The organism is Oribacterium sinus, assembly GCF_014202695.1.
Classification (GTDB): domain Bacteria; phylum Bacillota; class Clostridia; order Lachnospirales; family Lachnospiraceae; genus Oribacterium; species Oribacterium sinus.
In genome coordinates, this window is record NZ_JACHHH010000012.1 from 1 (window position 1) to 107,349 (window position 107,349).

Sequence of the window (107,349 nt, forward strand, 5' to 3'; positions counted from 1 at the left end):
AGTGTTTCCCACCCGCATAGCGGGTGGTTTTTTGTATCAGAGCTAACATTTTTCAAATGTCAGCTCCGATACTGGCTAAAGTCCATTAATAAAAAACCGGCAAACTTCCTAAAGAAGTCGCCGGCTTTCATATTCATTACATGGGATTACAAAGCAGTAAGAAAAGTTAATCCTCCTAAAATCACTCCCGCTGAATTAGGAATAATAAGAATCCAGTCTTTTTTCGGTTCCTTAGTCCATCCGTAAATAACCCAAATCAGGCAAGAAACTGCTGCAAATAGCGGCTGAAAAGGTTGAGCTTTGTCTCCCTGCAAGTTTGCGAAAATCTGGGGAATGTAAGCAATAAAAACAAAAATACCGATAAACGCTCCAATAGAACCTACAAAAAGATTGATTTTTTGCTTAGACATCTGCTGACTCCTTTCAATTGATACTTGTCGTAAAGTTGCTAAAAAATGTCAATTAGTTCCTTTTGCAACTGACGCCTTGTCAATTATAAGGAATTTTTGCTTTTTGTCAAATATTTTTTTATAGATTCTCTGCATGCAATGCAAAAATCTCCTTTATTCAGGTAATTCCCAATTTACTCCATTTTCCCCTAATCCCTTGATATAACGTGCCTTTTTTCTTTACAAAGGGCTTGATTCCCAGATGGAAAATAAAAAAATGAATTATGCTCTGAATAGGATAGTATTGCCTACGTTTTATTGCCCTGATAAAGCTTTGCGATACATAATCAATCTCCCCTTTTCTCTTCCTTATCATTCCCTCAAGGTCGTTAAAACCGGCTTGAATCCGAAGCTTTCCGCTCAATCTTCCTCCGGAAAATAGCACAAGATTCTTCAGAATTTTCAAAGTATCTTGACTGCCGTAATTTTCCCCGCTTGCCACCGTGATACAATACTTTTTATGAAGCAGTTGTTCAATCACAAAATGGCCTCGATCGATAAAATCTTTCATTAATCCGGATACATTACTTGCATAAGTTGGAGAACCCAAAACGATTCCGTCCGCCTCTTCAATTCTTTTGGAGAGTAGCTCTGCATCATCCTCCATACAGCAATGCCCTGTTCTATAGCAATAGTTACAGCCGGTACAATGGGACATTTTCATTTCCCCCAGATTGTAAAATAGCACTTCTATACCTGCTCCCCGAAGATTTTCTTCAATCCTATGAAGCACTGCTGCCGTTACTCCATTTTTTCTCGGACTCCCATTGATGATTAAAACCTGCATTTTCTCCTCCAAAACTACTCACTTGTGTATCTTGCAAGGGCATGGTACTGTAGCATCAAAGGAAAGTAAATCATTTCAAAAAAGATACACAATCTTTGCTTTCTGTGTATTTTAGGAGAGTATGCTATGAAGAAAAGCCAAAATCCATCCGCTGTACGGTCAAGAAAGGAGATTTCCACTGCTTTACTCAAGCTAATGCAAGAGTATCCCTATGCAGAAATCTCCGTAAAGCAGATTATTATGGAAACAAGCCTTACAAGAAAAACCTTTTACCTGAATTTTCGCTCCAAGGACGATGTACTGGAGTCCATTCTGAACGAATTAATCGTGGAATATACCGAGGCACTTTCCAAGGAAAATGTTGATCCGCTCACTGTTATTTTCTCCTTCTGCGATAAAAATAAAGCCTTTCTTTCCTTACTGCACAAAAACAAAATGCTGTATTTCCTCCTGATTCGCCTAAATGAATTTCTTCCGGAGTACAGTAAAACTGAGGATATGAGTCGCAATCCCTTTGCAAAGCTTATGGGAGAACTAGAGCCGGACTACCTCATTGCCTTCAATGTAGGAGCTATCTGGAATGTGCTTTTCAAATGGATTGACCGGGGAATGGTAGATTCTTTGGACAGCATTCAAGAGACATTGAAAAAATATTTGAAGCGGATAAGCGTTTAGGGATTCTGCCTCCTTTCTTCTATTTTCCATCCGATCGTCCAGGCAAGAACCAGAAGATAATTTTCCAGAGCGCCAATCAAATTTACCATTTGATGCATCTTAAGATAATGGATAAAATGATTGCTTCCGATACCGATTCCGCCGAGAATGAGAGCCAGCAAAATGGATTTTAGATAGGTCCAATTGTAGTGCCTATACGCCGTAAACAATATGACCAAAACGGCAATATTCCAAAAGCCGATTTCTCTCTGCCATCCTGTAGAAATGCCATACGCAGAGTTTCTTCCTATATATTCCGGTGCGAAAATCTGTAGAATCGCCGCACCGGATATCGCTATGATAAGAATGATAAACAGCACGCGCAAGAAAAGATTCATTTTTTTCTGATGCATTGACTAAGCCTCCTTAAACTCACAGATTGCCTTAGACTTATGGAAATTACCTATTACAATTCCTCTACTCCGTTCTCTTTTCCAGTTCTCTGATATCCGGAAAACGAAGGAGTGTAACTGCCACAAGGGAAAGCAAGACGCCAGAAATACCAATCATCATTGCAGCTCCCCGTCCGACACCCATTCCGCTCAGATTACCTAGACCATCTGCGGCTAAGCCGGAAACAGCATAGGCAATAACATATCCTATCTGCGAGAGAAAGCCTATAAATCCCCAAGCTCTCCCCTGTAAAGCATCCGGTATATTTGTCCTGCAAAGATAATCCATGCAGTTGTTGCAAAAAGGCAAGGTGGCAAAGAAAAAGAAACCAAATATACTGATGCAGACCAGATTTTCAAATATTGACATACCGATCATAAAGATTCCCGCCATAAAAAAGGAGATTTGAAGAACCTTTCCATATTCTTTCTTAATGCCGAAACCTCCGAGAAGTATTCCCGATGCAAGCATTCCACTTGCACATAGAGTTTCTATAATGCCAAGCACTTTAGAATCCGCAAAAGAAAGAATCATCGGCTCAACAAGAATTTGCAAGGTCCCAAGAAACAGGGTAATCAGAGAAGAACACAGGACAAGCACAAAAACGCCTTTCTCTATGTGGATTGCTCTCCAGCCTTCTTTCATGCTTTCCAAAAATGACTGCTTCTCTGTAGGCTGTTTTGCTTTTATTCCTCGCCTTACAATAAAGGTCGTTGTAATCGTAACAAAGAAGGTGGATACATCAATGAGTAGCAATAGGGAAATGTCATGATATGCCAGCAATAGGCCTGCTATAACGGGCGAGAACAGATATCTGGCACTCCCTGCCAAAGACACTAATCCGGAGGCTTTGGAAAACTCCTCCTTGGATAATAGATCTGTGATTGTTGCTCTGTAAGAAGGATCTAAAAGAGAGGAAAATATGGCACTGATGAACACGCCTATACAAATCTGAACTAGATTTGCTCCCCCACGTATCATGCAGAGGAAAATGTAAAGGATGCCAAGTCCTGAAAAACCGTCTCCAATCATCATAAGAACTCTTCTATCGTAACGATCGGCCAACACTCCTGCCAGAACCGTGAAAAGAAGGGTAGGCAGAAATCCAAGTAAAGTCACCAAGGCCATTCCTGCCGCACTGCCCGTTTTTTGAAAGACATAAACTCCAAGTCCAAAAGAAGTGAGTCCGCCACCTATGGACGATATGAGCTCCCCCATCCAAAGAAGGAGGAACTTTTTCATTCCGGAACTCATCTTAATTCCCCTCCCCAAAACGTGTTTTCAAGAGCCTTCCAACGTGCTCCGTTCCAAAAAACATTTTCTTATTCAGCAGTACAATAATCGCCGTTACAATGAAAATCACAATGGTTTCCACACACTTTGTCTCCGCCGTCATCGCAATTTTTTCCTGCATGAAGTTTACAAACAGATGGAAAACCATGCAGGCCAGAATGGAGCGGTCGCTGACCAGATACACCCACGTGATGATATATCCCATGAGTATGGCACCCACGAAGAAATTAATGACAAACAAGGGATTAACCATAAGTCCTGCCTGATATGTCCCCTTGATAAAAAGCAGGGGAAAATGCCAGAATGACCACAAGATTCCGAAAATCAGAGATTCAATAAACCAATCCATATATTGCCCTATGGAGTCTTCGCAATATCCCTTCCAACCTACTTCTTCAATAATCGAAGCCAGTGTAATGGTCACAAAAGCAGATCCTATTCCCACTCCGGTAAAGGAAAAATCTTCCGTAAAGGAAAACTGCTTTAAGGATTGTCCAAATAAAAGGGATAAAAGTATAGAAAAAACAATAATCAGCGCATAAATAACCACTGCCCAAAATACATTCATCCACTTTACTTTATAAAAGCCTATAATCTTTTCTTTAAGATCTCTCTTCAAGTCCTCACATCCGGATACAAGCACAAATACAGTGGAGACCACAGCCGGTGCAAGGAGACCCAGCAGCATCAATAACGCTCCCTTATTTTCAGAAACAAAGATTGCCGGTATCCAGAAGATCCATGTGAAAAAATATGCACAGAGAAAGAATAACCACGGTCTATATCGATATTCATCTTTATCCAGCATGAACTGTTCTTTGTTCTGTGCTTTGTTCTGCGCTTTATTCTGCGCTTTGCTTATCCCCTTGCTCATTATCTCGCTCATTCCCTTGCTCATTCCTTTGCCCCCTCTACTAAGACCTGGCTGATAAATTGCATGGTTCCGGATTTTGCACCCAGAGACTTCTCCAGCATATCGATATACACCTCTACATCTTTTTCACCAAAATTTCCGTAATCGAACATATGCTGACTCGTAACAAGGAGCATCTTCACTCGCTCTTCAATATACGTACACGAAAAGATTCCCTGTGCTATTCCTTCTTGAACAATCTCTGCCAGAATCGGCACCGCTACTTCTACAATTTTCTTGCAGATTTTATCGTGCATGACGATATTTTCTTTTCTTTCCAGAACATCCGTAATCACTGCTTCCTCTTTATCCGGACGAAAGGCATTTACAACCGAAACCAATTTCTCCGGTATGGAAAGCGGTGCGTGAAGAAGCTCTTTGGCTACGGCGCTCTCCTTCTCTATCATCATTTCGATGACTGCTTCCAGCGTTGCTTCTTTGCTCGCAAAATAATAATAGTAAGTACCTTTTGCGATACCGGCCTTAGCCACAATCTCATCAATGCTGGTATTCTCATAGCCTTTTTCTATGAACATGCGATAGGCAGTCTTTAAAAGCTCCTGTTTTCTTTGTTCCCCTTTTTTCATATCCGCCTCCATTTTCTTATTTGCCTTCTTTTTTCATATTCGCCCTATTTTTCATATCTTCCCCGGGCTCCATATTTGATCTTTTGTTTCCATTTGACATTTTCGACCATTGGTCGGTTTTTATGATAAAGCGCCAAGGGGTGACTGTCAAGCTTTTTTCGACTATTGGTCGGTGATTTGTTCGAAACGCATTTTTTTAAAACTTAATTCTTTGGAAATTTGAAAATCAAAAAAAGCACCTGCAAAAATGCAAGTGCCTGCCTTGTCAAATACTCTTTTGCTTTATATTTCTTTAGAATCCTTTCTTTAGAAGCCTGCTTTACAAAACTTATGAAAGGCTGAGACTTCTTCACCGGACTGCGTTACCGCCACACAATACTTCGCTCCCCTATTAATGCCGGGCGAATAGGTAATCGGCTCAAGCTGATACATTTTTCCTTCCTTCGCCACCGAACAAAACCCTGTCCAGGAAGCGGCGACTTGTCCGCCATTTTCCCTGTTGAAGACCTCTGCTTCTCCGTACTCCGTCAAATCCGGACTGACCTGAATCACAACAACTTCTCCGGGTTTGTAGCCTACAATGAAATTGCTGTGGACAGTGATGCTAGCCACAACTACATCGTTGTAGTTCTCCAAGTGACAATAAATTAATTTGTAGTCGTCTCCGCCTTCTACCAGCGAATTAAAGATTTCCCGCATCCTTGCTTTGTTTTTCCGATTGTCCTCATCGGAAGCTCCTGTAGCTAATTTCTTCACAATGTCTAAGAGTCCCATTTTATTCCTCCTAAAATCCCCCCTCATTTTAACGGCAAGGCCGGAAGCTAAAAGAGGGAAGTTTTTCTTTAATAAACCTAAAATTCATTATAATTTCACTATGCCGAATGTCAATACGGCTATCAAGGATGCAATGCTACAGATTTCAAGATTGCAAAACAGCTACGTACGGATATTTATGTTCAAAATTCTCTAATGTCCTTGGCTAGGCTAAATGGAATCATTTCTCCCGCCTTCGTTTTCGTATATGCCGTTTCCCCATGCATATACTCTATAATATCCTTCGCCTTATAATCTTTGAACTTCTTTATCACATCGTCCAGGATGCTCCTATCCTCATCTGTAAGAACAGCATAATCCATTCCTTTACTCGGATAAATATGAAGCATCAAATCGTAATTATTACTTTCTTCCTCTCGAATGTTTAAATTCTCCAAATTCATCAGGCTATAATGGCCAACAGGCAATGCTCCCATTGGTTCATGACGGTATACCATACCCGTCATAGCAATACCGCGTCGTTTAAAGGACAGTGCATCCCCGTACCAAAGCATTTTCATTAGTTTAACTTTGAATAGATTGGATACGCTTTCAGCAATATACGAAATCATCGCCTCAATTTTATCAATATTCAGAAGTCAATAAGCCGTGTAAAACGCGATAAGCATTCCTTGCATTGAGCAGGTTCTCATTTGCCATCGCTCCGGTCTCAAATTCCCTCTCTTCTTCATCAGCGTTTATGCAGTAAAAAAAGTGCTCTTCATAATCTACCTTATCCCCTTTTATCGTAATACTTGCCAGGCGCTTTCTTTCCTCTACATCATGCTTCTTATCGCATAACGGACAATCCATATGCACTTTTCTAATAACTTTACTTGCTTCCATCGTTCACCTCCTTCAACAGTTTTACAATCAATTGATAGTGTGTATCTTATGGAGTTGCATGTCAAGAAAACTATTCCTAATTAAGTGTCCATCTTCTGTCCTAGTTTTTCTTATAGCTTCCGGAATAAATCATAATTTGCGCTACGATACAGAATAGTATTACTCCTAAGATATATTCCAGCATTTTATTCATATCCAAATACCCCTTAAACAGTTTGGCTTGAAAGGTAAAGTATTCTTTCAGACTAAGAACGAACATTCCCTGATCCACTCCTTGAAGGCTTGTATTGATATGATCCAAGAGTCCGTTAAGCAGTATATTTCTCAGCATAATCGTTATTTGACTCGCAGGAAATAGGTTGCACACGGTTTGTACTTCATTTGAAAATTGAGAAATAGGAATATACGCTCCAATCACAAATCCCGAAGCTGCTGATAGTATTCCAAAGAAAGCTTCGCAAGCACTGACGGTTTTGAAAAACAAAACGATAATCATAAATATTGCGCTTGCCGAGATAGAGCCAAGTGCAACAATAGAAAAGGCTTTTACAACTTGACTTATATTCAAATACATATTTCCTTGCATACGAATTCCAATAAGGCCGACAGCTAGGATTATATCGGTCAAAAGTGTTGAAGTAAGTACGGCCGATACAAAATAAGCGAAGATAATCTGTTCCCTTTTCATAGGTGTTGCCAGAATATCATAATCCACTTTATTCGCTCTATCTTTTACGAGTACAGTAATACAACTAAAAGGAACTGAAATCATTGCGGAGCCTAAAATGCCACTCAGTAAAAAAAGATTTGCAAACATAGCGATATCCTTTTGGGGAACCATAGAAGCTAGTCCCGGATACTGCTCCATCGCACTTTGTATCGCACTAACAAAGGTGCCTTTCAGGAATAATAAATACAGTATAAGCACAATAATGGATGTCAGTAGAGAGAATAGAATGCTCTGCCAATCTTTGAAAAACAACAATAAATTTCTCTTGATAAGTCCCGAAATCCCCCTCATCTTATACCTCCAGCTTTCTTCCTGTTAAATGTAGGAATACGTCATCCATACTGCCTTTTACAATTTCATAATCTCTGATTTTATTTCGATTTATATAGAGGAACTCACTGAGATGGAACCCCTCTTTTGATTCCAATGGCACAATGTAGTGATCCGCTTCATAAGAATGCTCTATGCCTTTCAGCACCGCTTCATTGTCACTACATTTCTCTACATACCAAATCAGTTTTGTATTCGTGTATTTCCTTTTTAAAGCCGCCGGTGTGTCCTCCGCTACAATTCTACCCTTATCCAAGATCACAACCCGATCTGCTTCTCTTACTTCTTCCATATAATGTGTTGTAAGAAATATTGTCATTTGTTTTTCTTTGCGAAGATAATTGATATACTCCCAGACCAGTTTTCTGGACATGGGGTCCAGCCCGGTTGTGGGCTCATCCAAAAAGAGAATCTTCGGATTATGTAAAAGCGCTCTGATAATATCCACTCTTCTACGTTGTCCTCCTGATAATTGCTCATATTTTCTATTCCAGATGCTTTCCAATTCGAAGGCCTGCATTAAAGGATGTAAGCGCTCCAAAATTTCTTCTTTGTGCATTCCGTAATAGGAAGCTCTCGTCAGCAGATTTTCTTTTACAGTCAATACGCCGTCCAGAACTGAGTTCTGAAAAACAATGCCTATTTTCTCTCGAATCTTGTCATCCTCTTCTCCAAGCTTGTGGGAAAAGACTTCTACCTCTCCCTCTGTCTTTTTAAAAATGGTACAGAGGATATTGATGGTCGTTGATTTCCCCGCACCATTCTCCCCGAGAAATGCAAAAAACTCCCCCTCTTTCACGGAAAAGGAAATATGATCCACCGCAGTCGTTTTACCATAGTTTTTACTTAAGTTCTTTACTGTGATTGCATTCATCCGATTCGCTCCTTCTTGGCGCCACTATAGTTCTTTCTGTAAGTCTATCCTATAGTTCGTCTTATCATTCAGTCCTATAGCCCCTCGCGGTTCCAATTTGTCCTATGGTTCCTGTGGTTCCATCTTGTGATTTTGCCCTGTAATTTTTCCCACAATTCTGCCCTGTTGTCTTAACTTGTTATTTTGCCTCACCGGTTTTGACATAAATCAGCTTATCAACTTGTAAGCATAAAAAAAGTGCCACCCTACCAAGCTGCATTTACAGCCTACTGAGTTGCACTTTTTCCATGAAAGGCTTTATTTTCATAAAACGCTTTATTTCTTATTCCGAATCTTGCATATCTTTAATAGCTCCATTGATTTTAATCTCATCCACCTTTGCCATCCATGCTGTTGCACACCAGACAAAGAGATAAATGAGGCTGTACATAAGACAAATGATGCGTAAGTTGATGATTTGTCCGAACCAATGAAAAAGGCTTGCACACAAAACCACGATTCCGAGAACCGAGACAAAGTGAATCCCCATTCTGATCCATACTTCGCTTTTCTTCAAACTATCCATATCCAAAAGAAAATATGTCGGTAAGGAGGATAAAAATCCTGTGAGGCAAATAGAAAGAGGGTCACTCCATTGCAAACTTAGGGTCTGTACTCCTGATGCAAAGTGCTGAATAAACATCAGAATTCCAATTCCAAAAAGAATGGCTGTTGAAATCATTAAAGTCTGACTAAAAATAGTTTTTACTTTTTGCATATCATAGTCCCAGCCTTTCTTTCAGTTCTTTCACATAGGATCTTGCAATAATCACACGCTCTCCATTCAAAAGTTCTGCCGTCATTCTTCCGTTAAGTTCTGCTCGCACTGACTTTATTTTCCTCATATTGATAATCATTGCCTTTGCCGCTCTGAAGAAATTCCGACTTAACATAGTTTCCAGTTCATATAATCTATATTGGACTTCCAAACAATTATCCTTTGTATAGACAAAGGTTCGTTTATCCACGGATTCTATATAATAGATTTTATCAATGGGACAGAGAAGCGTTTCCCCATTAGAGCGGGCAGTAATAACAGGGTCACTGTTTTCAAGAGCATTGATGGCTCTTTGAATACTCTCCGTCACTTTGACAACACGGAGCAGCGCTTGCTCTTCTTCATAGGAATTTACTTTTTGAATATCTACCTTCACTATGTCACCACCTAATGATTCTACTTTCTCCCATTTTAGATTTTAGGTACTTGTACCACTTTTCTAAAGAAAAAGCTATTTTTCCCTTTACGCTCAAATCATTTCCTTCCTGATTTCCTTCGGAAAACGTCGTATTACGAAGGATACAAAAAGTACCGTTTCCAAAACAATCGTCAGGGTACAAAGGACTGTAATCACCGGAACATCGGACTGGAAAATGAAGGAACTGCCAAGGCCTAATAGATAAACAAGCACAAAAGGAATCATCAGTTTTTTATCCAATTTGTGGCTCTTTTTATTTAAATGCGCATTGTTAAACACACCAAGATAAAAAAGGAATAAGCCCAGGAACATCATAATAATTCTGGAAGCGCCCATAGCTTCATTAGCATAGTCCAAGTCAATCGTACAAAGATTTAAACCAAACCACACAAAATAATGATTGTAAGTCAGTCCTGCCCCGCTTTGGCAGGGAAGCTCTTCATCAATAGCGTGGTCAAATTCCGTGATGTAGAACAAAAATAATGCCACCACCTGAAACAGAATGAAAACAGAGTAAACCGAGAATTTCTCTATTTCAAAGAAATCCGCTGCGGCTATCAGCATTTCCCCAAGGGTAATAATAGTAAGGAGTGTTAATCTTTCTATAAGGTGTGGCATATTAATGGGTACTCTAGCCATGTCTTTTCGGAAGAAGCTGGCACCCAAAATACTTAAAATAAAGCCAAAGCCGGTCAATAGGATTCGGCCGATACCGGATAAAAACAGACTGGAAATAATTCCGATCAATCGTATAAAAAGAAGCTTTAGGAAATCAAAAATCAGTTTTCGGTCCTTTTCACTATTCTTGTTTTGCGTATAAGCGTAGATATATTGCAGAAATTGTATGACAGCAATCCATAGAAGCGCCAGTGTAAAGGCTGTCCAGCTTTCCTCCATATCGGAACTGACATTTGCCGCCATAAAGACTAAAGCCGGCATTTGGAAAACCGTCATACTAATGATATGCAAAAGATTATGTTTTCCGTAGCGATTCATATACACGGTCTGCACATTCCATACGTTGATGAAACAGACAAAGACTACGATATAAATGATAATCTCTTTCCAGCTAAAGATTCCCTTATCCAGACTTTCTAAGACATGGGTAATCTTGGAAATTCCGAAGACAAAAACCAAATCATAAAACAGCTCGGTAAGATTAACTTTCTTCGCTTCTTCTATTATTTTCTCTCCCATACCACCCTCACGTTTCCTTACTTTTGCTTTCTTCTTTTATAAACAGCTTTTTTCTCGTAGAAACTTACATTTCGGAGAAAAGCAGACTGTATTATAGCATGCTTTATTTTCCTTTTTCATCCTTTTTATTCATCAGATGAGGCATCTATCAAGGTTCAAAAAATGCTATAATAAAAAGCAAAAGCGGGGGAGGTTTCTAAATATGCACGAATTAAGCACACTAATCAAAAAAGATATGGTTCCTGCACTGGGCGTAACAGAACCCGGAGCAATTTCCTTCTGTGTCGCAAAAGCAAAGTCCTACGCAAAGGGCGAGCTGCTTCACTTAAATGTCGCTATGAATAGCGGCATGTATAAAAATGCCTTCACCTGCGGTATTCCCAATTCCAAAGAAGTGGGAAATGTTTTTGCCGCTGCACTTGGATATGTTGCCGGGAATCCTGATAAGGGCCTGGAGTCTCTGGCAAATGTTACGCCTGCCGACAATGTCAGTGCGCAAAGGCTTATTGATGAGGGGAAAATCACCGTGGCACTTAGCGGAATTTCCAGCCGTATTTTTATGGAAGCAACTTTGGAAACAACAGAAAGCAAGGTTCTTCTTACGATTCGTGACACACATACCAATATCACGAAGATTGTAGTCAATGGGGAGACAGTGCTGGAGGCTGAAGAGAAAGATGAGGAAGATACATATGGTGCCTCGGGGGAAATTAATGCTACCACATCGAAAGCAAATGCGACAATTCATTCCATCCATAGATATACTTTGACAGAGCTCGTGGACTATGTGAATACGGTTCCCTTGGAAGAAATCGAATTTGTAAAGGAGGCGTATAAAGTAAATCTAGAGCTTTTCGAAGAGGCTCTCAAAAATCCCCGCACCACTTTTGCAAGACAGCTGCTGGTTATGAATGGAGGGGAAGTCATTTCCAAAGATGAGCAAATGACCGCATCCCTTCTTTGCAACGCCACAATCGAAGCCCGTGTCATCGGTTTAGACAAGCCCGCCATGAGTATCACCGGCTCCGGTGCCCACGGAATCATTGCCACCATGCCCCTATACGGCGTTTATAAGATTCATGGCTTAAGTGAGGAAATGCTCTACCGGGCAACCATGCTGAGCTATCTCATCTGCACCTATATCAAAGAATACTCCGGCCGGCTCTCCGCCTTCTGCGGATGTGCCATTGCCGCCGGTACCGGCATGGCCTGCGGTTTAGTGTACTTAAAGGGTGGTACTGTGGAGCAAATGGAATACACCCTCAACAACATGGCCTCCTCCATCACCGGAATGATCTGCGACGGGGGAAACCAGGGTTGTACCATGAAGGGTGTAGCTGCCTGTGATGCGGCATTCCGTTCCGTGGCATTTGCCATGAAGGGTGTCCATATTGACAAAGTACATGGTATCAATGGAAATACCCCGGAAGAAACCATGCGGAATATGGGCTTAATTGCATCCCCCGGTATGGTGGGAACGGAGAAAACAATTGTAGAAATCTTTGAAGAGAAGTTAAGATAATTTGTTCTTCTGAATCAAAGCTGTATTTCACATTCGGAAAACAGAGCAGCTTTTCCTTCAGGATGATTATGATGATGGTGAAAGTATGAGAGATGATGGTGAAAGCATGAGAAATAATGGTGAAAGTATGAGAGATGATGGTGAAAGCATGAGAAATAATGGTGAAAGTATGAGAATCGAAGTAAAACAATACGGCTCGGAGACCTGTGCGCCTTGCGTGGCAATCAGACGCAAGCTCGAGGAATGGCAGCGGGCGCATCCTACGGTGAATTATAGTTATCTCCCGATTGAAGTTCATCAGGAGGAGGTGGCTCAGAAAGGGATTTTATCGGTTCCGACAGTTATAGCCGAGATTGATGGTACGGAAGTCGCAAGAGAATCGGGCTACTTTAGCTTGGACAAAATGCTTGCTCGACTGGAGCGATACATGGAAATGGCGGGAGAGACAGAATTATGATCGGAGAGAACTTTGCGATGAGAAGGTTCAATGAAGAGGAGTGGGCGAATAAGCTCTATTGAACGCCCACTCGATTCCCTCCATCTCAAACTCACACTGCATAACAACGATTTCTATTTTAAAAATTCTTCGAATTATTATAATATATCAAATATATTTTATGTATAATCACATAGTGCTATATTGGCATATTCCACTTTAGAATCCTGAGCAATGATGCCAATCTCATACTCAGAGCTTCTATAAACCCTATAAGTGAAAGCAATTTCTTTTCCTATAAATACCTCAATCATATCATGATCCACAAAAATCTTTACATCAATGACCGCCCCTGTCTTGATAGAAAAAGTTTTTTCCGATACACGAAACCCATCCGGTCCGGGAGATGATGCCTCCGGAACAGCTTGGCATGACTGCTCCCAGAATGGATCAACGCCCATCGGTAAAGACAAAAGAGATACTCTTTGCATTGCTACATCAAACTCAAGAAAAAGACATTCACTGGCCTCTTTATCCGACTTTAAAAGAATTCCAAAACTATCATTTACTTCTTTAGGAATAATAGATGCATGGAAATAAAATCGTTTTTTGTCATGCATTAAAAAGCCATAACCGGTTGTTTCTAAGGCATCCAACACTATGCTTTCTGCCCCATATCTTTTATACTCTCCTAAGACAGGAAGATAATTCCAAGCAATATTTTTATGAATACCTTCTGTAAACTCCTGGGGAATATCAACAAGTAGATCTCCGGTCTCGGAGAGTTTCACTTCATGGGGTATGCAGAATCGACCACCCCAATACCATTCTCCTTTATCACTACACTGTCCCCGATCATGTGCCCATGCAAAATATATTCGTCTTCCGTTTTTATCCGTTAAAGATTTTGCTGCATAAAAACGTCTTCCTCCTATACCATCTTTTTTCATTTTTTTCCATGGACCATAAGGAGACTTAGCTGTACGATAAATGGTATTTCCAAATTCGGAAAAACGTGAATAAGATAAAATCCAAGTATCGTTCATTTTATAAATTTCACTACATTCAGGGCAATTGGTGTGACCGGGTGAATATAAATTTCCATAGTACTCCCAAGATTCCAAATCTGTAGAGCGATACAATACAATGCAACCTCGTCTGGTCACCGGCATATCCAGCCTTCTAGCAGAAACCAGCATCCAATATTTTTTTTCATCTTCATTGAAAAATACATATGGATCTCTAAAATCTTGTTGCTCATATAGGTCTATCAGTGGTTTAATAACCGGATTTCCTGTATCCTTTTTCCAGTTTATCCCATCCTCACTATATGCATGGCAAATGGTCTGCTGATATTCAGCCTGGATACTATAGCCTGTATAAAACGCATGGTATTTTCCTTCTCCATACAGAACCGAACCCGTCCAAACTCCTGAAGCGTCCGGTTCCTTCCCTTCTCCTGGATAGATAGCTGTAGGCAGCTCTTCCCAGTGAATTAAATCCTTTGAAACAGCGTGGCTCCAAGTAGTACGCAGTCTTTCCGGATATACGGTTGTCCCCACCGGAGGTGTTAAGGAAAAAATATGATATACCCCATCGTGGTAGAATGGAATAGCATCTCCTGTCGAATCTGCGAATGACATTTTTCTAAATATCTCCATTTTTACTCCTAGTATAAAATGATATTTGTATATTATTTTCTGATGATGGCGTTTCTCTTAAACTTCTCTTTCTGAGAATCCAAAATTACAGCAGTGGCAATGATTATTCCTTTTACTATCAATTGCCAATAGGAACTCACTCCAATTAAATTTAGTCCATTGGATATTATGCCAATGACCATTGCTCCAAGTACAGTTCCGCTAATGCTTCCTTTGCCTCCCGCCATGGACGTTCCTCCAAGTACACATGCAGCGATGGCATCCATTTCATACCCGCTTCCAACGGAAGGCTGTCCTGAGTACATTCTTGAAGCAAGTACCAGACCTGCAAATGCAGAAAGTAAACCGGATAATGTGAAAACAATAATTTCAATTTTTCTGATGGGAATACCGGATAATCTTGCCGCTTCTCTGTTTCCACCAATGGCATAGACATAAACTCCAAATCTGGTTTTTACCAGAAGAAAACTAATAACAATAATGAGCAAAATCATGTAAAGAACCGGTAGCGGAATCAAGGAAAATAGGTATCCTGTTCCAATGGATATAAAAAATCCATCTGTGATACGGGTGGACTGACCACCTGAATATACATAGGCAATTCCATTTGCAACATTCATCATTGCCATTGTGATAATGAATGACGGCACTTTAAATGTAGATACAATTACGCCGTTTATAAATCCAAATAAAACGCCTAGCAAAACGCCTCCTATAATAGCAAGCTCCACCGGCAGTCCCTGATTTACAATAAACCCTACTGTTAGAGTGCCACACATTGCTACTACGGCCCCTACTGTCAAATCAATATGCCCTAAAATAATTATCAAGGTCATTCCCAGTGCAATATAGGTATTAATTGAAATTTGTCTTAAAACAGAAATAATATTTCCGGAAGTCAAAAATTTGTCAGTAGCAAGCGAAACTATAATACATAAAATAAGAAGCACCACCATAATTCCGATATTATCAGAAATAATATGGGGAACTTTACTCTTTTCTATTCTATTTCTCATGCAGATTCCCCTCCCGCAGCAAAGCGCATAATATTCTCCTGTTCTAACTCATGACTTTCTAAAACTCCGGTCATAACTCCTTCTTTCAAAACACAAACCCTGTCACAAAGTTGTATGATTTCAGGTAAGTCACTAGATACTAGCAAAATTGACATACCGCCTTCTGCCAGCTCATTAATTAAGTTGTAAATCTCAAGCTTTGCATGAATATCAATGCCTCTCGTAGGTTCATCTAAAATTAGAATAGATGGCATTGTGGCGAGCCATTTTCCAATGACTATTTTTTGTTGATTTCCTCCCGAAAGATTGGATGCCTGAGTTGACTTTACATCTAATGCTGCAGACTTAATATTTAGTCTATCAGTGTAATATTGAACTGATTCTTCCATTCTTTCTTTTTCCAGAAGTATGCCCTTTTGATATTTATCTAGCGAAGCCAATGACAGGTTAAACGAAACAGTATTTCCCAAAACTAATCCGGTTTTTTTTCGGTCTTCTGTAACAAATCCAATCCCCGCCTTAATCGCTTGCATCGGATTGAAAAAATGCACCTGTTCTCCCCTAAGAAATACTTCTCCTTTAGTAAAATGACGTGCGCCAAAAATTGACTCCATTAACTCGCTTCTTCCGGCGCCTACCAGACCGGCAAATCCCAATATCTCCCCTTTATGAAGTTGAAAGCTAATATCCGAATAATACGGTCTACAGCTCAAGTTTTTGACTTCCAGGATTATTTCATCTGATTTGCTGATTTGTTTTTTAGGAACACTAAATTCTTTTAATTCTCTTCCAACCATCATAGATATAAGCTCATCTACATCGGTTTCACCATTTTTCTTCGTGCCAATATAACATCCGTCTCTGATAACTGTAATGCGATCTGCGATTTTAAAGATTTCTTCCATCCTATGGGATATGTAGATAATGCTAATTTTCTTTTCTTTCAGTCTTGCAATAATCTGAAATAACTGCTCAACTTCCTCAACAGATAAAGACGAACTTGGCTCATCCATTACAATGATTTTTGCCTGAAAAGAAACTGCTTTGACAATTTCAATCATTTGTTGTTGTGCAATGGTAAGTGAAGAAACCGAGGTAGTGGGAGAAATAGAAACTCCCAGGTTTTGAAGCATTTCTTCAGCTTGGATATTCATTTCTTTCCGCTTCACCCTTGAAAAGGATCCCATCAATTCTCTTCCCAGAAAAATGTTTTGTGCCACGGTTAATTGTGGCACTAAAACAATCTCCTGATGAACAATTCCGATTCCTTTCATCTCGGCATCTCTCACTCCGTGAATTTCTACCTCTTCACCTTTTATTTTAATTGTTCCCGAATCCGGTCTATATATTCCGCCAAGAATTTTTATCAATGTAGATTTACCCGCTCCATTTTCTCCTAATAGAGCATGAACCTCTCCCTCTTCCAAAGAAAGGTTAATTCCGGATAATGCATATATTCCGGAAAAACTTTTTTTAATATCTATCATTTCCAAAATGGGAGTATCCATCTTTTATAAACCTTTCAAAACGCAATCTTTAGGAACAAAGATTATTGCCAATCTTTTAATGTTTTTTCAGCTTCTTCTTTATCCACTAAATGAGAATCCAAATAAACTTTTTTCTCTGAACTCTTACCTTCTCCATTCATTGCCTCATTAAATGCATGCTCAGCAATTTGCAAAGGAACTTGTGCTGCTACAGCTGTAAAATCACCATCTAATAATGCCTGCTTTCCTTCAGGAGATGCATCAATGCTGTAAACCTCTACTTTGCCTTTTTTATTACTTGCTTTGATTGCCGCAGCAGCTCCTAATGCTGATGGATCATTGATACAGAAAAATGCATCCAAATCAGAATTAGCGGTCAAAATATCTTCAGCTAAACCTAAGGATTTATCCAATGCAGCTCCACCATCCTGTTGTGCCACAATGGTAAACTTATCCTTTTGTTCTCCCAAACCTTTCATAAATCCATTCACACGATCCACGCAACTCTCATTTGAAGGAAAATCCAAGATAGCAATTTTGGCTCCATCGGGATGTTTACTAACTAATTGCTTTCCAACCAACTCTCCGGCCATAAAAGCATTCGTTCCTACAAACTGAGTAACATATTTATTCATGTCTTCTTCTATTACAGCAGTATCCACATTATAAATTGGAATCTTAGCATCAGATATCTCTGCCAAGCCTGCTGTGATTCCGGAAGAGTCTACAGGAATCACAAATACGGCATCATATCCGCTATTGGCACAATCTGATAGCTGACTAAGCTGCTTATTTAAGTCATAATCAGGATCCAAACAAGTATAAGCGATACCATTTTTATCACATAATTCCTTGAATTTTGCATCCATTGAGCTTTGAAAGCTATTGTTTAATGTGTTAGTACAGAATACAAAAGATTTCTTAGCTGTATTTTTATCAGAATTTTCTTGCGCTTTTTCAGAAACTTTAGATGACGATTCATTATTTGAATCTTGTTTTGATGAACATCCCACCAATGCTCCTAATGCCATCCCGAATACGAGACTCATAACGTACATTCTTGTTCTTTTTTTCATTTGTCGTTCCTCCTTAGTACTTTAAATTTACGTAAATTTAATCTTGATTAAGTTTACGTCCTTGTGATATATGTAAATAGTACTAATCTATATAAGTCATTGCAATATAATCATTCCATATTGCATAATTTTCGTCACAATGCAACACTAATTATATGCATATCGCCTATGGATAGTTTTCGAAATTATTTTTTTACGTAAAACTTCAGTGATGAAGTCAGCAAAAAAAATATCATTACGACAGATAAGAAAAGAACAATATATACTATAACAGATTGGAGATTAGGAAAATGAATTTACAGGAAATTGCTAAGAAAGCAGGGGTCTCTATAGCCACCGTTTCTCATGTTCTTAACCATACTCGTTATGTTTCTCCAAGTTTACAGGAAAAAGTAGAAGCAATTATAAAGGAATGCGGCTACCAAAGAAAATCCAAAGATCATAACTTAATTCCCGGATCCAATTCCCAAATTTTGCTTCTTGTCCCTAATCTCAAGAATACATTTTATATCTTATTTTTTACTGAACTACATGCAATTCTTGTGAAAAGGGGATATCAGTTATTGCTTTCCATCTCTAATAATGATACTGAACTTGAAAAGCAAATGATATTGAACACCTTATCCAGTAAAAAAACATTAGGGCTCATCATTGCTCCCTGTTCCATGGATGATAAAAATTTTATTCCTTTGATAAAAAGCAATACTCCCTTTGTATTGATCGAAAACAATTGCAGCAGTAATTTTTGCTATAAAATTCTTTCCGATTATTCCAGCGCAATCCCTCAAGCCACTTCAGCACTATTGGAAAAAGGACATAGAAACATTTTATTACTTGTCAATCAAACACCTTCCAGTACCACTGAAAATGTAATGCATTATTATCAAAAAGAACTGAATGACTTTGATACATCTTTAGTACCCCATATTGTGAAGATTTCATTGATGGAATCTGAGGAGTCAATTTTTTCGCAAATACGGAAAGAATTATCTCCTTCTGTTACAGCCATTATAGCTTGTGACAATCCCATAACCTCATTGCTTATGAAGGCATTGCATTTTTTTGAGATAGACTGCCCAAAGGATATTTCCGTAATCGGTTGGGATGACCAGAATTCCTCCGATGCGTTTTCCTCAGATTTATCCCACATCAGACGGAATACTGCTCAGCTGGCAAAAACTTCTTTCGAAACGCTTCTCTGTCTCCATGAAGGAAAGAAAGTTGAAAATACCCAATATGTTAATGTCGATTTTCGTCCCAATAACTCCATACGTATTTTACATCAGGGTCCAAGAGGAGAAGATCCCACATCATTAGATCGAATTAGAATTTCTCAACGTGAAAAAGTACAATTAGTTACCGGAAAGTACAGAGTAGCAATTTCTTTCCACTACACCGGAACTGCATGGGCAAAATTACACCAGAAAGGAATACGAGACGAATTAGAAAAGTATGGCATCGAAATCATCTCCATTATGGACGCACATTTTGATCCCATGCTACAAAAGATTCAATTAGAGAGCATCCAACATCAAAATCCGGATGCGGTAATTGCAATACCTGTAGACGATATAGAAACCAGTTCGGCCTTTGAAGAATTATCCAAACACACAAGAGTAATTCTCTTAAGTAATATCCCTAAAGGATTTGATAAAAATAATTATGTTTCTTGTATTTCCGTGGATGAACATGAAAATGGTTATAATATTGGGAAAATGATAGGCGATTATCTGGAAAATAAGACCATTAAGAATACTGCCCTTATTACCCACGGCGCAAATTTTTATGGTACCTCTGAAAGAGATAGCATGGTTCTTAAAACACTTCTTACACACTATCCTTCTGTAAATGTAGTAGCACAAAAAAATTTTTACTCGATAGAAAACACTTATTCCATCTGTTCAGACTTAGTTCATGCGCATCCTGAAATTTCCAGCTTATACGTGAGCTGGGATCAGCCCGCCTTGTTAGCTATTAAAGCCTTAGACAAATTAAATCGAAAAGATATTGCTGTTTTCACAACGGACCTGGATTATGAAATTGCCGAAAAAATGAAAGAAGGAATTGTTAAAGGAATCAGTACACAGCGTCCCTATGAACAAGGCCAAGCAGCAGGAAGAGTTTTGGCTAAATCTTTAGTTAGTGAAGATATCCCGAAATACATTGCCGTTCAGCCTTACCTCATTCGGGAAAATCAATTAAAGCAAGCTTGGCAAAACATATTTTTTGAAAAGTTGCCAATGGAACTGGAATAGTGCCTGCTTGGATGCGGTATAGGTCAGAAAAGGGGGTAATCTGAGCCCGCGGGTACTTGCGAAAAACGAATGTCAATGAAGTTTTTCGCTTAGTACCCCTGCAGGGCGAAGTTAGCGAGAGCGTGCCACCTTTATGACCTGTACCGCATACAAGCTTTCTTAATTTCCTTCTTGCCTTATAGCCACTCCCCATATTTCTTAATATATAGCTTCTTCACTGTTTCGATGGTAAAGCTATAAAGTGCAAGAATAAGAAGCAAATACGCAAAATACGCCATGGGCATTTCCGTAAATACCGTATTGTCCAGATTATGAAAAAGATAGGGAATGGAAATGGCCGCAAAAATGCCCAGTGCCGAAGCCAGCGCCAGTCTGGAGTCGCACTTGGAATCCAGAATAGGTCGCTTCGAGGTACGAATGAACTGCACAATCAGGATTTGGGAAATCAAGCCTTCTACAAACCATCCTGTCTGGAAGTAGTTCTGCATGGAAAGGCTGTTATAGCCCAAGAGGAACCAAAGTACCAGGAAGGTCATCACATCGAATACGGAGGACACGCCACCCATCACATTCATAAAAGACACCAGAGAAGCACTGTTCCACTTATGGGGTTTTTGCAGGAATTCTTCGTCCACATTGTCCCAGGGAATCGCAATCTGCGTAAAGTCATAAATCAGATTTTGAATCAAAATCTGCAGGGGCAGGATGGGCAAAAATGGCAAGAATATCGAGGCAATCAATACAGAGAACACATTTCCGAAATTACCGGATAATGCCATTTTCATGTATTTCAGAATATTTCCGTAGATTCGTCTTCCTTCATAGATACCGTTCAAAATGACGGTTAAGCTCTTCTCCAAGAGGATAATGTCCGCGCTGGCCTTGGCAACGTCTGTGGCATTGTCCACGGAAATGCCTACATCCGCATCATGAAGACTGGGCGCATCATTTACACCGTCTCCCATATAGCCCACCACATGTCCGTTTTTCCGAAGGGCATCCACCACTCGTTGCTTCTGCATAGGAGAGAGACGGGCGAAAATGTCTTTTTTCTCTACAACGGCGGATAGCTCTTCCTCGCTCATCTTTTCCAAGTCGGAGCCGGTTACCGCATTTTGTTCTCCTACCTTCATGCCTACCAGCCTACATACGTGCTCCACCACAACGGGGGCATCGCCGGAAATGACCTTTACCTGTACGCCTGCATCATACAGTCCATGAATGGCTTCCTTGGCATCCGGCTTGGGCGGATCCAGGAAGGCGATAATGCCCAGGAAGGTCATATCCGTTTCGTCCTCCGCATGGAAAACAGCGGTGTCTCCTGCATTTTTCCTCTTTGCGGCAACTCCAATGACGTGCATTCCCTCATGATTTAACTTCTCGGAAAGGGCATTGATCTTCTGAAGGTCTTCTTCCTGAATGTCCATGTATTCCTTCTTCACCCGAATACGGCTGCAACAGGCCAATACAGATTCCAACGCTCCTTTGGTAATCAATACCTCATCCTGGGGCTTGGGAAGAATTTCTTCTGTCTCCTCTCCCAAATGTTCTCCCCCCGGATTGGAAATCACCACACTCATTCTACGACGTTCAAAATCGTAGGGAATCTCATCGGACTTCACATAGCCTCCGGCATATTTTTGCACATCGCTTTCCGCACCATAGGATAAGATGGCCCGGTCAATGAGGTTTTTTACCCCTGTAGAATAGTATGCATTCATCCATGCATAGTTCAAAACCACATAGGAATCCTCTCCATTGACATTGATATACTTCTGCAAAACAACATTGTCCATGGTAAGGGTTCCGGTCTTATCGGTACACAGCACATCGATGGCTCCTAAATTTTGAATGGCGGACATGTTCTTTACAATGGTCTTCTTCTTTGCCAGGAACTTCGCGCCTTTGGCAAGGGTTCCGTTCACAATCATCGGTAACATTCCCGGGGTAATGCCCACCGCAACGGAGATAGAAAATAAAAAGGCTTCCAACCAGTTTTTCTTCACAAGACCGTTAATAAGCAATACAAAAAGAACCACCACAATCATGTAGCTAATCAGGATTCTGGTTATCTTCGATAGGCTCTTATCAAAATCCGTTTCTTTCTTCTGTGTATGGATAGTGGAGGAAATTTTCCCCAGATAGGAATTCTTTCCGGTCCGCACTACGATGCCGACTCCGGTGCCGGAATTCACCGTGGAACCGCCTAAGCAGAGGTTGTTTAGTTCTGCAGCATTAACAATTCTCTGATCCACCCCGGTATATTTCTCCACCGGAATGGATTCTCCCGTAAAGGCGGAAACCGAAAGGAACAAGTCTCTACTTTCCAGAAGATAGAGGTCTCCGCACACGATATCTCCTGAGCCGATAAGCTGTATATCCCCGGGTACCACCTCTTCCACCGGCACTTCTCTTATTTCCGTGCCGTCCTTTCCCGGAATCCGGATTCTTACCGTATCGTGCTCCATATCCTTTAGCTTCTGCATATCCAGATAGGAACCGTAGTCCTGGGTAAATCGAATCACCGCACTCATACAGGCCAGTACCAGGATAATGACTCCGGACAGAATATCCCTTTCCACAACAAAGGTAACGATAGCCAAAACTAGCAGAACAATAATAAAAGCATCGGTAAAGCTGTGAAATAAAAAATAGAATACGCCATGCTTCTGCATGGCGGAAAGGTCGTTATAGCCGTACTTCTCCAGTCTTTCTTCCCGTTCCTCGTCGCTAATTCCATTTGTCGTGCAGCCTAATTCCTCTAAGACCAAAGAAGCATCTTCCCCGGCAATTTTCTGAAACTCTTGTTCCACACCGGCAGTCTTTGTCGTAGGTTTCAATCTCTTCTCATTATTTAAAATCATATCTTTCACCCTCCTCTACTATTTACAGGGATATCTTAGACCTTTGCACAATGCGAGTCAATTTAATATGATTTTTATTTCAGTCTGATATATTTTGTTGCTCTTCCTACGCCTTTATCCCTTAGCAATCATTTTATCTCATCTGTATGCGGCACAAAAATCCGCCCTGACTACCTTCTCTAAACTGCACTTTCCATCGGTGACGGCTAATCACCTGTTTTACAATTTTTAATCCCAAGCCGTGCTGTCCTGTGCTGGGCTCCCACTCATAGTTTTTTTTGTTCAGTCTTTTCAGAGCGGCTTTCTCTAAACCGCAGCCATTATCCTCCACCTGGAGAAACACGTGGGCTTTCTCATCCTGATATAACTTCACTGTTATCTCGCATCCCTCCGGATTATGCTGCACTGCGTTGTATAATAAGTTCATCAGTGCTCTTTCCATCAGATTTTCATTAAAGCCCAGTACCAAGCCCTGCAAATCTTCCTCGATATCCAAGGTAAACTGCACCCTTTCATCCTCTGTTTGATTCCGCATTTCCGTAATCGTCTTTCGAAGAAAACGGCTCACTTGGATTTTTTCTTTTTCCAAGTTCCCATAGCCAAAAGAAAGCTTACTGAAAAGATTCAGGTTCTCTACAAGGCGACGAAGACGAAGTCCCTGCTTCTCAATCCTTAGCGCACGATCTTTGATTTCTTCCGATTCCGTGGTAGCTGCAATCATTTCCGCATTTCCCAGAACAATGGCAAGGGGTGTCCGAATATCATGGGAAACCCCGGCAATCCATTCCGTACGCTCTTCCTCTTTTTGCTTTGCCCGTTTCTTCTGTATCCATATGGGAACGGAAACTAGAATCAGCGCATTGAAAAGCAAAAAAAGCGGCAGAAACTCAATGAGATTTCGGATAACTCCCTCTTTGTATTCCAGAGTATATTTCCAAATCTGCTCTTTCTTTTGTCCGATAATCAATAAGCCTTCCGGAACCACATAGGTACGCACCGGATAATCTTCCAGATAATAACGGGTAAACTTTGCCACATCCTGTAAGGTATAGCTTTTCCGAAGCTCTTTCGGCAAAAACTCGCTCCATAGGATATTGCCTCCATTGTCAAGGAGCATGGCAAATTGCTGTGCCCCGGACAGCTTTTCGGCTTCCTCTTCCTCTAAGCGGTACTCGTCATTTTCCTTATGTAAATGCTCCATAATCTCCTCACTGTCGGGATAATATGGCATACCGTTTCGGGACACAAAAATCCCAAAAATCAAAAGGTCTGCAAACAGTAAAAAAATTGTGAGCAGAAGCACCAGAGCAATCAGCTGAATTTTCCGTTCTCTATTCCCTCTCATCTTCCTATCTCCAATTTATAACCAAGGCCTCTTACGGTCAGTAAAAATACGGGTTTAGATGGCTCTTTTTCTATCTTTTCCCGTAAATGCCGCATATGCACAAGCAGTGAGCTTTCCAATCCGAAATTCCCATCCGGCCAAAGGGCATCGCAGAGGGTATCCGTAGTGACAATTTTCCCCTTATTACGGTATAGAATGGAAAAAAGCGCCAGTTCCTTAGCCGTTAGAGAAAGCTTTTCTCCTTGTCGTATCACTGTTCCTGCATCAATAGAAACCAGCGATTCCCCAAGCTGCACGCCCTGCTCCTTCTCCTCCAAATGACAGGTTCTTCTCAGCACGGCGGCAATTCTCAGGATGAGCTCTTCCGGAAGAAACGGCTTGGTAATGTAATCATCCGCGCCCAGTCCCAAGCCATGCAAACGAGCCCTATCCTCGTCCCTTGCAGAGAGAAAAATCACCGGAACTTCGGAAAGAAGACCTTCCCTTTTTTGCTGTTTATAAAAATCAAAGCCATTGCCATCGGTCAGCATGACATCCAAAAGAATCAGCTGATAGCAATTCTCGGAAAGCTTCGCTTCCGCTTCTTTACAAGAAGAAGCGGTGTCCACCGAAAAATAGCCTTCTTTTCTTAATAGTTCCTGCAATAATTCTCTAAGCTCTTTCTCATCGTCCACCACCAATATTTTACAATCTTCTTTTTCCATGATTCTGTCTCCTGCTACTGTCCGCCCTTAGCAATCTTACTATAGCCTTTCTTCTACTACTGCCCTCATCAATCCTACTATAGCTTATATCCTGCTGCTGTCTGCTCTTACCTTTTCTACTATAGCCTTTCTCCCCCTCTTTCCCCATAGTTTTTTTCATTTCTTAAGGTAAACATAAGGTACGCACAAGGTTCCCATAAGCTTCCTTCGCTATTCTCCTCTCGTAAACAAACACATGGAGGAAAAAATCATGAACTATATTCTGGAAACACAGCATCTTAGCAAAAAAAGCGGAAACAGCTACCGTGTAAAAGACCTTTCTTTATCTGTTCCGGAGAAATGCGTTTACGGCTTTTTAGGTCCCAATGGAGCCGGAAAAAGCACTACCCTCAAAATGATTCTGGGTTTGATTCACCAGAGCGAAGGAAAAATTCAATTTCTGGGAAAAACGATAAATTCCAAAAATCGCCTTTCTCTTCTCCAAAAGACCGGAAGTCTCATTGAAAATCCGGGCGGTTACGGGCATTTAAGCGGACTGGAAAATATGCAGATTGTGCAGAAATTAAAGGGTGTTAAGGAAGAAGAAATTGCCTCGGCACTGAAAACCGTCCGGCTCTATGAACAAAGGGATAAAAAGCTCAGCAGTTATTCTCTGGGTATGAAACAACGTCTCGGTATCGCCATGGCCATTTTGGGAAATCCGAAGCTTCTGATACTGGATGAGCCCACAAACGGCTTGGATCCTGCCGGCATACAAGAAATTAGGGAGTTGATTGTATCTCTTCCTAAAGAAAGAAATATGACGGTCATCATTTCCAGTCATCTCCTCAGTGAAATAGAGCAAATGGCAAGCCAAGTCGGTATCATTCACCATGGAAAACTGCTCTATGAAGGTCCTCTTAAGGACCTGGAATGTAACGGAAAAAGTCTGGAAGAGGCATTTCTGGAAATGACCGGCGGAAAGGAGTCTTTATGAATACCCTAAGCAATATCCCTAAAATCGTTTCTATAGAGTTTCAAAAAGCGCGCCATAAGCATTTTCCTTTGCTGTTCCTCGCAGCTCTGCTTTTGGATTGTGCCTATCTGTTTTATGGCACAAAAGCGCATTCCGAGACATGGTTAAATATCTTTTATGCTCTTCCCATAATTAACACCCTGGTTCTGTCCGTACTTATGGCTGTAATTGCTTCCCAGTCTGTGGACATGGAACACAAAGGCGCTATGTGGAACCTTCTTCCCACCTTGGAAAGCAGAGCTTCTATCTATCTGGGAAAGCTTTTCTTCGGTTTTATTGCCCTTGTCCTGTTTTGTACTTTCCAAATCGGTATGGTCCTTCTTGGGGGAAAGTTCTTAGGTTTTACCGGAGATATTCCGTCACATATTGTTCCGGTTCTGTTCTTCTCGGAACTTATCGGCGGAATGATTCTGTATCAGCTTCAATGCACGCTTTCCCTACTGTTTTCCAGCCAGTTTGCGGCTCTTTCCATTGCCTTCGGCGGTACCCTATCCGGCTTATTTCTGGCCTTTATCAGCACAGACATGTGGACTCCCTGGTCCGTTTTCTTCTCTCTTAGCCCTATCGGTATGGACTATGACAAAGCATCAAGACTCATGAGCCTAAGCCTAAGGTCTATCCCTATTTCCGATATTTTGCTAAGCCTGCTTTATCTCATCGGCACATTTTTGCTTGGTCTCCTTCTTTTCACTCGGGCAGAGCAGGGAGAGACTTTATTTTCTCTCCATAGACAAAAAGTAAGTCGCAGTATGCACAGCAGTTTGTTTCCGGAATTTATCAAGTTAAAAAGGAACCCTATCTGGATTCCTTTCCTTCTGATTCCTCTGATTTCGGCACTGATTGGAACGGTGAATTTTACGCAAAATCAGGGTGTCTTACAATATACTTGGGAAGATCTCTGGACCCAGCAATCTCTGTTTCTGGGGATGTTTTTCCTGGCTCCCCTCATCGGCATTCTCTGCAGTCTTCTGTGGCGAATGGAGCATCAAGGCAGTAACTGGAATCTGATTTTAACCATCACTTCCCCCGGAAAACTGCTTCGGGACAAATTGTTTACAGCAACCCTCCTCAGTACGCTCTGCATGGTCTGGATCAGTTTTATTTATCTTCTGAGCGGTAAAATCCTTGGCCTTCCGGGAACTGTTCCGGCAATCTTTTGGATGCGAATGCTTTCCGCTATCCTTTCCATTGCCGCAATTACTGCCCTGCAAAGTACCCTGTCCATGTTCTTCCACTCCTTTGCCCTTCCCATTGCGCTGGCATTTCTGGGTAGCTTGGTCGGCCTTACCCTAACCGTGAAAGGAGCCTACTATGCCCTGCCCTATTCCACCCTGATTTACGGCATGGGCAGTACTTCTATCACCGGAGAGCTGAATTTTCCGATTCTCCTCCTAAGCTGTTCCTTTTATATTTTCGCTGCACTGGGCATCGGTATTCTGTATCTAAAGAAGAGCGATGTGAGAACGCATGTCTAAAAGGTAAGGGCTTTTGGTTTTGACAAATATAATACTACTGGACAATTTTTCGATTAGAGCATTATTGTCCAGTAGTATTAGAATTTCATTAGAGGAATGAGTAATAGATAGGATATCAATCACAACTTCGAAAATACAGTTTACAACCAATTCCTCTACATGGGCTATATTCTCAAGATATATCACGATGGTGCTCTGAAAATACTCTCTTTGTCCCGCTTCGAATCGGTAAACTTATGGCAAAACCTCCAGCCAGTAGCCATCCGGGTCTTCAATGAAATAAATACCCATAGCTTCATTTTCAAAGCAAATGCAGCCCATCTCCTGATGCTTCTTGTGCGCTTCCTCAAAATTATCCGCCTGAAATGCCAGATGGAATTCACACTCTCCCAGGTCGTAAGCCTGGGGGTGGTCTTTCAGCCAAGTCAGTTCCAACTCAAAATCGCCCACATCGCTTCTTAAGTACACTATGATAAAGTCTTCGCTGGTCTTTCTTCTCACCTCATGTAAATCAAGGGCTTCCTCATAGAATCGAAGGGAACGATCCAAATCGGATACATTTAAATTCTCGTGAATCATCTTAAACTTCATAGCTTTTCTCCTTTCGCTGTTTCCGTGTTGTTGATCCGTGAACGATACTTTGGATATTCGGTAAGAAAGCGCTGGATCACAGCGGGCTCTCCCCAGTAATGCATCGGAAATATGGCATCGCAATCCACATTTTCAAGAAAATACAGAATCCCGTCGGCATAGTGCGCTTCCAGTCTCGGATCAAGGGGAACGAAGGCAAGGTCAAAATGTCTGCCCTTGATTCGCGAAATCTCCCTGTGATAAATCTCGCGGAGCCTCCGATTATCTTCTTCCGGTTCTCCCTCCCAATACCAGTCGTTTAAGTCCCCGGCATGATAGATAGAGCCTTCCTTTGTTTTTAGTATAAAGGCAACTCCGCTATCATTGGAAAGCAGCGTCTCAAGCTGAATTCCATGATCCAACGGATAGCTTTTGTCGGCTTCAACAAAGCAATGCTTGACCTTGGACAGACGCTTTTCATCCCGTATATCGTTTGCCAATACCGCCTGATAGCTCATCCCCTGCCCGTCGAGCAAGGAAAAAATCTTCGGATTATAATGATCCCCATGGACATGACTGCAAAAAACAAATACTTCTTTTTTCTTGTTCAGAGGCGGTAATTCTCCCCTGTAATAGTCAAAAATAATATAGCAGTCTTCTAATTCCAGTAAAAAACCGCTGTGGTTCAGATATGTTACTTTCATGATGTTACTCCGTAAAATATTTTATTTTCTCGGTATGGAGATTGTTGCTCTCCCTTCCTTACCTGCTTACTTCCATCCTTGCTTACTTGAATCCTTGCTCCCTTACTTCCTTACGTTTTCCCACTCTATATGCTCTTCAGTATAAGTTGCGCTACATTTACTGTCAACGAGGGACCGGAAATAGACAGTCGGCTTTGCTTCATAACGGTAGAGGTCCTGCATTGGCATAGCAATATTTACAAGGGAGGTGAGTTCAGATCTTTTCTTGGATGAGAGGGGGGTGGAAAAAAATGATAGTGGAAATTTTGGGAAAATAAATTGAAATAACATACTCTGTGAAGAGGGAAAGCATTTTCCCTCCGTTTAGGAAAGATCTATAACAACCAGCTCCGGCCGGTTAAAGATTCGCGGAATACGGGTACTTTCTCTTGCCAGCCCTCGACTGACAATCATATAAGAATCGTCAAAGCGATATTTTCCCCCGGCATATCGGGGAAAGAAGCCCTGATTCGGCGCGAAGAGTCCATTGATGATTCCGGGCAGGCGCCATTGTCCGCCATGAGCATGTCCCGCTAAGATTAGATCAAAATCATAGTTTAAGTAGGAGTCAATCAACTCCGGACGATGGGCAAGAAGGATACTGTAGTTCCCATTTTCCGATGCGACAGCTGCATCTTTCAATTGTTCGGTAATGCTGTAGTTCTTATCGGTGTACTTAAGAATATCCGGATCTGATATACCGCATATGTTTAATTTTTGCCCGCGCACATCAATCGTATCAAAACTGCCCTCCAAGACAGGAACATTGTAGGATTCGAAGATTTTCAGTATCTTTTCTATCTCACGGCTCCAATACTCATGGTTTCCGGTAACGTAGTAGCAAGGGTATTTATCCGCTATAGCACGAAGTACCAGCTCGGTATTCCGATGGGGAAGCTTATCATCACAAATATCTCCTCCCAGTAAAATAATATCCGGCTTCTGTGCATGAATCGCGTCTATAAGCTCGCGTTGCCCTTCCCCATAGGAGCAGGAATGTAAATCCGTGATGAGGACAATTCGAACAGGTGCTGTCAGTTTCTCACTTTCCAGCGAATAGTGTTGTATTTTCAATTTGGTATTAAAGGCAAAGGGCGCTGTGATGCCTAAAATGCAGGCAAGGAGTAAGGCAAGTATCTTGCGTTGTTTCTTGCCTGACTTATTATGATTCGGCTTGTCTTGCTTCTCGACTTTCACTTTCTCTTGCATCTGCTCTGTCTGTTCTATATGTTCTGTTTTCCCTATATTTTCTGTTTGTTTTCCCTGTACTTTGTTTTCTTGAACTTCTTTCAACTGTTTTCTCCTTTATTGGGTAAATTTTCCGACTTAAATTTTCAGTCCATAGCTTCTCCAATAGCAAAATGGGGATATTCCTGATTCTCGCTATAATTACTTAAGTATATTTCCTTAGCTATAATTCCAAGCTCATTTGTCCGTCCGCCCAAGACTGCTGGGGTACATCATGAATACTGTCACTTTTCTCGTAATTTCCGATTAAGAATGGAGATTTCGGATCATGCAGTCGGCTTTGCTTCATAACGATAGAGGGTTCTGCATTAGCATAGCAATATTTACAAAAGTGTTTACAGCTGTTATAGGCGCCGATATCGCAGGAAAGATAGCAAGCGCATGCTGCTCTTGCCCCCTTCTTTTTCGGTACATGCAAGCGTTTTCCAATGGCTTTCTCATAATCGCTGATAAGCATACATCCACCACAATCTGCCCCATACTCAGCCAATTCCTTCCCCTCCGCACAGGGCTTCAATGTCATGCCATGGGAACGAGCAATCTCAATCATAGCCTTTCCCAGTAGAAGTCTATCTTCCTTCACAAGAACCTTAAGCTCCGGAAAGTTCCGCTTCACCTTTGGGTAAAGGTCTACAAAACTGATGACGGCTGTTTTCGTATATCCCTCCAATGCCGTAGCAATCTGCTCGAAAGCTTTCAAATGATAGTCTTTGCTATATCTTTCAGACAGAAAAATCGGGTCGTAACGCCAGCCGATAGAATTCACTCCCAGCTGCATGGAAAGATGTTTGAAATGCTCTATAAGTAAATGTTTATCCGGCACATTCGGCTCTATATCTTTTCCATAAGGGGTAATGCTAAGAAACCAGTATTGTCTATAAGCCCTTAAAAGCTCCATGTACGGGAACATGGGAGCCGGATTTTTCGTGCAAAAACCAATGACATCCACCACGGAAGGATCAAGGCGATAGCGACTGACTTGACTTGGATTGTAGGGATTTCGCACGCAAACAAAGCCCTCTTTCAACCTGTTTGCAAACCATTCCGCATAGAAGGCAGGAATGTCCGTCCTCTGTCCCGTGTTAATAATCAAGTTAAATGCCTCCTTTGGATGCTTCCATTTTACGCGCAATGTTTTCCCTTAACTTATGTGCTATCAAGAATTATAAAGGCCTACCATAAGCATTCCAATATCAGCTCTTTATTTCTCAATCTTTCAAGCCATTGTTCTCCTTTATACCCCAATCCATGAATAATTGCGGCTAGGCCTCCTGCTACAGCTCCCACGGTGTCCGTATCTTCCCCAAGATTCACAGCCGCTAAAACATCATTGTCATAGTACTTGATTACAGCCCTCGTGCTTTCCTCATTTTCCTCAATGTGACTGATTGCCCACAAAGCTGCTTCCAAGGTGTCCACCACATATCCTGAGGATCTGATTTCCGTACTATCCAACTGATGAATTCGATGGAGCCTATCGAAGGGCTTATCATACTGCAAGGTGGGAAGGATATCCAAAATATTCTCTCCGGCAAGCAGTCTTTTTGCCACATGCACGTAGATTACACAGGCCTCCTCCGAAATCCAATGCCCGTGGGTAATGGCGGAAACGGCTCTTATTTCTTCATCCGTACATTCCACAAATGCCAAGGGCAGGATACGCATAAGGGAACCATTGCCATTGGAGCGCTCCCCTACGCAGGGTTTACCACTGGTCAGCGCCTCATAGGTGGCATGACCGATATCAAAAACTTCTCCATTGGCGGTAAAGGCATTTTCCCGGAGCCAGGAAAGAAAACGCTTTCTGATGTCCTCGATATGGATTTTCCCGTTATTTTCCTTGAGGCTTTTCAGGGTCGCCAAGGTCATGGACGTATCATCCGACCAGGTTCCTGCCGGCTGATGATGACAGCCATAGCCTGTGAGGTCCGTGCAAAGGAAGCTTCCCCGTTCCTGAAATTCATAAGGAACGCCAAGGGCATCGCCGATGGCAAAGCCAAAAATGGCGTTATAGAGTTGTTTGTTATTAGGGAGAATATTCTGCATATATTAGTCCTTTATTTTCTGATAATCTACTATTCTGTACTTAATGGTTCGCACGCTTACGCCTATTTCCTTACAAAGAGATCTTTTCCCTTTCCTTTCATGGGAGATAACATGCCCAGATTCAGCATTTTATTAATTAATTAGGAATTTCTTTTGTTACATCGCTGATTAGTCTTCCGAAGTCAATCGCATTCTTTGTAGTAATGACAGGTTTTCCGGTTTCTTGTTCAAGTGTTTCCTTAGCTACCTTTGCAACATTACCGCCTCGTTTGGCAACCTTCTTATTTTCTTCTAAGCCTTGCGGATTAGATGCATTGGCAATATCTTTTGTTGCTGTCTCAGCAAGCATATTGAGAAAAGTGTTCTTTTCCGACTTCAGCCAGCCACATCTTAAACGGTTCGGCTTTCGGAGATGGCACAGATTGAATGATACGGAATATTCCTTGCATGTCCGCAACATCGCTTTCTCTCATTTTCCCGTCAGCAGCCTTTAATTTCAACCCGTGACAAAATGTCACGACTTCACTTCCTTCTTCCTTTAATCTTTGTTTTAACTTTCTCCAATATGCTCCCGGGTCTTTGCTGTCAGTTAGTGTTCCTACAACATCGACAACACTGAAATACCATTCTTCCTTATCGTTGTCCCAAACAGAGCGTATCTGATTGCCTTCAAATATTTTGATTTCGTTATTCATCTTATCCACTTCCTTTATGACGGGTTTTTCATTCCTTGATAAATTCCAAAATATCATCAACCTTGCAACCAAGGGCTGGCAGATTTTTATTGAACAGACGGGTTATTTACCATTTACGATTAAATTTATTTTCCATAGAATTGGCAAACTTTACCAAGGCTAACATAACAGGAACCTCAACCAGAACACCTACTACGGTTGTTAGCGTTGCTCCTGATAATAACCCAAATAAAGATATAGAAACTGCAACGGAAAGCTCAAAAAAGTTTGATGCACCAATCATGCTACAGGGAGCTGCAATTGAAAATGGCAGCTTTGCTAAATATGCCATGAAAAATGTTATTGCAAATATAAACAAAGTTTGAATGATCAAAGGAATTGCAATAAGGATAATATTTACTGGCTGATCCAATATCTTCTGTCCTTGAAACGAAAATATTATAATCAACGTCAACAATAATCCCATCATAGTGTATTTATCAAATGCAGGGATAAAGGTTTTATTTAGGTAGTCCTCCCCTTTATTTTTAATGATTATACTTCTAGTTACCATGCTTAAAACAAGAGGAACAACAATAAATAATACAATGGACAATAAAAGTGTTCCCCATGGAATATTTATATTTCCAACCTTTAATAAGAAGCTCACAATCGGTATATATGCAATCAAAATAATTAAGTCGTTACTAGCTACCTGTACTAAGGTATAAGCACTATCACCTCTTGTTAACTTGCTCCATACAAATACCATTGCGGTACATGGTGCAGCTCCGAGTAAAACCGCCCCGGCTAAATATTCTGATGCCAATTCCTTATTTATAAATCCCTTATAAATAATAAAGAAAAATAAGGAAGAAATTAAATACATGCTGAGTGGCTTAATGATCCAATTCACAAACCATGTAATAAATAGACCTTTAGGATTTTTTCCTATATCTTTGATACTCTTAAAATCAATTTTCAACATCATTGGATAAATCATTATCCAAAGTAAAATTGTTGTTGGTATAGACACGTTATAGAACTCGAATTTTCCTAACCATTCCGGAATAGAAGGATAATATTTCCCAATAAATATGCCTATTACCATACAAATCAACACCCAAAAAGTCAGGTTTTTTTCAAAAAAACCAATTCCATTTGTTTTCTTCATTTCTAAATCGCCTCAACTTTCTCAATTATTTTATGAACCTTACTTTCCATCTCCTTAATGCTTTGTATAAACTCTTCATCATTTTTTCTTCTTATATCTGATAAAGTTTATCACCACAAAGGTCTTCTTTTGTCCATTCAATGACGGCTAGTTTTCCTGAGGTATGATCTAAGATTTTGTTAATCCACTTCACTTCTTCATTTGCTTTAGCAGATAACATCTTGTTACCGGGATTTACTTTATACAAGGAAGAATTAACAATCCACCAATTGGTATGAATGGATGCCCTTGTTAGATCTTCTTCTAATCGAGATGCCTCATAAAACGGGGTAGCCTCCGCCAAACTAACGATTAATACTTCTGTTTCCTCTCCCCTTAATCTGGGTAACAAGTTTTTTACAGATTCAGGTATCTGTCCTTGTGTTCTTTGAACTTCTTGGTGATAACTTAAAGTTGAGTCTAACAACAACAAGGTATGACCCGTAGGAGCAGTATCAATCACCACTATCTCATCGTCTGCTTTTTCCACGAGCTCTGCAAAAGCTCTAAATACAGCTATTTCCTGTGTACATGGTGATCTTAAATCTTCCTCAATGTAAGCTACATCATCCTCACTCATTGTTTTTCTTGCATTTCCAAGTACTTCATCTTGATATTTTTTTAATTCTTCTTTTTCATCAATATGACTCATAGATATTCCACTTGAACTATCTATCATAAATTTGATATGGTCAGCGGGATCTGTTGTAGCCAAGTGTACCTTTTTACCAAGTTTGCTTAGCTTGAGGGCAACAGAAGATGCAATAGTAGTCTTTCCTACACCGCCCTTGCCCATAGTAAAGATTACTTTTCTATTATTTTTTACAAGATCACTAACAACATCATCTAAATTAAAGAGTTTGCCTTCTACTTCCACTTTTTGTTCATTTATTTGATCTTTCTTAAGGAGATTTCTTATAGAGTCGATTCCGGTAATGTTGTATGATCTCAAAGCAATTGTATAGGTATCAAACTCCGTTAAGATATCCGGCATATTTTCAAGGGCTAACTTTTGTTTGTTAAATATACTTTCAGATAAGTCATCATCATACTTTTCTAAGATACCATTAATCACTAATATTTGATTTTTTATTCCAATCTCAGATAGCTCCTTTGATGCTCTAGCCACCTCATTAAGTGGTGTTTTATCCGGCCTTGTAACTAAGACCAGGGTTGTTAAACTCTTATCTGATAAATTTTCAACCGCCTTTTTATAGATTTCTTTTTTAGCCTCTAATCCTGATAACTGTCCTAAACAGGATGCTCCATGGGTGCTTTTACTGATAAAATCAGTCCAAGCAGAAGGAAGCTGTAGCATTCTAAGGGTATGACCTGTAGGTGCTGTATCAAATATAATATGGCTATAGTCTGTATTGAGCTTAGAATTTGTAATGAAATTAGAAAACTCATTAAAGGCAGCAATCTCCACTGTACAAGATCCTGATAGCTGTTCTTCCATACTCTCAATAACAGAATCAGGCAATTTACCCCGAAAAGGTGCTACAACACTTTCTTTATAATTATGTGCCGCTTCTAAAGGATCCAGATTGATTACTTCTAAATTATCTACTCCTTTAATCGGCTTTGCTTTACCGTCTAATTCTGTTTCAAAAACATCTTGAAGATTTGAAGCAGGGTCTGTACTAATCAGTAGTACTTTCTTTCCTTCATCTGCTAAAGCCACTGCTGTTGCACAAGCTGTAGATGTTTTACCTACGCCTCCCTTGCCTGTGAAAAATAGATATTTGCTTAATTTAATATCCGCAAGATTAAATTCCTTCATAATACCCCCTTAGCAACAAGAGCTATTATTTCCACAGCACCCTTGATTTGGTTCTTCATCTTCACTACAGCAAGAATCATTACCTGAAGAACAACAGCCATTTTGCTTACTACTTTCAAGATAATCTTTTGAGATTTGTAAAAGTTCCATTATTTCTTCATTCTTTGGATATCTGCCTTCTATGACTATATCCTCGTCCACAAGGATTAATGGCAGCCTATCGGTTCCATTTTTATCCAAAGCATCTTTTACCTTGTTATTATTGACAAATGCCATTGGCTTACTTGATAAATTGTATCTTTCAATAGTGATACCATTTTTCTTCAAGTTGTTAATCACTGTTGAAATACGTACAAGTTCAGGATCTACATTAACTCCGCAAACACCTGTATCACAACACATAGCCGGTTCATAAATTGACATTCTTTTCATTTTTTTACACCCTTTCTTTAATTGTTTGAATTAGATTTCATTAATACATCAAGTTTTTTTGATATAAAGAGTATTTTTTTAGTTACCCTTAAGGGTAACTAATTTCTTGCAGTAGATTCTAAAAACATCTGTATTATTTTTTGTCTTCCTTGTTCAGATATGGTGTAGTGAACCCACTTGCCTTCTTCTCTTGCTGTAACAATTCCTGACTCTATCAATATTTTCATATGGTATGACAAGCCCGATTGCGTTAAATCCAGTTTTTCCAGTAAAACACAGGCACACAGTTCCCCATTTTTTAATAAATCCAATATCTCTAGGCGAACCGCTACTGAAAAGGCTTTAAATATCTGTGCAGTTTTTACTAAATCTCTCTTCATAAAAGTTCCTCACATCAATTTATTTTGATGTGTTAATCTTATCACTACTTGTTCTGCTTGACAAGTCTTATTTCCTTAAATACTACTTTAATCGTCGTGGGGATAATAGCGTTTTATCATCCCACAAGCATTCCAGAATCAGCTCTTTATTTCTCAACTTTTCCAACCATTGCTCACCTTGGTAGCCCAGACCATGAATCATTGCAGATAAGCCCCCTGTTACTGCCGCCACGGTGTCCACCACATATTCGGAGGATCTGATTTCTTCATTTATCCAAGAGAAAATGTTCCTGAGGAAGAATTGGAAAAACTGATGCTCTGGTCGGAGGTATTACCGGATAGCTGTAGGACGGATAAAAGCAGATAAGAAAAACCTGCCGGTCTGAGAGCCGGCAGATTTTGTTGGACAGACAGCTTATTTGCCATTTTCAAAATGATCTCTTAATACCATTAATCTAAATATTAGAACAGCATTCAGAATAGCCGCTGCTATAAGACCGGCTCCAGCCCAAAGCAGATCTATCGCAAACCCTATAATAAAACATAGGCTCCATTTCATAATTTGCTTACCACAAATGATGCATAATTCTTTGCTTTTATTTGATATATTTTCGTCAAGATCATGTCCGGTTAAATATCGAATTGCTCTGCCGTTCGATCTAATAAATAGAATACCTATAATCAAATAGAGCAAAACCATCATAAAATCGATACATAAAAATACAAACATATTTATTACCTAAATACTTTCTACGCCACTGATATACTGCTTTTTAGTCATCCTTAGCCTCGACTAGGCGTTCATAAATTTCTCCTTTATACTTTCCTTAAGTATAATCCTATTTTTATCTTGCTTCCTCTCAAAATCCAAAATATCTGTAAATCTTTTTTCAAAGAATTTAGTGAGGAATATGAAAGTTCTAATAAATAAGTTTTCACCGGATTTAGACTTGTAATCAATGTTCATCATTTTTGAAATTGGTATTACTTAGACAGAATATAGCGAATAAATAGGCCACAACTGTGAAAACTAAAACGATGCAAATCGTAGTGAAATCCGGAATGCCGAATGCGATTGTACGCATGGCATCAACTTGATATGTTAGGGGATTAATCCGTGAAATACATTTTAGAAGGAATGGCGCATTGTCAAAGGAATAAAATAATGGTGCAGCAAAAAGAATTGGCACTAAGAGAGTGTCCATCACAAAGTCTCGTTGCTTATAATTTTTTATCAGTAGCGCAACGCAAATCAGGATAGACGCCCAAAACAGCACGCTAATCATTAAAAAAACGATAATCATGCAAAATCTATAAAGTGAAAAAGATCCACCAACAAAAAAGGAAAGAATATATAGAATGCTGGCTTGAATGACAACTCCTACGATTGGAAAGGTTGCAATTCCGAGTATATAAATTGCCGGATGAATGCCGTTAAGAATCTTTAAGCTTAAAAGTCCCCAACGCTTGTCCGTTATCATGCGATAAACGCATTGGTACATTTCTTTAAATAACGACATTGCAAAAATACCGATTAAAGAATAGGAAAGAAAACTTACTGTCGTTCCGTTGAAGGATATATCTCCAAATGTAGCCTGAATACCTACAGAATAAAATAAGAAATATAAAATAGGGGAAATCAAACTACTATAGATAATTTGTTTGTTGGACCAAAGTGCTTTCAGCTCATTATTGACCATTATGGGTAAACCCTTTAGCCCAAGATGCCCGGGCTTAATATACATTTGAAATTTACGCATTTTCTGTTGCCTCCTCTTGCATCATGATTTCCTTAAGGCCCAAGCGTTCACTGCCCATACTTGTAATCGATACTTCAGCTAAAAGCTTTCCAATAATGCAGTTCAAATCTACAGAAGACTCGATGAAACTTACTGTTTGCCCTTCAAGCTTAGCTCCTTGGTCAATCAGTTCCTTTTTGAGCGTGTCGCTCATTTCGCCGGAGAAGGAAATTGTGATTTCCCTTGTCAATTGGTGAGCGCTTAAAAAATCCCGCATACTACCAAAGTAAAACTGCTGACCTTGGTTTAGAAATAGAATTTTATTGCAGTAATCTTCCAGCATTCCCAAATCATGGGATGAAACAAGAGCCAGTTTCTTTTCATCAAAACATTTCTCTTTCAAATATTCAAATAGTCCATGGGAGTAACGGTAATCCAGACCGGCGGTTGGTTCGTCCAAAATCATTATTTCAGGCTTATGAACTAAAGCACGTGCAACTTGAACTCTTTGTTGTTGTCCGCCGGAGAGTGAATCGGGGGAACGGGTATAGAAATCTGTAAGATCAAGAATTTCAGAGATAGAATCCGTTGCCGCCTGTGATTCTTTCTTAGAAAGACCGGTCAATACAGCTCCAAGCATAATGTTATCTCGCACATTTAAATACCAATCAATGGATTGCTTTTGTGGGCTTATGCCTAAATCATGATAAGTAAGCTTGGGTGAGCAAGTGATACTTCCGTGTTGAGGACTGTATATTCCGGATAATAGATTGAGTAAAGTGCTTTTTCCGGCTCCATTTTTGCCAACAACAGCAATAAAATCTCCTTTCTCTGCCTCAAAAGAGATGTCATAAATTCCGTTGTGCGTTCCTTCGTAAAAATAGGATACATCTTTAAGCGTCAGCAATGCCATTGTTAATCCCTCCTATTCCTGCTAAGCAAAGTATGCAATTGGTCAAGCGCTTCATCAGCCCATTTTCTCATATGTGGCTTAAATAATTCTTCCTCACTCAATGAATCAATCATTACGCAAATAGAATTAACATTTGCTTTTAATTTTAGTTTCAACTCTTGTATAGATAAATGAGCATAAGTATCCGTAAACCACTGATATAATTCACCAAGTTGATTCCATTTGAATTCATTTGATGGTATTTTTACTTGAAGTCCATTTCTTTCATCTTCCTCCCATTTAAGAACTAAGCTTGTCCAGCCTACCTGATAAGCAAGATTTTCAGCCGGAGTTCTATCGACTTCATCAAATCTCTTATCTTTTAAACTTTACGGAATATCCTCAAATTCTGAAATATATTTACCAAATGCTTTATTTATTTCAATTTTGAGTTCTTCTTTATTTTCGTATGCTCTCAAAAACTCACCTCTTCAACTTCTAATCTGTCGAGCAGATTTTTCACCCCTAAAACTTCCGATTTTTAGGTGAATTGTTTTCCTCTACAAGATACCTTCTAGCCAAGAATACTTTTCATACCGATTAAGGTTTTCTCTGGCTATTCTTTTTCTTTCTTTTTCTGTTTCATTTAATTTGCTGGATGGAATATACAGAAGCTCCTCATCAATATACGCATCTGTTTCCATTTCATAAATTTCCTTAAGAAAATCTTCTATCTCTGCATCAGATACTTCAATGCTTACAGAACATGGAATATCTTCTACAAATCCAAGCTTATATAGATTGTAATCACCTTCTGTTATATTCACGATCCAGTCTGGTTTCAATTCATTAAAATGCTTTTTTAGACGTTCAGCATCCTTTTTATATATGTCCTCAATAACTTTCATACCTACTGCCCTCTCCAGAGAAGTTTACTTATTGCTCTTCTTCATCATAATCATTTGTAAGCAGTACCGTAGGCGTATTCTCGCAAGCTGGCACCATCTACTTTACATCCATGATTTCCGAAACAATATTTCGTTTAACTTCTTCCTTTCAAACTTTCCGAGCCTATCATTTATAAAACCTCCATATATTTTCTGAGCTCATCTTCAACACCAAGGCTTCTACCATATTTAATAAGATTTCTAACATTCTTATCTTTGCTCTTAAAATATCCGGTTAGTGCATTGATGAAAATCTGCTTATCAATAGATTTCCTTTTCAAAACAATATCACAGATACATCTTTCCATGTTATAGCATTTAACGGTTGATCCCAGTGGGGTTTTCGTCTTAATAAGTCCTAAATTGAAACAATCTCTCTTTACGTAATGAACCTTGATATTCAGAAATTTCCGTTTGATGTGCTCTGCATTATACCCCTGAGGCACAGTGATATGAAAAACATTAGGTATTCTGTCACTAAATCCAAGAAGATACAAAGCTGTATGAAAAGAAAATACCATTTGCTCATTATTAACAGATATAACAGCAAAGTCATCATCTATGGCATCCTTTTTCTTATAAACACCATTTCTAACTCTCTCCAGCTCGCCTTTATGAACAAGTGAAGCTAAGATATGCCTTTTTATGCCTATCTCTTCCGCCTGTTTATTGGTAATAATATTATTTTCTAAAAAGTGTTTTTCCAAAGCGTTCATTTTATCACTCCATTTACAATTACACTTTTATTATAGTTTTTTAAAGAGTATTTGTAAACAATGGATGAAATCAAGAAGCTGATACAATTCTTTCCAGTAAACGCATTCCTTCTCGCTAAGATAATTCTTCGCGACATGCATATCTCTTTTTACAATCTGGTTTACTCATTTCCGGAATTGTACCGCACAATCAGAATTGACTTTAAAGCCTACGGCAATAACCATTTGGACATTATAGTGCTTAGTGTCACGTCCAACCTGACGAAATCCTTCCTCTTGAACTATCTGGAAATTCCGGATAGTTCAATCTTCCTCCGAAGGTACTTCCGCCTTTTCTTTATCGATTGGAAAATTCAAATATTCATTGTTCCATCTGGTAAAAATCTTAGCCATCTCATCAGAAATACGAAGATCACGTTTTATAATAGAGTCCAGATTCCATTCCATAACTTCCGACGTACCCATTGTATTTGTAATAGTAATCTTAGACACCCTATACTCTTCTTTCTTTTTACTAAAATAGCCATTGCCGGCAACAATATTCAGTTTCTTTTCAAATGGCAACTTATTCCCTATATGTTCAATTTTTTCCTTAATAATTGAGTCCGACTCCTTTGGAAAGTAATTGGTCTGCCACTTTTGAGGAAAGATATGTTCAATTTCCCATTTACTAGGAAGCAGCTCATCCTGATGTTCGTAGGCAAGTGTCTTCAGCAGCATGCGTACTGCATTCCGATTCGGATTATGAATATAAGGCTCCAACTGTGTCACATCAACGGTCTTAAATCCAAAAATAGGTCTATTCGATGCTACAATGGCAGAATTTAGCTTCAGAATATCCGGTTTAACAGCATTGATTGTCGGCATCATCAGATACTTTGTCATCAACTCCATGAGAAGCTTGTTCAAGAAACGTGCAAATCTTGTTTCAAAAAACTCTTCGTTTCTGTAACAAACATAATAAATAACAACCGGATATTTCCAGAACTCATTCGGATAGGAAGTCAAGATATCCAGAGTCTGTTTTATTTTATTATTCTTAGACCAAGCTTCTCCTTCAATCTCCTCACCCTTATTTATAACCTTCCACAGATTCAAAATTACGAAGAGAGTATCCAACAGTTCTTTCTTATATAAACGTTCAAACTTATTAGACGCATAATACTTTCTAACACCGGGAGTAGTTGTGTTCGTATCCTGATCAAGTGCTCGGTAGTAAAACATATTGTAATAGAAGAGCTGCTGTATGCTTTCATTTGCATCTGTAGCCTGCTCATCCAAATCTTTCCAGCGCTCTATAAATACTTTCTTAGCTTCCACTTCAAGTTGGTTATAAATTTTTGCCTTGAAAATATCAGCATCTGACAGAGGTAATCCTCTATCATTTAATGTTGAGAAAATAGTTAATGCCGTATCCTGTGTATCTGCGGTAATTGGGAGTAAAATTGCCTGATTCAACACTGCGTAGATAAACTGATAAATCATAAGCGGATTTTCTGTAGAATGTCTATCAAACAGTTTTTGGAAATAACGATAATTCCTTGAATAATTATCTTTCGCATTCTCATCTGTTTTTCCGCTTTCCAAGATGGTGCGTAGAATTTCATTCCCTTCATTATTCACAACTCGGGAAGTCAAAAGAATATTCTTAAAGTCCACTGTACCGGTAAGCTTATCCGTGCGCCAGATTGTAGGTTCAATTTTACCAATAAAGTTATTAGCTTCTGCTGTTCTCTCCGATTCAGGCGTAGCTACAAGCTTTGTATAAATTGCACGTAGCAGCAGAAACAATGATGTAATCCGTTGCTGACCATCGATAATTTCCTGCTCACCATTTTCATTTTCGTAGGAAACCACACTCCCCAGAAAATAGGAGCTTTCTCTTTCCACACCGCCACTTATAGTAGTAAATTCCCATAAATCCTCAAAAAGAGTTTCTACTTGCTCCTCTGTCCATGCGTAGGGGCGCTGGTATTCCGGAATAACAAACGGTTTTGATTTACCACTGCCTAGGAACATCTCCACGTTCTGTTTATTCACCTCTATTGTTGTTGGCATGTTAGGGCCCTCCTCTTATTTCTTTATTCTTTCCGATACAGTTTCTCTGAGCTCTGACTCCCCTAGCGAGATTGTTATAATCCCTTCAATATTTTTTTCTTGCCGTATTTTTCAAATAATCCGATGTTTCAAGGCCATCGACAACTTGAAGTCTCATTGCGGTATACCAAGCATAACCCAACTCCCGTTTGGAAGGTTCTGACTGCCTAATATATTCCTCAAATGGATCCTTTTTAATGCCATCCATCCATTTCACCTGCTTTCGTATCCTTAGCCCTTTTATCCAGCATTTTCTATTTTCGTCCAAATTAACGCAATTTTGGACGAAAAGTCATTTACTATCTGCGTGATTGTAAAATGTATTTCGCCCTAATCCTTCCCGGATTATTACACCTTCATCGGTAAATTTCTTCAATGCCGCCATGCCATTCTTCTTTCGTCAGTAGGCTTACGTGTCCCTTCCTTGTTTCGCCCATCTGCGGCACAGGTGCATCTCCGGTAGTCCATTGATACTTGAACCCAAGCTTTTCCTGAACACGCTTTGATTTGTCGTTGCCATCATAATAACCACACCAGATGCGAACAAGCTTTAGATCCTCAAAGGCATGACGCAGCAGCTCTCTTGCCGCTTCCGGCACAAGACCCTGTCCCCAATAATCAACTCCCAGCCAATAACCAAGCTCCGCCTCATCCTCCTTTTCTGCAAGGTCATTGTGGTGAAGGCCGATGCTGCCAATGGGAAGTCCTGTTTCCTTTAGCACAATAGCGTAGGTCTCCGGCACCATCAGCACATCACTAATAACCTGTCTACTGTCCTCTTCACTTGTGTGTACAGGCCACCCTGCAATCGGACCTACTCGCGAATCCTTCGCGTATTTATAGCATTCCTCTGCATCCGCTTCTTCCCAAGGACGGAGGATAAGTCTCTCTGTTTCTAAAATCATATCTATCCTTTCTTTCTCTTGGGAGCCGGTAGCAATTCATGCACTACTGTTCACTTTTTTATATTTCTGCTTCCTACTGTTTGGCTTATCAGGTATCGTCATTTCTATTTTTCCTGCATTAAGTAAAGGAACAAGATATCTTTTTCTAAAATTCTTGCTATCCGTAAGACCAAGGAAATCCATTATCTCACGCTTACTACGTGGCATACCACAAAATTCGATTAGTTCCGCCAGTCTTTGATCCAAGTCTTTTCCGGAATGCGACCAGCGATGTTTCCTCAAATGGGCATTCATGAGAATACCGCTGTACGCCAAGAAAGTAACTGAAGATACGGGTTGGCAGAACAACCCACTCGTTCTCCCCAGCCAACGCATGAGATACCAACCAATCCCCATAAAACGCAACCGATATACAATGTATAAAAAGACCACAGGGTAAGTATTATGGGAACTATGATGATACAAGCTATCAATATTGAATATGGCAGGAATCCGAAAACCAAAAATGCTGCATAAAATCCAGCATAAGTTCAACACGACAAAATAGCCTATACAATCACATACTCTAATAATCGTATTTTTCATATTTTATCTAGGCCACCTTTGTTCTGCAGATAATAACTTCTGAAATGTTACATGAGGTTCCTTCTGATACCAATATGCAACACTCGAAAGATCATCCTGTCTTTCAAATAACCCATTATGACTGACTCCAATCTGTTGTACAGTTACCTTCAAATCTTTTTCAAAGAATATTGGATCAGGAATGTGCCATCTGTAAAATCCCCGCATTGGAGGACAGTCATCATTATGATATTGATTATATACAAGGGAATCATGTCTTGAATAAAAAGGATATCCCAAATACGATGTACAATAATTATTTTCTACAGTTTTTCCATTATCGTTAGAAGCAAAACTCCATGAGCCTCCAAAATAATCCTCCATCCCTGTCCCACATATCGTTGGATATTTTACATCTCCATCAATATAAAATTTAACTTCTCCCTCTCCCCACCAGTATCTTTGGAGAACAGAAAGTCCAATGTAAGTACCTATATACTGGCCGCTTCCTTTTATATTATCCAAAATAACGTAATCTTTTCCCTTTTCTGTAACTGCCTGTCGCCTCCATTGTGCGTGAAAATAAGCTGTATCCTCCGGAAGCGCATCATACAGGCAGTAATCAATCTGATAGAAAAAAGCTGGTATTACGTTTTTATGCTGGTTTTCTAGTACTATCCGAGCATGTTTATGAAACGGCATCGAAAAATATGAATTCAATCCGCGGGATGGTACTACAGTAATCACCGCGGAATTAATAATACATTCCTGTCCAAATCCACAACAAAAAAAATCTCCTAATGGCGTTTCAACCGAGGGATTTTCTTCATCATCCCAATAAATACGTAGAACAAGGTCCCTCAGAACAAAACAATCGCCGTCTGAGGTTTTCTTGTCAACAGTAATCCATATATGTTGAATGACACCTGGCCCCTCTATATCAGCAAGAATTTCCTCCTGTCCTGGTTGAATGTTCGTAAGACAGGGTTTCCCCTTTCGAGACGGCCCAAGAGGACTCGCTGCCATTCCACCTCTGCCCTTTTCTCCTGTTCTGTTTTCCGCATTTATTGCTCTGCTCTTTCCATGTGTCAGATATGGCATCATGCTTACATTTCCTGGAAATATCATCTTCGTACCTCCATTTAACCTTTTGTGGCTCCCATTGTCATACCAGCAGTAACCCACTTATTAAAGGCAAAATAAATAATTAATGGTGGAAGTGTGGAAATAACGATTGCGGCAAAAGTAGACCCCCGTCCACATTTCCGAAAGCTCCAACGTAATCTTTAAGTCCCATGGCAACAGTTTTAGCGTTACTGTCACTGATAAATGTATTCGCGAATATAAAGTCATTCCATATAAGAACACTATACATCGACGCAATAGTAATTATAGTATTTCGTGCTAGCAGAAATACAATCTTGATAAAAATTTTTCCAGGATCGCAGCCGTCTACAATAGCTACCCACTTGATAATACGGTGACCAACAAAAACTGCAGGAGAGGCTGTTCCACAAAACTGAGGAGTCAACATCTGACAAACGCATGCCGGATTTTTACTACATCCGCAAGGAGCTTCTGCACAATGGCGTAACCAGGAAGCTTCTCTGCGACTTCCCGACAAGCGGGAATTTACCGCTCACCCCTAACCTCTATAATTTCACCTACAAAAACGATATGTGGTTGCCATCCTCCATTGAAATCGGGATATTCTTTTGGTATGGAAGCATAGTACTCCTGAACTTCAGTTGCAAGATCCTCTTTAGAAAATTGGTGCTGATACAACTTTTTGCAAAGAAATGTTAAATTTGCCTCTTTATAGGTTACACCCTGCCCGATTTCGATAGGAGTCAGTCCTGCACCGACAGCTTTATCCCCATCCCTGCCGGAATGCGAACCAATATAGCCCAATGCCTTTTTACAGCTTTCAGGATAAAAGCTTACCGTAAAAGTATCGCTGTTTTTCAAAAATTCACTGGTATAACGAGCAGGATGAACATAAACTGTAACCGTTGGTCTGCTTTTACCTACAATCCCCCAAATATTCCCCAAACTGCCCCAGCTAACAGTGCAGCTATTATAATGTTCCAGTGAGCCCGCTGTAACAACTGCCCACTGCTTATCAAACATTTCAAATACCTTATATTCTTTTTCTTTAAAGTTTTCCATAGAACTCACCTTCCCAAACTTCCAATTTATATGTACAATTCACATTTATTTCTGACTGAGCAAGCCTTTTTAATTACTATTCCCGCAACTGCCGATACAGCTGCAATCACATGAAAACCTGCTTCCACAGCATAATCTTCCATCTGTACAAGCGTGTTCTCATATGCTCTGTTGCCGTATACAGCAACAATTGCGCACTTACACTGATTACCTTTAATCCTAGCAAGCCGATCTAATGCGAGCTGTGGTGCTACTCCACCAAAAGACGGCATTGCGATCACAGCTATGTCTTCTTTCGTAAATGAAATGGAACTAAAATCCAAATCTGTTTTTGAAAGGTCTACGTCTTTCACTTCATTCCAGAATTTTGTTATTGTCTTTGTTACCTTTTCAGTTCCACCTGTTGGGCTAAAAACAATTCTATATTTATTCATTTTACATTTTCTGACCTCCGATTTAATCTACTTTTCCTTCACATCCAATCCACTGCCTGCAACCATCCAAAATGGTCGAGTTGCCGGATTGGTTGTCAGCCCTTTTCGTTTTCCAAAAATCATTCCAAAATACCTGACATCTAATTCACTATTTCAAATCGTGACATCAAGACAACCGTCTCCATACGAGAATTTTAAGCTTTTTCTATACTAGACGATATATTCATAAAAAATTTTTTTAATAACATTACATCTATTGTATTCAGACTGAATATAAAAATCTCAATAAGGTTATTTAAGATTTCAGTCTCCTATTTTATTTACTCTATCTGAGGCTGGATCCACCTTAAACCAATGTTCCGAATTTCGCATGCATTGCAAAGCAGGCACCTTCTTTATAACCTCGCGTTTTGTTCTACCATCTGAATATTTTATATCTTTCCATTCTACTGCCTTATTGAAGTATTTCATTGTGCCACCACATATAGGGCATTTATCAATATGGATTTTTTCTATTGTAATTCTTCTTCCCAGACCACTTATTGCATAATTAAAGAATAACGGATGTCTAGTTTCTTTTTTTGTAATACTTCTCAAAGACATGATAAGTACAAAAAATATAAATATTACAGCAAAAATTACGACATAAATATTATTATTTAATTCCGCTTTAATCCTCTTATTGGCTGTTAAATTAATTATAGGTTCAAATATTTTATATAGTGGAAAAAGCCCTATTAAAGAAAGTATAAGTCCCATCCATGAAAGTATTGCCATTGTTATTGGACTTCTCCAAATAGGTTCCGGTGTATATCTTGCAACCTTATCTTCTTCATCTTTCTTAGAATAATTGTTACCTGCTACAATATTAGTAGGGCCATTAAAAACATTCCCTGAAACATTATTAATGTTAGACTTAGAATACTTATCTCTCATATATTTTCTTGTACGAAGATTTTCTTTATTGATTACGCTCTTTTTCCTGCCAGACATCATGCACTCCTTAAGTAATTTCATTTTCTTCTATAGGGGTAATTCCATGATGTCAACTATATCACAATTCAGCATTTTGCACACTTTCATTAGAACTTCTATTCATTCAGTTCCCAGTGTCCGCTATTACCACTTCCTACATACTTCAAATTATCTATTTCCTTCAAAGTTCTTTGTATCGTCTTTACACTTACCCCTACACCTTCTGCAATAGCCTGTCTTGTAATTTTATTATTTAATCTTACTTGTGCTTTTATAAATTCAATCAGTTCATCTCTGCCCTGGGGGACATCGTGAGGGACACTGTGAGGGACATTCCCTCCACCCACCTTTTGCGTCGCTATCTTCTTCAAAGGAATAATCGTTCTGAATATATCTCCTTCCTCAAATAGCGGATTTTGTCCTGAATAAAGCTGTGTGTACTTGTAGGTATTTCTCATTCCTGAGCCTAATTCATCAGCAAGACCTATTTCTCTAAATACCTTTGATATAGCAGGGTTTTTAGGAAATGGCTCAAATTTCTGCAAGTCTAATGCTCCCATACCATGAACCAAGTTGCTGTTTTCAACAGTAATTTTCTCATCATCAATAATCATCTTTGCAGGATACCCACTTGAATAATCTCTATGAGCCAGTGTATTTGATACTATTTCTCTAAGTATCCTATCTCTTGCATTGACATTCACAATTCCGTCCAATACAAATAGATCATTCAAATGCTTCTGCCCAAACTCTATAAGTCTGTCATAGCTGTCAATCAGATTTGTTATGACAACATCTCTATCGTCATATCTATCCTTATTTTCAACCCTAAATATCGCATCTGTTTTGTGCTGCGGAAGAACGGACATAATAGAGTTGTCTTTTCCAAATAACAAAATAGCTTCCTTGCTTTCTTGCGTATAGCTTATATACAAGTTCGGAATGGTCTGTTATATTGATGCCTCCCTCATAAGACCTATCCCAAATTCTTCCGTTATGTCTGCACACCTGATAACCTTCAGGAACCTTTATATAAATTACTTTTTTCTCATCTATATCAAAGACTTCAGGAAGCAAATAAAGTGGCGGATACATCTTTTGCGGATTATTGATTGCCGTAGTAAATTCCTTAATCACTTTATCAACTTTGTCTTTACTAACACCAACAATCTCTCTTTTATCATTTACACCAAGTAAAATATGTCCGCCATTTCTATTGTTGAAAGAGCATACTGTATCAAAGACATCTTTGGTTAAAGCATTTTTGGATTCTTTAAACTCGACATCTATCTTCTCTCCATTTTGAATTAGCTGCTTTATCTCTTTAGAATCCATATCCTTTGTCGCTGAATATATTGCTGGCCGTCTTCATACTATTAAAAAACAAAGCCGGATCATTTTTAGAAAAAGCTGTTAAACCCCTAAAAGCGCTTCCAACAACGCTCTTTTAGGAATGCTCCAATAAGCTCTAGTGGCTCACCTTCATAATACCGAACTAATAATTTTTTAAACTCCGGTACATCCTTTTCCGGTATAACTAATAACCCCATACCTTGTGCAATCAAATAATGATTTGCAAAAATAACTGATGCTCGCTTATTTCCATCTTTGAACACCTGTGTTTTCATACAATACATACATAATTCAATCGCTGTCTCTATTGGATCTTTGTCTCGGCTTCTAATTTCTTCTATTTGTCCGATAACGGCAGATTCAACAGGCAATGGTGGCACATAATTTGTTCCTCCGATCTGTATGGGAATACCACGAATACGGCCTCCGTCATAGAAGAAACCTTCATTAACCAGCTTTGCAATATGGCAGAGCATGTGATAATTACTTTCACTTTGAATAACATCTCTATCCAGAATAAATTCCCAGGCATGTTTCAAGTTAAGAATTTTTTGCACGTCAGTAGCCGATACTCCACTAACCTTTCCGTTCTCTATAATGTCCTCTGTCTGTGGAAATGTGGTTGCAACACCTTCTAAGACTGCCTGATCATAGATATTGGCTTTCATATTGGCTCTGGCAAAATCCAGGTTCTGTAACACTCTAGTCGAAAGTTCCTTATCTTCATAACCAAGCACCGCTAAATCTTTATTGATTTTACGAAGAGCTTTATTTAAATCTTTTCGTTCTTTAGCATTACGCAAAAGCAACTGATACAGTTCGTCTGAATACAGGTCCACATAGGTAGATGTTAGTTTTCCTGCCACTCGTTTACGCATGTACAAGTATCTTGCATCATTCGATACCTTAATTTCCGGATTTCCATCATATGGCATTAGATTCATTCTAGCCTGTATATCTGCTCTTTGCTGTAATAATTCTTGAATTTCTGAATAATTTGCCCCCATTGCTGTCACCTCTTTCGTTTTAGGGAACTTTTTTATTTGAATAATACAAAAAAGTTCCCTAATTATCAAGAATGATTTAGAGAACTTTCTAATGCAAATTTTTCTAATACTTATTCCATGATTTGTGCATAGCTTTCCTTGACTTCAGTACTTGTTAAATTAAGTTCATCAAGCTAAATTTCAACATTTATATGCTTATGGACATCAATTTTGGACAATAATGCCACTGTCTCTACATGTATGATGTTTGCAATCCATTCAACTGTAGATGTACCGTCTTGTGCCAGCCTGTTCTGTCTGCTGTGCCTGCTCTGTCCGGGCCGGCGCACTTTCATCTGAATCAGCGTTTGGATTCGCGCTGCTGCATGCCGCAAGGGACAGCGTGATGGTAAAGGCAGCGATAATTGACATCAGTTTCTTTATCTGCATTCCAAAAGCACCTCCAATAATTCTTCCCTGCTGAATTTCTTAGCACAGCCGCCGGTCAGAATCGTCGTATCTGCAATCGCCTTGAAATTCGTATCCTCCGGAATATTCATCTCGGCAAATGTTGTCGGCAGTCCTATCTCCTTGATAAATGCGGCAAGAGCATCAATAAATGCATCTGCAAGTTCTTCCTCGCTTTTACCTGTAGGATCAATATCCCATACTTCAACAGCAAGCCTTGCAAACTGTTTTACCGCTTCCGGGAGCATATGCCTGTAAAGCACGGGATGCAGCACCGCCAATCCCTGTCCATGATTACAGTCCGTAAAAGCACCCAGCTGATGCTCCAGCATATGGCATTGGAAATCGGTTGCTTTTCCAATCTTGAGGATTCCGTTTTCCGCCATTGCAGCAGCCCAGATCAGTTCACTTCTCGCCTGAATATCTTCGGGATTCTTAAGTGTCATCCTTATGTTTCTGATGATGTTTCTCTGAGTTGCCTCATTTATCTCATCAGATAAATTCACGTCACGAGGCGATCCCATATAGGTCTCCATACTGTGGGACAATGAATCAAACGCACCTGAGATCACCTGCTTCATCGGCATCGTCATGGTATACACCGGATCAAGAATTGCGAAATCATAGAAAGCTCCCCGAAGCGGAGATTTTGACTTCTTCTCTTCATTCGTGATCACTGCTCCGTTATTCATTTCCGCGCCGGTGCCAAAAGCAGTAACCACAGCGCCCATTGGAATAAACTCTGTCGGGGTACCATGCTCTGCATACTCAAAGTCCCAAAGATCCTTTTCCATCTTTGCCTGGGCTGATACAATTTTACAGCAGTCGATTACAGAACCGCCGCCAACGGCAATAATAAAATCTATCTTGTTGTCCCTTGCCAGCTTCGCCCCTTCCTGTACCTTTGCATATGTAGGGTTGGACATGATACCGGTAAACTCTGTAATCTTCTTTCCCGCAGCATTAAGAATACCGACCAGCTCGTCATAAACACCATTTTTCTTAATCGATCCGCCGCCGTATGCAAGCAGCACATTTTCTCCAACTTTTGCAAGCTCTGCCGGCAGGTTCTTCTCCGCTGCCTTTTCACCAAAATAGACCTTTACCGGGTAACTGTATGTGAATGATTCCATTTTTTCTCTGCCTCCTATTCCAACAAGGTAGGAGCTCATCACCCCTGCCTCTTTCTTTTTTATAAGTTCTTTTCAAAGAATGGTATGATGTACTGGGACGTCTCCGAAACAAACGGTTCCAGATCATACATATCAAAGTGGCTTGCCTCAGGAATGACATGCATCGCCTTGTTGTCATGAGGTACTGCGGCGAAGATCTCTCCCGAAGAAGGTTTTGACCATGCGTTCTCGCCCGAGATCACAAGATAAGGCTTCTTCATATCTTTCATGATCTCTGTCAAATTGTACTTGACAAGCTCCCCAGCATAGCTGGGGGATTAGGATTTTCATTAAATACTACTTTCTGTACATCCATCATCGTATTCTCCTTTCATCATCCGACTTAGTGGATCTTCATTCCATTTAAAGCCTTTACAAGCTGCGGATCAAAGTGGTTTATGATCTCGCTGTGTCCGAGATCCTTTTCACCGATCTTCTTCATCTCGTCCTCTGTAAGCTCGAAATCCCAAATGTTAATGTTTTGCTCCATTCTTTCGACATGCGTGGACTTCGGCAGGATGGACACGCCCCTCTGCGTGTTCCAGCGAAGTGCTACCTGCGCAGCAGTCTTTCCGTATTTCTCGCCGATAGCAGAAAGCTCAGTGTCGGTAAAGATTCCATGTTTACCCTCCGCAAGAGGCCCCCACGCCTGCGGAACGATCCCATATTCTTTCATCAGAGCAATAGCATCTTCCTGCCGGAAGAAGGGATGAAACTCGACCTGGTTAACAGCCGGGATGACCTCCACATTCTCACAAAAATTCGCGAGCACAAACGGATAGAAGTTCGATACGCCGACGGCCTTCGTCAGTCCTTCTTTATATGCTTTTGTGATCCCTCTGTATGCTGCGAAATAATCTCCCAGAGCCTGATGAAGCAAGACGAGATCCACATATTCCATATCAAGTTTTGCAAGGGATGCCTTTACTGCCTCATAAGCAGTATCTTCATTCTTTTCATCCTGCACCCAGACCTTTGTGGTTATGAACAGTTCTTCCCTGGTCACGATTCCGTCAGCTATAGCTCTCTTTACAGCCTTGCCAAGAGCCTCCTCATTCATATAAGCTGCCGCGGTGTCAAGCAATCTGTATCCTGTCTTGATCGCGTCATAAACGACTCTTTCGCACTCATCAGCATCCGGGAACTGAAATACTCCGAATCCTTCAAGCGGCATCTTTGCTCCTGTGTTAAGTGTTACGTATTCCATGGTAAGACCCTCCTTTTATTTTTGATCAGTTATTGAACCCGTTTTCTGCAAGCCATCTGTCCAGCTTCTTAATATCCTTGTTGAAAAGCCCCGGCTGAATATCTGCATTCCGTGCGCTCTTCTTCGCATCGGCTATGGACGTCGTAAAGTAGTTCGGATCATCCGTGTAGGAATTTGCGAAGATATACACCGTCTTCCCCTTCCAGTCCGGATATGATTCAAGGAATGTCCACACCGGCATTGGGGATGTATACCACCAGATCGGGAATGCCAGGATGATCTTGTCGTACCGGCTGACATCCGGAAGAGGTCTCTTCACATCAGGTCTGATCTTTTTGTCAATCTCTTCCTTCGCTTCCACATATGCGCAGGTATTATAATCCTCGCTGTACGGAATCTGGCGTTCCAGCCTGAACAGTTCCCCTCCGGTCTTTTTGGCAATATCCTTTGCTATCTTCTCGGTATTTCCGCTCCATGAAAAATATACAATCAGCGTATTCATATTTCCCTCCGTTATTGTTTCTATCTTTCTGCTTGTTATGCTTGTTATGCTTGTTATGCTTGTTATGCTTGTATTTTAGATGATATCCTTCTGCATGTAAAATCAAACTTGCGTATGAAAATATACTTGCCGCGTATATTATGATAATGTATAATGGTGAAAAGCCTTACAGAATGGGGGATTCATGAATGATCGAGACATATCTTCTGGAGCACCTTGCAGCGTTCAAAAAATACAAAACTTTATCTGAAGCAGCTGAACAGGTGCATGTGACACAGCCCACCATGACCCGCTCCATGGCTAAGCTGGAGGATGTTTTCGGTGTGCCGCTTTTTACAAGGGAAAAGAAAAGACTTCGCCTGAATGACAACGGGGAACTCGCCGCAAAGTATGCTGAAGAGATACTTGACATGCAAGACAAGATGTTTTCGCAGGTAAGGCAGCTTCACAGACTTTCAAAGACCATAACTGTTGGCTCTATTGCCCCCGGTCCCATTATGGAACTGACCCCGACCCTGACGAGCAATTTTTCCAAAATGACAGTCTCAACAGAATTAAAGGATGAAGATAAACTCATAACCGGTCTGAAAAACGATATCTATCAGATGGTCATTCTTCCGCATCCTTTCAAAGAGGACGGCTTCTATTCGCAAAAATGCGGTTCAGAACAGCTTTGCGCCTCATTGGTACCGACACATCCTCTCGCGGAAAAAAGCTCCGTTTCCTTCCATGACCTGAATGGCGAAAACTTCCTGATGGCCTCCGAAGTCGGGATGTGGGATTCCATCGTCCGAGCAAATATGCCGGATTCACGTTTTCTGCGCCAGGGCAGCACGGATGAACTATGGGAAGTTGCAAGTTCATCTACAATGTCCGGTTTTTCCACCGACTTGACATTACGAGTCCTCGGCGGCAAGAAGAACCGTGTCAACATACCTTTTTCAGATGATGTAAGCTATACTGACTACTATTGTACTTGCAGGGCATCTAAAAAATCTGAGTATAAAAGGTGGTTCGACACCCTTAAGCGCAGGGTAAATGACTGAATCAAAAAAAGGTGACTGACAGAGAAAACATTCTCATCCGCATTGAAAATCTTTCATAAGACCTTCTTATTCACCGAGTGTTGTAAAGAATCCTCCCATCTGCTGATCATTCTCCAGGAGATTCGAATCTGCATGATCTGCGGTCGAATTTCTGATTCTCCTTCCTCAGTCGTTCCAGAACCAAAGCAGTGCGTTGAATGTATATTGATTCGCCGCTTCCGGTCCGTGGGTACCGCCTTCATATATTCTGTAAGATACGTTTCCATCTACCTCATTGTTTGCAAGATGGAACGTATCGCTGTACTCATTCACCATACTGTTTATCTGATAAGAAAAGCCGGATGCCGCAAAATCCTCCGTTCCTGTCGCAGTCCAGATGAAGAAGTCCTCGTCTGTCCACCCAGAGGCTCTGACTACGGCATCAATCCATGCACCGTCTCCCATATTGCCGCTCATGGGCATAAAGTAGCGGAAATAATCAAGGCAATACTGAAAGGTATGCCAGGTATTCACACTGCCCATGGAAAAGCCTCCGAATCCCCGGTGGTCACGGGTATCTTTCAGGTTTTCAGGCGAAGTATTATAGTCCGCCCAGGTATGGTATTTGCCCTCTACAGCAGGGATCAGGTCATTCAGCAATTCATTGTGGAACCGATCTGTCAACTGTAGGGCAAGGCTGTAATCCCAGCTGTCCTGTCCGCTGGTGTTGTTATAGGTCGGGCATACCAGGATCATCGGCTTCATCCGACCGTCTTGAATGGCATGGTCTACAGCATGCTTTAGCTCTGACGGCTGCTTGTCCGTTCCGAGGACGGTTTCTTCATTGCTCCAGCCGCCGTGACTGAGATAAAAGATATTGTATTTTTGCGTTTCATCATATCCGTAGGGAAGATACACCCAGGCGGTCTTGTTCAGCTTCTGACTGTGCTGCTCATAGGAAAAGGACTCCCATGTCTCATAATCCAGCTTGACAAGCGTTCCTTCCCGTGCGGCAGGCTTTCTGTATTCCACAGAGATGACTTCCAGTTCTTCCGGTATATCTTTTGCATTTTTTGTAAATGGTTCCATTGTGCTTTCCTCCGCCTGCACTGCTGTTTCTTTTATATTCTGCTTAGCTGTATCTGACGACACTGTAGGTTTCACAGTCTCCTGCTTGCTGCAGGCCGTAAGAGTGCAAAGAACCACAAGGGCAAGCAGGAGTGATACTATTTTCTTTTTCATATCGATATCACCCCCGCCCACCGATTAATCCACATTTATTTTCTTTGCTTCCTGCGAATTCGTTACCATGCCCTTATAAGCAAACCCATACACGCTGGCAAAACGAGACATGGTAAACTCACATGCTTCAAGCTGCCATTTCTCCGGTGAAGCACCCTGCATAATGAAATACAGATTCTTGCCGCTGAACTCGCCCTGTTCGATCGGTCCGTAGCAACGGTCAAGGAAATTCCTCATTAAACCGCAGATGTTATGCCAGTACATTGGCGAACCCATGACCACGGTATCCGCCTTGCGGATCGCATCAATAACTTCATTAAACTGGTCATCCGGATATTCCTGACCATAGGAATAGATTTTATAGTCGATGAGATTTAAGGTTGCGTACTCTTTTCCGGTAAGCAGTTCCTTCGCCAGCTTTGCCGTGTTGCCGTTCTTATTCGGACTTGCGTTGATAAACAAAATGCTCATTTTTCGTTTCCTCCATTATTTCCTCACAGGAGAGCCGCCGAATACCGCCGACATCTCCATGTGATTCAGTTTTTCATCAATACTTATGACCTCTTCCGCTGTCAGGCTGATCTCCACCGCACCAAGATTTTCTCTGATGCGCTCTACTTTTCTCGAACCGGGGATCGGAACGATATAAGGCTTCTTGCAGAGCATCCATGACAAGGAAATCTGCGCAGGTGTGGCGTTCTTTTCTTCCGCAAGATTTCTGATCAGCGAAAGAAGTTCTCTGTTCTGTTCAAACGCCTCATCAGAATACTGCGGCATAGCACTGCGATAATCCGCTTTATCAAACTGCTCACCCTTTGCAAAGGCATCGGACAAAATGCCGTTGGCAAGCGGAGAAAAGGCCACATATCCGATATTCAGTTCTTCCAGAACCGGGAAGAGGTTCTCATGCCATCTTGCCATCATGGAATACCGGTTTTGAATGCAGGTCACAGGACATACTTCATGTGCCCTTCGAAGATATTCCTCATTTGCCTCGGAAATTCCCCAGTGAAGTATTTTGCCTTCTTTTATCAGGCCGGACATGACGACTGCCACTTCTTCCGGCTCTACATTCGGATCGATGCGGTGCTGATAGTACAAATCTACGTGATCCATACCAAGCCGTTTTAAGCTGCCTTCGATGGATGCTTTTATCGTTTCCGGGCGTGAGTCCAGGACAAGCTGGCGGTTCTCATGCTTAACGCCGAACTTTGTGGCAACTTTTACCTGATTCCGATATGGAGCAAGCGCCTTTCCTACCAACTCCTCGTTGTTGTAGCTGATACTCCCATCTGCCTTTTCACCGGTATAACATTCAGCCGTATCAAAGAAGGTATAGCCCATTTCCACAGCCTGCCGAATCGCGTTAATGGCTGTGTCCTCATCTGTTGCAGCTCCGTATGCGTGGGAAAATCCCATGCAACCCAGACCAATAGGCGACACCTCCAGGTCTTTTCCTAAGATTCTGTTCTTCATAAATACCTCCATCAATAATCTGTTGTTATTCGGTACCCGGCCTTTTAAGCGTTTCATCTACCGCTGTATCTTTTCATAAACAGTCGGCCACAGCTTCGTTACAAGGAAAATGCCTTCTCTTGCCACGCCGCTCTTTTTGATACCTCTGCAGGTGCCGTTCTCGTTCATATATAGAATTTCTCGATTTCTTCTGTGTCACATCTGGTCTTCCCAAAATGCCACGGCATCATCGATCCATCCCTCGGCAACAGTTCCTGTTCCAAGTCCGAATCCATGTGGCAGCCCGTCGTAGGAATGGAACTCCGTGGGAATGCCCATCTCAGACATGGTATCCAGTCTTGATTTCATCGTCCGCCAGCTTGCGATACCGTCCCTTGTCCCTACGGCGCTGTAAGTCGGTGGCTCGTAGCCTGTCACTTCCGAAAGTCCGGTGTAATTTACGATGACAGCCGCAGGATGCGGATAGGCTTTCTCTCCGAAATACTCCGTACCGTATGTTCCTACCCAGTCTGCCATTCTTCCGCCTGCCGATCCGCCCCAAAGAGAATAGCCATCCGTATCTACCTGAAGTTCATCTGTATGCCGGGAGATAAAGGCGATCGCTCTCGAAAGATCCTCGCAGGCTGTCTGTGCGCCGGGACGATAAATCAGCGCAAAGGCATTGTATCCCATCTTGGAAAGTTCCAACGCGTGGGGAAAGCTGTCGTGCATCGCACCAACGTAGGCAAAACCGCCGCCGGCATTTACGATAGCGAACTTTGTGCCGGGATTTCCCTTAAAGAAGAACAAACCCGTATCTCTTTTCGCCGGATCTGCAGCCTTTTCCTCTTCCGTATAAATGTCATAAAAGATGGTGTCCCCGTTTTCCGCATGATTTCTCATGTAATTGCAGATCTCCACTGTCTTATCGGAATCTATGTAGTTGTACCAGGTAAGCGACAGATTGCCGAGTGTGCTACCGCCATAATAGCCGGAGTCCACCGGAAAAATCAGTCTGCCGTAATCGCCAAAAACGGGATCGTTTATCACATCTTCAATTTTTGTATTCGTTGTATAGTGTTCTGTCATAGTTTGTTTTTCTGTTTCCTTCTCTGTGTCAGGCATAAGGGACGCTTCATCTGTCTGTACATCCTCATTCAGTCTCGGAGCAACCTCTACATCCTGCGAAGAGTCGGCGCAGGAAGAGAAGCTGACAGCTAAAACCATCATGAATATCAAAGCCAATACTCTCTTCATGCGCCTGTCCTCACTTTCTTACAGGTTCTTTCCGAAGAATGGAATAATATACTCAAATGCTTCGGAGACAAACGGAGCCAACTCCTTGGAAATACAGTCCTTCGTAGCCGGGCAGAGTTACAAAAAGTGCATAAGGTTCGGAGCCGTCGTAGCTCTCCGGCATGTACAGCCCGAAATGGATATCTCCGTCATTTTCACTGTGCAATACATTGTCGAAGAGAAAGCCTCGAATATACTCGTCTCCGAAGTCGATTTCTGTCGGCGCCGGGATTTCGTTCTCCATGCCGATGACGCCTGTCTGCACGGAGTCAGTTATTCCAAGCCAAGCCCTCGTACCCATTCTCTGACGCTATCCTCGCTCGGCTTTTCATTGAAGCGTATACCTTCCACCCAAGTACCGGTTCCTGCCATCTTTTCCAGATTGGTTCCGCTGTCTCCCAGGCCTGAACTTGTGGAAGTACAGAAGGGAACCACTGTTTTCCCGGTGAAATCGTTGTTTTTAATAAAGTTGTTTACCACCCAAGAAGCCTCGCGCCACCAGATAGGGTAACCGAACAGCACCACATCATACTCGTCCCAGTTTGGCACATCTGTAGAAACCAATTCGATATCTTGGAGTGAGGTGTCGTCATGCTCCCTATTTACCCGGCTTGAACGGTCTCTCCAGTTCAGGTCATCATCGGAGTATGAATCGACAGGAACAATCTCAAAGGTGTCAGCTTTCAATTCGTCTGCAACAAAATCTGCAACTCTCTTCGTATTGCCGGAGCCGGAATAATAAACTACAATTGCTTTTCCGGTAAATTCCGTTTCGCTTTTTCCGGCAGATTCCGAATTGTTGTTGTTTGAAGTTCCACACGCCACCAATGTAAGCATCATTACGATGGCTAATAGAACAGGCCATATTTTTCTCATTTTTAACCTCCTTGGCATATCAGGGCATACGCTCCTCGACCGTCTTCACAAACCTCTCCACCATGTTAGGGTCATAGTGTGAGAAGAAACTGTTCTGTTTCTTATTCCATCGTAAAGTCCTCCTTTCAAAAATAGCGGTTTATTCCTCAACCCTGTTTTAAGTATAAAAAAAGAAACCTCAAACAGAAGTCTCTCTTCGGAAAGAAGTTTGTACCAAAAGGTATAAACTTAAACGATCTCTTTTAATGCTGTTAGGAATTGTTTCACTTTTTTATCCGGGGTTCTGGAGTACATCAAACCGTATGGCATATCATGCTTCCAGCACATGCGGACAGTCTTTAGGAGTGGGTGTACTGTTTTCCATCGCTCAGTGGTAATAAGAAGCCTGCCGCCGTTCTCACATTCATTGAAAACACCTGTGTTATAGAGCGGAAAATCTACGATTTTTACCTGCGGATGATTGGTGACAAGGTATTCGCGCAGTGCATCCATGCTGCCCATACTGCCCGGGGAAAGCATCATCAGTTCCTGCCCATACAGATCTTTGATTGCCAAGCGTTTTTTCTGTGCAAGAGGATGATTAACCGAAAAAGCCACGCATAGCTTGTCCCGTGTCAGTTCAATACCATTACATTCGCGGTACATTAACAGTTTCTCATCGAACAGACCCGCGACCACATCGATGGTTTCGCCGAGATTTTTCAGGATCATCCGGGCATTCTCAGGCGTATTATCGAAAGGTACAAGCTGAAATTTCAGCCCCGGCAAGATCTCGGACAGTTTCGGCCATAGTTCCACAAGTACTTCCGCAGGTGTCATAGGCGACGTGCCGATGCGGATAATGTGTCCGTCACTCTTCATGGAAGAGATGGCTCTTGATGCGACTTCACGGCTCATCCTGATCAGTTCCGGCGCATCCTTCTTTAAGGATTCACCGGCTTTTGTCAGCTTTAACCCTCTGTGTGTTCTTTCAAAAAGACGAACGCCAAGTTCATTCTCTAAGAGATTTATCTGCTTGATGACCGCAGACGGCGTGATGTACCTGGCTTCGGCCGCTTTGGAGAAGCTCCCAAGCTCCGCCACCTGCAGGAATAAATCCAGGTGTGGATCATACAGCATCGATCTCACCTAGTTTCTTGTTTTTTCGATTCACTATATGGGGAAGGAAGGTCACCACACACCCTGCCAGAATAACTGCAAACATGTTAATCGGCGGATAAACAAAGATTGCAAGAACAATGCCAATCGCCTTAATAATCAGGTCAGCCGCAACGATTTTCCGGTTACTATAGTCCAACGCGCTCGTCGAACCATTAGCCCTTGCGACCGCTCGCCCAAGCGCCATGTTGGATAGTGAAACACATATCACTATCACGCTGTAAAACATCTGTGCAAAAAGGCTTGTGAAGTGGTTGCTCACAAAGTCTGTCACATACGGGAAGAAAGAGGCAAAAAACAGCATGATGATGCTCCACCAGATCACCTTGTTGTCTATCTTCTCGATCCTGTGCCAATGGTTATGCATATTCACCCACATAGCGCCAAGCCAGAAGAAGGAAATCGTATAGGAGAAGAAATGCGACCTGAGTGCCCAAAGCGATGCCCAGTCAGCTGTCTCCGGTTTCTCAAGTTCCAGCACCAATATTGTCATGATGATCGCCAATATTGCATCCGTAAATGCAGTGAGTCTTTCTTTGCTCATTTTTCAGCAGCCCCTTTCTTCTTCACTACCTATTAATACTGAATATTTTAAGATATAAGGGTGGAATCACCCTTATATCTCTTCTTTCCAAGTATATCAGGCAACTCTTAATAGTACTATGATTAAAACTGTAGAAATTGCAAAAACATCAAAGAATAAATCTTTTATAGCCATTAGGCCCTATAACCGTCTTGTCTAAACCCATATCTAGTAAAAGTGACGATTTTCTATTTTCTTTAAAATCAAGAACATAAACATTAAAATTTAATTTTTTAAATGGCCTTATCCTTTTTTTGAATTGGTCTTGGTTCTCTTCCAGGTCTTTTTTTTTCAATAAATTCAATCTTTACTTTTGGCAGAAGTATTATCCTATCTGGTATTCCTGTCATTGATGGGGATGTAAATTTAAGACAAAGCCCTCTATTCACTTTTATCTTATCAAATAAACTTGATTCTTAACACCATCTCAAAGTTTTAGCCCATTAAATCCATTGGATAAAAGTGCAGAATAAAAATCGGTTGTAAACCTTACATAGTCACTAGTTTTTAAAACAATAGGCCCTATATTCTTGCGAAAAACTTCTCCAGATTTTTCTTAATAAGATGAATCAATTACACAACTTTCATTTAAATAAATCTACAAATTTTGAGTAAAGTTCCTGAAGTGAATTAAAAAGACTTGACATATTTCGTTTACAATAGTAGACTTGCTTTGAGCATATTTGTTTACTTCTGTAGACAACGAAGGAGAAAGGAAAATGAGCACAATAGAATTTAATACTTTTATCACAGATGCTGAATGGGAGGTCATGCGTGTAGTTTGGGCAAATGATCGAGTAACTAGTAAAAAAATCATTTCCGTATTGAAAGAAAAAATGGATTGGACACCATCCACTATCAAAACGATCTTAGGTCGATTAGTTGAAAAAGGCGTACTAAATACAGAGCCAGAAGGTAGAAAGTTTATTTACACTGCCAATATTGAAGAGAAAGAAGCCGTAAGGAATTATGTAGAAGATATTTTTAACCGTATTTGCAATAAGAAAGTCGGAAATGTAATAGGAAGCATCATTGAAGATCATGTTTTAAGCTTCGATGATATAGATCGACTAGAAAAAATATTAGAGATGAAAAAATCTTTCGCAGTAGAAGAAGTGGATTGCAATTGTCCAGAAGGACAATGCGAATGTCATTTACATCATCATTAAGCATAAGGAGGAATTTAAAATGAATAATGACAACAGATATTCGTCCCATAATCACCATGATTATGACTACATGGATAAGTTAAAACACGAGCATGGAATCACAGATGAACATGGAGACCATAATGATAAACATCAAGAACATCATGCTGGGCATGATCACAGTGGGCACAGTGGGCATGACCACAGCGGGCACAGTGGGCATGATCACAGCGGGCACAGTGGGCATGATCACAGCGGGCATGATCACAGTGGGCATGATCACAGCGGACACAGTGGGCATGCCCACCATCATCACGGAAGCTTTAAGGAACTTTTCTTAAAGTCATTGCCACTAGGAATCATTATTATGCTCTTATCCCCTATGCATGGATTTGAACTACCATTCCAGTTTACTTTTCCATATTCTGATATTGTAGTAGCTATTTTATCTACTATATTAATTATTTATGGTGGACGTCCATTCTATCAAGGTGCAGTTGATGAATTTAAACAAAAAGAACCTGGAATGATGGCACTCGTTTCTTTAGGTTTAAGTGTTTCATATTTATACAGTATTTATGCTGTGATCATTACCTACGTAACGGGTGAACACGTGATGGACTTTTTCTTTGAATTTGCTTCATTACTATTAATCATGCTATTAGGTCACTGGATTGAGATGAAAGCTATTGGAGAAGCAGGAGACGCACAAGCAGAATTGGCTAAGTTAGTGCCGAAAGATGCTCACGTTGTATTAGAAGACGATTCAATTGAAACACGACCAGTTGCTGACTTAAAGGTAGGTGATTTAATTCGTGTTCAAGCCGGAGAAAATGTGCCAGCAGACGGGATTATCGAGCGTGGCGAATCACGTTTAAATGAAGCTCTTCTAACCGGGGAGTCAAAAGCAGTAAAAAAAGGCCCTGGCGATGAAGTAATCGGGGGCTCAACAAATGGAGACGGGGTTCTTTATATTAAAGTGCTTGAGACAGGTGATCAATCCTTTATCTCTCAAGTACAGACTTTAATTAGCCAAGCTCAAAGTCAGCCTTCCAGGGCAGAAAATATTGCGCAAAAGGTTGCAGGGTGGCTCTTCTATATTGCTGTTATTGTCGCGCTAATTGCTTTTGTAGTGTGGATGATTATTGGAGATATCCCAACGGCAGTTATATTTACTATTACTACATTAGTTATTGCTTGTCCGCACGCATTGGGTCTGGCTATTCCATTGGTAACCGCCCGTAGCACAAGCTTAGGAGCTAGCCGTGGCTTACTAGTAAAAGACCGCCAAGCCTTAGAAATAGCTCAAGATGCAGATGTGATAATTTTAGATAAAACGGGTACTTTAACAACTGGTGAATTTAAAGTATTAGATGTAAAACTTCTTAATGACAAATATACAAAAGAGGAAATCATTGCCTTACTGTCAGGTATTGAAGGAGGTTCTAGCCACCCGATTGCCCAATCAATTGTAAGTTTCGCCGACGAGCAAGGTATACGTCCAGCATCTTTTGATTCGATTGATGTGATTTCCGGTTCTGGAGTAGAGGGTAAAGCAGGTGGGCACCGTTACCAATTAATCAGTCAAAAAGCCTATGGACGTAATATTGATATGGATATTCCAAAAGGAGCAACTCTTAGTGTCTTAGTAGAAAACGATGATGCCATTGGTGCTGTAGCTTTAGGGGACGAATTAAAACCAACGAGTAAAGAGTTAATTAAAGCTCTTAAAAAGAACAATATTCAACCAATTATGGCAACAGGTGATAATGAAAAAGCGGCTCAAGGCGCGGCAGAAGATTTAGGGATTGAATATAGATCAAATCAATCTCCACAAGACAAATATGAGTTAGTTAAAACACTTAAAGATGAAGGAAAGAAAGTTATCATGGTAGGTGATGGTGTAAATGATGCTCCTTCTCTTGCCTTAGCAGATGTTGGTATAGCTATAGGTGCTGGAACTCAAGTTGCATTGGATTCAGCTGATGTCATATTGACTCAATCCGATCCGGGAGATATTGAATCATTCATTGAATTAGCACACAAAACAACTCGTAAAATGAAACAAAACCTATTTTGGGGAGCTGGTTATAACTTTATAGCTATCCCTCTAGCTGCAGGAATTTTGGCTCCTATTGGTATCACATTAAGCCCTGCATTAGGAGGAATCCTAATGTCTGTGTCAACAGTCATCGTCGCCATTAATGCTATGTTATTAAGTTTAGATCCAAAAAATAACGGTTAACAGATCGAATGATTGAAACTCCTTAAAGTATCAAGATACAATAGTTTTACAGGAGAAAAAGAGATGTAAGTACTGGCTCTTTGTAAAATCGTGTTGGTAGAAGTAGACGATTTTTCTACCAACACGATTTTTAATTTATTATAGAACTGATTTCTTTTAAAATCCTAAAAGCACCTATTTCAACACTTTTATAACTTGTTATTCTATTTTCTTGACAATAATACCACCGTCTCCACATGCCCCGTCCTCGGGAAGTTATCAATTCCCACCCATTTCTCCAGCGTATATCCACCTTCTCTTAGATACTTAATATCTCTCGCCAGACTTCCTGTGTCACAGCTCACATAGACAATACGCTTCGGGCTTAATTCCAATACAGCGGAAAGACAAGCTTCATCACAGCCTTTTCTGGGGGGATCCAGGGAAACCACATCTACCAGATTTCCCACATCCTTGCCTTCTCTCTTCTGTCCTTCCACCCACTCGGGAAGGACTTCCTCTGCGGCTCCCACATAGAATTCTGTATTATGGAGACCGTTCTTTTCCGCATTTTTCTTAGCATTCTCAATGGCTTCCGGAACGATTTCCAGTCCGTAAACCTGCTTGGCCTTTTGGGCAAGAAATAGGGAAATGGTGCCGATTCCGCAGTAACAGTCCCAAACGGTTTCTTCTCCTGTAAGGGCTGCATATTCAAGAGCTTTCCCATAGATTTTCTCGGTCTGGGCAGGATTCACCTGATAAAATGAAGGCACGGAAATAGAGAAGCTCAGCTCCCCGATTTTATCCTCTATGCTGTCTTTTCCGTAAATACAAAGGGTCTCTCTTCCTAAAATGGCGTTGCCGCTACCTTCGTTGATATTCACGCAAAGACCGACAATACTTCCTTGAGCTGTCCCATTTTTCCCGTAATACACATTTACTTGGCTTTGTACCCCCATTCCACAGGAAACATCTTCCCCTCTCTGTAAACCGCCTTCTTCAACTCTTAGCGATAGCCCCTCCAGCTTCTCCCACAGCTCTTTTCCATGGGGCAGGCTCTTTCCGTTTAATACAAGGCAAAGCAGGATTTCTCCGGTAGAAAAGCCCTTTCTTAGGAAAATATGCCGAAGCAGACCCTTCCCTGTTTCTTCCTCATAGCCGGAAATCTTGTATTCCTTTGCCCATTCCTTGATGCACTCTAAAATCAAAGGATTCTCTGCGCTGTTAATCAGGCAGTCCTCGGTTTCGATAATGCGGTGGCTATGGAAGCCGTAAAATCCCATACTAAGATCAGAAGATTTTTCTTTAGCTTCTATTTTATTCTTTCCAGGCCACTTCCCGTCCACTTTCCAATCCGAAACAGAAGTTGACCCTCCACTTCTTATTTCCTTCCTACTCTGCACCGGATACTGGGCTTTATTCCTATAGCGAGATAGAACCCCGCCCAGAATTCCCTCTTTTTTCCTCTCAACTTCTTCCGGAGAAAGTCCGGCAATACGAATCAGGCTTTGGGCGATTCTATCTTCTTTCCATGCCAGCTCTTTTTCATAGGATAAATGCTGTAGCTGGCAGCCTCCGCATTTTCCCGCTACAGGACAAAGGGGTGTAATGCGGTAAGGGGATGCTTCCAGAAGCTTCTCCACCTTGGCATAAGCATAATTCTTTTTTGCCTTTAAAATCCTGGCTTCTACCTTATCTCCCATCACGCTGTCTTTCACGAAAAAAACCAAGCCGTCTTTTTTTCCGACGCCCTGGCCTTCCTCTGTCAAATCTGTTATTTCCAGCGTAATCAAATCATTCTTTTGGAGAGAATGCTCTTTATTCCTCAACTTAGTTTTTTCGGAACTATTTTTTTCTGATTTTCTTTGATTAGACTTATTCTTCTCGGACTTGTGTTCCTCGGTCATATTTTTTCCTAACTTAGTTTTGGCAAACGTATTTTTTCCTGACACTATTTTCCCCTGCATATATTTCTCTGGCTGTTATCTGTTCTTTCCTGATAATCCCACAAAAAGGCTTATCCCTATAGCTATTCCAAAAATCACAAAAATAATCAGCATATTTTTCTCCTATAGGCTAAGACTCTATCCAACTCCCTCTGTGCTAAAGCTCCATCCAATTCTCTCCGTACTAAAAAGCTCTGTCCAACTCCCTATGCACTGAAGTTCCATCCAATTCCGTCTTTCTCTACCACTTCAAAATCAAACTTAAGAGACTCAAAAAAGGGAGTGTCCCTTGCTTTAGGAGAATCATCTTATCCGAGCTAATGGCTCCGTATACCGCCACCAAAAACATGATGCTGCATAGCACAAGGCAAAGCTCCACATTGGCACCGGGACTGAACATACCGTAAAGAAGAGCAAGACCCAGCAGACCGTTATAAATTCCCTGATTTTTAAATAGAGTGTTGATATTTTTATTTCTTAGTTCTCGAACCGACATTTTGAAAACTCGAGAAGTGCTGTCGCTGTCAGTCATAAAGGTTTCCAAAAGCATGATGTATAAAAACAATCCTGCCGTAGCACTCATCAGGATTTTCTGGACTGTGGTGATTTCCATCTTATTTTTCTCCCTGTGGAACTGTAAGGTTTCTTCTACTACTCTGGCGTAAAACATATTGCCGTAGAGATAGCGGTAACCGCCATTTTCTTTTTTGGCAATGGGGTGGCTGTATTTTATCGTCTTCCCTTTCGCCATGTTTTTGGCAAATTCCTCTGCCAATGCATCGGTGTATTTGCCTCCGTTTTTCTCTACATAATACAAAAAGCCGGGGCCGTAATTATAGGCCTGAATCACTGCTTTTTCCTCCAGCCCCAAGGCCCTTGCCTTTTCCTTTAAATCCTTATAATACTTTAACCCTTGCTCAATGGAGGCATCCGTATCCAATGTGTTTACCGGCAGGCCCTTGGACTCGCTGGACTGCATCACATCTTTTAATTTGCCGTGGGATTCCACTGTCATAATGGCAAAGAGTACATCCAAGTCCTCTTCCAGTCCCTTTTCTTTGGCTACTCGTTCCATAGCGGCCTGGTGCTTCAGGACGGAAGCCGGAAAATACCATTGGGTCTGATGGGCTTTTCGGAATAAAAAGATTCCGAAAAGAAAAAGAAGGAAGAAGGCGGAAAAAAGCTTGATACCTTCCATAAAGGAAGCAGTTCTGTCCTGCTGCCTTTTCGCTTTTTTCCCTTGAAAAAAGGAGAAAACTCCCTTTTTCTTTTTGCCTCTTCCTTTCGCCATTCCGTTTCTTTAACCCTCTAAAGCTATCTTTAATAGATTTATATCTCTTATCTAATTCTCTAAATCCATTTGGAATAGATTTGTAATTACTAATCCAAAGAAATTTTATTTATACCTTTATAAGCTTGCCACTGCGTCCCGAAGCTGAATCAATCCCTGTTCCAAAAGCTTCCGTGAGCAGGCTACATTCAGACGCATAAAACCGGAAATTTCTTTTCCGAAGGATACGCCGGCATTTAGGCCGATTTTTGCCTTATGCACCATAAAATCATTCAGTTCCTTGTCGCTCATGCCTAAGCCGCGGCAGTCCAAGAGCATCAGGTAGGTGGCATCCGGCACATGAACCTTAAGCTTTGGAATCTCCCGATTAACAAAGTCTTCCACAAAGCTTAGGTTTGCCTCCAGGTACGGCAGGAGCTGGGAAAGCCATTCTCCACCCTCGCGGTAAGCCGCTTCCATAGCCACGGAAGAAAAGGCATTGTTTCTATGGATATCCATTCTAGTCCAGAACAGGTCGAAATCCTTCTTCAGTTCTTGATTCGGGAAAATGGTGGTGGAGGCCTGCAAACCTGCCAAGTTAAAGGTCTTGCTTAAGGATACGCAGGTAATCACGGTTTCCTTTGCCAAGGGAGAAACGGTTGCAGCGCGCAAATGCTTCTTCCCATGGAAGATAAGGTCAGAGTGAATTTCATCAGAAACCACCAGCACATGGTGCTTATGGCAGATTTCAATCATTCTCTGAAGTTCTTCTTTTTCCCAAACCAGTCCCAGTGGATTATGGGGATTACAAAGAATGAAAATCTTGGCTTCCTTTGCTTTCTCCTCAAAGTCTGCAAAATCCACCTGCCATCTGTCTTCCTTTTCCACCAGGGCATTGGCCAAAACCTTTCTGCCGGCCATGTCCGGAATATCCCAGAATTCTGTGTAAACCGGACTTTGAATCAGGATTTTATCATCCACATGGGAAAAGGTACGGACAATGGCGGTAAGGCTCTGCACTACCCCTAAGGACCAGGACATGAGTGCGGTATTCGGACACCAGTCATAGCGTTCTTTTTCCCAGTTCTGTACTGCCTCAAAATAGGAATCCGGTCTGGAAGTGTAGCCAAAAATTCCTTCTTCCGCCCTTCTTTTACAAGCGTCGATAATGGGCTGGGCTGTTTTAAAATCCATATCCGCAATCCAAAGGGGAATCAAGTCTTCTGTTCCAAACTTTTTGATTCGCTCGTCATACTTTGCACAGCGAGTTCTCTTTCTATCGATTACTTCATCAAAATTGTATTGCATTGGCTTAGTCCCTTTCTTAATGATCCTAGTAGTTTTTTCACTCGTTTTTTTACTCGTTTTTTTACTTTATTTCTTCCGAAAAAGAGCTGCCCTTAGTCGAGCTTTCACCCTTTTCCAGACTTTCCTTCAGCCGGCTTCCTCCCGAACTCTGACTTCGCTGAAGTGTTCCGCCGGCTTCTCTGCCTTTTTCTCTTCTAACTTTTCTGCCGGCTTCTTTGCAGTTTTCTCCGCTACCTTAGAGCTTTCTTTTTTCTCCTGCTGTCCTTCCGGCTTCTCCTCGGAAACTTGAATCTTTTCCTCTTTTCCCGGAGAAAGAGCGTTGGCACAGGAATCCTCAGTTTCCTCTGTAAAGGCAAATAATGCACAGCCGAAGCCCTTTAAGGGGTAGGCAATGTGATAATCTCTTCCGTCACACTCTCCCTTTACCACGGGATAGTATTTTTCTTCCTTACAAAGTCCTTCTTCTGTAAGAATCAGTCTTGCTTCCTTGGCTTTCGGCATTCCTACCCAGTATTCTTCGTGATCCACGGGAGTCATGTTTACTACGAAGAGAAGACTTTCCCGATGCTCTCCCGGAATTTTGGCAGAAAAGCTTTTGCCGTTCTCTAATGCTGTATTGCCGTTTTCTAAAACGTCCTTACCCTCTGTTGCCACTGCCGCCAGGGCGCTATTCTGAACTCCCGGTTTTCCGGAATGGGAAAGATGGTTTTTCGGGTTACGAATGAAGCTGTAAATGGAACGGCTGGCATCATCCGCATTGACCCAGGAGAAGCCTTCATACATATAATCCGCCTCATAAAGGGCCGGATAGCTCTTATACAGTTGTAAAAGATCTCGCAGGAAGGAATGTAAGGAACGGTTCTCCTGTTCTTCCAGCAAATGCCAGTCAATGGAGCAGTCCTCGTTCCACTCCCGGTATTGCCCGAAGTCCTGTCCCATAAAGAGCAGCTTCTTTCCGGCGTGGCCTATCATAAAGAAGTAGGCAGCCTTTAAGTTCCGGAACTTCTGCTCCCGACTTCCCGGCATTTTCTCAATCATGGATCGCTTTAGGTGTACCACCTCGTCATGGGAGAGCACCAGAATGAACTTCTCCGAATAGGCATAGCTCATGCCGAAGGTCAGCTGATTATGGTGGTAGTTTCGATACATGGGATCTTCCTTCATGTAGCTTAGGAAGTCATGCATCCACCCCATATTCCATTTGAAGTGGAAGCCTAAGCCCCCCTCATCCGGAGACTTGGTAATATCCGGCCAGGCAGTGGACTCCTCCGCAATAATTACGGTACCGTCCTCTCTCTTTCGGATAATGGAATTCAAATGCTTAAAGAATTCGATGGCTGCCAGGTTACCGTTTCCCCCGTAGATATTGGGGAGCCATTCTCCATCTTTTCTGCCGTAATCCAGATACAGCATAGAAGCCACCGCATCCACTCGTAAGCCATCAATATGATACATATCGTACCAATAAAGGGCATTGCCAATGAGGAAATTCTGCACCTCTGTCTTCTCATAGTTAAAGACCTTGGTGCCCCAGTCCGGGTGCTCTCCCAGACGGCTGTCAGGATGCTCATAGCAGGCGGTTCCGTCAAAGTTAGCTAAGCCGTGGGCATCCTTTGGAAAATGTGCGGGAACCCAGTCTAAAATCACTCCGATTCCGTGCTGATGCAAAATGTTGACCATTTCCATAAACTGTCGGGGATCACCATAACGGGAGGTTGGCGCATAATACCCGGTCACCTGATAGCCCCAGGAGCCGTCAAAGGGATGCTCTGCAATGCCCATTAATTCTACATGGGTATAGCCCATGTAGTTACAGTATTCTGCCAGCTGTTCTCCCGCTTCGATGTAATTGATAAAACCGTTATTTTCCGGACGATTGTGCCGCTTCCAAGAGCCCAAATGCACCTCATACACGGACAGGGGGGATTCTTCCGGATTTCTTTTCTTTCGCTCCTCCATCCATTTTCCGTCTGCCCAGGGAAAATCGGAAAGGTCTGCTGTAATAGAGGCGGTTCCCGGTCTGAATTCTGCGGCAAAGGCATAGGGGTCTGCCTTGAAAATCCATTCCCCGGCCTCTGTCAAAATAGCATACTTATAAAGCTCTCCTACCCCCATTCCGGGATAAAATCCTTCATAAATGCCCGTACTCTCTAAGGGAAGCATGGGATTCCTCTCCGGATCCCAGCCGTTTCGATCACAAACGATGGACACTCTCTTGGCATGGGGAGCCCAAACCGCGAAGTGGATTCCCTCCTGCCCTTCAAAGCAAGCAGGATGAGCACCCATCTTCTCATAAATTTTATAATGCCTTCCGTTTCCAAAAAGATACCGGTCTAACTCTGAAAGAAAACCTTCCATAGAACTCTCCTCCTCTTTCCATCAGCAGATGGGAATCATTCTCGTCGTTTATTTTCTTAGTATACCTTATTTTCAGGGCTTTTGTCCTCTTATTTTTAGTGCTTTTCTCCTCTTTTTTATAGAACTCTTCTCTACTTATTTTCAGATCTTTTGTCCTCTTATTTTTAGAGTTGAATCTCCCTATGTTACCGATTGGCAGAAAAAGCTAAAAAGGAAAAGGAGGGCTAAGCTTCCCTCCTTTTCTTTCTGCTTATCTTATTTTAACTTAATGATTCTTCCTCCGTGAGCTTCACAGAAAACCTTGATATTTCCTTCTTCTGTCAGCTCCACCGGCTCTGTGGTCATCAGGTCGAAGGCAATGCTCGCCTTCTTGGGAAGCGTCAGGGTAATATATTGATCCATGCTGTCATTGTTCAGTACCGTAAGCACGGCACTGTTTCCGTCCATACGAAGATAGGCATAGAGTCTATGGTCCAGGTAAACCTCTTTAAACTCTCCGATTTGCAGCTCCGAATTCTTCCCGTGAATTTCCGCAAGCTTTGCAATATAGCTGGTAAAGGCATCAGGCTTATATTGGGACAGGGTGAATTTAGGAGAAAGAATTTCTCCCTCCTTTTCCCCTCTTTTTCCTGCCAAAGCGTATTCTCCTCCATAATACAAAGTAGGTCTTCCCGGCAGGGTGAAAAGTGCCATATAGATTCCCCACAGATTTTTTTCCTCTTCTAAGACCGTGGCGATTCTATGGGTATTGGGACTTTCCAGAAATACCTGCATTTGCTTAGTAAGCTCTTGATTTTTTCCGATTCTCTGGGCCAAATCATAGAAATTCTTCTCATTAAAGGCCTGACAAAGCCCCTGATAAAGCTCCTGATTGGCCAAGGATTGCAGGGTTTCCGTATTGATTGCTCTGGCCAACTCTCCGATAAACTGCTCTCCCAAAAGGAAGAATTCCGCTTTCATTTGACTGCTAAAGTAACGGAGGGATTTTTGAAAATGAATGTCCACCGCTTCACTGTAGGCCAGACGCAGGCCGTCAATATCATAGGCGGAAATCCAGTGCTTTACCTGTTCCACAAGATAAAGCCGAAGCTCCTCATTGTCCAGATTGAATAAGGGATGTTCCGGCATATTTCTAAAGAATTGATAGGAAAAGGAATCCCCCATGGGGGAGCGCTTTGAAAAATCCAAATTCAAAAACCAATCACAATACGGAGAGGCTTCTCCCTTTTCCTGCAAGTCCTGGAAGGCAAAAAAGCTTCTGTCACAGAAGGGGAATGCCACATCCAAAACAATGCGGATTCCCATCCCATGGGCATCCTCCACAAAGTTTCGAAACTCTTCTTCCGTCCCCAGCCATTCCCGAATCTGATGAAAGTCTCCTGTGCCGTACTGTAAGGGATTCTTGGAAAACACAGGTCCCAGAATAATACCGTCACAGCCTAAGACCTTTAAATAGGGGAGGTATTCCTCCAGCTCCTTGATATTGCTGTTCTCATCTCCGGAAAGGGTGGAAAGCACCGCTCCCGGCAGAATTTGATAAAAAATTGCGCCATCATACCAGGCCATGATTGCTCTCCTGTAATTTCTTCACAAAACGCTCTATTCTTTCCAAAGCCAGCTTTAAATTTTCAATGGAATAGGCGTAGGATATACGAATAAAGCCCTCTCCCGAATCTCCGAAGGCATTTCCCGGCACCACCGCCACCTTTTCTTCCCGAAGCAGTCGTTCCGCAAATTCTTCACTGCTGAGACCGAACTTCTTAATGCAGGGAAAGACATAGAAAGCCCCAAAGGGTTCAAAGCAGTCCAAGCCCATTTTCTGAAAATGGTACAAGAGGAGTCTTCTTCTTTCATTGTAGGCATCCCGCATTCTCAGCACGTCCTCTTCGCCGTTCCGAATGGCTTGCACAGCGGAATACTGAGAAGTGGTGGGAGCGCACATAATGGCATACTGATGGAGCTTTAACATTTGCTTTAAAATGGGAGCCGCACTGCAAGCATATCCCAAGCGCCATCCTGTCATAGCATAGGCCTTGGAAAACCCGTTGATATATACGGTTCTTTCCCGCATTCCCGGGAACTCGATAATGGAATGATGCTCTCCCTTGTAACAAAGGGCGGAGTAGATTTCATCCGTCAGCACATAGAGATTATGCTTTAAAATCAAGGGCACAATCTCTTCCAGGTCTTCCTTCTCCATGATGCCTCCGGTGGGATTGTTGGGAAAGGGGAGAACCAGTATCTTCGTTTTCTCGGTAATGGCCTGCTCTAACTTTTCTTTCGTCAGGCGGAACTGATCCTTCGCCTCTAAGGCAATGGGCACCGGTATGCCGTAGGCCATTTTTACACAGGGGGTATAGGAAACATAGCAGGGCTCCGGAATCAAAACCTCGTCTCCCGGCTCTAAAATGACGCGCATAGCCAAATCTATGGCCTCCGAACCTCCTACGGTAACCATAACCTCATTTTTCGGATCATACTGTACCTGATGCTTTTCGGCCACGTAGTCGGAGATGGCTTCTCGAAGCTCCAAGAGTCCCGCATTGGAGGAATAAAAGGTTCTCCCCTTCTCTAAAGAATGGATTCCTTCTTCCCGAATATGCCAGGGGGTATCAAAGTCCGGTTCTCCTACGCCAAGAGAAATGGCATCCTTCATTTCCGATACAATATCAAAAAACTTCCGAATTCCACTGGGTCGTATATTTACAATCGCCGGGTTTAATTCCCTGGGCGAATTTCGTTGCTGTTCCTTGTTTTCGCTCATGCTCACTCTCTTATTTCTTCCTTAGAAAAATCCTCTTGACTCTCCCTGAACACTATGGAGATACCTGCATTCTTTCATCCTTCTTCGGAGCCACCAGTTTGGTGCCGTGATCCTTGTACCGCTTTAATACGAAGTGGGTGGCTGTGGAAAGCACGGACTCCATAGGTCCTAACTTCATGGAAACGAAGTTAGCCACTTCCTTCATGGTTCTTCCCTTTACGATTACGGTAAAGTCAAAGGCTCCACTCATCAGATACAGGGCATCCACCTCTTCGTACTGGTAAATACGCTCCGCAATACTGTCAAAACCCATGCCTCTTTGGGGCGTTACTTTTACCTCAATGAGGGCATCTACCCGTTCATCCTGGGTGCTGTCCCAGTTAATCAGGGTGTGGTAGGCACAAATCACGCCTTCCTCTTCCATCGCCTTGATTTCAGCCCCTACCTGCTCCGGATCTTCTCCCAAAAGGGCTGCCAAATCCTCCACAGGCAGTTTCGCATTCTTCTCTATGATGCTTAGAATTTTTTCTCTCATGCTTCTCCTTTATTTTCCTTCCATAGGACCGGATATCTGTTTTATAAAAATTCTCAGGTTCTTCCCTTGCCAAGCGGAAAAGCTTAGCCTGAAGTTCTTTTCCCGAAAATCTATTGTACTCAATTTCCAAAATCACCGCAAGGGAAAGGCATTCTCCTTAAAGCAGCAGGGAGTCCTGCCGGATATAGAAGGCGGTCAGACTTTCTTCCAGCTCCTTTTTAGAAAACAACTCCTCCAAGCTGTCTCTCTCCCTTTTTGTTAAAAAGGACTCTCCCTGAGCATCCCTTCTCATGCGTTTCTTTCCCTCTTCCGAAATACCGATACAGGAAGCCACAATTCCTCTTTCCCTTGCCAGCTCTGAAAATGCCTCCACTTCCTCCAATCGGAGGAGATAAGCATTTTCCGAATAAAGATAATAAGGGGAAATCTGAAAATGCTCACAAAGTTCTATCGTCCCCTGTAGGAAGGGGATTTTTTCGTAGGAAAAGGAAAAACCGCCTCCGGAAAGACGCCACAAAGCGGATAGAATTCCTCCTCTTCCCAGGGGCAGTATCTCTGAAATCCCGAAGTCGGAAATCCAGTTTGGAAATAGATTTTCCACACTCCCTAAGCTAAGCTCTCCTGCATTCCATTTGGCTTGCAGATCCTCTTCATAAAGAGGAATACTTTGCCCCTTCTTCTCCCCTTCTGCAAACAAAAGAATATTTTCCGCAGAAAGTACAGGAAGTTTGGGAAGTTCGGAAAGTCCGGACTGCTCCGAAACTTTCTCTCGTTCTTCGGCTAAGTCTTCCCTTCCGCTCTCCTGCTGCTTCCCTTGAAGATTCCCCTTCAATAAAAGTCTTGGCAGCCTTTTCAGTCTTTCCTCTTCTTCCTCTATAAAACGCTTGGAAAAGGGGCAATCCCCTTCCTCCCGTATTTTTTCCCATAAAAACTGGCTACCCCTTTGTCCGGGGTAGCCTAAAAGAAGGATTTTTTCTCTTCTCATTTTACATTCTCGAAAGCAATGGTGGCAATACCATGGTAAGCACCATCATGGCAATCAAAATGACAACGATTACTGTAGTAATGGTTTTTTTCTGTTTTGGACTAAACATAGTTTCTCCTTTTCTTTCCTAATCCTTGCCATTGTAATTCCAAATGAAAGGATAAGCAAGAGATTTGAAGAATCTTCTGTCCTATAGACGGAACTCCTCACGAAAATCCAAGCTACAAAGACAGCATTTTAACAGAATTCCGGCCTTCTACATATAAGTCTTCTTGTAGAATTCCAGTCTTCCCAAGGCTCTGGCCAAAGCCGCCTGAGACTTCTTAAACTCCTGATAGCTCTGCTTCTGGCGAAGCTCTTCCTCCGCCCTTTCCTTGGCCTCTTCCGCTCTTCGGATATCCATCTCTTCCTTGGTTTCCAAAGTGTCTACCAAAAGAGTAAGACGGTTATTGGCAAATTGCAGAATACCCTTTCCTACTTCTACATGCTCCCAGGAGCCGTCCGGCTTCTGCATGTCCAACACACCGATGTCCACCGCTACTACAATCGGGGCATGGTGTGCCATAAAACCGATTTGTCCGTCCAGTGTTCGAACATTCAGATATAGCAAACGATCATCATAGTACACCTTGTTGGTGGCAATGACCTTTGCGCTAAATAAGTTTCCGTTTCCTCGCATCATAGAAAACTCCTTAGCCCTTTAAGAGCTCTGCCTTCTTCTTTACGTCCTCCAGATTTCCTACATTGAAGAACGCAAGCTCCGGCACATCATCCATTTCTCCGCTGATAATGGCCTTAAAGCCCTCGATGGTTTCCTTCAAAGGCACGTAGCGTCCTGCTACACCGGTAAACTGTTCTCCCACGAAGAATGGCTGAGAAAGGAAGTTACGAATCTTTCTGGCACGATATACCAAAAGCTTATCCTCCTCGGAAAGCTCTTCCATACCCAGGATGGCGATAATATCCTGCAATTCCTTGTACTTCTGTAAAATCTGTAAAACGCTCTGGGCAGTGTCATAGTGCTCTTTTCCCACAATGCTTTCTTCCAAAATACGGGAAGAAGACTCCAAAGGATCCACCGCCGGATAAATACCCTGCTCAACAATCTTTCTGGAAAGTACCGTAGTAGCATCCAAGTGGGCAAAGGTGGTTGCCGGTGCCGGGTCGGTTAAGTCATCCGCCGGAACGTATACCGCCTGTACGGAGGTAACGGATCCCTCCTTGGTGGAGGCGATTCTTTCCTGCAGCTGTCCCATTTCGGAAGCCAAGGTGGGCTGGTATCCTACCGCGGAAGGCATTCTTCCCAGCAGAGAAGATACCTCTGAACCCGCCTGCACAAAACGGAAGATATTATCAATAAAGAGCAATACATCCTTCTTCTGCACATCACGGAAATACTCCGCCATGGTAAGTCCGGTCTCCGCTACACGCATTCTGGCTCCGGGAGACTCGTTCATCTGTCCAAATACCAGAGCAGTGTTCTTAATAACACCGGATTCCGTCATTTCCATATAGAGGTCATTACCCTCACGGGAACGCTCTCCTACTCCGGTAAAAATAGAGTATCCGCCGTGCTCTGTTGCCACGTTTCGAATCAGCTCCTGAATCAGGACGGTTTTTCCTACTCCGGCACCTCCGAACAGTCCGACCTTTCCCCCCTTTGCATAGGGAGCAATCAGATCAATAACCTTGATTCCGGTTTCCAGTACCTCCTGTACCGGGCTTTGATCCACAAAAGCAGGCGGTTTTCTGTGGATTTCCCATTCCTCTCCATCGGTAATGGGATCCTTTCCGTCAATGGTTTCTCCCAATACATTAAAGAGACGACCGAGAGTCTGCTCTCCAACCGGAACGGAAATACCCTTTCCTGTGGAACGGACCTCCATGTCTCTTTCCAATCCCTCACTGGGGGCCAGCATGATGCAACGGACGGTATTCTCTCCTAAATGCTCAGCTACCTCCATGGTTCCTGTTACGCCGTGGTTGTCTACCACCATGGCGGTCTTAATCTTGGGAAGCGGGGCTTCCATAAACTCCACATCCACAACAGGTCCCATAACCTGGACAATTTTTCCTGTCTGCATTTCCCCCTTCTCCTCTCTTTATACAATTAAACCTCTTGTTTATTTTTCTTTTTGGCCGCCTTCTGGGCCTTGGCTCCTGCGGCAATCTCCGTAATTTCCTGGGTAATCTGTGCCTGTCTGGCACGATTGTACTGAATCCGGAGCTTCTGCTTTAATTCATTTCCGTTACGATTCGCCGCGTCCATGGAGGTCATTCTGGCCTGTTGCTCTGCACAAAAGGCCTCCACCAAAGCACTGTAAATATAACCGTTAATATAATCCGGGATAACATTGTCAATCAAGGCATCCGTGCTGGGGAAAATATTAAAGGCCTCATAGTTTGCGGTAATAGGCAGCTTAACAAATACCGGATGAAGCTTATCCAAGGGAAGAAGCTGTTCCTCCTCACATTCCATTTCCAAAGAATTCTTCATTCTGGTGAAAACGATATGCAGTTCGTCAATCTCCTTATCCTCGAAAAATTCCATCATTTTCCGGGTAATCACACGGGCTCTGTGCAGGGTAGGATTCTGGGCGGTGTAATGAAAGGCCTCTTCAATAGGAATGTTTCTGCTGTGAAAATAGCTTCTTCCCATCTCTCCTACCACAAAAAGCCGATAATTTTGATACTTCGCTAAAAGCTCTTCCGTTTTCCGGATGACATTGTGGTTATAAGCTCCTGCCAGTCCTTTATCCGCGGTCACACAGAGAATGGCTACCGTTCCCTGACCGTTGGCTACGCCCTCTCGAAGATCCAAATAAGGGTGGGTATAATCCTCCGGCAAATGTCGCATAACTCTGGCCATCATAGACTGCAGGGTATAAAAGTAAGGCTCGGTTTGTATCAAACCCGCTCTGGCCTTACGCATCTTTGTACTGGAAATCAAATACATGGCATTGGTAATCTTCATGGTGTTATCAATGCTGTGGATTCGGTCTCGTAATTCTCTTGTTGTAGGCAAGGTCTGCCTCCTTTATGAAAGCTTTTCCTCTTCCTTCTTCAGAAAATCATGGTACAGCTGAATAATCCGCTGCTCCATATCTTCCTGCAAAAGGCCGGAAATCTCTATGTTCCTGATTAAATCTCCCTCCTGCTCGTTAAAGAAGGCTAAAACTTTATTCTGTAAAGCCTTCACATCCTTCTTCGCTGTACCCAGGAATTCTTTATGAAGGGCAAGAACCAAAGTTACTACCTGCTCTCCCAAAGAAAGGGGACGGCCAAGGGGCTGCTTTAACAGCTCCATTAAAATCGCTCCCTGTTCCAGCTGAGTCTTGGTACTTTCATCAAGATCAGAGGAGAACTGGGTAAATACCGCCATTTCTCTATACTGTGCCAAGTCGATACGCAGGGAACCTGCCGCCTTCTTCATGGCCTTGGTCTGGGCTGCACCACCCACACGGGATACGGAAAGTCCTACATTTACCGCAGGTCTCTGTCCCTCAAAGAAAAGGTTACTTTCTAAGAAGATCTGTCCGTCGGTAATGGAAATAACGTTGGTTGGAATATAGGCGGAAACGTCTCCGTCCAAAGTCTCGATAATCGGCAGGGCGGTAATACTTCCTCCTCCCAAAGCATCGGACAAACGGCAGGAACGCTCCAGCAAACGGGAATGGAGATAGAAAACGTCTCCGGGATATGCCTCACGTCCGGGAGCTCTTCCCAAAAGAAGAGACAGGGCACGATAAGCTACCGCATGCTTGGAAAGGTCATCATAAACAATCAGTACGTCTCTTCCCTGGTACATAAAGTACTCTGCCAAAGAAGTTGCCGCATAGGGGGCAATGTACTGAATCGGTGCCGGATCTGCCGCTGTTGCCGCTACCACACAGGTGTAGCTCATGGCTTCATTTTTCTTTAGATTCTCCACCAAAGAAGCAATGGTGGATTCCTTCTGTCCGATGGCAACATAAATACAGATACAATCCTTTCCCTTCTGGTTCAAGATGGTATCTATGGCAATGGAGGTCTTTCCGGTCTGACGGTCTCCGATAATCAACTCACGCTGTCCTCTACCGATGGGGAACATGGAGTCAATGGCCAGAATTCCGGTCTGTAAGGGAACATTAACGGACTTTCTGTCAATGATACCGGGGGCCGGCTCCTCGATGGGGCGGTATTCCTTGGTGTTGATAGCCCCTTCTCCGTCAATGGGGGCTCCCAAAGCATCTACCACACGACCAAGATAAGCGTCTCCCACAGGGATTCCCGCCATCTTGTTGCTTCGTACCACTCTGCTTCCCTCGATGATTCCTTCTTCATCGCCGAAGAGGATAACACCGATTCGGTTTCTTTCAATGTTCTGTACCATACCCCGAACACCGTTATCAAAGACAACGATTTCTCCGTACATGGCATGATCCAGTCCGTTAATGATAACGATACCGTCACCTACGGAGCTGACAAAACCGATTTCTTTCTTCTCCGCCTTTAAATCAAAGTCCTCTACGGAGCTTTGTAAAATGCTGATAATATCCTGCTGGCTGTTGGAGAAACGCTTATTCTGCATTTCCTCCAAAAACTGCTCTCTTCTACCCTTTGTACTCCAATCGTACTGGTCGTGGCCAACCTCCAGGACAAATCCGCCTCCCAGGCTCTCATCCTCTTCCAATACGACTTCAATGTTCCGGGAATGATATTTGTTATAAACAAATTCCCGAATTCTCTTTAATTGTTCTTCCTCCGGCTTGGTTACATACCGAAGATGTACTTTTAATTTGGTGGATTCTTCATTGGAGATTTTTTCATACTCCTCTGCCACCTCACCCCATGCACTGAGAAGGCCGTCATTGCACAGTACCTTCAAGGTATCCCTAACTTCTGTAGGGAAAATGCTATCGATGATAGACATTCTCTTTTCCAAAGGTATTGTGGCGTCGGAAAGCTGTCCTGCCGTCTCCGGTAAAACTTCAAAAATCCGACTGGTCTCCTCTATAACGCTTTTCGGAACGCGCATTCTGAAAAGCTGTTTTGCATACTCTACCACTTTTTGCAGCATAGTCCTTACTCCTTCTTCTCCGCATCTTCTAGGAAGGTATCATACAGCTTTTGATTGTTTTCCACGGAATCCTTGCTGGCTGCAATCTTATAGGCAGCCTTTGCCACAAGCATAGCCACCTCTTCTTCCATCTCGTGTTGCTTCTGTTCAGCCTGTCTCTGCGCCTCTATCTTGGCTTCCGCAATAATCTTGTCTGCCTTCTCCCTGGCATTTCCGATGATTTCATCGTATTCAGAAGACGCCTGCAAACGAACGGCCTCTAACTTTTCCTGCCGTTCCGTATCAATCTTTGCCATGCTGTCTTCATACTGTTGTTTCAAATCTCTGGCCTTTGTATTGGCCTCTTCCGCTTCTCGATAAGAAGTGTCCAGTTCGTCCTGTCTTGCCTTCAAAGCGGCACGAACCGGTTTAAACAGAAAGCGATGCACAAAATAAACCAGCACCAATAAATTAATGACTGTAAAAATAATACTACTTAGATTGAGACTAAGCATCGTTTTCCCTCCTTCGATTCCAAAACACTGCTCCTTACTTTAAGAAGAGGATAATCATAAGTCCGATAACGAAACCATAGATGGCTGTTGCCTCGGCCAAAGCACAACCCAGTAAGAGGATAGTCATAATCTTTGAACTGGCTTCCGGCTGTCTTGCTACCGCCTCTGTTGCCTTTCCTGTTGCCAAACCGATGCCTAATCCTGCTCCAAGACATGCCAATGCTGCAATTGCTGCTCCTAATGCTACCATAATTTTCTCTCCATTCTGTCGCTAAGCGACCATTTTTACTGCGACCTACACTACTCCACTCTACTCTACCGCTTCCGCAATATAAAGCGATGTTAAAAAGACAAAAACATACGCCTGTACCAGACCGTCAAAGAGGTCAAAGTACAAAGACAGGATTGCCGGAACTCCTACCGGAACAACCAGTTCCACAAGCTCCATGATAACGAAGGCTCCTAATACATTTCCAAAGAGACGCATACACAAGGATAATGGTCTGATAAAGACCTCCAGGATATTAATCGGCGTCATAATGGGAATGGGTTGTGCGAAACGCTTTACCCAGCCTCCGGTACCGAAGGCACGTATTCCTGCTACTTCCACAAGAATAATGCTCATCAGGGACAGCGCCACAGGAACATTAAAGTCCTTTGTGGGCGGCTTAAAGCCGAAAACACCGAAGAGGTTGGCTATACCGATAAAAATCAATACTACCGCCAGATACGTACCGTATTGCTTGCCCTCTTCTCCCAGATTGCCTTCCATGAACTTGTCCAGCTTTGTCACAATCAATTCTGCAATCTGCTGTCTCGTCCCCGGTGTACGAACCTTGCAATCTCTACCCAACAGGTAAGCGCCAAATATCATCACCGCCATGATGATCCAAGTCACCACAACAGACTCGGAAACCGGAATTCCTCCAAAAATCGGAATCGTAAAGACAGTCTCCACATTCAGCTCTTCCAGCAGGGATGCTGCAAGCTTTTCCATGGTTTTCCCCCTTTCTTCACTCTCAAGTACCTTTGAGATTATAGGCACTCTTTCCATGATTGCAAGTATTTTTCAAAATTAAGCGAAAAATATTTTCTATACTATTTTTTTGTCATTTTTTTCCAGCAATCTCAGGTTCACGAAAGCTAATTTTACATTTCTTACAAGCAAAGTGCAAGATATTTTCATTTTTCTCTTTCATAATGGATACAATACGCAAAGTTTTTTCCTATAGGAATTAGATATTCATGTAGAAATACCATAATTTTTTTAAGTAAAGTAAATAACAAATAACCTGTTCATCTTGAATCCCTCTCTGAGATAGTGTGCAAAGTGGAAAAAGTGCGTTCAACTTTCCACACGTTTCACGATTATCTCAATTTTTGCTTGTTATAGTTCTATAAATCCAGTGTTTATACCTAATCTAAATGTCCAAAAACTCATAAGGCTTTTCCGAAAGAGAAGATTCGCAGCACTCGGCAAGATACGCATCCTTCTCCTTTAGGCTCTCTATGTCCGGATATACGTTTAGCACTCTGTCCCCCAGATTCCAAAAATCATGTGACCAAGACTGCGGGTTTTCCCATACGTGTGGATTTCCTTTCGCCCAATTCGGAAGCTCCTTGCGAACCTTGGTTGCCACTGCAAGCTGCCCTTTTGCAGTTTTATAAATCGTGTCAATCCTTATTCCACCGTCTACCGGACGTTCTACACGAGTAATCTCCATACCATAGAACATTACCTTTCTTCTTACCCCTTTTTCATAGAGGTTTAACTCAATCTTGTCATATCCTTCGCTTTTGTTGCGTTGAACACTTAGAAAGTCCTGAAGTGCCTGTATCACAGCGGCAGAAACACTTCCGGCGTACTTGGCAGCATCATCAAATAAGTGTAGATCCGCTTCTGCAACATAAATATTTTTTGTGGCCATAACCATACCTCCTTATTTTTGTAACTTGTATCTGAACTTTAGTATCTATATGATTATGAACATAATTATAATCATATAGATGTATTTTATCAAGATAGACTTCTTTCCATCATTATGATGTTAAAGACTGTGATTCTTCACTGATACCGGGATCCTGATATCAAAATGCAATATACAAAGTTCTTCGTTTTTGCAATAACAAAAAATCTCCCATCCCAAAAAGGGGATGAGAGATTCTATCTCTGCATGTGCATCCTTCGCAAAGTAAGGGGGTGCTCATTTATGGGTTATGGGGAAACGGTTAATGTGGTAGCACCGCCATTGGCCTGCTGTGCTGTAGTAGCTGCGGAAGCACGGCTCTCCGTAGTGGATTTTGTTGCGGAGTTTGTACTTGTACCGGAAGCATTGGCCGCCGTAGTAGCCGTGGTATTGCCTCCTGTTGCGCTTTGTGTAGTACTTATTTCCTCAGAACGTACATACTGCTTGGAAATATAGGCATCCTGTCCGTTATAGGTGATTTCTAACCACTCATCATTATAATCCGCCTTGTATTGCAACTCTGTTCCTTCATCTAACACGGTGAGTACTTCTGAATCTGTTGTGCTGGGCTTTGTTCTGATTCTTACTCCTGTGGTGGTGAAATAACGCTTTGGCGTAGCCGTAGTCTCCTCCACGGTAGTTTCCTCCGTGCTTTCCACTGTTGCAGAGGTCTCTGTTACTGCCGCTGTAGTTTCCACTACACTATGCTTCTTTACGGAGAAGAAAAGCACCTTTACCAGAATAATCACGATAATAGCAATAGCCACCGGAAGAGCAATTCGTAAAATGCTGTACAAATCCCATTCTGTGCCCGGATTTCTGTTTGCAGTACTTCTCTGTCTTCTGCCGGCTGTTCCGACAGTTCTTCCGCTTCTTCTCTTCACAGAGCTGCTTGAGCCTACACTCTTTTGTAAACGTCTTGCTCTATCGGTTCCTGCTCCGGTTCTTCCCTTTCCGGCTGTGTTTCTCCGAACGGGGATTCCTGCTCCCAGTTCTTCTTCCCGCTCTTCCCTTTCGATTTCTCGAATTCTGGAGGAATATCCTTCGGTGGTAAGTCTGGGCGCCTCCGCTCCGTAATTCTCCGCATCAATACGGGAAGCCAGTCCTGCCTGTCTTGCTGTTTCTCTTCTTAAGCTGGAGCTGGAAATCGTATTCTCCTCTCCCAGCTCATCTCTATAGGCTGCGGAAGAAGATGTAGCGGCAAGAGAATCCTCTCCCTGTATTCCTTCATTTCTTCCCGGTCCCTCTTCCACATACTCCGATAAGGCATCTCTTAACATGGAGAAGGAGTCATTGGCATCCTGGGCAGTGGATTCATTACCAAGCTCTGCCAGCTCTCCAAATGCTCGAATTCCGTGATAGGTATCTCTGGACTTGGCAGAAATAATACCGCCTTCAAAAAGCTGGTTAATATCGCTCTCTAAATTGCTGGAGACCATCAAAGCCTGATCGATCTGCATCCGCACCAGACTGGCCAAAATCTCCTTGTCCATAATTACCGCTTCTTTATATTGTCCGTTCAAGAGGTAGTTCTGCACATCCCCTAATTGTACGCGAATCTTTCCCCAAACACTGTTTTCACGCTCCGCCATATTTCCCTCCTTGCCTCCTGCAATTTTCCTCTGTAGTATACCTAGAAAGACAGCTTTCTTCAAGGAAGAATATCATTTTTCACAAAGAATTCGCGGTTTTTGATACTTCTTTCCTTAAATCGTAAGATTTGCCCTAAAAGCGGCGGAGACAGGCTCTATTTTCAGGGTAAGCAAGCGAAAAGCTTTGGAAAAACGTAAAAAGAGGATAAGCTGTTTACCTTATCCTCCCTCTACTCTATTTTTCGTTTTTTCTCATTAAAAGTCTTTTTATATAATATCCCATCTGCCCTCTGACTTACCGGCAAAAGGTCCGGGAGTCAGTCTGGAATAAATCCGTTCCATTCCCGTATCATCCATCACAGCAACGCAAAAGATATTGACATCCTTTCCCTCATAAATTTTTCCATCTGTCAAACCCTCTGAAAAACTATTTCCCACATACTGCAACTTCATTTCGTCCTCCTTAGGAATGTGGCATGAAAAACATCCCTGTCTCTCTGCACCGCCGGAAGCTCCTTCCTGCGATTCCTGTTCTACTCTATTTTATTAATTTACAATATGTATATCGCAATATTTTCATAAAAAATAAGTTTTTACAGGGCGCTGTTTTGTATTTTTCTAAGTACATTTTAAGGAGCCGCTCTGAAGCCATATAGGTCTGTATCAGGGCACGCTCCCGCTAACTTCGCCTACGTAGCAGTACTAACTTCAAGCTTCGCTTTGCTCGCTTTCAGTAAGTACTGACGGGCTCAGATTACCCTGATACAGACCTATATGGCTTCATTCGCTTTACTATTTGTTTTCGGCAGGCCTTCTCTTTGCAGACTCTCAGTAAGTGCTGACGATTCAAATACTCTTCTAAAAAAAACAAAAAAGAGAGCCTTTCGAAAAAACGAAACAGCTCTCTAAATTTGTTCTTACTGTGGGGCACTACAAGGAAGATCTTCTCAAAATGGTAATGACCTTGCCCTTGATCTCCTCTTTTTTAACCGGGCCGAAGAGTCGGCTATCTTTCGCTCCGGAACGCATGTCCGACATCATAAAGTATTCTCCCTCCTTCAGCTTAATGGGATATTTCACCGCTTCCGTGTCATAGGGCTGGGTGGAATAGAAAATACCGTCCTCTACCTGCATATTGCCGTTGATTTTCAGACCGCCTTCATCCGGAATTTCAATTTCGTCTCCCGGCATACCGATGATTCTTCCCACAAACTGCTTTCCGTCCTTATGATATACCAGAACATCGGAGGGGAAAAATTTATTTTCCAGACGGTAGTAAAGCATCAGGTCTCCTGCACTGAGCTTTGGCTTCATATCGTCATTTTTCACCGGGGCAATCCCGAAAATGACGAAGAACATCACATAAATCAAAGCACCCATCAAAAGCAGATGAGAGAAGAAGGAACGAATATCTCCCAGCTGTCGGTAATAAGCCCGCTTTTTTCGAATCACATCCAAGGGAAGGACTGCTTTTTTCTCTACTTCTTTTTTCTTCTTTGCCATATCCTCTATCCCTTTAGCTTTGCCAGCTCTTCTTCCAAAGCGGCGATTTTTTCGTCTCTTTCCTGAATTCTTGCCTGATAACCGATTTCCATTACCTGAATGGCGGAACGATATTCTCCGTCCAAATCCTCTAATTTCTTCCACACAGAGGCAGGCTTAAAGCCGAAAAAGGCCTTTCGGAATTTCATCTTTTTAAGATACTGCGCTACTTCTTCTAAATTCTGTGATGCCATACTACTTTCCTTTCCTTTGGGATTTGAAAACAGTATAGCCTTTTCCTCCTGCATTTGCAAAAAGTTCTTAAATTTTTAAGAACTTGTCTTCCGGAAATTTCCTGAAAGCCCTTGCAGGCTTTGCAATGTCTGTTACACTATTCTCATGCCAAAAAAGAATACAAGCTTGCGTTCTGTGCTGAGGGCTCACGCAAGGGCTAAACGAAAAATAATTTTTCTTTAGAATAATGAATTGAGTAGAAAGGATATTTATGAAAAAACTGATTTCCTGGAATGTAAATGGGCTTAGAGCTGTTATGGGAAAAAATTTTATGGAGGATTTTAAGCGTTTGGATGCGGACATCTTTTGTTTGCAGGAAACCAAATTGCAGGAGGGACAGATTGACCTGGAGCTGCCGGGTTATTTTCAATACTGGAATTATGCGGTGAAGAAGGGCTACTCCGGCACCGCCATTTTCACAAAGGAAGAGCCTCTGTCCGTGCAGTACGGCATCGGTATCGAAGAGCATGACCAGGAAGGGCGTGTGATTACGCTGGAATATCCGGAGTTTTATCTGATTACCGTCTATGTGCCCAACTCTCAGGGAGAGCTGAAGCGTCTTCCCTACAGAATGGAGTTTGAGGATGCCTTCCTGAATTACATCTTATCTTTGGAAAAGAAAAAGCCGGTAATTTATTGCGGTGACTTAAATGTTGCCCATGAGGAAATCGACCTGAAAAATCCGGATACTAACCACATGAGTGCGGGCTTTTCCGACGAGGAGAGGGCGAAGTTTTCCCGGGTTTTAGACTCAGGGTATCTTGACTCCTTCCGCCATTTCTATCCGGACAAGGAAGAGGAATACAGTTGGTGGAGCTACCGTACCAAGGCCAGAGACAGAAATGTAGGTTGGAGAATCGACTATTTTGTGGTTTCCAAGCAGTTAGAAAAGAAGCTCCTTTCCGCTTCTATCCATCAAGAAGTAATGGGCTCCGACCATTGTCCTGTGGAAATAACTTTGGATCTGTAATGATAGAAAGGGGAAAAGTATTTTATGAAATTGAAATGTGATGTTCATACCCATACTCTTTATTCCCGCCATGCTTATTCCACGATTTTGGAAAATGTTGCTGCGGCTAAGGAGGCGGGATTAGAGCTTCTTGGCTCTACAGACCATTTTTCCGCCATGCTTTATCCGGATTATGAAAATGTCCGTCATTACCAGTATCTGATGGTAAGCCACACCTGGCCCAAGGAAATTCAGGGCATTCGAGTTTTACAGGGTTGCGAAGTGGATATTGTGGATATGGAAGGAAACCTTTTCGGTTTTGATATTCCCATTTGGAAAAATATTGACGGGGATTTTTATAATGACGGGAAGAAAATGTCTCTCTACGAGCGTGTCTGTAAGAAAATGGACTACTGTATCGCCTCTGTCCATCGAAACAGCTTTGCCAAGGGAGAAAGTGCTTCGGCTTGCACCAAGCTCTATCTGGAGGCAATGAAGCACCCAAAAATTCTGATTCTTGGGCATATCGGTCGTTCCGGGCTTCCCTTTGAAATCGATCCGGTGCTTCATGCCGCAAAGGAACAGCATGTGCTGATTGAGATTAATGAGCATTCCATGGATGAAGGAAGCGAAACCAAAAAGCGTTGCGAAGCTATTGCAGTCCGCTGTGCGGAACTGGAAGTACCCATCTCCGTTTCCAGTGATGCCCATATCGCTTTACGAATTGGAGAATTTTCAAAGGTGGAGTCTCTACTGGAGAGGATTCATTTTCCGGAAGAGCTGATTATGACCAAAGATAAGGAGAGCTTTTTACAGCATATGAAGAAGGCAGGACTGGGATAAGGTGGATTTTGACAAAACATAGAAAAAGAGGATGTAAGATATGTTGCTTTTCCTACAGCACAGGTCTTAAATCAGGGTACGCTCTCGCTAAACTCTGACTGAGCAGTGGATTGTATCCACTGATAAAGACTATTCTATTTCTTTGATTTCTACACCTGCTGCCTTTACATACTCTGTCATATAAGCAGAAATTACACTTGCTTGAGATACGCCTTGCTTTTCACAAGCTTCTTTAAAAGCATCTACGATATTCTTTTTGAGTGTATAGCTTTTAGAAAGCCATCCGGCTTTCTTCTTATATTTCTCCACTGTTTCAGATCTGGTTGCCATTGTGTGCTACCTCCTATAGACTTTTTCTATCCTTATCCTTTTTTCTACTTATTATGAAAAATAGCTTATAAGATAAAAGCGGTTTGATAAAAACCGCTTTCTTTTCATCCTTAAACCCTCTTTTTGAAGCCTTCTGCATCCTCTTCAATCTCGGAAATCAGGGCTACTCTTTCTGCGTGTCTTCCCCCTTCAAATTCTGCCAAAAGGAAGCTGTCCACAATCATCTTTGCAAGCTCAACACCTACTACTCTGGCACCAAGGCAAAGTACATTGGCATTGTTGTGTCTTCTGCCCATAGCTGCGGAATAGGGCTCTGAGCAGGGGAATGCTCGAATGCCGGGAACTTTATTGGCTGCCAAGGAAATGCCTACTCCCGTTCCACAAATAGCGATGCCGAAGTCTGCCTTTCCCTCCTGTACAAGCTTGGCTACTTGATAGCCTGCCAAGGGATAATCATAGCGTTCCGGAGTATCTGTTCCTACGTTGATAATCTCGATTCCCTGCTCCTCCAGATATGCCTTAAGCTCCATTTTCATCTCTACAGCGGCATGATCGTTTCCCATTGCAATCTTCATTTTCATTCCTCCCCTTTTGACACGGAACACCTATTCCGGAATCTGTCACTTAACTATGGCTTTACTCTTTCAACAAGTGTTGCAGTCTAATTTAATAGACACTAGTTTTGAAATACGCTTCTCAGATTACCAAGCTCTCTTTGGGCTCTTTCCTCTAAAAGATTCTGATAAGCAAAGACCGCATAGCCTTTTACAATGCCTGTCTTTCTGGCTTCTTCCACCTGTCTTTTTAAAATATCACTTTCCGTAAACCACTCCGATACAGGATTTCCGTCCCAAACGCTGCTTCCTGCTCGGTACAGTCCTAAGCCTAGCATGAGTTCCACCTGATTTCCAGTGGAATTTGTCAAGTTCACCCAGTCTCCAAGGCTTCGCATATAAGCATGGGGAGCTTCCTGCCCTTTCCCGTTTTTCGCCCTAAAGCCGTGATACATCTGGGGCATGATGTAATCAATATAGTCCTTGGAGGCCATAATTTTATCCACATCCAGGAAATACGCCACCGAAGAACGCAGACTTTGCAGGTTTGGCACCGGGCTCACGCCGAAGACCACGCCTCTTTCTTTACACAGGCTATGCACCTGCTTTAACAATAAAGAGACCTGATTTCTCCGATATTCTGTTAAGCTCCCTGTCTCTCCCTGTCTTTTCGCCTCCTCATACTCCGGCTCATCAAAGCGTTTTCCCTCTTCTGTCAAGGAAACTCTGGGATAGAAATAATCGTCAAAATGAATACCGTCTACAGCGTAGTTATCCAAAAGCTCTTTAATGGAAGCCAGTAGTGCCTCTCTTCCTGCCGCCCTGGAGGGGTTGATATAATACTGCCCCTCATGGAGAAGCACATTTCTTTCTTCTCCGGAAGTTCTGCTCCATTTTTTCACAATGCTGTCTTCGGGAATATTTTCCCACTTGGACATGGAGCTGCTGACACGGTAAGGATTGAACCAGGCATGGACAGAAATACCCTTTTTCTTTGCCTCGGAAATCATAATCTCCAAGGGGTCAAAGCTGCCATTTCCCGGCATAAATTTAGAATAGGGGAAAACCGTCATTTTCTTCCCATAGCTGTCGGAATGGCTGTGTACATGGAGGAAAATGGTCTGAAAACCGTTCTTCTGCAGATTGTCCATGACCTTGGCCGCCTCTACCCGAAAGGCCTGTTCTTCCTTTGGCATATTGATCCAGTCCAAATAAGAAAACCAAACCGCCCTTAACTCTTTTTGAGAGGAAAGGCTTTTCACGCCGGGCCCTGTAAGATTTGAAGCATAGGCGGAATTCCCTGTAAAAAGGCTCAAGGAAAAAAGAAGTGTAAAAAGCAGAAAAGCCAAGCTTTGTAGCAGGCTTCCTCGCAGGCTATTCCTAGTATTTTTATTCTTACCGAGTATAGCTAGTGGCACGAGCGGTATTCTGTTTGTAAAATTTCTCTCCATCGTCTCTCTTCTCCCGGGAGGCGAGCTTAGCGAGAGCGTGCCCGCATCCAATGCTATTAATGCTAGAAAGCATGACTGTTTCTATGTCTTTACTGCCTCCTGTGATTATGCTTCTCTTCGGAAGGCTTCCACTTCTTCTTCCGTTTTGGCCAAAATGATTTTGGCGCCTAAGTTCATTAGCTTCTTTTCGAAGAACTCGTAGCCTCTTCGGATATATCCTATATCTTCCAGCACAGTGACTCCCTCTGCGGCAAGGCCTGCCAGAACCAGAGCGGCACCGGCACGTAAATCCAAGGCGTGAAGGGTTGCTCCCCGTAATTTTTCCTGTCCCAAAATGGTGGCCACTCTATCTTCCACGGTGATATCCGCCCCCATTTTCTTTAATTCCTCTACATATAAGAAACGATTTTCAAAAATCGACTCGGTAACGGTGGATTTCCCCTCCGCCAATGCCAGAGTAACGGCAATCTGGGGTTGCATATCCGTAGGAAAGCCCGGATAAGGAAGAGTCTTAATCTTGGTACCCCTTTGCTTTTCTCCTCCGATAACTTGAATTTCCTCGTCCCCTTCATAGACGGTATTTCCCATATCTCGAAGCTTTGCGGCAATGGATTCCATGTGCTTGGGAATGATATTTTTAATCAAAATGTTTCCTCTGGTCACCGCTGCAGCACACATAAAGGTACCGGCTTCAATCTGATCCGGAATTACCCCGTAGGTGGTGCCGTGCAAACGCTCCACACCTCGAATACGAATGGTGTCCGTTCCGGCACCGCGAATATTGGCTCCCATACTGTTCAAGAAATTTGCTACGTCTACAATATGAGGCTCCTTGGCCACATTTTCAATAATCGTCTGACCATCCGCCAAAACAGCAGCCAGCATCAAATTAATGGTTGCCCCTACGGAAACCACATCCAGATAGATATGCTGCCCCACAAGCTCCTCCGCCTTAGCTACAAAATAGCCCTCCGAGATTTCCACCTCGGCTCCCAAGGCGGTAAAGCCTTTAATATGCTGGTCAATGGGTCTTTCCCCGATGGCACAGCCTCCGGGTAAAGCCACCTTTGCCTGATGGTATTTTCCCAGAAGCGCCCCGATAAAATAATAAGACGCACGAATACGGCGAATCGCATCGTCATCTACGCTTTTCATAGACAACTGATCCGCCTGAATAGAGACCACATGACTTTCTATGCGGCGCACCTTCGCTCCGATGGCCCTCAAGGCCTCCAGCATAACATTTATATCTCGAACATCGGGAAGATTCTCTATAATTACTTCTTCGTCGGTAAGAAGGGCTCCTGCTACAATACCCAGTGCTGCATTCTTTGCCCCGCTGATGACTACCTCTCCACTAAGGGGATTGCCCCCTTTCATGACGAATACTTCATTCATTTTAAACCTCAAATTTTTTCGTCTCGCTCTAAATTTTTCCACAAAAAAAGCTCCTAATCATAGAGCGTTTCTTGATTATAAAGCTTTAAGGGGAAAAGTGCAAGAAATATACGCAGTTCCACAAAGCTCATTTTCAATCGTGGATTTTGGCAAAAAGCAACATTTTCACTTTATTTTAAGACAATGAAAATGCTGGTGCTTTTCAAGAATAGGTAGGGACAGAACTTAGTTTGTATACAAACAGGATTTTTAAGTTTCCGAAGATTTCCTCCTACTCCAAAAGGCTTTGGAAATCCTCTTCCTCATTAAAACCGGGGTCCATGTGGGTAAGAAAATGCCAGTCTTCACTCCCTTTTTTTCTATAGAGCACCGCTTCCCCGTCTTCCGAACCGAAGTAGGCTCTCTCCGCCTCATAGCCCTTTGCTTCTAAAAATGCTTTGGCTTTTCGGTACTGACTTTCCCGTCTTGCAATATAGTCCTTCACCTCATCATTGGAAATAAGATAGGCATCTACTCTGGTGGAACCTTCCACCATACCCTTTCCCGGGGCACTTAAGTTCGGAAGCTCTTTCCAGAAAATATCTATCTCCCCTTCTTCGGTAAACATAAATTTCGTAAGAGGAACAAGATGTCCGTTGTACTGAAGCTCCAAATACTCCGGAAGCTTCCGGGCGTCTAAAGTTTCAAAGACAAATCCCTCTTCTTCCTTGCATTGATAGCCTTCCACTTGGGAAATAAAGGCTCTTCCCTCTTCCATCGTTTGGAATAAGCCGATTTCCGTCCCAACGCCTTCCTGATTTAATTCTAAAATAAACATATTGCCCCCACTATCTCTTTTCGAATCCATGGATTGATTACCCTCGGCTATCCTTTTCCAAATCCATGGATTGATTTCCTTCGGCTATCCTTTCCGAATCCATGGATTGATTTCCTTCAGCTATCCTTTCCAAATCCATGGATTGATTTCCTTCAGCTATCCTTTCCAAATCCATGGATTGATTTCCTTCAGCTATCCTTTCCGAATCCATGGATTGATTTCCTTCCTAGGCCTTCGCCTTCACTTCTTCGGGCACGTCCACATTTGTTACCCCGCAGGCAATCGCATCCACCGGGCAGACATTCTTACATTTTCCGCAACGGATACACTCCAAATCATTGCAGTTTTGTACCGGATCACATTGCATTTCGCAAACCGCCTTACATTTTCCGCAGTGAATGCACTTCTGATGGTCCAAAGTATAACGGAAAAAGGACACGGAATTAAAGAGAGAATAAATCGCGCCCAAGGGACAGATATACTTACAGAAGGGTCGGTAAATGATTATGGAAAGGAGGATGGTCAGAAGCAAAATCAAGCCCTTCCATGCATAGAGAAAGCCTACGGCTCCCCGCATACTGGTGTTCATCCAAACCAGAGGAATCCCTCCCTCCAGCATTCCCACAGGACAAATCAGTTTACAAAAATAAGGCGCTCCCTGTCCTATAATATCCACCAAGAACAGAGGAAGGAGAATGACGAAGACCAGTAAGATAAGATACTTCGCTTTTCGTAGCGGCTTATCCCACTTAAAGGTCTCTATCTTCTTCACAAAGGGAATCTTATGCAATAAATCCTGCACCAGTCCAAAGGGACAAAGGTATCCGCAAACACCTCTTCCTATCAGTGCCCCCACAAAAAAGAGAAAGCCCACCACATAGTAGCTGAACTTGTAATTCGGGCTGCCAATCACCGCCTGTAAAGCCCCAATAGGGCAGGAACCCTTGGCTCCCGGACAGGAATAACAATTCATTCCGGGAACACAAAGTTGCTTTAATTCTCCACTATAAATTTTTCCCGTTTTAAATCCCTCAAAGAAGGAATTGGTCACTAAAAACCAAAAGGATTGGAAGATATGCCGTACATTGTTTCTTGCTTTATATTTGTCTTTTTTTGATTTTCCATTGATGAATTCTTTTAGCTTATCCAATTCCTATACACTCCATACATACTTTGATTGCTTTATTCATTACCACCAGTGCCTCTCCCCGATGAACTCCCACATAGATCATGGCAATGCCCATGCAAAGAAGAATCAAAGAGTTAAGTCGGGATTTTAAAATTTTCTGTTTCATATTTCACCATTTCTTTAATACAACTTGTCAAAACCATGGCTTTTCGCATAGCTTCAATAGCTTCTATAGCTTTTATAGTTCCTTTAAGAATTTGTATTTTACCGCTTTACTTTCGCCAATTCCTTATCAATGATTTCCAACCAAGCCTTTTTATTATGGGAACCGGAATAGGTCTCTCCTACAATCTGTCCCTTCTTATCCACGAAGAAAGTCTCCGGAAAGGCCTGAATCCCGCTGAGTCTGCCGTTAAAATTGCTCTTATCCGGAATCAGGAAGGGATACTCTGCCTTGCTTCTTTCCCGAATCAGCTTCGCCTTCTCCAAAGCCTCCTGATTTTCTCCGGTCTGGTCCACCGTGTCCGTTACCACCCCAACGATATTGACGCCTTTATCCTTCATTTCCTTCTGAATTTCCGCAAGGTCCGGAATTTCCTGCACGCAGGGACTGCACCAGGTGGCAAAAACATTCACCATAGTAAGGTCATAGTCGGAAAAATCCTTTCCGCTGAACTCTTTTCCGTCAATATCCACTGTCTGAAGATTGCTTAAGTCCGTAGCTACATTTTGGGAATCGGTGGAAAAAGCCATGGTGTTTTCCAAATCGGACTTTTCGGATAAAACAAAGCCGTTTTCCGGACGGTCTTTTTTCTCCGTAATCTCTACCGTTGTCTGTTTCAATTCCTCTATCGTCTCTGCATCCGCTGTGCTATTTACACTAAGATAATAGCTGTATTTTCCGTCTTTGGACTCTCCCAGCTTGGTATGACTGTCGCATTTTGTAATCTTCCCGATTTCTTCCTCGGAAAGACTCTTTTCAAACATGCCGATGGTGCCGATTCTTTCCAGACTTTCCTGCCACTTTTCGTAGCCGTCCCCCATCTTAGAAACTTCCGCATTTTTCTGCTCTTCTGTAAGTTTGCTAAAGCTTAACAGTCCATACTTTAAGTCCTGATCGATGGGGCTTTGATCGTCCAACATCACGATGTCTTTTGCCTTCATAGCTTCCCTAATCTTCTCGGAAAGCTTGAATTTTAAGCCCAAATATTCATAGAAATACTCATCCTTTACCGGCAAGGTATAGTCCGCCGGCTTAAAGCTACCTCCATTGCTGTCCATATTTACGGACAGGCCGGCATCTTCCGGACTTACCGCAAGACTCTGTGCATCAGCGCTTTCACTGACTGCCATGGAAGACTTCTGCTCTGTAGCCACTTTATTCTGACAGCCTGCAAGTCCAAGTCCTAAACAGATTGTCGTAACAAGACAAGCTCCTGTGAATTGCTTTTTTCTCATAATATTACCTCCTCAAACCTTCTTTATCAGTATACCCTTTCGTACCATGGGAAAAAACTTAAAAAAGAAAAAACTTTTTCTGAAAATATGAATACTGAAAATACAGTTTCTAAAAGCATACTACAAGGGATTCATAAATTGAATATAAAAGTTTTAGCGATAAATTCTTTTTAAGCAAGACAAAGCAGTTCCGACTAAAACAGAATCTCTTTCTATTTTAGATGGAACTGCTTTGAGTGACATATCTTCCTCCAAAGAGCATTTCGTAATTTAGAGGGAAAATGGTAAGACATGAATCAGCTCCGATAAATCGGAAATGCTTCTCTCCGCTCCCTCCACCTTTCCAAAGCCATAAGCGGCATGGATAAAGGCAATGCCTGCCTCTGTAGCGGAGCTAAAGTCTAAGGCGGTGTCCCCAAGATACACACAATCCTCCGGATGTAAATGGTTTCTCTCCATCAAAATCCGGATATTCTCCGCCTTCTTTTTCCCGTTGTTTCCGTAACATTCCATATCCAAAAAGTCCCCGGTCTTTCCCAGGCTGAACTTCTCTCCATACAGTACCGCATCAATATAGCCCGTCTGGCAGTTGGAGACGATATAGCGTCCAATCTCAGCCGTTTTCAATGCCGCAAGACACTCTTCAAGGTGGGGATAGAATTGTACCTTGTGCTCACTCAAATAATAATTTTCAAATTGCATGCAGTATCCGAGAATCTCTTCTCCCCTCTTCCCTTCTACTTGGGGAATCAGGCTTTTTGCAAACTGATCCATGGTTTTTCCCATTAAAGGTAGAAGGTCCTCCTGTGAAATCCTGATTCCCTTGGTTTCCGGAAAATCCTGTAATTTGATGCTAAAAGCCTTTGCCACCAAATCCACACTATCCCACAGGGTTCCATCTGCATCGAAGATTACCGCTTTTTTAATCATCGCTTTTGACTCCTTTAATTTCCTACCATCTAATGTTCCTGGTTTTGCTAGGCTTTATTCTCCGCCATCTTCTATCCCAGTTTTGCTAGGCTTTATTCTCCGCCGTCAATGCATCCCAGTAGCTTCTTCCCTGATAAATCATTTCCTCATAGGCCTTCACCACCGCATTTCTAAGAGGTACCGCCCGTTCCTCAAGCCCCAGGGCTCTTGGAATAAAGACGCATACATCAGCGATTTCCTGGGCCAGCTTCTTGGCCAGGGTCTCATCCTTCATTCGTACGAGGCCGAAAACCGTGGAGGAATAACTCTTGTCTTTGATACAGGTTTCCATCCAAAACTTGGCAAAGGTCTTCCATTCCAGCCGTAGCAGCATTTGTTCCAGAGCTAAGGTTTCCGGACTTTTGGCAAAGGCCAGCATGGTGCTTTCCAAGCTTTGTCCCTCCGGTATTTCCGGAATATCCAGATTCTGCAGGGTAAGGTTTACAATCGCTGCATCACTTAAAGGAATATCCTCTCTCTTCCGTTCTTCCCCGGTCTTCTTTTCCGGCAAATGAAAGTTGTCCAACTGCTGAGACACCCATTTCTGCATTTTCTTTTTATTCCAAAAGGAAATGCCGGTACGTCCGGAAATTAAAATTTCCATCCAGGCAGCCATAAAATTGTCTTTAATCTGCAAGGGCTTTCCCCTTTGCGTTTCTACAAACTTATCCAAATTTTCCTTCTGTAGAATAGGATAACGAAAGCGAAGGGTTTCCAGGCGTTTTCCTTCTACCAGCTTTTCCTCCATATCCTCTGTCCTTTTGATTTTTTCAATCACCAGGGCAAAGCGCTTGACCACATCCCTTTCCTCATAAAAGCTTTTGGGCCAGTCTGAAAAAGGGTTCCTTTCTTCCTTCACTTCACTTTGCAATAACATTTCTTCTCCTCATTCATGCTTCGTTCATATTTTGTTAGCACAATGTTTACAGCATAAACATAGTTTATTCACTCTTGACTTTTATACTGCATTACAGATAACGAAGTACTCGTTATCCACTAAATAAGATTTTTTTCATAATACTCGGCCGGAGCTTCCGTAAGGACGCTCCGGCCTCCTCCCTTTTATAGGAGAAATAAGAGAATCCTTTTTTATTTTTCCTCTTCTGTAGCAGATTCTGTTTCTTTTTCCCTCTTTCCGTAAACTTTCTCTTCAAAGGGATCTCTCACTTCCACCTTCTTTTCATAAAGTCGGAAAATCCGTTTGAAAAAGGCGGAATTCATCCAGGCAATCAAAGGGTAACCTAAAACAAAAAATACCGGCGTAAACATAGGCATAAATAAAATCAAAAAATAGCTTCCCACAACCAGCAAGACATCCGCAACTATCATGCCAAGGGTATAGGGAAGATGGCGAATGGACATAAGTAAAGAATGAATCAAGGTCCTTTGCCAGGTATTATCAAAGCGGGAAAGCAGGGGCCAGACATAGAGAAAAACAAAAATCCACAGCAAAAGCAGTGCGTCCGTAATCCCCCGGAAAAGGAAGCGTAATGCCGTATTATCAGCAAAAATCATAGTAAAAAAGCGATGATCCAAGAGAAGAATCACTAAAATCGGCAGTAAAATCATCCAGAGAATAATGCCCTCCTTTAAATTTTGTTTAAAGGAATGCATAAACATCCTGAAATTGCCCCGATCCTCCTCATGCACAATCTTAATGGTGCAGTAATATAAAGCCGTTGTAGACGCCCCTAGTGTCACAATGGGCAAAGAAAATAGAATCCATAAAAGATTCAAAACCATCATGTCCGCCAATCGGCCTACAAATCGCCACACATCATTATCATAATTAAAAAAGCCTTGAAACATCTACTGCTATTCCTTCCTAACTCCTTTATCTATTTCCCTCTTCTCCCTCTTGCCTTGCTCTTCCACTTCCAAAAGGTAAGCCTTTGCATCCTTTAAAAAGCTGAGACTAATCAGTAAAATCACCAATCCTATGGGAAAAGCCGCAATAATGGAGACAGACTGCAAGTTTACCATAGAACTTTCGGAAAAGACTAGTGCCAAAGGAAGTAAAATCAATAAAATCGCCCAAAAGCCCTGTACCTTTCTGGATGGCTCCTGCCCCTCCGGAAGGCTTTTATAGCTATACTGTGCCGCCACCAATGCGATAGAATCAAAGGATGTGGCATAAAAGGCAATCATGGTCAAAAGAAGCAGGATGAATACCAGTCCGGGAAGCGGCAGGGTTTCCAACATTTTCACCACCGTAAGATAGAGGGAACCATTCTCCTGATAGAGCTGTAACACCGGTAATTTATGGAAAACTTCCAGGGACAAGGTAAAATTCCCTAAAACAATGAAGCTTACATAGGTACTGCCGATTCCGAAAATGTATCCTCCCATAATGGTTTGTCGTATGGTTCTTCCCCTGCTGATGCTTCCGATAAAGAAGGGGGAAGCCACGCACCACACCATCCAATAGGCCCAGTAGAAAATCGTCCAGTTTTCCGGAAAATGATTTTCCCCTAAAGGATCCGTATAAGTTGCCATGGAGAAAAAGTGCTCTATCATCTTGCCCAGAGCATTCATTCCATTTTTTACGATAAAGGAGCCTACACCACTTCCGAAGAAAATATAGAGAAGCAGGGCATAAAACAGCCAGGTACAGAGTTTGGCCAAAAAGGAAACGCCGTCCATCCCCTTCAATACCGCAAAGGTGTAAATCACACAGGTGGACAGTAAAATTATTAAGGTTAACTCTCTGGTGGACAGCCCGTTGGGGATAAGCTTTTTAATGATTTCCGACATCAGGGGAGTAGCTACCGAAAAGGTGGTAGCTGTTCCTGCAAGGAGAGCAAAAACCGCCAGTAAGTCAATTCCTCTTCCCGCCAGACCGTCGGTGTGCTTTCCCAAAATAGCTCTGCAGGCTTCCGAATATTTTTGCCTGCTTCTTTTCCGTACATGAAGCATAAAGCCGAAGGCCGCCGCCAACACCAGATAAAATCCCCAGGGTATGGGGCCCCAGTGGAAAAGGGTGTAAATACTGCTCCAGTCCGACAACTTTCCCAGGGACTGGACATAGGGATCATTGGCATAAAGAATCCATTCTCCGAAGGAATAAAAGAGAATATCCGCTGCAAGTCCCGCAGTAAACATCATACTTCCCCAGGTAAAAAAGGAGTATTTCGGCTTTTCGTCGGGCTCCCCCAAAACAATATTTCCTAAGGGTGAAAAGGCGATATAAAAGGAGAGTAAGAAAATAAAGAGGCCGATTCCCAAATAGTAAACGGAAAACTCCCGTCCCAAAAATCCCCGAACAGAAGATAAAATCTGATTGGAATGTTCCGGAAACAGAAAAAATGCAAAACACAAAAGAAGTAGAATACATAGGGGAATTCCGCTAATCCCATAGTCTATGGAATTCTTCGTATTTTCTCTTCCGGGCTGATTTCCCAAAGCCTCTTTACTGATTTTATTTTTACTTTTTTCCCCTCTTTCTTTATCAGCTTCCTTTATAAATTCTTCCTTTGCTCCTTTTTCAATTCCTTCCTTGATTTCTTCCTTGATTTCTTCCTTGATTTCTTCCTTGATTTCTTCCTTGATGGCTTTCTCCATTTACTTCTTCTCCTTCTCCTCTAACAAGCGCTGGCTGTCTTCTCTTCGTACTTTTTGATAAGGTAAGCGAATAATCTTTTTATTTTCCCCCTCATCTTCCGGAGCTTTTTTTCCGGTAGCGAGACGATAGGCCAGCTGAAACAAGGCCTTGGCCTGACCTTGTTCATCATTATACACCGTTCCCATCAAATTTCCCTTTTTTACCGCCTCTAATCCCACGGTAGTACCGTCTATTCCGTAAATAAAAGGTCTTTTATCCTTAGGCAAACCGATTTTGTCATAGGCATCTAAAACCCCTAAGGCCATATCGTCATTGTTGGAAAGAATCAATTCAATCCGATCTTGAAACTCCGGATAAAATTGCATCATCTTACTCTGGGCTTCTGCTCGGCTCCAGTTGGCAATGGCATAGGACAGCTTTTCCATGGGAATGCCCTGCTGCATCAAGGTATTGACAGAATACTCTGTTCTGACAATGGCATCCTGATGGCCGGCCTCTCCTTCAAACATCAGATATTGTATCACGCCGTCGCCGTTTTTATCTACTCTGGGGGACAGAATCAGCTGTTTCTTTTCCGTGCCTTCCTCTGCGTTGGTCCAGCTTTCTTCAGGAGAAGCCTCCCGTTCCAGGATTTCTAAATCCTCCCTGCTTTTTTGCAGAACATAGTCTTGAATTTCCTCGGCATTTCCGGCCTTATCTTGACTCTTTTCGGAAGCTTCCTCCTCATCTTCCGGTGAAGCAAGAGGCACCTCCGGAGTGGGTTTTTCCGGTTCCTCGGAAAGAATATCCTCCGCCGCCATCTCCCCCTGCAAAACGCCGGATTGCTTGGCATCTGCCCCGATGTAATACAACTGATTCCATTGGGCCAGATCCTCATCGACCAATTCTCTGTTGAAGAAAATGATGGGGACATTCTTCTTTTTTGCCATATCGATAATTTCTGAAGGAGCGGTTCTATCCACCAGATTTACACAAAGAACATCACAGCCCTTCTCCAGCATTTCCTCTACCTGTTCATTTTGCAGAGGCTGGCTCCCCGCTGCATTGTAGCGAAACAGGCCTATTTCTACCCCCTCCGCTCTTTTTTTACTGATTTCCTTCTCAAAGGCCGTCATATACCCGGATAGAAAGGTATCGTAGCTGTCGTAAATCGTAACTCCGATTTGAAGCTTTTTCTTTTCCCTGCTTTCTTCCTTCCTTTGACAGGCGGAAAGAAGGGGCAACAAACAAATGGACAGGGAAAGGCAGACCGCCATACCTTTCCTTAGCCCGGTTCCCTGTCTCTTACTTTGCCTCTTGATTGCCCTCTGACCATAATGATCTTTTGGCTTGTTTCCTTGCCTGGTTTCTTTCCTGTTTTCTTGAAAAAATCCCAACAGCGTCAGCTTTTCTTCCGCTTTACCGATATAATCCTTTTTGTCCGCCAATTTCATGCTCTTCTTCTCCCCCTGACAGAGATTTTTCCTTCAGGGGCACTCCTTCTCCATTTTTATGCGTTACTGCTTTAGCTATTTCTTTTAGTCCCCGGTGGGGAAGAGAATTCGTTCTATTTCCTCATTATACATATTTTCCCCGGTAACCATATAAAAATTCACCACTCTATCCTCTATTGTATTTCGCTTTTTAGAAAGCTTATACCACAGATCCTCCATGGCATAATAGGCCATGGTGTATTGATCAATCACGGCCAGACAACGGATAACTCCCGTATCCAACGCATAAACCACCTCTCTGGAATTTCCTACGCCGTAAAGCTCCACGTAACGTCTACCGGTATCCTTCAAATAGCGGGATGCCATCTCCAGACTGTCATTTTCCAAAGCCACAATCAAATCCACACTTCTCTTGTGATTGGCCTTTACCATATCCTCCTGAATTTTTCCCCTATCCGGAAGCACCCAGGCAATTTCCTGTCCCCCTGCCTCCAAAACCGAGAGGAGACTATGTAGTCTTCTTTGCATATTGCCCTTATTCTGGTTTCCCGCCAGAATACCGATGCGTTTTTTCTCCTTGTGCAGGGTGGAGTGTAAAACCTGTTCCGCCAAAGCCTTCCCCAGTGCTTCCTCCTCCACATTGACAGAAGAAATGTTTAAGCCCGGTTCCGTCGTTTCCTTCTGGGAATCCACCAACATAATCTCCGCATTTTTCCCCAAAGCATTTAAAAGGAGGCCAGTTCCCTCCGTAGCTCTAAGCTCCGCGATGATGCCGTCCGCTCCGCTTTGAATCTCCCTTTGCATACTGATATTTTCCTGCTGAATGGAAACCAGACGATCGGTGGAAACAAAGTTGTATTCCATGTTGTAAGCTCGTCCTGCTGCAGTAAGTCCCATTTTAAATCCGGACCATACATCGGAATTGCTATGGTCCACTACTACGGAAACCTTGAAACGCTCCGGATCATTTTCCCCTAACAGCCTTCCCACGGACAAAAACAGGAGAAGCAGGGCTACCACAAAAAGACCTGTGGTAAATATGCTGTTTTCTTTCATTCCTTCTCCCCCTCTTGTGAGCCGCTGTGAAAATGCTCTGTGCTATGATGCATATTTCCATGCTCTAAACTCTTTTGATTTTCTTCCGTAAAGGGAATAGCGGGCAAGAGCACCTGCACATCCGTTCCCTCATCCGGGGCGCTAATCACTCTCAGACCGTAAATAGAACCGAAACGAAGCTGGATACGGCGATGCACATTAATTACACCTACGCCGGAGCCTCGCTTTTTCTGGCTGGAGAAGCTGGAATAGTCACTTTCCGTCTTTTCCAGCAGGGCTCTGGCCTTATCCTCCGTCATACCGAAGCCGTTGTCCTTCACGGAAAGCAGTACGGAACGTCTGCCGTCCTCTTCTTCCTGAATCCTTCCGCTGACCAAAATCTCTCCATCCTCATCCATTCCCTCCATGCCGTGGTAGATGGCATTTTCCAGGATGGGCTGTAAAATCAGTTTTACGGTAAGGCAGGACAGCACCTCTTCTTCCACATCAAAATCCACTGTAAACTTATTCTTAAAACGGATTTTTTGGATATTCATATAGTTTTTCGCATGCTGAATTTCCTGGGAGAGAGGGATAATGTTCTTTCCGGCAGAGAGGGAAATGCGGAAAAAGCTGGCCAGCTGGGTCACCATAAACACCGCGTCTTCCCGCTTTCCGCTTTCAATCATCCACACCACGGATTCCAAGGTATTATAAAGGAAGTGAGGGTTAATCTGGGATTGCAGGGCATCCATCTCACTCTGCCTTTTTTCCTCCTGCTGGCGGATTCTCTCTTCCGTCAGTTCGTCGATTCTTTGCAGGGACTGTAAGAGGCTTTCTCCCAGATGGACAATTTCCGTACTTCCATAGGATGAAATTTCCTCCATGGTGGGACGTTTCACTCCCATATTGCCTAAATCTTCATTTAACTTACGGATGGGATAGGAAAGCCTCAAAGAAATCACCTGATTCATCAAAAGAGCAATCAGGAGAGTCACGGAAATTACGATAAAAACATAGTAAAGCATACCTCCGGTGGCAAAGACATCATTGCCTTCTTCCAAAACGGACACCAGCTTCCAACCGGTATAGCCGATGGTATCCACCACAATGGTTTTTTCCTTCCCGTCACTTTTCAGACGGTGGATGCCGTCTTCCTGCGCAACGGCAAGCTCCGTATCCTCCTTGGCGTGTCCTCGATAAATTTCTCGAATCTTGGGATGATAAATCAGTTTTCCTCGCTTATCACAGAGATAAAAATACCGCTTTCCGTTAACCTGATTCAGCTTTTCCATCATTCGCTCAATCATTTTGTAATCCATATCTACCAGAAGTACACCGCTGTCGCTTCTGCCGTCAAAGCTTAGTTCCACCACTCGGCTTAAAGAAATAACCCAACGAGTGCGGTAGGAAGGATCATCAAAAAGATTCTGCACATGAGGTAGAGAAAAATGCAGATTTTCCACCTGCTGCACCGCTTCCCGATACCAATCCTGCTCCGTTACCTTTCGATTTTTCTTCTCTGCGGAAATGGGCACCGCTGCAATGTATTTTCCCTGGGCGGAAAAAAGGGCAACGGAAACCAGACTGTCCTTGTGGGCTTCATACAGCAGATTCATCTCCTGATTCAGCTTGCTATAATCCACATCCGTACCCTTAACAACATTGTAATAAAGGGCATCGGAAATTCTGCGCATGCTAAGAAGGTATTCCTCCAATTGAATACCTCCCTGCTTTAAAAGCTGCTCGGATTGGTTCTCTTGATTCATGCGAAGACGTATAGAAAACTGCACATAAAGCACGCCGGACAGAAACAGAATCAGAAAAACGGAGAAAATCATAAAGCTCATTAAGAGCATATTATGAAAGGAACGAAGGGGTGAGGTAATAGAAAAGGGGACGGAGACTCCCTTTTGCAAAAAAACATCAGACAATAGATTTTTTTTGAGACGTTTTTTCTCCAAGGAAATCCACCTCCCCTATACTTAGAAGGATTTTACAGTCCTTCTTTTCCCTTACTGTTGGATTTATATTTTGATGGAGACATCCCGAATTTCTTCTTAAAGGCATAGCTGAAGTAATTCGGATCCGAGTATCCTACCGCTTCGGCAATAATATAGGTCTTCTCCTCCTCTTCCATCAAAAGACGGAGAGCCTTTTCCATACGATAATCCGTAAGGTAGTTAATAAAACTTTTTCCGGTTTCCCGTTTAAAGACAGTGGAAAAATAAGCTGCCGATACATGGAGCTCTTGAGAAAGGGCCTCCACTGTCAAATCCTTATCCATGTAATGACTGTGCACATGCTCCACCGCCTTCTTGACAAAGGACTTGGTTTTATCACTTCGCATCTCCTGAATGATAATCTGCATTTTCTTGCAAATCTCCTTCATCCACTGAGAAAGCTCTGCCAGACTGAACTGTTGCACCTTCTGGTACACATCTTCTTCCTTTGGAAAAATCAGACCGGTATCCACCTGATTGGCCAAGAGGAACTTATGCATATTGGTCACCAGATCCATTAAGAAGAAATGGTATTCCTGCAAAGAAGGAGATTCCAGGCGGCTGTTCTCAATATAGAGATCAATGCATTTATCCAGCTCCTCTTCGGAGGACATACGGATGCTTCGATAAATGTCCAAAAGCCGTTCCTCATCGATAATTTCTTTATTGACCTTATGTTCTTCTTTTCCTTCCAAGCCGATTTCACTGATGGCAATGGCCTTTCCTCTACCGTAAAGCACTCGATAAGCTACCGCGTCTCTGGCGCCAAGGTAAGAAAGCGGTAAATCCATCAAATTGGATACGGTTTTTCCGATTCCGGCTGTCACCGTCGCCTTACAAATATGTCTGGCCATTCGACAAAGGATTTCACAATCATCCGTAAGCTTTAGGCTGTCCGATTCCTTATCCATCTGGGCAATGAATAGTGTATGTCCCAAATAGGTTAAGAAGCAGGGACGCCAGTTCTTTTGCAGCCGCTCTTCCGCCAGCTTCCGAATGGACATGGTAATCAAAAGAGGATTAATGCCCTCCGGAGACAGGCTCAAGCTATTGTGCAGAATCACCACCGCATAATACTTTCCGGGAAGAGAAATCTGATAATCTAAGAGTGTGCTTTCCAAATCCTGTTGGGGCAAAGTTCCTTCGATTAAAGAGGTATATAAGCTTTCCTGCAAAATCGGAAGACTTTCCAAATAGTAGTTTTTCAGACGATGAATACTTTGCTTTTCATCAAATTCCTGATCCAAGGCCTCATGCACCTTCTGGAATACCCTGGACAGTTCTCCCGCGTCTACAGGCTTCAGCATGTATTCCTCAGCCTCCAAACGGATGGCTTCCTTGGCATACTCGAACTCGTCAAAGCCGGAAAAAATGATAATCTTAATAGAGGGATATAACTCCTTCAGACGATGGGAAAGAGTTAATCCGTCCATATAGGGCATCTTAATATCGGTAAGTACCACATCGATTGGCTTTTCTTCCGCTATTTCCAAAGCTTCCAAACCGTTCTTGGCATAACCGGCCAGAGAATAGCCGAGGCGATCCCAATCAATCTTTTGGACTATAGCCTCCACTACATCCTCTTCATCATCTACTAATAACACGGAATATTTTTTCATTAGTGTTTGTCTCCAACATATTTCTCTTCTAAGGTTCTAAATCGCACAGCCATCACCAGGGTGCCCAAAACAATCAGTCCGATGCCTAAAAGAGGATGAACAATCATTAATATGGAAGACAACAGAGAAATACCTGCAAAAATCAGAATCAAAATTCCCGCCTCTTTACTATAAGCTTCCCGATCCCGCACGGGAGGACGTCCCTTGGGACGAATACTCTCCACATCTTTAAAAACCAACAGCTTAACGGCGTAATACAATAAAATCGCAGTAAATAAAAGGGGCAAGCCCATTTCCTGTCCTATTCTTTCCAACATTCCCGCTTTTCTTCTCCTTTAATTGCTATTTCTTTTCCAACTCCGGCAGAAAAAAAGCGTAGAATTGGGCACTATATCTTCTTCTCTTATCCCCAATATAGCCTATCCTCCTGTTTTTCACCAGTGCGAAGGACGCATTGTAAGAAAATCTTTCGCGAGGCAAGCCTGGAAATATTAGAAATATTCTGT

General features: G+C 42.2%; 110 protein-coding genes and 2 pseudogenes. 11 read left to right on the forward strand and 101 right to left on the reverse strand.

Annotated features, from left to right (window positions below; translation table 11 throughout):
- Positions 1 to 146: 146 nt before the first annotated feature.
- Both HNQ46_RS10150 and HNQ46_RS10155 read right to left on the reverse strand, forming a co-directional pair.
- On the reverse strand, positions 147 to 410 hold the full coding sequence (locus HNQ46_RS10150; protein ID WP_007157316.1) for a SemiSWEET family transporter: 264 nt from the start codon (positions 408 to 410) through the stop codon (positions 147 to 149).
- Positions 411 to 567: 157 nt separating this feature from the next.
- Positions 568 to 1,236 carry a flavodoxin family protein gene (locus HNQ46_RS10155; RefSeq protein WP_183684587.1) on the reverse strand — a complete coding sequence of 223 codons (669 nt, stop codon included), beginning with the start codon at positions 1,234 to 1,236 and terminating at the stop codon, positions 568 to 570.
- Between the two features lie 126 nt (positions 1,237 to 1,362).
- Here HNQ46_RS10155 and HNQ46_RS10160 point away from each other — a divergent pair, with 126 nt between their 5' ends.
- A complete protein-coding gene (locus HNQ46_RS10160) occupies positions 1,363 to 1,911 on the forward strand; it encodes a TetR/AcrR family transcriptional regulator (RefSeq protein WP_183684588.1) in 549 nt (182 codons plus the stop codon).
- Here the strand turns inward: HNQ46_RS10160 and HNQ46_RS10165 are convergent.
- The 12 genes from HNQ46_RS10165 to HNQ46_RS10215 form a co-directional block, all read right to left on the reverse strand.
- Complete coding sequence (locus tag HNQ46_RS10165) at positions 1,908 to 2,303, reverse strand: hypothetical protein (RefSeq protein WP_183684589.1); 396 nt, start codon at positions 2,301 to 2,303, stop codon at positions 1,908 to 1,910. The two genes, HNQ46_RS10160 and HNQ46_RS10165, sit on opposite strands and share 4 nt — an antisense overlap.
- A gap of 64 nt (positions 2,304 to 2,367) precedes the next feature.
- Positions 2,368 to 3,597 (reverse strand): MFS transporter, encoded by a 1,230-nt coding sequence (locus tag HNQ46_RS10170; RefSeq protein WP_183684590.1) that lies wholly within the window; start codon positions 3,595 to 3,597, stop codon positions 2,368 to 2,370.
- A gap of 1 nt (position 3,598) precedes the next feature.
- Entirely contained in the window at positions 3,599 to 4,534 is a 936-nt protein-coding gene (locus tag HNQ46_RS10175) for a CPBP family intramembrane glutamic endopeptidase (protein ID WP_183684591.1), read from the reverse strand.
- Complete coding sequence (locus tag HNQ46_RS10180; RefSeq protein ID WP_183684592.1) at positions 4,531 to 5,136, reverse strand: TetR/AcrR family transcriptional regulator; 606 nt, start codon at positions 5,134 to 5,136, stop codon at positions 4,531 to 4,533. The genes HNQ46_RS10175 and HNQ46_RS10180 overlap by 4 nt, the downstream gene beginning before the upstream one ends.
- Positions 5,137 to 5,442: 306 nt before the next feature.
- Positions 5,443 to 5,910, reverse strand: a complete 468-nt coding sequence (locus tag HNQ46_RS10185; protein ID WP_183684593.1) for a hypothetical protein — start codon at positions 5,908 to 5,910, stop codon at positions 5,443 to 5,445.
- A 182-nt stretch (positions 5,911 to 6,092) separates the two neighbouring features.
- On the reverse strand, positions 6,093 to 6,470 hold the full coding sequence (locus HNQ46_RS12115; protein WP_243155913.1) for a Panacea domain-containing protein: 378 nt from the start codon (positions 6,468 to 6,470) through the stop codon (positions 6,093 to 6,095).
- A 64-nt stretch (positions 6,471 to 6,534) separates the two neighbouring features.
- Positions 6,535 to 6,795 carry a hypothetical protein gene (locus HNQ46_RS12120; protein WP_243155914.1) on the reverse strand — a complete coding sequence of 87 codons (261 nt, stop codon included), beginning with the start codon at positions 6,793 to 6,795 and terminating at the stop codon, positions 6,535 to 6,537.
- 100 nt (positions 6,796 to 6,895) lie between these two features.
- Positions 6,896 to 7,816, reverse strand: coding sequence for an ABC transporter permease (locus HNQ46_RS10195; protein WP_183684594.1), 921 nt, complete (start codon positions 7,814 to 7,816; stop codon positions 6,896 to 6,898).
- A gap of 1 nt (position 7,817) precedes the next feature.
- Complete coding sequence (locus HNQ46_RS10200) at positions 7,818 to 8,729, reverse strand: ABC transporter ATP-binding protein (protein ID WP_183684595.1); 912 nt, start codon at positions 8,727 to 8,729, stop codon at positions 7,818 to 7,820.
- A gap of 322 nt (positions 8,730 to 9,051) precedes the next feature.
- Entirely contained in the window at positions 9,052 to 9,486 is a 435-nt protein-coding gene (locus HNQ46_RS10205) for a DUF3021 family protein (protein WP_183684596.1), read from the reverse strand.
- Between the two features lies 1 nt (position 9,487).
- Entirely contained in the window at positions 9,488 to 9,922 is a 435-nt protein-coding gene (locus HNQ46_RS10210) for a LytTR family DNA-binding domain-containing protein (RefSeq protein ID WP_183684597.1), read from the reverse strand.
- A 93-nt stretch (positions 9,923 to 10,015) separates the two neighbouring features.
- A complete protein-coding gene (locus HNQ46_RS10215) occupies positions 10,016 to 11,161 on the reverse strand; it encodes a low temperature requirement protein A (protein WP_183684598.1) in 1,146 nt (381 codons plus the stop codon).
- A 202-nt stretch (positions 11,162 to 11,363) separates the two neighbouring features.
- On the opposite strand from HNQ46_RS10215, the gene HNQ46_RS10220 reads away from it, so the two are divergent.
- Both HNQ46_RS10220 and HNQ46_RS10225 read left to right on the forward strand, forming a co-directional pair.
- Positions 11,364 to 12,683: an L-cysteine desulfidase family protein gene (locus HNQ46_RS10220; RefSeq protein ID WP_183684599.1), complete on the forward strand. Its 1,320-nt coding sequence runs from the start codon at positions 11,364 to 11,366 to the stop codon at positions 12,681 to 12,683.
- Between the two features lie 85 nt (positions 12,684 to 12,768).
- Positions 12,769 to 13,140 (forward strand): thioredoxin family protein, encoded by a 372-nt coding sequence (locus tag HNQ46_RS10225; protein ID WP_243155915.1) that lies wholly within the window; start codon positions 12,769 to 12,771, stop codon positions 13,138 to 13,140.
- A 158-nt stretch (positions 13,141 to 13,298) separates the two neighbouring features.
- Here HNQ46_RS10225 and HNQ46_RS10230 read toward each other — a convergent pair whose 3' ends face one another.
- Genes HNQ46_RS10230 through HNQ46_RS10245 form a run of 4 tightly spaced genes read right to left on the reverse strand, consistent with a single transcriptional unit; the run spans position 13,299 to position 18,359 of the window.
- The gene (locus HNQ46_RS10230) at positions 13,299 to 14,780 is read right to left on the reverse strand and encodes a glycoside hydrolase family 32 protein (protein WP_007157332.1); all 1,482 of its coding nucleotides are present in this window, start codon (positions 14,778 to 14,780) and stop codon (positions 13,299 to 13,301) included.
- A gap of 32 nt (positions 14,781 to 14,812) precedes the next feature.
- Complete coding sequence (locus HNQ46_RS10235) at positions 14,813 to 15,796, reverse strand: ABC transporter permease (RefSeq protein ID WP_183684600.1); 984 nt, start codon at positions 15,794 to 15,796, stop codon at positions 14,813 to 14,815.
- Complete coding sequence (locus HNQ46_RS10240; protein WP_183684601.1) at positions 15,793 to 17,304, reverse strand: sugar ABC transporter ATP-binding protein; 1,512 nt, start codon at positions 17,302 to 17,304, stop codon at positions 15,793 to 15,795. The genes HNQ46_RS10235 and HNQ46_RS10240 overlap by 4 nt, the downstream gene beginning before the upstream one ends.
- Positions 17,305 to 17,345: 41 nt before the next feature.
- On the reverse strand, positions 17,346 to 18,359 hold the full coding sequence (locus HNQ46_RS10245; protein WP_183684602.1) for a substrate-binding domain-containing protein: 1,014 nt from the start codon (positions 18,357 to 18,359) through the stop codon (positions 17,346 to 17,348).
- A 290-nt stretch (positions 18,360 to 18,649) separates the two neighbouring features.
- Here HNQ46_RS10245 and HNQ46_RS10250 point away from each other — a divergent pair, with 290 nt between their 5' ends.
- Positions 18,650 to 20,614 carry a LacI family DNA-binding transcriptional regulator gene (locus tag HNQ46_RS10250; RefSeq protein WP_183684603.1) on the forward strand — a complete coding sequence of 655 codons (1,965 nt, stop codon included), beginning with the start codon at positions 18,650 to 18,652 and terminating at the stop codon, positions 20,612 to 20,614.
- 176 nt (positions 20,615 to 20,790) lie between these two features.
- On the opposite strand, the gene mgtA is transcribed toward HNQ46_RS10250, so the two are convergent.
- From mgtA to HNQ46_RS10265, 3 genes are all read right to left on the reverse strand, one after another.
- Complete coding sequence (mgtA, locus tag HNQ46_RS10255; RefSeq protein WP_183684604.1) at positions 20,791 to 23,478, reverse strand: magnesium-translocating P-type ATPase; 2,688 nt, start codon at positions 23,476 to 23,478, stop codon at positions 20,791 to 20,793.
- Positions 23,479 to 23,611: 133 nt separating this feature from the next.
- A complete protein-coding gene (locus HNQ46_RS10260) occupies positions 23,612 to 24,823 on the reverse strand; it encodes a sensor histidine kinase (RefSeq protein WP_183684605.1) in 1,212 nt (403 codons plus the stop codon).
- A complete protein-coding gene (locus HNQ46_RS10265) occupies positions 24,820 to 25,527 on the reverse strand; it encodes a response regulator transcription factor (RefSeq protein WP_183684606.1) in 708 nt (235 codons plus the stop codon). Before HNQ46_RS10265 ends, HNQ46_RS10260 begins: the two co-directional genes overlap by 4 nt.
- A gap of 247 nt (positions 25,528 to 25,774) precedes the next feature.
- Here HNQ46_RS10265 and HNQ46_RS10270 point away from each other — a divergent pair, with 247 nt between their 5' ends.
- Both HNQ46_RS10270 and HNQ46_RS10275 read left to right on the forward strand, forming a co-directional pair.
- Positions 25,775 to 26,503, forward strand: a complete 729-nt coding sequence (locus HNQ46_RS10270; protein ID WP_183684672.1) for an ABC transporter ATP-binding protein — start codon at positions 25,775 to 25,777, stop codon at positions 26,501 to 26,503.
- Positions 26,500 to 28,017 carry an ABC transporter permease gene (locus HNQ46_RS10275; RefSeq protein ID WP_183684607.1) on the forward strand — a complete coding sequence of 506 codons (1,518 nt, stop codon included), beginning with the start codon at positions 26,500 to 26,502 and terminating at the stop codon, positions 28,015 to 28,017. Before HNQ46_RS10270 ends, HNQ46_RS10275 begins: the two co-directional genes overlap by 4 nt.
- A gap of 234 nt (positions 28,018 to 28,251) precedes the next feature.
- Here HNQ46_RS10275 and HNQ46_RS10280 read toward each other — a convergent pair whose 3' ends face one another.
- The 34 genes and pseudogenes from HNQ46_RS10280 to HNQ46_RS10440 form a co-directional block, all read right to left on the reverse strand.
- On the reverse strand, positions 28,252 to 28,608 hold the full coding sequence (locus HNQ46_RS10280) for a VOC family protein (RefSeq protein ID WP_183684608.1): 357 nt from the start codon (positions 28,606 to 28,608) through the stop codon (positions 28,252 to 28,254).
- Positions 28,605 to 29,291 (reverse strand): MBL fold metallo-hydrolase, encoded by a 687-nt coding sequence (locus HNQ46_RS10285; protein WP_183684609.1) that lies wholly within the window; start codon positions 29,289 to 29,291, stop codon positions 28,605 to 28,607. The genes HNQ46_RS10280 and HNQ46_RS10285 overlap by 4 nt, the downstream gene beginning before the upstream one ends.
- Before the next feature lie 363 nt (positions 29,292 to 29,654).
- Positions 29,655 to 30,623, reverse strand: coding sequence for a metallophosphoesterase (locus HNQ46_RS10290; protein ID WP_183684610.1), 969 nt, complete (start codon positions 30,621 to 30,623; stop codon positions 29,655 to 29,657).
- Between the two features lie 118 nt (positions 30,624 to 30,741).
- Entirely contained in the window at positions 30,742 to 31,671 is a 930-nt protein-coding gene (locus HNQ46_RS10295; RefSeq protein WP_183684611.1) for a DUF1848 domain-containing protein, read from the reverse strand.
- 80 nt (positions 31,672 to 31,751) lie between these two features.
- Complete coding sequence (locus HNQ46_RS10300; protein ID WP_183684612.1) at positions 31,752 to 32,624, reverse strand: ADP-ribosylglycohydrolase family protein; 873 nt, start codon at positions 32,622 to 32,624, stop codon at positions 31,752 to 31,754.
- A gap of 136 nt (positions 32,625 to 32,760) precedes the next feature.
- The gene (locus HNQ46_RS12405; RefSeq protein WP_330604589.1) at positions 32,761 to 32,973 is read right to left on the reverse strand and encodes a hypothetical protein; all 213 of its coding nucleotides are present in this window, start codon (positions 32,971 to 32,973) and stop codon (positions 32,761 to 32,763) included.
- The gene (locus HNQ46_RS12410) at positions 32,963 to 33,319 is read right to left on the reverse strand and encodes a Bro-N domain-containing protein (RefSeq protein ID WP_330604590.1); all 357 of its coding nucleotides are present in this window, start codon (positions 33,317 to 33,319) and stop codon (positions 32,963 to 32,965) included. The genes HNQ46_RS12405 and HNQ46_RS12410 overlap by 11 nt, the downstream gene beginning before the upstream one ends.
- 106 nt (positions 33,320 to 33,425) lie before the next feature.
- Positions 33,426 to 34,472 carry an ACR3 family arsenite efflux transporter gene (gene arsB, locus HNQ46_RS10310; protein WP_183684613.1) on the reverse strand — a complete coding sequence of 349 codons (1,047 nt, stop codon included), beginning with the start codon at positions 34,470 to 34,472 and terminating at the stop codon, positions 33,426 to 33,428.
- A 91-nt stretch (positions 34,473 to 34,563) separates the two neighbouring features.
- Complete coding sequence (gene arsA, locus HNQ46_RS10315) at positions 34,564 to 36,294, reverse strand: arsenical pump-driving ATPase (RefSeq protein ID WP_183684614.1); 1,731 nt, start codon at positions 36,292 to 36,294, stop codon at positions 34,564 to 34,566.
- A 9-nt stretch (positions 36,295 to 36,303) separates the two neighbouring features.
- Positions 36,304 to 36,726 (reverse strand): arsenite efflux transporter metallochaperone ArsD, encoded by a 423-nt coding sequence (arsD, locus tag HNQ46_RS10320; RefSeq protein ID WP_183684615.1) that lies wholly within the window; start codon positions 36,724 to 36,726, stop codon positions 36,304 to 36,306.
- Positions 36,727 to 36,824: 98 nt separating this feature from the next.
- A complete protein-coding gene (locus HNQ46_RS10325) occupies positions 36,825 to 37,106 on the reverse strand; it encodes an ArsR/SmtB family transcription factor (RefSeq protein ID WP_183684616.1) in 282 nt (93 codons plus the stop codon).
- A 270-nt stretch (positions 37,107 to 37,376) separates the two neighbouring features.
- Entirely contained in the window at positions 37,377 to 37,532 is a 156-nt protein-coding gene (locus HNQ46_RS10330) for a hypothetical protein (RefSeq protein ID WP_183684617.1), read from the reverse strand.
- Positions 37,522 to 37,836, reverse strand: coding sequence for a hypothetical protein (locus HNQ46_RS10335; RefSeq protein ID WP_183684618.1), 315 nt, complete (start codon positions 37,834 to 37,836; stop codon positions 37,522 to 37,524). The genes HNQ46_RS10330 and HNQ46_RS10335 overlap by 11 nt, the downstream gene beginning before the upstream one ends.
- Before the next feature lie 226 nt (positions 37,837 to 38,062).
- Positions 38,063 to 38,866, reverse strand: coding sequence for an ABC transporter permease (locus HNQ46_RS10340; RefSeq protein WP_183684619.1), 804 nt, complete (start codon positions 38,864 to 38,866; stop codon positions 38,063 to 38,065).
- Positions 38,859 to 39,758 (reverse strand): metal ABC transporter ATP-binding protein, encoded by a 900-nt coding sequence (locus tag HNQ46_RS10345; RefSeq protein ID WP_183684620.1) that lies wholly within the window; start codon positions 39,756 to 39,758, stop codon positions 38,859 to 38,861. Before HNQ46_RS10345 ends, HNQ46_RS10340 begins: the two co-directional genes overlap by 8 nt.
- A gap of 2 nt (positions 39,759 to 39,760) precedes the next feature.
- A pseudogene (locus tag HNQ46_RS10350) lies at positions 39,761 to 40,105 on the reverse strand (ClbS/DfsB family four-helix bundle protein); the annotation flags it as partial.
- A 192-nt stretch (positions 40,106 to 40,297) separates the two neighbouring features.
- Complete coding sequence (locus tag HNQ46_RS10355) at positions 40,298 to 40,645, reverse strand: hypothetical protein (RefSeq protein ID WP_183684621.1); 348 nt, start codon at positions 40,643 to 40,645, stop codon at positions 40,298 to 40,300.
- Between the two features lie 170 nt (positions 40,646 to 40,815).
- Entirely contained in the window at positions 40,816 to 41,400 is a 585-nt protein-coding gene (locus HNQ46_RS10360; RefSeq protein ID WP_183684622.1) for a type IV toxin-antitoxin system AbiEi family antitoxin domain-containing protein, read from the reverse strand.
- A gap of 165 nt (positions 41,401 to 41,565) precedes the next feature.
- Complete coding sequence (gene rhuM, locus HNQ46_RS12190) at positions 41,566 to 41,700, reverse strand: RhuM family protein (RefSeq protein ID WP_183684673.1); 135 nt, start codon at positions 41,698 to 41,700, stop codon at positions 41,566 to 41,568.
- Positions 41,701 to 41,703: 3 nt separating this feature from the next.
- Positions 41,704 to 43,458 (reverse strand): DUF262 domain-containing protein, encoded by a 1,755-nt coding sequence (locus tag HNQ46_RS10370; RefSeq protein ID WP_183684623.1) that lies wholly within the window; start codon positions 43,456 to 43,458, stop codon positions 41,704 to 41,706.
- An 85-nt stretch (positions 43,459 to 43,543) separates the two neighbouring features.
- Positions 43,544 to 43,705, reverse strand: a complete 162-nt coding sequence (locus tag HNQ46_RS10375; RefSeq protein ID WP_207720031.1) for a hypothetical protein — start codon at positions 43,703 to 43,705, stop codon at positions 43,544 to 43,546.
- A 148-nt stretch (positions 43,706 to 43,853) separates the two neighbouring features.
- Positions 43,854 to 44,402 carry a GNAT family N-acetyltransferase gene (locus HNQ46_RS10380; protein ID WP_183684624.1) on the reverse strand — a complete coding sequence of 183 codons (549 nt, stop codon included), beginning with the start codon at positions 44,400 to 44,402 and terminating at the stop codon, positions 43,854 to 43,856.
- Between the two features lie 36 nt (positions 44,403 to 44,438).
- Positions 44,439 to 44,987: a Fic family protein gene (locus HNQ46_RS10385; protein WP_156778125.1), complete on the reverse strand. Its 549-nt coding sequence runs from the start codon at positions 44,985 to 44,987 to the stop codon at positions 44,439 to 44,441.
- Positions 44,988 to 44,990: 3 nt separating this feature from the next.
- Complete coding sequence (locus tag HNQ46_RS10390; protein ID WP_007157367.1) at positions 44,991 to 46,094, reverse strand: glycoside hydrolase family 172 protein; 1,104 nt, start codon at positions 46,092 to 46,094, stop codon at positions 44,991 to 44,993.
- Between the two features lie 504 nt (positions 46,095 to 46,598).
- The gene (locus HNQ46_RS10395) at positions 46,599 to 47,135 is read right to left on the reverse strand and encodes a flavin reductase (RefSeq protein WP_007157369.1); all 537 of its coding nucleotides are present in this window, start codon (positions 47,133 to 47,135) and stop codon (positions 46,599 to 46,601) included.
- Positions 47,136 to 47,161: 26 nt separating this feature from the next.
- Complete coding sequence (locus HNQ46_RS10400; protein ID WP_183684625.1) at positions 47,162 to 47,569, reverse strand: flavodoxin family protein; 408 nt, start codon at positions 47,567 to 47,569, stop codon at positions 47,162 to 47,164.
- A 303-nt stretch (positions 47,570 to 47,872) separates the two neighbouring features.
- The gene (locus tag HNQ46_RS10405; RefSeq protein WP_207720032.1) at positions 47,873 to 48,586 is read right to left on the reverse strand and encodes a hypothetical protein; all 714 of its coding nucleotides are present in this window, start codon (positions 48,584 to 48,586) and stop codon (positions 47,873 to 47,875) included.
- Between the two features lie 6 nt (positions 48,587 to 48,592).
- Entirely contained in the window at positions 48,593 to 48,652 is a 60-nt protein-coding gene (locus tag HNQ46_RS12350; protein WP_156778147.1) for a hypothetical protein, read from the reverse strand.
- An 8-nt stretch (positions 48,653 to 48,660) separates the two neighbouring features.
- Positions 48,661 to 49,879, reverse strand: a pseudogene (locus tag HNQ46_RS10415) (RNA-binding domain-containing protein).
- Positions 49,880 to 49,965: 86 nt separating this feature from the next.
- Positions 49,966 to 50,904 carry a Fic family protein gene (locus HNQ46_RS10420; protein ID WP_183684626.1) on the reverse strand — a complete coding sequence of 313 codons (939 nt, stop codon included), beginning with the start codon at positions 50,902 to 50,904 and terminating at the stop codon, positions 49,966 to 49,968.
- A 419-nt stretch (positions 50,905 to 51,323) separates the two neighbouring features.
- On the reverse strand, positions 51,324 to 52,484 hold the full coding sequence (locus tag HNQ46_RS10425; protein ID WP_183684627.1) for an iron-containing alcohol dehydrogenase: 1,161 nt from the start codon (positions 52,482 to 52,484) through the stop codon (positions 51,324 to 51,326).
- 59 nt (positions 52,485 to 52,543) lie between these two features.
- Complete coding sequence (locus tag HNQ46_RS10430; protein ID WP_183684628.1) at positions 52,544 to 52,765, reverse strand: alpha/beta hydrolase family protein; 222 nt, start codon at positions 52,763 to 52,765, stop codon at positions 52,544 to 52,546.
- Positions 52,766 to 52,866: 101 nt separating this feature from the next.
- Complete coding sequence (locus HNQ46_RS10435; protein WP_183684629.1) at positions 52,867 to 53,730, reverse strand: aldo/keto reductase; 864 nt, start codon at positions 53,728 to 53,730, stop codon at positions 52,867 to 52,869.
- 25 nt (positions 53,731 to 53,755) lie between these two features.
- Positions 53,756 to 54,232 (reverse strand): flavodoxin, encoded by a 477-nt coding sequence (locus tag HNQ46_RS10440; RefSeq protein ID WP_183684630.1) that lies wholly within the window; start codon positions 54,230 to 54,232, stop codon positions 53,756 to 53,758.
- Between the two features lie 188 nt (positions 54,233 to 54,420).
- On the opposite strand from HNQ46_RS10440, the gene HNQ46_RS10445 reads away from it, so the two are divergent.
- Entirely contained in the window at positions 54,421 to 55,278 is an 858-nt protein-coding gene (locus tag HNQ46_RS10445) for a LysR family transcriptional regulator (protein ID WP_183684631.1), read from the forward strand.
- A 165-nt stretch (positions 55,279 to 55,443) separates the two neighbouring features.
- Here the strand turns inward: HNQ46_RS10445 and HNQ46_RS10450 are convergent, their stop codons facing one another.
- From HNQ46_RS10450 to HNQ46_RS10485, 8 genes are all read right to left on the reverse strand, one after another.
- Entirely contained in the window at positions 55,444 to 56,499 is a 1,056-nt protein-coding gene (locus tag HNQ46_RS10450) for an alpha/beta hydrolase (protein WP_183684632.1), read from the reverse strand.
- A gap of 24 nt (positions 56,500 to 56,523) precedes the next feature.
- Positions 56,524 to 56,970, reverse strand: a complete 447-nt coding sequence (locus tag HNQ46_RS10455; RefSeq protein WP_183684633.1) for a flavodoxin family protein — start codon at positions 56,968 to 56,970, stop codon at positions 56,524 to 56,526.
- 15 nt (positions 56,971 to 56,985) lie between these two features.
- Positions 56,986 to 57,975 (reverse strand): aldo/keto reductase, encoded by a 990-nt coding sequence (locus HNQ46_RS10460; protein ID WP_183684634.1) that lies wholly within the window; start codon positions 57,973 to 57,975, stop codon positions 56,986 to 56,988.
- 195 nt (positions 57,976 to 58,170) lie between these two features.
- Positions 58,171 to 59,211, reverse strand: coding sequence for an alpha/beta hydrolase (locus tag HNQ46_RS10465; RefSeq protein WP_183684635.1), 1,041 nt, complete (start codon positions 59,209 to 59,211; stop codon positions 58,171 to 58,173).
- Between the two features lie 52 nt (positions 59,212 to 59,263).
- Complete coding sequence (locus tag HNQ46_RS11985) at positions 59,264 to 59,494, reverse strand: hypothetical protein (RefSeq protein WP_243155916.1); 231 nt, start codon at positions 59,492 to 59,494, stop codon at positions 59,264 to 59,266.
- A gap of 29 nt (positions 59,495 to 59,523) precedes the next feature.
- Positions 59,524 to 60,126: a flavodoxin gene (locus HNQ46_RS10475; RefSeq protein ID WP_183684636.1), complete on the reverse strand. Its 603-nt coding sequence runs from the start codon at positions 60,124 to 60,126 to the stop codon at positions 59,524 to 59,526.
- Between the two features lie 228 nt (positions 60,127 to 60,354).
- Complete coding sequence (locus HNQ46_RS10480; protein WP_183684637.1) at positions 60,355 to 61,245, reverse strand: LysR family transcriptional regulator; 891 nt, start codon at positions 61,243 to 61,245, stop codon at positions 60,355 to 60,357.
- Complete coding sequence (locus HNQ46_RS10485) at positions 61,235 to 61,828, reverse strand: TMEM175 family protein (RefSeq protein WP_183684638.1); 594 nt, start codon at positions 61,826 to 61,828, stop codon at positions 61,235 to 61,237. Before HNQ46_RS10485 ends, HNQ46_RS10480 begins: the two co-directional genes overlap by 11 nt.
- 758 nt (positions 61,829 to 62,586) lie before the next feature.
- On the opposite strand from HNQ46_RS10485, the gene HNQ46_RS10490 reads away from it, so the two are divergent.
- Positions 62,587 to 63,036 (forward strand): CopY/TcrY family copper transport repressor, encoded by a 450-nt coding sequence (locus HNQ46_RS10490; protein WP_183684639.1) that lies wholly within the window; start codon positions 62,587 to 62,589, stop codon positions 63,034 to 63,036.
- Positions 63,037 to 63,055: 19 nt separating this feature from the next.
- Positions 63,056 to 65,260, forward strand: a complete 2,205-nt coding sequence (locus HNQ46_RS10495; protein WP_183684640.1) for a copper-translocating P-type ATPase — start codon at positions 63,056 to 63,058, stop codon at positions 65,258 to 65,260.
- A gap of 203 nt (positions 65,261 to 65,463) precedes the next feature.
- On the opposite strand, the gene rlmD is transcribed toward HNQ46_RS10495, so the two are convergent.
- The 20 genes from rlmD to HNQ46_RS10595 all read right to left on the reverse strand — a co-directional run bounded on the left by rlmD (position 65,464) and on the right by HNQ46_RS10595 (position 87,253).
- A complete protein-coding gene (gene rlmD / locus HNQ46_RS10500) occupies positions 65,464 to 67,146 on the reverse strand; it encodes a 23S rRNA (uracil(1939)-C(5))-methyltransferase RlmD (RefSeq protein WP_183684641.1) in 1,683 nt (560 codons plus the stop codon).
- 280 nt (positions 67,147 to 67,426) lie between these two features.
- On the reverse strand, positions 67,427 to 68,476 hold the full coding sequence (locus HNQ46_RS10505; protein ID WP_243155917.1) for a DUF1304 family protein: 1,050 nt from the start codon (positions 68,474 to 68,476) through the stop codon (positions 67,427 to 67,429).
- 117 nt (positions 68,477 to 68,593) lie between these two features.
- A complete protein-coding gene (locus HNQ46_RS10510) occupies positions 68,594 to 69,763 on the reverse strand; it encodes a MalY/PatB family protein (RefSeq protein WP_183684642.1) in 1,170 nt (389 codons plus the stop codon).
- A 126-nt stretch (positions 69,764 to 69,889) separates the two neighbouring features.
- Positions 69,890 to 72,121: a 1,4-alpha-glucan branching protein GlgB gene (glgB, locus tag HNQ46_RS10515; protein ID WP_183684643.1), complete on the reverse strand. Its 2,232-nt coding sequence runs from the start codon at positions 72,119 to 72,121 to the stop codon at positions 69,890 to 69,892.
- 255 nt (positions 72,122 to 72,376) lie between these two features.
- On the reverse strand, positions 72,377 to 73,687 hold the full coding sequence (locus tag HNQ46_RS10520) for an alpha-amylase family glycosyl hydrolase (RefSeq protein WP_183684644.1): 1,311 nt from the start codon (positions 73,685 to 73,687) through the stop codon (positions 72,377 to 72,379).
- On the reverse strand, positions 73,674 to 74,885 hold the full coding sequence (locus HNQ46_RS10525) for an aminotransferase class I/II-fold pyridoxal phosphate-dependent enzyme (protein WP_183684645.1): 1,212 nt from the start codon (positions 74,883 to 74,885) through the stop codon (positions 73,674 to 73,676). Before HNQ46_RS10525 ends, HNQ46_RS10520 begins: the two co-directional genes overlap by 14 nt.
- A gap of 52 nt (positions 74,886 to 74,937) precedes the next feature.
- Positions 74,938 to 75,420, reverse strand: coding sequence for an Lrp/AsnC family transcriptional regulator (locus HNQ46_RS10530; protein ID WP_007157393.1), 483 nt, complete (start codon positions 75,418 to 75,420; stop codon positions 74,938 to 74,940).
- Positions 75,421 to 75,577: 157 nt separating this feature from the next.
- Positions 75,578 to 76,405 (reverse strand): hypothetical protein, encoded by an 828-nt coding sequence (locus HNQ46_RS10535; RefSeq protein WP_183684646.1) that lies wholly within the window; start codon positions 76,403 to 76,405, stop codon positions 75,578 to 75,580.
- A 256-nt stretch (positions 76,406 to 76,661) separates the two neighbouring features.
- Positions 76,662 to 77,087 carry an ATP synthase F1 subunit epsilon gene (gene atpC, locus HNQ46_RS10540; protein ID WP_183684647.1) on the reverse strand — a complete coding sequence of 142 codons (426 nt, stop codon included), beginning with the start codon at positions 77,085 to 77,087 and terminating at the stop codon, positions 76,662 to 76,664.
- A gap of 10 nt (positions 77,088 to 77,097) precedes the next feature.
- Positions 77,098 to 78,489: a F0F1 ATP synthase subunit beta gene (gene atpD, locus HNQ46_RS10545; protein ID WP_007157397.1), complete on the reverse strand. Its 1,392-nt coding sequence runs from the start codon at positions 78,487 to 78,489 to the stop codon at positions 77,098 to 77,100.
- A gap of 26 nt (positions 78,490 to 78,515) precedes the next feature.
- Positions 78,516 to 79,430 (reverse strand): ATP synthase F1 subunit gamma, encoded by a 915-nt coding sequence (gene atpG, locus HNQ46_RS10550; protein ID WP_183684648.1) that lies wholly within the window; start codon positions 79,428 to 79,430, stop codon positions 78,516 to 78,518.
- A 12-nt stretch (positions 79,431 to 79,442) separates the two neighbouring features.
- Positions 79,443 to 81,464: a F0F1 ATP synthase subunit alpha gene (atpA, locus tag HNQ46_RS10555; protein WP_183684649.1), complete on the reverse strand. Its 2,022-nt coding sequence runs from the start codon at positions 81,462 to 81,464 to the stop codon at positions 79,443 to 79,445.
- Between the two features lie 5 nt (positions 81,465 to 81,469).
- On the reverse strand, positions 81,470 to 81,958 hold the full coding sequence (locus HNQ46_RS10560) for an ATP synthase F0 subunit B (protein WP_007157400.1): 489 nt from the start codon (positions 81,956 to 81,958) through the stop codon (positions 81,470 to 81,472).
- Positions 81,959 to 81,992: 34 nt separating this feature from the next.
- On the reverse strand, positions 81,993 to 82,208 hold the full coding sequence (gene atpE / locus HNQ46_RS10565) for an ATP synthase F0 subunit C (RefSeq protein WP_007157401.1): 216 nt from the start codon (positions 82,206 to 82,208) through the stop codon (positions 81,993 to 81,995).
- A 60-nt stretch (positions 82,209 to 82,268) separates the two neighbouring features.
- The gene (locus tag HNQ46_RS10570; RefSeq protein ID WP_183684650.1) at positions 82,269 to 82,955 is read right to left on the reverse strand and encodes a F0F1 ATP synthase subunit A; all 687 of its coding nucleotides are present in this window, start codon (positions 82,953 to 82,955) and stop codon (positions 82,269 to 82,271) included.
- A 424-nt stretch (positions 82,956 to 83,379) separates the two neighbouring features.
- Positions 83,380 to 83,886 carry an EXLDI protein gene (locus HNQ46_RS10575; protein WP_183684651.1) on the reverse strand — a complete coding sequence of 169 codons (507 nt, stop codon included), beginning with the start codon at positions 83,884 to 83,886 and terminating at the stop codon, positions 83,380 to 83,382.
- 287 nt (positions 83,887 to 84,173) lie between these two features.
- On the reverse strand, positions 84,174 to 85,517 hold the full coding sequence (locus HNQ46_RS10580; RefSeq protein WP_183684652.1) for an SH3 domain-containing protein: 1,344 nt from the start codon (positions 85,515 to 85,517) through the stop codon (positions 84,174 to 84,176).
- 267 nt (positions 85,518 to 85,784) lie between these two features.
- Positions 85,785 to 85,970: a hypothetical protein gene (locus tag HNQ46_RS10585; protein ID WP_183684653.1), complete on the reverse strand. Its 186-nt coding sequence runs from the start codon at positions 85,968 to 85,970 to the stop codon at positions 85,785 to 85,787.
- Between the two features lie 477 nt (positions 85,971 to 86,447).
- Complete coding sequence (lepB, locus tag HNQ46_RS10590; RefSeq protein ID WP_183684654.1) at positions 86,448 to 87,020, reverse strand: signal peptidase I; 573 nt, start codon at positions 87,018 to 87,020, stop codon at positions 86,448 to 86,450.
- A 5-nt stretch (positions 87,021 to 87,025) separates the two neighbouring features.
- Positions 87,026 to 87,253, reverse strand: coding sequence for a hypothetical protein (locus HNQ46_RS10595; protein ID WP_243155918.1), 228 nt, complete (start codon positions 87,251 to 87,253; stop codon positions 87,026 to 87,028).
- A 251-nt stretch (positions 87,254 to 87,504) separates the two neighbouring features.
- Between HNQ46_RS10595 and HNQ46_RS10600 the strand changes: the two genes are divergently transcribed.
- Positions 87,505 to 88,263: an exodeoxyribonuclease III gene (locus HNQ46_RS10600; RefSeq protein WP_183684656.1), complete on the forward strand. Its 759-nt coding sequence runs from the start codon at positions 87,505 to 87,507 to the stop codon at positions 88,261 to 88,263.
- Positions 88,264 to 88,287: 24 nt separating this feature from the next.
- Positions 88,288 to 89,085, forward strand: coding sequence for a phosphatase (locus tag HNQ46_RS10605; protein WP_183684657.1), 798 nt, complete (start codon positions 88,288 to 88,290; stop codon positions 89,083 to 89,085).
- A 129-nt stretch (positions 89,086 to 89,214) separates the two neighbouring features.
- Here the strand turns inward: HNQ46_RS10605 and HNQ46_RS10610 are convergent, their stop codons facing one another.
- From HNQ46_RS10610 to HNQ46_RS10695, 18 genes are all read right to left on the reverse strand, one after another.
- A complete protein-coding gene (locus HNQ46_RS10610; RefSeq protein ID WP_183684658.1) occupies positions 89,215 to 89,415 on the reverse strand; it encodes a chemotaxis protein in 201 nt (66 codons plus the stop codon).
- Between the two features lie 110 nt (positions 89,416 to 89,525).
- Positions 89,526 to 89,990: a ribose 5-phosphate isomerase B gene (gene rpiB / locus HNQ46_RS10615; RefSeq protein ID WP_279287719.1), complete on the reverse strand. Its 465-nt coding sequence runs from the start codon at positions 89,988 to 89,990 to the stop codon at positions 89,526 to 89,528.
- Positions 89,991 to 90,091: 101 nt separating this feature from the next.
- Positions 90,092 to 91,231 (reverse strand): glycoside hydrolase family 10 protein, encoded by a 1,140-nt coding sequence (locus HNQ46_RS10620; protein WP_330604598.1) that lies wholly within the window; start codon positions 91,229 to 91,231, stop codon positions 90,092 to 90,094.
- Positions 91,232 to 91,525: 294 nt separating this feature from the next.
- Complete coding sequence (locus HNQ46_RS10625; protein ID WP_183684661.1) at positions 91,526 to 92,818, reverse strand: UDP-N-acetylglucosamine 1-carboxyvinyltransferase; 1,293 nt, start codon at positions 92,816 to 92,818, stop codon at positions 91,526 to 91,528.
- 271 nt (positions 92,819 to 93,089) lie between these two features.
- Positions 93,090 to 93,635 carry a hypothetical protein gene (locus HNQ46_RS10630; protein ID WP_183684662.1) on the reverse strand — a complete coding sequence of 182 codons (546 nt, stop codon included), beginning with the start codon at positions 93,633 to 93,635 and terminating at the stop codon, positions 93,090 to 93,092.
- 37 nt (positions 93,636 to 93,672) lie between these two features.
- Positions 93,673 to 93,846, reverse strand: a complete 174-nt coding sequence (locus HNQ46_RS10635) for a hypothetical protein (protein WP_007157418.1) — start codon at positions 93,844 to 93,846, stop codon at positions 93,673 to 93,675.
- A gap of 15 nt (positions 93,847 to 93,861) precedes the next feature.
- Positions 93,862 to 94,785, reverse strand: coding sequence for a 4Fe-4S binding protein (locus HNQ46_RS10640; RefSeq protein ID WP_183684663.1), 924 nt, complete (start codon positions 94,783 to 94,785; stop codon positions 93,862 to 93,864).
- The gene (locus HNQ46_RS10645; protein ID WP_007157420.1) at positions 94,778 to 94,930 is read right to left on the reverse strand and encodes a CD1871A family CXXC motif-containing protein; all 153 of its coding nucleotides are present in this window, start codon (positions 94,928 to 94,930) and stop codon (positions 94,778 to 94,780) included. Before HNQ46_RS10645 ends, HNQ46_RS10640 begins: the two co-directional genes overlap by 8 nt.
- A 98-nt stretch (positions 94,931 to 95,028) precedes the next feature.
- Entirely contained in the window at positions 95,029 to 96,222 is a 1,194-nt protein-coding gene (locus HNQ46_RS10650) for a TlpA family protein disulfide reductase (RefSeq protein ID WP_183684664.1), read from the reverse strand.
- Positions 96,223 to 96,492: 270 nt separating this feature from the next.
- On the reverse strand, positions 96,493 to 97,152 hold the full coding sequence (locus tag HNQ46_RS10655) for an HAD family hydrolase (protein ID WP_183684665.1): 660 nt from the start codon (positions 97,150 to 97,152) through the stop codon (positions 96,493 to 96,495).
- Positions 97,153 to 97,237: 85 nt separating this feature from the next.
- Positions 97,238 to 98,068 carry a DUF6553 family protein gene (locus HNQ46_RS10660; RefSeq protein ID WP_183684666.1) on the reverse strand — a complete coding sequence of 277 codons (831 nt, stop codon included), beginning with the start codon at positions 98,066 to 98,068 and terminating at the stop codon, positions 97,238 to 97,240.
- A 212-nt stretch (positions 98,069 to 98,280) separates the two neighbouring features.
- Complete coding sequence (locus tag HNQ46_RS10665) at positions 98,281 to 99,000, reverse strand: YesL family protein (protein WP_183684667.1); 720 nt, start codon at positions 98,998 to 99,000, stop codon at positions 98,281 to 98,283.
- A 6-nt stretch (positions 99,001 to 99,006) separates the two neighbouring features.
- Entirely contained in the window at positions 99,007 to 100,752 is a 1,746-nt protein-coding gene (locus tag HNQ46_RS10670; protein ID WP_243155919.1) for a BCCT family transporter, read from the reverse strand.
- Complete coding sequence (locus HNQ46_RS10675; protein WP_330604601.1) at positions 100,753 to 102,186, reverse strand: galactose ABC transporter substrate-binding protein; 1,434 nt, start codon at positions 102,184 to 102,186, stop codon at positions 100,753 to 100,755.
- A gap of 84 nt (positions 102,187 to 102,270) precedes the next feature.
- Positions 102,271 to 103,242 (reverse strand): substrate-binding domain-containing protein, encoded by a 972-nt coding sequence (locus HNQ46_RS10680; RefSeq protein ID WP_183684668.1) that lies wholly within the window; start codon positions 103,240 to 103,242, stop codon positions 102,271 to 102,273.
- Positions 103,239 to 105,185 carry a cache domain-containing sensor histidine kinase gene (locus HNQ46_RS10685; protein ID WP_183684669.1) on the reverse strand — a complete coding sequence of 649 codons (1,947 nt, stop codon included), beginning with the start codon at positions 105,183 to 105,185 and terminating at the stop codon, positions 103,239 to 103,241. Before HNQ46_RS10685 ends, HNQ46_RS10680 begins: the two co-directional genes overlap by 4 nt.
- A 32-nt stretch (positions 105,186 to 105,217) precedes the next feature.
- On the reverse strand, positions 105,218 to 106,843 hold the full coding sequence (locus HNQ46_RS10690) for a response regulator (RefSeq protein ID WP_183684670.1): 1,626 nt from the start codon (positions 106,841 to 106,843) through the stop codon (positions 105,218 to 105,220).
- Positions 106,843 to 107,160, reverse strand: coding sequence for a hypothetical protein (locus tag HNQ46_RS10695; protein WP_007157435.1), 318 nt, complete (start codon positions 107,158 to 107,160; stop codon positions 106,843 to 106,845). Before HNQ46_RS10695 ends, HNQ46_RS10690 begins: the two co-directional genes overlap by 1 nt.
- Positions 107,161 to 107,349: the final 189 nt, after the last annotated feature.

What these genes read in the sequence shown, in the direction of transcription:
- HNQ46_RS10150 (WP_007157316.1), bottom strand. Translation starts at nt 410, where the DNA reads ATGTCTAAGCAAAAAATCAATCTTTTTGTAGGTTCTATTGGAGCGTTT.
- HNQ46_RS10155 (WP_183684587.1), bottom strand. Translation starts at nt 1,236, where the DNA reads ATGCAGGTTTTAATCATCAATGGGAGTCCGAGAAAAAATGGAGTAACG.
- HNQ46_RS10160 (WP_183684588.1), top strand. Translation starts at nt 1,363, where the DNA reads ATGAAGAAAAGCCAAAATCCATCCGCTGTACGGTCAAGAAAGGAGATT.
- HNQ46_RS10165 (WP_183684589.1), bottom strand. Translation starts at nt 2,303, where the DNA reads ATGCATCAGAAAAAAATGAATCTTTTCTTGCGCGTGCTGTTTATCATT.
- HNQ46_RS10170 (WP_183684590.1), bottom strand. Translation starts at nt 3,597, where the DNA reads ATGAGTTCCGGAATGAAAAAGTTCCTCCTTCTTTGGATGGGGGAGCTC.
- HNQ46_RS10175 (WP_183684591.1), bottom strand. Translation starts at nt 4,534, where the DNA reads ATGAGCAAGGGAATGAGCGAGATAATGAGCAAGGGGATAAGCAAAGCG.
- HNQ46_RS10180 (WP_183684592.1), bottom strand. Translation starts at nt 5,136, where the DNA reads ATGAAAAAAGGGGAACAAAGAAAACAGGAGCTTTTAAAGACTGCCTAT.
- HNQ46_RS10185 (WP_183684593.1), bottom strand. Translation starts at nt 5,910, where the DNA reads ATGGGACTCTTAGACATTGTGAAGAAATTAGCTACAGGAGCTTCCGAT.
- HNQ46_RS12115 (WP_243155913.1), bottom strand. Translation starts at nt 6,470, where the DNA reads ATGAAAATGCTTTGGTACGGGGATGCACTGTCCTTTAAACGACGCGGT.
- HNQ46_RS12120 (WP_243155914.1), bottom strand. Translation starts at nt 6,795, where the DNA reads ATGGAAGCAAGTAAAGTTATTAGAAAAGTGCATATGGATTGTCCGTTA.
- HNQ46_RS10195 (WP_183684594.1), bottom strand. Translation starts at nt 7,816, where the DNA reads ATGAGGGGGATTTCGGGACTTATCAAGAGAAATTTATTGTTGTTTTTC.
- HNQ46_RS10200 (WP_183684595.1), bottom strand. Translation starts at nt 8,729, where the DNA reads ATGAATGCAATCACAGTAAAGAACTTAAGTAAAAACTATGGTAAAACG.
- HNQ46_RS10205 (WP_183684596.1), bottom strand. Translation starts at nt 9,486, where the DNA reads ATGCAAAAAGTAAAAACTATTTTTAGTCAGACTTTAATGATTTCAACA.
- HNQ46_RS10215 (WP_183684598.1), bottom strand. Translation starts at nt 11,161, where the DNA reads ATGGGAGAGAAAATAATAGAAGAAGCGAAGAAAGTTAATCTTACCGAG.
- HNQ46_RS10220 (WP_183684599.1), top strand. Translation starts at nt 11,364, where the DNA reads ATGCACGAATTAAGCACACTAATCAAAAAAGATATGGTTCCTGCACTG.
- HNQ46_RS10225 (WP_243155915.1), top strand. Translation starts at nt 12,769, where the DNA reads ATGAGAGATGATGGTGAAAGCATGAGAAATAATGGTGAAAGTATGAGA.
- HNQ46_RS10230 (WP_007157332.1), bottom strand. Translation starts at nt 14,780, where the DNA reads ATGGAGATATTTAGAAAAATGTCATTCGCAGATTCGACAGGAGATGCT.
- HNQ46_RS10235 (WP_183684600.1), bottom strand. Translation starts at nt 15,796, where the DNA reads ATGAGAAATAGAATAGAAAAGAGTAAAGTTCCCCATATTATTTCTGAT.
- HNQ46_RS10240 (WP_183684601.1), bottom strand. Translation starts at nt 17,304, where the DNA reads ATGGATACTCCCATTTTGGAAATGATAGATATTAAAAAAAGTTTTTCC.
- HNQ46_RS10245 (WP_183684602.1), bottom strand. Translation starts at nt 18,359, where the DNA reads ATGAAAAAAAGAACAAGAATGTACGTTATGAGTCTCGTATTCGGGATG.
- HNQ46_RS10250 (WP_183684603.1), top strand. Translation starts at nt 18,650, where the DNA reads ATGAATTTACAGGAAATTGCTAAGAAAGCAGGGGTCTCTATAGCCACC.
- mgtA (WP_183684604.1), bottom strand. Translation starts at nt 23,478, where the DNA reads ATGATTTTAAATAATGAGAAGAGATTGAAACCTACGACAAAGACTGCC.
- HNQ46_RS10260 (WP_183684605.1), bottom strand. Translation starts at nt 24,823, where the DNA reads ATGAGAGGGAATAGAGAACGGAAAATTCAGCTGATTGCTCTGGTGCTT.
- HNQ46_RS10265 (WP_183684606.1), bottom strand. Translation starts at nt 25,527, where the DNA reads ATGGAAAAAGAAGATTGTAAAATATTGGTGGTGGACGATGAGAAAGAG.
- HNQ46_RS10275 (WP_183684607.1), top strand. Translation starts at nt 26,500, where the DNA reads ATGAATACCCTAAGCAATATCCCTAAAATCGTTTCTATAGAGTTTCAA.
- HNQ46_RS10280 (WP_183684608.1), bottom strand. Translation starts at nt 28,608, where the DNA reads ATGAAGTTTAAGATGATTCACGAGAATTTAAATGTATCCGATTTGGAT.
- HNQ46_RS10285 (WP_183684609.1), bottom strand. Translation starts at nt 29,291, where the DNA reads ATGAAAGTAACATATCTGAACCACAGCGGTTTTTTACTGGAATTAGAA.
- HNQ46_RS10300 (WP_183684612.1), bottom strand. Translation starts at nt 32,624, where the DNA reads ATGCAGAATATTCTCCCTAATAACAAACAACTCTATAACGCCATTTTT.
- HNQ46_RS12405 (WP_330604589.1), bottom strand. Translation starts at nt 32,973, where the DNA reads ATGCTTGCTGAGACAGCAACAAAAGATATTGCCAATGCATCTAATCCG.
- HNQ46_RS12410 (WP_330604590.1), bottom strand. Translation starts at nt 33,319, where the DNA reads ATGAATAACGAAATCAAAATATTTGAAGGCAATCAGATACGCTCTGTT.
- arsB (WP_183684613.1), bottom strand. Translation starts at nt 34,472, where the DNA reads ATGAAGAAAACAAATGGAATTGGTTTTTTTGAAAAAAACCTGACTTTT.
- arsA (WP_183684614.1), bottom strand. Translation starts at nt 36,294, where the DNA reads ATGAAGGAATTTAATCTTGCGGATATTAAATTAAGCAAATATCTATTT.
- arsD (WP_183684615.1), bottom strand. Translation starts at nt 36,726, where the DNA reads ATGAAAAGAATGTCAATTTATGAACCGGCTATGTGTTGTGATACAGGT.
- HNQ46_RS10325 (WP_183684616.1), bottom strand. Translation starts at nt 37,106, where the DNA reads ATGAAGAGAGATTTAGTAAAAACTGCACAGATATTTAAAGCCTTTTCA.
- HNQ46_RS10330 (WP_183684617.1), bottom strand. Translation starts at nt 37,532, where the DNA reads ATGGCAAATAAGCTGTCTGTCCAACAAAATCTGCCGGCTCTCAGACCG.
- HNQ46_RS10335 (WP_183684618.1), bottom strand. Translation starts at nt 37,836, where the DNA reads ATGTTTGTATTTTTATGTATCGATTTTATGATGGTTTTGCTCTATTTG.
- HNQ46_RS10340 (WP_183684619.1), bottom strand. Translation starts at nt 38,866, where the DNA reads ATGCGTAAATTTCAAATGTATATTAAGCCCGGGCATCTTGGGCTAAAG.
- HNQ46_RS10345 (WP_183684620.1), bottom strand. Translation starts at nt 39,758, where the DNA reads ATGGCATTGCTGACGCTTAAAGATGTATCCTATTTTTACGAAGGAACG.
- HNQ46_RS10355 (WP_183684621.1), bottom strand. Translation starts at nt 40,645, where the DNA reads ATGAAAGTTATTGAGGACATATATAAAAAGGATGCTGAACGTCTAAAA.
- HNQ46_RS10360 (WP_183684622.1), bottom strand. Translation starts at nt 41,400, where the DNA reads ATGAACGCTTTGGAAAAACACTTTTTAGAAAATAATATTATTACCAAT.
- HNQ46_RS10370 (WP_183684623.1), bottom strand. Translation starts at nt 43,458, where the DNA reads ATGCCAACAACAATAGAGGTGAATAAACAGAACGTGGAGATGTTCCTA.
- HNQ46_RS10375 (WP_207720031.1), bottom strand. Translation starts at nt 43,705, where the DNA reads ATGGATGGCATTAAAAAGGATCCATTTGAGGAATATATTAGGCAGTCA.
- HNQ46_RS10380 (WP_183684624.1), bottom strand. Translation starts at nt 44,402, where the DNA reads ATGATTTTAGAAACAGAGAGACTTATCCTCCGTCCTTGGGAAGAAGCG.
- HNQ46_RS10385 (WP_156778125.1), bottom strand. Translation starts at nt 44,987, where the DNA reads ATGAAAAATACGATTATTAGAGTATGTGATTGTATAGGCTATTTTGTC.
- HNQ46_RS10390 (WP_007157367.1), bottom strand. Translation starts at nt 46,094, where the DNA reads ATGATATTTCCAGGAAATGTAAGCATGATGCCATATCTGACACATGGA.
- HNQ46_RS10395 (WP_007157369.1), bottom strand. Translation starts at nt 47,135, where the DNA reads ATGGAAAACTTTAAAGAAAAAGAATATAAGGTATTTGAAATGTTTGAT.
- HNQ46_RS10400 (WP_183684625.1), bottom strand. Translation starts at nt 47,569, where the DNA reads ATGAATAAATATAGAATTGTTTTTAGCCCAACAGGTGGAACTGAAAAG.
- HNQ46_RS10405 (WP_207720032.1), bottom strand. Translation starts at nt 48,586, where the DNA reads ATGAAATTACTTAAGGAGTGCATGATGTCTGGCAGGAAAAAGAGCGTA.
- HNQ46_RS10420 (WP_183684626.1), bottom strand. Translation starts at nt 50,904, where the DNA reads ATGGGGGCAAATTATTCAGAAATTCAAGAATTATTACAGCAAAGAGCA.
- HNQ46_RS10425 (WP_183684627.1), bottom strand. Translation starts at nt 52,484, where the DNA reads ATGGAATCATTCACATACAGTTACCCGGTAAAGGTCTATTTTGGTGAA.
- HNQ46_RS10435 (WP_183684629.1), bottom strand. Translation starts at nt 53,730, where the DNA reads ATGGAATACGTAACACTTAACACAGGAGCAAAGATGCCGCTTGAAGGA.
- HNQ46_RS10440 (WP_183684630.1), bottom strand. Translation starts at nt 54,232, where the DNA reads ATGAATACGCTGATTGTATATTTTTCATGGAGCGGAAATACCGAGAAG.
- HNQ46_RS10445 (WP_183684631.1), top strand. Translation starts at nt 54,421, where the DNA reads ATGATCGAGACATATCTTCTGGAGCACCTTGCAGCGTTCAAAAAATAC.
- HNQ46_RS10450 (WP_183684632.1), bottom strand. Translation starts at nt 56,499, where the DNA reads ATGAAAAAGAAAATAGTATCACTCCTGCTTGCCCTTGTGGTTCTTTGC.
- HNQ46_RS10455 (WP_183684633.1), bottom strand. Translation starts at nt 56,970, where the DNA reads ATGAGCATTTTGTTTATCAACGCAAGTCCGAATAAGAACGGCAACACG.
- HNQ46_RS10460 (WP_183684634.1), bottom strand. Translation starts at nt 57,975, where the DNA reads ATGAAGAACAGAATCTTAGGAAAAGACCTGGAGGTGTCGCCTATTGGT.
- HNQ46_RS10465 (WP_183684635.1), bottom strand. Translation starts at nt 59,211, where the DNA reads ATGAAGAGAGTATTGGCTTTGATATTCATGATGGTTTTAGCTGTCAGC.
- HNQ46_RS11985 (WP_243155916.1), bottom strand. Translation starts at nt 59,494, where the DNA reads ATGGAGAACGAAATCCCGGCGCCGACAGAAATCGACTTCGGAGACGAG.
- HNQ46_RS10475 (WP_183684636.1), bottom strand. Translation starts at nt 60,126, where the DNA reads ATGAGAAAAATATGGCCTGTTCTATTAGCCATCGTAATGATGCTTACA.
- HNQ46_RS10480 (WP_183684637.1), bottom strand. Translation starts at nt 61,245, where the DNA reads ATGCTGTATGATCCACACCTGGATTTATTCCTGCAGGTGGCGGAGCTT.
- HNQ46_RS10485 (WP_183684638.1), bottom strand. Translation starts at nt 61,828, where the DNA reads ATGAGCAAAGAAAGACTCACTGCATTTACGGATGCAATATTGGCGATC.
- HNQ46_RS10490 (WP_183684639.1), top strand. Translation starts at nt 62,587, where the DNA reads ATGAGCACAATAGAATTTAATACTTTTATCACAGATGCTGAATGGGAG.
- HNQ46_RS10495 (WP_183684640.1), top strand. Translation starts at nt 63,056, where the DNA reads ATGAATAATGACAACAGATATTCGTCCCATAATCACCATGATTATGAC.
- rlmD (WP_183684641.1), bottom strand. Translation starts at nt 67,146, where the DNA reads ATGACCGAGGAACACAAGTCCGAGAAGAATAAGTCTAATCAAAGAAAA.
- HNQ46_RS10505 (WP_243155917.1), bottom strand. Translation starts at nt 68,476, where the DNA reads ATGGCGAAAGGAAGAGGCAAAAAGAAAAAGGGAGTTTTCTCCTTTTTT.
- HNQ46_RS10510 (WP_183684642.1), bottom strand. Translation starts at nt 69,763, where the DNA reads ATGCAATACAATTTTGATGAAGTAATCGATAGAAAGAGAACTCGCTGT.
- glgB (WP_183684643.1), bottom strand. Translation starts at nt 72,121, where the DNA reads ATGGAAGGTTTTCTTTCAGAGTTAGACCGGTATCTTTTTGGAAACGGA.
- HNQ46_RS10520 (WP_183684644.1), bottom strand. Translation starts at nt 73,687, where the DNA reads ATGGCCTGGTATGATGGCGCAATTTTTTATCAAATTCTGCCGGGAGCG.
- HNQ46_RS10525 (WP_183684645.1), bottom strand. Translation starts at nt 74,885, where the DNA reads ATGAGCGAAAACAAGGAACAGCAACGAAATTCGCCCAGGGAATTAAAC.
- HNQ46_RS10530 (WP_007157393.1), bottom strand. Translation starts at nt 75,420, where the DNA reads ATGAGAGAAAAAATTCTAAGCATCATAGAGAAGAATGCGAAACTGCCT.
- HNQ46_RS10535 (WP_183684646.1), bottom strand. Translation starts at nt 76,405, where the DNA reads ATGAGAAGAGAAAAAATCCTTCTTTTAGGCTACCCCGGACAAAGGGGT.
- atpC (WP_183684647.1), bottom strand. Translation starts at nt 77,087, where the DNA reads ATGATGCGAGGAAACGGAAACTTATTTAGCGCAAAGGTCATTGCCACC.
- atpD (WP_007157397.1), bottom strand. Translation starts at nt 78,489, where the DNA reads ATGCAGACAGGAAAAATTGTCCAGGTTATGGGACCTGTTGTGGATGTG.
- atpA (WP_183684649.1), bottom strand. Translation starts at nt 81,464, where the DNA reads ATGCTGCAAAAAGTGGTAGAGTATGCAAAACAGCTTTTCAGAATGCGC.
- HNQ46_RS10560 (WP_007157400.1), bottom strand. Translation starts at nt 81,958, where the DNA reads ATGCTTAGTCTCAATCTAAGTAGTATTATTTTTACAGTCATTAATTTA.
- atpE (WP_007157401.1), bottom strand. Translation starts at nt 82,208, where the DNA reads ATGGTAGCATTAGGAGCAGCAATTGCAGCATTGGCATGTCTTGGAGCA.
- HNQ46_RS10570 (WP_183684650.1), bottom strand. Translation starts at nt 82,955, where the DNA reads ATGGAAAAGCTTGCAGCATCCCTGCTGGAAGAGCTGAATGTGGAGACT.
- HNQ46_RS10575 (WP_183684651.1), bottom strand. Translation starts at nt 83,886, where the DNA reads ATGGCCACAAAAAATATTTATGTTGCAGAAGCGGATCTACACTTATTT.
- HNQ46_RS10580 (WP_183684652.1), bottom strand. Translation starts at nt 85,517, where the DNA reads ATGGCGGAGCGTGAAAACAGTGTTTGGGGAAAGATTCGCGTACAATTA.
- HNQ46_RS10585 (WP_183684653.1), bottom strand. Translation starts at nt 85,970, where the DNA reads ATGAAGTTGCAGTATGTGGGAAATAGTTTTTCAGAGGGTTTGACAGAT.
- lepB (WP_183684654.1), bottom strand. Translation starts at nt 87,020, where the DNA reads ATGGCAAAGAAGAAAAAAGAAGTAGAGAAAAAAGCAGTCCTTCCCTTG.
- HNQ46_RS10595 (WP_243155918.1), bottom strand. Translation starts at nt 87,253, where the DNA reads ATGGCATCACAGAATTTAGAAGAAGTAGCGCAGTATCTTAAAAAGATG.
- HNQ46_RS10600 (WP_183684656.1), top strand. Translation starts at nt 87,505, where the DNA reads ATGAAAAAACTGATTTCCTGGAATGTAAATGGGCTTAGAGCTGTTATG.
- HNQ46_RS10605 (WP_183684657.1), top strand. Translation starts at nt 88,288, where the DNA reads ATGAAATTGAAATGTGATGTTCATACCCATACTCTTTATTCCCGCCAT.
- HNQ46_RS10610 (WP_183684658.1), bottom strand. Translation starts at nt 89,415, where the DNA reads ATGGCAACCAGATCTGAAACAGTGGAGAAATATAAGAAGAAAGCCGGA.
- rpiB (WP_279287719.1), bottom strand. Translation starts at nt 89,990, where the DNA reads ATGAAGATTGCAATGGGAAACGATCATGCCGCTGTAGAGATGAAAATG.
- HNQ46_RS10625 (WP_183684661.1), bottom strand. Translation starts at nt 92,818, where the DNA reads ATGAATGAAGTATTCGTCATGAAAGGGGGCAATCCCCTTAGTGGAGAG.
- HNQ46_RS10630 (WP_183684662.1), bottom strand. Translation starts at nt 93,635, where the DNA reads ATGTTTATTTTAGAATTAAATCAGGAAGGCGTTGGGACGGAAATCGGC.
- HNQ46_RS10635 (WP_007157418.1), bottom strand. Translation starts at nt 93,846, where the DNA reads ATGGATTCGGAAAGGATAGCTGAAGGAAATCAATCCATGGATTTGGAA.
- HNQ46_RS10645 (WP_007157420.1), bottom strand. Translation starts at nt 94,930, where the DNA reads ATGAAACAGAAAATTTTAAAATCCCGACTTAACTCTTTGATTCTTCTT.
- HNQ46_RS10650 (WP_183684664.1), bottom strand. Translation starts at nt 96,222, where the DNA reads ATGAGAAAAAAGCAATTCACAGGAGCTTGTCTTGTTACGACAATCTGT.
- HNQ46_RS10655 (WP_183684665.1), bottom strand. Translation starts at nt 97,152, where the DNA reads ATGATTAAAAAAGCGGTAATCTTCGATGCAGATGGAACCCTGTGGGAT.
- HNQ46_RS10660 (WP_183684666.1), bottom strand. Translation starts at nt 98,068, where the DNA reads ATGTTATTGCAAAGTGAAGTGAAGGAAGAAAGGAACCCTTTTTCAGAC.
- HNQ46_RS10665 (WP_183684667.1), bottom strand. Translation starts at nt 99,000, where the DNA reads ATGTTTCAAGGCTTTTTTAATTATGATAATGATGTGTGGCGATTTGTA.
- HNQ46_RS10670 (WP_243155919.1), bottom strand. Translation starts at nt 100,752, where the DNA reads ATGGAGAAAGCCATCAAGGAAGAAATCAAGGAAGAAATCAAGGAAGAA.
- HNQ46_RS10675 (WP_330604601.1), bottom strand. Translation starts at nt 102,186, where the DNA reads ATGAAATTGGCGGACAAAAAGGATTATATCGGTAAAGCGGAAGAAAAG.
- HNQ46_RS10680 (WP_183684668.1), bottom strand. Translation starts at nt 103,242, where the DNA reads ATGAAAGAAAACAGCATATTTACCACAGGTCTTTTTGTGGTAGCCCTG.
- HNQ46_RS10690 (WP_183684670.1), bottom strand. Translation starts at nt 106,843, where the DNA reads ATGAAAAAATATTCCGTGTTATTAGTAGATGATGAAGAGGATGTAGTG.
- HNQ46_RS10695 (WP_007157435.1), bottom strand. Translation starts at nt 107,160, where the DNA reads ATGTTGGAAAGAATAGGACAGGAAATGGGCTTGCCCCTTTTATTTACT.